118 protein-coding genes and 4 pseudogenes (1 of these 122 cut by a window edge) are annotated in these 111940 nt (G+C 70.2%); 50 read left to right on the top strand and 72 right to left on the bottom strand.

Annotated elements, in window-relative coordinates:
• The 8 genes in view from AC1DWC_RS04105 to AC1DWC_RS04070 are tightly spaced (at most 55 nt apart) and all read left to right on the top strand, a layout consistent with a single transcriptional unit that may run on beyond the window.
• A protein-coding gene (locus AC1DWC_RS04105; RefSeq protein WP_477906292.1) for a beta-ketoacyl-[acyl-carrier-protein] synthase family protein crosses the window boundary here: on the top strand, positions 1–161 show its 3' portion. The gene continues 751 nt to the left of window position 1, outside the view; 161 of the gene's 912 nt are visible here — the last part of the coding sequence; its start codon lies off the left edge, out of view; its stop codon occupies positions 159–161.
• Entirely contained in the window at positions 158–1819 is a 1662-nt protein-coding gene (locus AC1DWC_RS04100; RefSeq protein ID WP_477906291.1) for a fatty acid CoA ligase family protein, read from the top strand. Before AC1DWC_RS04105 ends, AC1DWC_RS04100 begins: the two co-directional genes overlap by 4 nt.
• On the top strand, positions 1816–2109 hold the full coding sequence (locus AC1DWC_RS04095) for a hypothetical protein (RefSeq protein WP_477906290.1): 294 nt from the start codon (positions 1816–1818) through the stop codon (positions 2107–2109). Before AC1DWC_RS04100 ends, AC1DWC_RS04095 begins: the two co-directional genes overlap by 4 nt.
• Positions 2106–3146 carry an NAD-dependent epimerase/dehydratase family protein gene (locus AC1DWC_RS04090; protein WP_477906289.1) on the top strand — a complete coding sequence of 347 codons (1041 nt, stop codon included), beginning with the start codon at positions 2106–2108 and terminating at the stop codon, positions 3144–3146. The genes AC1DWC_RS04095 and AC1DWC_RS04090 overlap by 4 nt, the downstream gene beginning before the upstream one ends.
• Positions 3147–3177: 31 nt before the next feature.
• The gene (locus tag AC1DWC_RS04085; RefSeq protein ID WP_477906288.1) at positions 3178–6207 is read left to right on the top strand and encodes an amino acid adenylation domain-containing protein; all 3030 of its coding nucleotides are present in this window, start codon (positions 3178–3180) and stop codon (positions 6205–6207) included.
• On the top strand, positions 6204–6899 hold the full coding sequence (locus AC1DWC_RS04080; RefSeq protein WP_477906287.1) for a formyltransferase family protein: 696 nt from the start codon (positions 6204–6206) through the stop codon (positions 6897–6899). The genes AC1DWC_RS04085 and AC1DWC_RS04080 overlap by 4 nt, the downstream gene beginning before the upstream one ends.
• The gene (locus AC1DWC_RS04075) at positions 6896–9076 is read left to right on the top strand and encodes an MMPL family transporter (protein WP_477906286.1); all 2181 of its coding nucleotides are present in this window, start codon (positions 6896–6898) and stop codon (positions 9074–9076) included. The genes AC1DWC_RS04080 and AC1DWC_RS04075 overlap by 4 nt, the downstream gene beginning before the upstream one ends.
• Before the next feature lie 55 nt (positions 9077–9131).
• A complete protein-coding gene (locus AC1DWC_RS04070) occupies positions 9132–9365 on the top strand; it encodes a hypothetical protein (RefSeq protein WP_477906285.1) in 234 nt (77 codons plus the stop codon).
• A gap of 241 nt (positions 9366–9606) precedes the next feature.
• Here AC1DWC_RS04070 and AC1DWC_RS04065 read toward each other — a convergent pair whose 3' ends face one another.
• Both AC1DWC_RS04065 and AC1DWC_RS04060 read right to left on the bottom strand, forming a co-directional pair.
• Positions 9607–10107 (bottom strand): hypothetical protein, encoded by a 501-nt coding sequence (locus AC1DWC_RS04065; protein ID WP_477906284.1) that lies wholly within the window; start codon positions 10105–10107, stop codon positions 9607–9609.
• Positions 10108–10269: 162 nt separating this feature from the next.
• Positions 10270–11139, bottom strand: coding sequence for an alpha/beta fold hydrolase (locus tag AC1DWC_RS04060; protein ID WP_477906283.1), 870 nt, complete (start codon positions 11137–11139; stop codon positions 10270–10272).
• A 112-nt stretch (positions 11140–11251) separates the two neighbouring features.
• Here AC1DWC_RS04060 and AC1DWC_RS04055 point away from each other — a divergent pair, with 112 nt between their 5' ends.
• Together AC1DWC_RS04055 and AC1DWC_RS04050 are read left to right on the top strand one after the other, a co-directional pair.
• Entirely contained in the window at positions 11252–11890 is a 639-nt protein-coding gene (locus AC1DWC_RS04055; RefSeq protein WP_477906282.1) for a TetR/AcrR family transcriptional regulator, read from the top strand.
• Positions 11883–12152: a hypothetical protein gene (locus tag AC1DWC_RS04050; RefSeq protein WP_477906281.1), complete on the top strand. Its 270-nt coding sequence runs from the start codon at positions 11883–11885 to the stop codon at positions 12150–12152. The genes AC1DWC_RS04055 and AC1DWC_RS04050 overlap by 8 nt, the downstream gene beginning before the upstream one ends.
• Positions 12153–12216: 64 nt before the next feature.
• Here AC1DWC_RS04050 and AC1DWC_RS04045 read toward each other — a convergent pair whose 3' ends face one another.
• Positions 12217–13284 carry a phosphatidylinositol-specific phospholipase C domain-containing protein gene (locus AC1DWC_RS04045; protein WP_477906280.1) on the bottom strand — a complete coding sequence of 356 codons (1068 nt, stop codon included), beginning with the start codon at positions 13282–13284 and terminating at the stop codon, positions 12217–12219.
• 149 nt (positions 13285–13433) lie between these two features.
• Between AC1DWC_RS04045 and AC1DWC_RS04040 the strand changes: the two genes are divergently transcribed.
• Positions 13434–13892: an SRPBCC family protein gene (locus AC1DWC_RS04040; protein ID WP_477906279.1), complete on the top strand. Its 459-nt coding sequence runs from the start codon at positions 13434–13436 to the stop codon at positions 13890–13892.
• A gap of 463 nt (positions 13893–14355) precedes the next feature.
• Here AC1DWC_RS04040 and AC1DWC_RS04035 read toward each other — a convergent pair whose 3' ends face one another.
• From AC1DWC_RS04035 to AC1DWC_RS04025, 3 genes are all read right to left on the bottom strand, one after another.
• Positions 14356–15078: a hypothetical protein gene (locus AC1DWC_RS04035; protein WP_477906278.1), complete on the bottom strand. Its 723-nt coding sequence runs from the start codon at positions 15076–15078 to the stop codon at positions 14356–14358.
• Positions 15068–15508 (bottom strand): hypothetical protein, encoded by a 441-nt coding sequence (locus tag AC1DWC_RS04030; protein WP_477906277.1) that lies wholly within the window; start codon positions 15506–15508, stop codon positions 15068–15070. Before AC1DWC_RS04030 ends, AC1DWC_RS04035 begins: the two co-directional genes overlap by 11 nt.
• A gap of 94 nt (positions 15509–15602) precedes the next feature.
• Positions 15603–15758: a DUF6131 family protein gene (locus tag AC1DWC_RS04025; RefSeq protein WP_477906276.1), complete on the bottom strand. Its 156-nt coding sequence runs from the start codon at positions 15756–15758 to the stop codon at positions 15603–15605.
• 318 nt (positions 15759–16076) lie between these two features.
• On the opposite strand from AC1DWC_RS04025, the gene AC1DWC_RS04020 reads away from it, so the two are divergent.
• On the top strand, positions 16077–16280 hold the full coding sequence (locus tag AC1DWC_RS04020) for a hypothetical protein (protein WP_477906275.1): 204 nt from the start codon (positions 16077–16079) through the stop codon (positions 16278–16280).
• A gap of 7 nt (positions 16281–16287) precedes the next feature.
• Here the strand turns inward: AC1DWC_RS04020 and AC1DWC_RS04015 are convergent, their stop codons facing one another.
• Entirely contained in the window at positions 16288–17271 is a 984-nt protein-coding gene (locus AC1DWC_RS04015) for an alpha/beta hydrolase (protein ID WP_477906274.1), read from the bottom strand.
• Between the two features lie 181 nt (positions 17272–17452).
• Here AC1DWC_RS04015 and AC1DWC_RS04010 point away from each other — a divergent pair, with 181 nt between their 5' ends.
• Complete coding sequence (locus tag AC1DWC_RS04010) at positions 17453–18595, top strand: glycerate kinase (RefSeq protein ID WP_477906273.1); 1143 nt, start codon at positions 17453–17455, stop codon at positions 18593–18595.
• Positions 18596–18646: 51 nt separating this feature from the next.
• Here the strand turns inward: AC1DWC_RS04010 and AC1DWC_RS04005 are convergent, their stop codons facing one another.
• Positions 18647–19072: a nuclear transport factor 2 family protein gene (locus AC1DWC_RS04005; protein WP_477906272.1), complete on the bottom strand. Its 426-nt coding sequence runs from the start codon at positions 19070–19072 to the stop codon at positions 18647–18649.
• 340 nt (positions 19073–19412) lie between these two features.
• Between AC1DWC_RS04005 and AC1DWC_RS04000 the strand changes: the two genes are divergently transcribed.
• On the top strand, positions 19413–19559 hold the full coding sequence (locus AC1DWC_RS04000) for a hypothetical protein (protein ID WP_477906271.1): 147 nt from the start codon (positions 19413–19415) through the stop codon (positions 19557–19559).
• A 44-nt stretch (positions 19560–19603) separates the two neighbouring features.
• Here the strand turns inward: AC1DWC_RS04000 and AC1DWC_RS03995 are convergent, their stop codons facing one another.
• The 12 genes from AC1DWC_RS03995 to AC1DWC_RS03940 form a co-directional block, all read right to left on the bottom strand.
• On the bottom strand, positions 19604–21457 hold the full coding sequence (locus AC1DWC_RS03995; RefSeq protein ID WP_477906270.1) for an ABC transporter ATP-binding protein/permease: 1854 nt from the start codon (positions 21455–21457) through the stop codon (positions 19604–19606).
• 74 nt (positions 21458–21531) lie between these two features.
• Complete coding sequence (locus tag AC1DWC_RS03990; protein ID WP_477906269.1) at positions 21532–22668, bottom strand: cation:proton antiporter; 1137 nt, start codon at positions 22666–22668, stop codon at positions 21532–21534.
• A gap of 58 nt (positions 22669–22726) precedes the next feature.
• The gene (locus tag AC1DWC_RS03985) at positions 22727–23629 is read right to left on the bottom strand and encodes an acyl-CoA thioesterase (protein ID WP_477906268.1); all 903 of its coding nucleotides are present in this window, start codon (positions 23627–23629) and stop codon (positions 22727–22729) included.
• The gene (pyk, locus tag AC1DWC_RS03980) at positions 23630–25048 is read right to left on the bottom strand and encodes a pyruvate kinase (RefSeq protein WP_477906267.1); all 1419 of its coding nucleotides are present in this window, start codon (positions 25046–25048) and stop codon (positions 23630–23632) included.
• Positions 25049–25185: 137 nt separating this feature from the next.
• The gene (locus tag AC1DWC_RS03975) at positions 25186–26691 is read right to left on the bottom strand and encodes a glutamate synthase subunit beta (RefSeq protein WP_477906266.1); all 1506 of its coding nucleotides are present in this window, start codon (positions 26689–26691) and stop codon (positions 25186–25188) included.
• Between the two features lie 323 nt (positions 26692–27014).
• Positions 27015–28022, bottom strand: a complete 1008-nt coding sequence (lgt, locus tag AC1DWC_RS03970) for a prolipoprotein diacylglyceryl transferase (protein WP_477906265.1) — start codon at positions 28020–28022, stop codon at positions 27015–27017.
• Positions 28019–28822, bottom strand: coding sequence for a tryptophan synthase subunit alpha (gene trpA, locus AC1DWC_RS03965; protein ID WP_477906264.1), 804 nt, complete (start codon positions 28820–28822; stop codon positions 28019–28021). Before trpA ends, lgt begins: the two co-directional genes overlap by 4 nt.
• Positions 28819–30075, bottom strand: coding sequence for a tryptophan synthase subunit beta (trpB, locus tag AC1DWC_RS03960; protein ID WP_072845654.1), 1257 nt, complete (start codon positions 30073–30075; stop codon positions 28819–28821). The genes trpA and trpB overlap by 4 nt, the downstream gene beginning before the upstream one ends.
• A gap of 114 nt (positions 30076–30189) precedes the next feature.
• A complete protein-coding gene (trpC, locus tag AC1DWC_RS03955) occupies positions 30190–30999 on the bottom strand; it encodes an indole-3-glycerol phosphate synthase TrpC (RefSeq protein ID WP_477906263.1) in 810 nt (269 codons plus the stop codon).
• Between the two features lie 85 nt (positions 31000–31084).
• On the bottom strand, positions 31085–31810 hold the full coding sequence (locus AC1DWC_RS03950; RefSeq protein WP_477906262.1) for a TIGR02234 family membrane protein: 726 nt from the start codon (positions 31808–31810) through the stop codon (positions 31085–31087).
• Positions 31803–33380 (bottom strand): anthranilate synthase component I, encoded by a 1578-nt coding sequence (locus AC1DWC_RS03945; RefSeq protein WP_072845685.1) that lies wholly within the window; start codon positions 33378–33380, stop codon positions 31803–31805. Before AC1DWC_RS03945 ends, AC1DWC_RS03950 begins: the two co-directional genes overlap by 8 nt.
• Before the next feature lie 182 nt (positions 33381–33562).
• Positions 33563–34264: a hypothetical protein gene (locus tag AC1DWC_RS03940; RefSeq protein ID WP_477906347.1), complete on the bottom strand. Its 702-nt coding sequence runs from the start codon at positions 34262–34264 to the stop codon at positions 33563–33565.
• An 82-nt stretch (positions 34265–34346) separates the two neighbouring features.
• On the opposite strand from AC1DWC_RS03940, the gene AC1DWC_RS03935 reads away from it, so the two are divergent.
• Entirely contained in the window at positions 34347–34802 is a 456-nt protein-coding gene (locus tag AC1DWC_RS03935; RefSeq protein WP_477906261.1) for a peroxiredoxin, read from the top strand.
• A 7-nt stretch (positions 34803–34809) separates the two neighbouring features.
• On the opposite strand, the gene AC1DWC_RS03930 is transcribed toward AC1DWC_RS03935, so the two are convergent.
• Positions 34810–35592 (bottom strand): dioxygenase family protein, encoded by a 783-nt coding sequence (locus tag AC1DWC_RS03930; RefSeq protein WP_477906260.1) that lies wholly within the window; start codon positions 35590–35592, stop codon positions 34810–34812.
• A gap of 160 nt (positions 35593–35752) precedes the next feature.
• On the opposite strand from AC1DWC_RS03930, the gene AC1DWC_RS03925 reads away from it, so the two are divergent.
• Positions 35753–36226 carry a MarR family winged helix-turn-helix transcriptional regulator gene (locus AC1DWC_RS03925; protein ID WP_477906259.1) on the top strand — a complete coding sequence of 158 codons (474 nt, stop codon included), beginning with the start codon at positions 35753–35755 and terminating at the stop codon, positions 36224–36226.
• Between the two features lies 1 nt (position 36227).
• On the opposite strand, the gene AC1DWC_RS03920 is transcribed toward AC1DWC_RS03925, so the two are convergent.
• Entirely contained in the window at positions 36228–36407 is a 180-nt protein-coding gene (locus tag AC1DWC_RS03920; RefSeq protein WP_072845660.1) for a tautomerase family protein, read from the bottom strand.
• A 689-nt stretch (positions 36408–37096) separates the two neighbouring features.
• Between AC1DWC_RS03920 and AC1DWC_RS03915 the strand changes: the two genes are divergently transcribed.
• The 6 genes from AC1DWC_RS03915 to arsA are packed head-to-tail and all read left to right on the top strand — an operon-like array spanning position 37097 to position 41645.
• A complete protein-coding gene (locus tag AC1DWC_RS03915; protein WP_477906258.1) occupies positions 37097–37483 on the top strand; it encodes an ArsR/SmtB family transcription factor in 387 nt (128 codons plus the stop codon).
• The gene (gene arsB / locus AC1DWC_RS03910) at positions 37480–38559 is read left to right on the top strand and encodes an ACR3 family arsenite efflux transporter (RefSeq protein ID WP_477906257.1); all 1080 of its coding nucleotides are present in this window, start codon (positions 37480–37482) and stop codon (positions 38557–38559) included. The genes AC1DWC_RS03915 and arsB overlap by 4 nt, the downstream gene beginning before the upstream one ends.
• Positions 38560–38588: 29 nt before the next feature.
• Positions 38589–38999 carry an arsenate reductase ArsC gene (locus tag AC1DWC_RS03905; protein WP_477906256.1) on the top strand — a complete coding sequence of 137 codons (411 nt, stop codon included), beginning with the start codon at positions 38589–38591 and terminating at the stop codon, positions 38997–38999.
• 16 nt (positions 39000–39015) lie between these two features.
• Complete coding sequence (locus tag AC1DWC_RS03900) at positions 39016–39453, top strand: arsenate-mycothiol transferase ArsC (RefSeq protein ID WP_477906255.1); 438 nt, start codon at positions 39016–39018, stop codon at positions 39451–39453.
• On the top strand, positions 39450–39857 hold the full coding sequence (gene arsD / locus AC1DWC_RS03895; protein WP_477906254.1) for an arsenite efflux transporter metallochaperone ArsD: 408 nt from the start codon (positions 39450–39452) through the stop codon (positions 39855–39857). The genes AC1DWC_RS03900 and arsD overlap by 4 nt, the downstream gene beginning before the upstream one ends.
• A 15-nt stretch (positions 39858–39872) precedes the next feature.
• Positions 39873–41645 (top strand): arsenical pump-driving ATPase, encoded by a 1773-nt coding sequence (gene arsA / locus AC1DWC_RS03890; RefSeq protein WP_477906253.1) that lies wholly within the window; start codon positions 39873–39875, stop codon positions 41643–41645.
• Between the two features lie 187 nt (positions 41646–41832).
• Here the strand turns inward: arsA and AC1DWC_RS03885 are convergent.
• Positions 41833–41919: pseudogene (locus AC1DWC_RS03885) on the bottom strand (TetR/AcrR family transcriptional regulator); the annotation flags it as partial.
• Positions 41920–41976: 57 nt separating this feature from the next.
• Here AC1DWC_RS03885 and AC1DWC_RS03880 point away from each other — a divergent pair.
• From AC1DWC_RS03880 to AC1DWC_RS03870, 3 genes and pseudogenes are all read left to right on the top strand, one after another.
• Positions 41977–42276: pseudogene (locus tag AC1DWC_RS03880) on the top strand (ArsR/SmtB family transcription factor); the annotation flags it as partial.
• Between the two features lie 18 nt (positions 42277–42294).
• Positions 42295–42780, top strand: a complete 486-nt coding sequence (locus tag AC1DWC_RS03875) for an SRPBCC family protein (protein WP_477906346.1) — start codon at positions 42295–42297, stop codon at positions 42778–42780.
• Between the two features lie 102 nt (positions 42781–42882).
• Positions 42883–44169 carry an MFS transporter gene (locus AC1DWC_RS03870; protein WP_477906252.1) on the top strand — a complete coding sequence of 429 codons (1287 nt, stop codon included), beginning with the start codon at positions 42883–42885 and terminating at the stop codon, positions 44167–44169.
• Between the two features lie 197 nt (positions 44170–44366).
• Here AC1DWC_RS03870 and AC1DWC_RS03865 read toward each other — a convergent pair whose 3' ends face one another.
• Both AC1DWC_RS03865 and AC1DWC_RS03860 read right to left on the bottom strand, forming a co-directional pair.
• Complete coding sequence (locus AC1DWC_RS03865) at positions 44367–44687, bottom strand: DUF202 domain-containing protein (protein WP_477906251.1); 321 nt, start codon at positions 44685–44687, stop codon at positions 44367–44369.
• Positions 44684–45037 carry a YidH family protein gene (locus AC1DWC_RS03860; RefSeq protein ID WP_477906250.1) on the bottom strand — a complete coding sequence of 118 codons (354 nt, stop codon included), beginning with the start codon at positions 45035–45037 and terminating at the stop codon, positions 44684–44686. Before AC1DWC_RS03860 ends, AC1DWC_RS03865 begins: the two co-directional genes overlap by 4 nt.
• Before the next feature lie 188 nt (positions 45038–45225).
• Here AC1DWC_RS03860 and AC1DWC_RS03855 point away from each other — a divergent pair, with 188 nt between their 5' ends.
• From AC1DWC_RS03855 to AC1DWC_RS03845, 3 genes are all read left to right on the top strand, one after another.
• Complete coding sequence (locus tag AC1DWC_RS03855; RefSeq protein ID WP_477906249.1) at positions 45226–46428, top strand: DUF1214 domain-containing protein; 1203 nt, start codon at positions 45226–45228, stop codon at positions 46426–46428.
• A gap of 101 nt (positions 46429–46529) precedes the next feature.
• A complete protein-coding gene (locus AC1DWC_RS03850) occupies positions 46530–48008 on the top strand; it encodes an MFS transporter (protein WP_477906248.1) in 1479 nt (492 codons plus the stop codon).
• 117 nt (positions 48009–48125) lie between these two features.
• On the top strand, positions 48126–48785 hold the full coding sequence (locus AC1DWC_RS03845; RefSeq protein ID WP_477906247.1) for a TetR/AcrR family transcriptional regulator: 660 nt from the start codon (positions 48126–48128) through the stop codon (positions 48783–48785).
• A gap of 147 nt (positions 48786–48932) precedes the next feature.
• Here the strand turns inward: AC1DWC_RS03845 and AC1DWC_RS03840 are convergent, their stop codons facing one another.
• The 19 genes from AC1DWC_RS03840 to AC1DWC_RS03750 form a co-directional block, all read right to left on the bottom strand.
• Positions 48933–49571: a vitamin K epoxide reductase family protein gene (locus AC1DWC_RS03840; RefSeq protein ID WP_477906246.1), complete on the bottom strand. Its 639-nt coding sequence runs from the start codon at positions 49569–49571 to the stop codon at positions 48933–48935.
• A complete protein-coding gene (locus AC1DWC_RS03835) occupies positions 49546–50199 on the bottom strand; it encodes a DsbA family protein (protein WP_477906245.1) in 654 nt (217 codons plus the stop codon). The genes AC1DWC_RS03840 and AC1DWC_RS03835 overlap by 26 nt, the downstream gene beginning before the upstream one ends.
• A gap of 140 nt (positions 50200–50339) precedes the next feature.
• The gene (locus AC1DWC_RS03830; RefSeq protein ID WP_477906244.1) at positions 50340–51428 is read right to left on the bottom strand and encodes an SMI1/KNR4 family protein; all 1089 of its coding nucleotides are present in this window, start codon (positions 51426–51428) and stop codon (positions 50340–50342) included.
• A gap of 173 nt (positions 51429–51601) precedes the next feature.
• Entirely contained in the window at positions 51602–51946 is a 345-nt protein-coding gene (hisI, locus tag AC1DWC_RS03825; RefSeq protein WP_477906243.1) for a phosphoribosyl-AMP cyclohydrolase, read from the bottom strand.
• On the bottom strand, positions 51943–52716 hold the full coding sequence (gene hisF / locus AC1DWC_RS03820; RefSeq protein ID WP_477906242.1) for an imidazole glycerol phosphate synthase subunit HisF: 774 nt from the start codon (positions 52714–52716) through the stop codon (positions 51943–51945). The genes hisI and hisF overlap by 4 nt, the downstream gene beginning before the upstream one ends.
• Before the next feature lie 6 nt (positions 52717–52722).
• Positions 52723–53523 (bottom strand): inositol monophosphatase family protein, encoded by an 801-nt coding sequence (locus AC1DWC_RS03815; protein ID WP_477906241.1) that lies wholly within the window; start codon positions 53521–53523, stop codon positions 52723–52725.
• 4 nt (positions 53524–53527) lie between these two features.
• Entirely contained in the window at positions 53528–54262 is a 735-nt protein-coding gene (priA, locus tag AC1DWC_RS03810; RefSeq protein ID WP_477906240.1) for a bifunctional 1-(5-phosphoribosyl)-5-((5-phosphoribosylamino)methylideneamino)imidazole-4-carboxamide isomerase/phosphoribosylanthranilate isomerase PriA, read from the bottom strand.
• Between the two features lie 18 nt (positions 54263–54280).
• A complete protein-coding gene (locus AC1DWC_RS03805; RefSeq protein ID WP_477906239.1) occupies positions 54281–54535 on the bottom strand; it encodes a hypothetical protein in 255 nt (84 codons plus the stop codon).
• Entirely contained in the window at positions 54532–55161 is a 630-nt protein-coding gene (gene hisH / locus AC1DWC_RS03800; RefSeq protein ID WP_477906238.1) for an imidazole glycerol phosphate synthase subunit HisH, read from the bottom strand. The genes AC1DWC_RS03805 and hisH overlap by 4 nt, the downstream gene beginning before the upstream one ends.
• Positions 55158–56282, bottom strand: a complete 1125-nt coding sequence (locus tag AC1DWC_RS03795; protein WP_477906345.1) for an MFS transporter — start codon at positions 56280–56282, stop codon at positions 55158–55160. The genes hisH and AC1DWC_RS03795 overlap by 4 nt, the downstream gene beginning before the upstream one ends.
• A 56-nt stretch (positions 56283–56338) precedes the next feature.
• Positions 56339–56494 (bottom strand): hypothetical protein, encoded by a 156-nt coding sequence (locus tag AC1DWC_RS03790; RefSeq protein WP_477906237.1) that lies wholly within the window; start codon positions 56492–56494, stop codon positions 56339–56341.
• Positions 56495–56573: 79 nt separating this feature from the next.
• Positions 56574–57188 (bottom strand): imidazoleglycerol-phosphate dehydratase HisB, encoded by a 615-nt coding sequence (hisB, locus tag AC1DWC_RS03785; protein ID WP_477906236.1) that lies wholly within the window; start codon positions 57186–57188, stop codon positions 56574–56576.
• On the bottom strand, positions 57185–58333 hold the full coding sequence (locus AC1DWC_RS03780) for a histidinol-phosphate transaminase (protein WP_477906235.1): 1149 nt from the start codon (positions 58331–58333) through the stop codon (positions 57185–57187). The genes hisB and AC1DWC_RS03780 overlap by 4 nt, the downstream gene beginning before the upstream one ends.
• Complete coding sequence (hisD, locus tag AC1DWC_RS03775) at positions 58330–59667, bottom strand: histidinol dehydrogenase (protein ID WP_477906234.1); 1338 nt, start codon at positions 59665–59667, stop codon at positions 58330–58332. Before hisD ends, AC1DWC_RS03780 begins: the two co-directional genes overlap by 4 nt.
• 91 nt (positions 59668–59758) lie before the next feature.
• Positions 59759–61012 carry a M23 family metallopeptidase gene (locus AC1DWC_RS03770; RefSeq protein WP_477906233.1) on the bottom strand — a complete coding sequence of 418 codons (1254 nt, stop codon included), beginning with the start codon at positions 61010–61012 and terminating at the stop codon, positions 59759–59761.
• A gap of 10 nt (positions 61013–61022) precedes the next feature.
• On the bottom strand, positions 61023–61565 hold the full coding sequence (locus tag AC1DWC_RS03765) for a hypothetical protein (protein WP_477906232.1): 543 nt from the start codon (positions 61563–61565) through the stop codon (positions 61023–61025).
• A gap of 103 nt (positions 61566–61668) precedes the next feature.
• Entirely contained in the window at positions 61669–62496 is an 828-nt protein-coding gene (locus tag AC1DWC_RS03760; protein WP_477906231.1) for a thioesterase family protein, read from the bottom strand.
• A gap of 30 nt (positions 62497–62526) precedes the next feature.
• Positions 62527–64059, bottom strand: coding sequence for an apolipoprotein N-acyltransferase (gene lnt, locus AC1DWC_RS03755; RefSeq protein WP_477906230.1), 1533 nt, complete (start codon positions 64057–64059; stop codon positions 62527–62529).
• Positions 64060–64071: 12 nt separating this feature from the next.
• Entirely contained in the window at positions 64072–64986 is a 915-nt protein-coding gene (locus AC1DWC_RS03750) for an alpha/beta fold hydrolase (RefSeq protein WP_477906229.1), read from the bottom strand.
• 117 nt (positions 64987–65103) lie between these two features.
• On the opposite strand from AC1DWC_RS03750, the gene sigJ reads away from it, so the two are divergent.
• Positions 65104–65979, top strand: coding sequence for an RNA polymerase sigma factor SigJ (gene sigJ / locus AC1DWC_RS03745; protein ID WP_477906228.1), 876 nt, complete (start codon positions 65104–65106; stop codon positions 65977–65979).
• Between the two features lie 22 nt (positions 65980–66001).
• Here the strand turns inward: sigJ and AC1DWC_RS03740 are convergent, their stop codons facing one another.
• Positions 66002–67027 (bottom strand): alpha/beta hydrolase, encoded by a 1026-nt coding sequence (locus tag AC1DWC_RS03740; RefSeq protein WP_477906227.1) that lies wholly within the window; start codon positions 67025–67027, stop codon positions 66002–66004.
• A 309-nt stretch (positions 67028–67336) separates the two neighbouring features.
• Here AC1DWC_RS03740 and AC1DWC_RS03735 point away from each other — a divergent pair, with 309 nt between their 5' ends.
• The 3 genes from AC1DWC_RS03735 (at position 67337) to AC1DWC_RS03725 (ending at position 70025) form a co-directional block, all read left to right on the top strand.
• On the top strand, positions 67337–67807 hold the full coding sequence (locus AC1DWC_RS03735) for an NfeD family protein (RefSeq protein WP_477906226.1): 471 nt from the start codon (positions 67337–67339) through the stop codon (positions 67805–67807).
• A complete protein-coding gene (locus AC1DWC_RS03730) occupies positions 67808–68650 on the top strand; it encodes a slipin family protein (protein WP_477906225.1) in 843 nt (280 codons plus the stop codon).
• A gap of 73 nt (positions 68651–68723) precedes the next feature.
• On the top strand, positions 68724–70025 hold the full coding sequence (locus tag AC1DWC_RS03725) for a family 1 glycosylhydrolase (protein ID WP_477906344.1): 1302 nt from the start codon (positions 68724–68726) through the stop codon (positions 70023–70025).
• On the opposite strand, the gene AC1DWC_RS03720 is transcribed toward AC1DWC_RS03725, so the two are convergent.
• Positions 69985–70494, bottom strand: coding sequence for an SRPBCC family protein (locus tag AC1DWC_RS03720; protein ID WP_477906224.1), 510 nt, complete (start codon positions 70492–70494; stop codon positions 69985–69987). The genes AC1DWC_RS03725 and AC1DWC_RS03720 overlap by 41 nt on opposite strands.
• A gap of 59 nt (positions 70495–70553) precedes the next feature.
• On the opposite strand from AC1DWC_RS03720, the gene AC1DWC_RS03715 reads away from it, so the two are divergent.
• Complete coding sequence (locus AC1DWC_RS03715; RefSeq protein ID WP_477906223.1) at positions 70554–71186, top strand: LysE family transporter; 633 nt, start codon at positions 70554–70556, stop codon at positions 71184–71186.
• Between the two features lie 16 nt (positions 71187–71202).
• Here the strand turns inward: AC1DWC_RS03715 and AC1DWC_RS03710 are convergent, their stop codons facing one another.
• The 4 genes from AC1DWC_RS03710 to nadA form a co-directional block, all read right to left on the bottom strand.
• On the bottom strand, positions 71203–71616 hold the full coding sequence (locus AC1DWC_RS03710; protein WP_477906222.1) for a VOC family protein: 414 nt from the start codon (positions 71614–71616) through the stop codon (positions 71203–71205).
• 66 nt (positions 71617–71682) lie between these two features.
• Positions 71683–72546: a carboxylating nicotinate-nucleotide diphosphorylase gene (gene nadC / locus AC1DWC_RS03705; protein ID WP_477906221.1), complete on the bottom strand. Its 864-nt coding sequence runs from the start codon at positions 72544–72546 to the stop codon at positions 71683–71685.
• Positions 72543–74132: an L-aspartate oxidase gene (locus AC1DWC_RS03700; RefSeq protein ID WP_477906220.1), complete on the bottom strand. Its 1590-nt coding sequence runs from the start codon at positions 74130–74132 to the stop codon at positions 72543–72545. Before AC1DWC_RS03700 ends, nadC begins: the two co-directional genes overlap by 4 nt.
• A 77-nt stretch (positions 74133–74209) precedes the next feature.
• A complete protein-coding gene (gene nadA, locus AC1DWC_RS03695; protein ID WP_477906219.1) occupies positions 74210–75247 on the bottom strand; it encodes a quinolinate synthase NadA in 1038 nt (345 codons plus the stop codon).
• Positions 75248–75325: 78 nt separating this feature from the next.
• On the opposite strand from nadA, the gene AC1DWC_RS03690 reads away from it, so the two are divergent.
• Entirely contained in the window at positions 75326–76075 is a 750-nt protein-coding gene (locus tag AC1DWC_RS03690; RefSeq protein ID WP_477906218.1) for an NUDIX hydrolase, read from the top strand.
• A 30-nt stretch (positions 76076–76105) separates the two neighbouring features.
• On the opposite strand, the gene AC1DWC_RS03685 is transcribed toward AC1DWC_RS03690, so the two are convergent.
• The 4 genes from AC1DWC_RS03685 to bioB all read right to left on the bottom strand — a co-directional run bounded on the left by AC1DWC_RS03685 (position 76106) and on the right by bioB (position 79405).
• Positions 76106–77152: a lipid II:glycine glycyltransferase FemX gene (locus AC1DWC_RS03685; RefSeq protein ID WP_477906217.1), complete on the bottom strand. Its 1047-nt coding sequence runs from the start codon at positions 77150–77152 to the stop codon at positions 76106–76108.
• 223 nt (positions 77153–77375) lie between these two features.
• Positions 77376–77954, bottom strand: coding sequence for a DUF2567 domain-containing protein (locus AC1DWC_RS03680; RefSeq protein ID WP_477906216.1), 579 nt, complete (start codon positions 77952–77954; stop codon positions 77376–77378).
• 178 nt (positions 77955–78132) lie between these two features.
• Positions 78133–78405, bottom strand: a complete 273-nt coding sequence (bsaP, locus tag AC1DWC_RS03675) for a biotin synthase auxiliary protein BsaP (protein ID WP_477906215.1) — start codon at positions 78403–78405, stop codon at positions 78133–78135.
• On the bottom strand, positions 78392–79405 hold the full coding sequence (bioB, locus tag AC1DWC_RS03670) for a biotin synthase BioB (RefSeq protein WP_477837991.1): 1014 nt from the start codon (positions 79403–79405) through the stop codon (positions 78392–78394). Before bioB ends, bsaP begins: the two co-directional genes overlap by 14 nt.
• Positions 79406–79553: 148 nt before the next feature.
• Between bioB and AC1DWC_RS03665 the strand changes: the two are divergent.
• A pseudogene (locus AC1DWC_RS03665) lies at positions 79554–80012 on the top strand (TetR family transcriptional regulator); the annotation flags it as partial.
• Between the two features lie 51 nt (positions 80013–80063).
• Here AC1DWC_RS03665 and AC1DWC_RS03660 read toward each other — a convergent pair.
• The 3 genes from AC1DWC_RS03660 to AC1DWC_RS03650 all read right to left on the bottom strand — a co-directional run bounded on the left by AC1DWC_RS03660 (position 80064) and on the right by AC1DWC_RS03650 (position 84024).
• Positions 80064–81623, bottom strand: coding sequence for a class I adenylate-forming enzyme family protein (locus AC1DWC_RS03660; protein WP_477906214.1), 1560 nt, complete (start codon positions 81621–81623; stop codon positions 80064–80066).
• Positions 81620–83173: an acyl-CoA synthetase gene (locus tag AC1DWC_RS03655; protein ID WP_477906213.1), complete on the bottom strand. Its 1554-nt coding sequence runs from the start codon at positions 83171–83173 to the stop codon at positions 81620–81622. Before AC1DWC_RS03655 ends, AC1DWC_RS03660 begins: the two co-directional genes overlap by 4 nt.
• Before the next feature lie 218 nt (positions 83174–83391).
• Complete coding sequence (locus AC1DWC_RS03650) at positions 83392–84024, bottom strand: TetR/AcrR family transcriptional regulator (protein WP_477906212.1); 633 nt, start codon at positions 84022–84024, stop codon at positions 83392–83394.
• Positions 84025–84136: 112 nt separating this feature from the next.
• Here AC1DWC_RS03650 and AC1DWC_RS03645 point away from each other — a divergent pair, with 112 nt between their 5' ends.
• From AC1DWC_RS03645 to AC1DWC_RS03625, 5 genes are all read left to right on the top strand, one after another.
• Entirely contained in the window at positions 84137–85744 is a 1608-nt protein-coding gene (locus AC1DWC_RS03645) for a class I adenylate-forming enzyme family protein (RefSeq protein ID WP_477906211.1), read from the top strand.
• A 30-nt stretch (positions 85745–85774) separates the two neighbouring features.
• Complete coding sequence (locus tag AC1DWC_RS03640; protein ID WP_477906210.1) at positions 85775–86362, top strand: peroxidase-related enzyme; 588 nt, start codon at positions 85775–85777, stop codon at positions 86360–86362.
• Between the two features lie 126 nt (positions 86363–86488).
• On the top strand, positions 86489–87925 hold the full coding sequence (locus AC1DWC_RS03635) for an HNH endonuclease signature motif containing protein (protein WP_477906209.1): 1437 nt from the start codon (positions 86489–86491) through the stop codon (positions 87923–87925).
• Positions 87926–88110: 185 nt separating this feature from the next.
• The gene (locus AC1DWC_RS03630; protein ID WP_477906208.1) at positions 88111–88458 is read left to right on the top strand and encodes a UBP-type zinc finger domain-containing protein; all 348 of its coding nucleotides are present in this window, start codon (positions 88111–88113) and stop codon (positions 88456–88458) included.
• A gap of 250 nt (positions 88459–88708) precedes the next feature.
• A complete protein-coding gene (locus AC1DWC_RS03625; protein ID WP_477906207.1) occupies positions 88709–89884 on the top strand; it encodes a lipase family protein in 1176 nt (391 codons plus the stop codon).
• 47 nt (positions 89885–89931) lie between these two features.
• On the opposite strand, the gene AC1DWC_RS03620 is transcribed toward AC1DWC_RS03625, so the two are convergent.
• Together AC1DWC_RS03620 and AC1DWC_RS03615 are read right to left on the bottom strand one after the other, a co-directional pair.
• Complete coding sequence (locus AC1DWC_RS03620; protein WP_477906206.1) at positions 89932–90120, bottom strand: hypothetical protein; 189 nt, start codon at positions 90118–90120, stop codon at positions 89932–89934.
• Positions 90121–90272: 152 nt separating this feature from the next.
• On the bottom strand, positions 90273–90845 hold the full coding sequence (locus AC1DWC_RS03615; RefSeq protein ID WP_477906205.1) for a dihydrofolate reductase family protein: 573 nt from the start codon (positions 90843–90845) through the stop codon (positions 90273–90275).
• Positions 90846–90915: 70 nt separating this feature from the next.
• Between AC1DWC_RS03615 and AC1DWC_RS03610 the strand changes: the two genes are divergently transcribed.
• On the top strand, positions 90916–91485 hold the full coding sequence (locus AC1DWC_RS03610; protein WP_477906204.1) for a TetR/AcrR family transcriptional regulator: 570 nt from the start codon (positions 90916–90918) through the stop codon (positions 91483–91485).
• Positions 91486–91497: 12 nt separating this feature from the next.
• Here the strand turns inward: AC1DWC_RS03610 and AC1DWC_RS03605 are convergent, their stop codons facing one another.
• Positions 91498–94680 (bottom strand): arabinosyltransferase domain-containing protein, encoded by a 3183-nt coding sequence (locus AC1DWC_RS03605; protein ID WP_477906203.1) that lies wholly within the window; start codon positions 94678–94680, stop codon positions 91498–91500.
• A 243-nt stretch (positions 94681–94923) separates the two neighbouring features.
• Here AC1DWC_RS03605 and AC1DWC_RS03600 point away from each other — a divergent pair, with 243 nt between their 5' ends.
• The gene (locus tag AC1DWC_RS03600) at positions 94924–95658 is read left to right on the top strand and encodes a FadR/GntR family transcriptional regulator (RefSeq protein WP_477906202.1); all 735 of its coding nucleotides are present in this window, start codon (positions 94924–94926) and stop codon (positions 95656–95658) included.
• On the top strand, positions 95655–96341 hold the full coding sequence (locus tag AC1DWC_RS03595; protein WP_477906201.1) for a sterol desaturase family protein: 687 nt from the start codon (positions 95655–95657) through the stop codon (positions 96339–96341). The genes AC1DWC_RS03600 and AC1DWC_RS03595 overlap by 4 nt, the downstream gene beginning before the upstream one ends.
• A 24-nt stretch (positions 96342–96365) precedes the next feature.
• Here AC1DWC_RS03595 and AC1DWC_RS03590 read toward each other — a convergent pair whose 3' ends face one another.
• From AC1DWC_RS03590 to AC1DWC_RS03565, 6 genes are all read right to left on the bottom strand, one after another.
• Positions 96366–97121, bottom strand: coding sequence for a succinate dehydrogenase/fumarate reductase iron-sulfur subunit (locus AC1DWC_RS03590; RefSeq protein ID WP_477906200.1), 756 nt, complete (start codon positions 97119–97121; stop codon positions 96366–96368).
• Positions 97118–99082 carry a fumarate reductase/succinate dehydrogenase flavoprotein subunit gene (locus AC1DWC_RS03585; RefSeq protein WP_477906199.1) on the bottom strand — a complete coding sequence of 655 codons (1965 nt, stop codon included), beginning with the start codon at positions 99080–99082 and terminating at the stop codon, positions 97118–97120. The genes AC1DWC_RS03590 and AC1DWC_RS03585 overlap by 4 nt, the downstream gene beginning before the upstream one ends.
• 50 nt (positions 99083–99132) lie before the next feature.
• The gene (locus AC1DWC_RS03580) at positions 99133–99951 is read right to left on the bottom strand and encodes a hypothetical protein (RefSeq protein WP_477906198.1); all 819 of its coding nucleotides are present in this window, start codon (positions 99949–99951) and stop codon (positions 99133–99135) included.
• A complete protein-coding gene (locus AC1DWC_RS03575; protein ID WP_072847175.1) occupies positions 99948–100235 on the bottom strand; it encodes a hypothetical protein in 288 nt (95 codons plus the stop codon). The genes AC1DWC_RS03580 and AC1DWC_RS03575 overlap by 4 nt, the downstream gene beginning before the upstream one ends.
• Positions 100236–100312: 77 nt before the next feature.
• A complete protein-coding gene (gene bioD / locus AC1DWC_RS03570) occupies positions 100313–100999 on the bottom strand; it encodes a dethiobiotin synthase (protein ID WP_477906197.1) in 687 nt (228 codons plus the stop codon).
• A complete protein-coding gene (locus tag AC1DWC_RS03565) occupies positions 100996–102135 on the bottom strand; it encodes an 8-amino-7-oxononanoate synthase (RefSeq protein ID WP_477906196.1) in 1140 nt (379 codons plus the stop codon). The genes bioD and AC1DWC_RS03565 overlap by 4 nt, the downstream gene beginning before the upstream one ends.
• Positions 102136–102300: 165 nt before the next feature.
• Between AC1DWC_RS03565 and AC1DWC_RS03560 the strand changes: the two genes are divergently transcribed.
• The 5 genes and pseudogenes from AC1DWC_RS03560 (at position 102301) to AC1DWC_RS03540 (ending at position 104722) form a co-directional block, all read left to right on the top strand.
• Positions 102301–102846 carry a DUF2231 domain-containing protein gene (locus AC1DWC_RS03560; protein WP_477906195.1) on the top strand — a complete coding sequence of 182 codons (546 nt, stop codon included), beginning with the start codon at positions 102301–102303 and terminating at the stop codon, positions 102844–102846.
• Positions 102843–103418, top strand: a complete 576-nt coding sequence (locus AC1DWC_RS03555; protein WP_477906194.1) for a DUF6328 family protein — start codon at positions 102843–102845, stop codon at positions 103416–103418. The genes AC1DWC_RS03560 and AC1DWC_RS03555 overlap by 4 nt, the downstream gene beginning before the upstream one ends.
• Entirely contained in the window at positions 103415–104089 is a 675-nt protein-coding gene (locus AC1DWC_RS03550) for an HhH-GDP family DNA glycosylase (RefSeq protein WP_477906193.1), read from the top strand. The genes AC1DWC_RS03555 and AC1DWC_RS03550 overlap by 4 nt, the downstream gene beginning before the upstream one ends.
• A 66-nt stretch (positions 104090–104155) precedes the next feature.
• Positions 104156–104278 (top strand): annotated as a pseudogene (locus AC1DWC_RS03545) (DUF7218 family protein); the annotation flags it as partial.
• Between the two features lie 270 nt (positions 104279–104548).
• On the top strand, positions 104549–104722 hold the full coding sequence (locus AC1DWC_RS03540) for a CsbD family protein (protein WP_477906343.1): 174 nt from the start codon (positions 104549–104551) through the stop codon (positions 104720–104722).
• A gap of 104 nt (positions 104723–104826) precedes the next feature.
• On the opposite strand, the gene AC1DWC_RS03535 is transcribed toward AC1DWC_RS03540, so the two are convergent.
• The 6 genes from AC1DWC_RS03535 to AC1DWC_RS03510 form a co-directional block, all read right to left on the bottom strand.
• Positions 104827–105624, bottom strand: a complete 798-nt coding sequence (locus AC1DWC_RS03535) for a SigB/SigF/SigG family RNA polymerase sigma factor (protein WP_477906192.1) — start codon at positions 105622–105624, stop codon at positions 104827–104829.
• Complete coding sequence (locus tag AC1DWC_RS03530; protein WP_477906191.1) at positions 105624–106055, bottom strand: ATP-binding protein; 432 nt, start codon at positions 106053–106055, stop codon at positions 105624–105626. Before AC1DWC_RS03530 ends, AC1DWC_RS03535 begins: the two co-directional genes overlap by 1 nt.
• A 245-nt stretch (positions 106056–106300) precedes the next feature.
• Complete coding sequence (locus tag AC1DWC_RS03525) at positions 106301–107032, bottom strand: ANTAR domain-containing response regulator (RefSeq protein WP_477906190.1); 732 nt, start codon at positions 107030–107032, stop codon at positions 106301–106303.
• A gap of 105 nt (positions 107033–107137) precedes the next feature.
• Positions 107138–107566 carry an STAS domain-containing protein gene (locus tag AC1DWC_RS03520; protein WP_477906189.1) on the bottom strand — a complete coding sequence of 143 codons (429 nt, stop codon included), beginning with the start codon at positions 107564–107566 and terminating at the stop codon, positions 107138–107140.
• A 217-nt stretch (positions 107567–107783) separates the two neighbouring features.
• Positions 107784–108125 carry a DUF6292 family protein gene (locus AC1DWC_RS03515; RefSeq protein ID WP_477906188.1) on the bottom strand — a complete coding sequence of 114 codons (342 nt, stop codon included), beginning with the start codon at positions 108123–108125 and terminating at the stop codon, positions 107784–107786.
• A gap of 117 nt (positions 108126–108242) precedes the next feature.
• Positions 108243–109517: an adenosylmethionine--8-amino-7-oxononanoate transaminase gene (locus AC1DWC_RS03510; protein WP_477906342.1), complete on the bottom strand. Its 1275-nt coding sequence runs from the start codon at positions 109515–109517 to the stop codon at positions 108243–108245.
• Between the two features lie 137 nt (positions 109518–109654).
• Here AC1DWC_RS03510 and AC1DWC_RS03505 point away from each other — a divergent pair, with 137 nt between their 5' ends.
• Positions 109655–109927 (top strand): putative quinol monooxygenase, encoded by a 273-nt coding sequence (locus AC1DWC_RS03505; RefSeq protein WP_477906187.1) that lies wholly within the window; start codon positions 109655–109657, stop codon positions 109925–109927.
• A 703-nt stretch (positions 109928–110630) separates the two neighbouring features.
• Positions 110631–111940 (top strand): Ig-like domain-containing protein (locus tag AC1DWC_RS03500; protein ID WP_477906186.1); only part of this gene is annotated, 1310 nt, incomplete at its 3' end.

Genomic DNA, 111940 nt, shown 5'->3' with positions numbered 1-111940 from the left:
CCGGCGACACACACACCGCCGCCCTGGCCCTGGCCTACCACCATGCCGTCGGCGCCGGTCGGCTCGACGGCGTCGAGCGGGTCCTGTTCGTGGCGGCCGGCGCCGGGCCCAGCGCCGCGGCCACCGTGTACCGGATGCCGTCCGGCCGAGCCGGGCGATGAGCGCCGCATTGACGGACAACTGGCTCGACCGACTCACCGCCACGGCCCGCCGGCGGCCCGGTGCCCCGGCGGTGACGTCCGCAGCCGGCGCCGCCGCCGAGGGACTGCCCGACTACGCCGACGTGACGTTCGGTGAGCTCGACCAGTGGTCCGACGCCCTCGCGCAGCGGTTCGCCGCCGCGGGCATGACGGCCGGTGTCCGGACGATCGTGCTGGTCAACCCCGGTCCCGAGTTGTACGCGATCCTGTTCGGGCTGTTCAAGGCCGGCGCCGTCCCCGTGGTGATCGATCCCGGCATGGGGCTGCGTCCCATGCTTCGCTGCCTCGCCGCGGTGGACCCGCAGGCCTTCGTCGGGCTGCCCCAGGCGCATGCGGTGCGGGTCCTGTTCCGGCGGGGGTTCCGTGGGGTCGGCGCCAAGGTGACCGTCGGACGCCGCTGGTTCTGGGGTGGGCACACCCTCGCCGGCCTCGGCCGCAAGCCCGTCGGCGAGCGACCGCCGACCGCACCGGCCGGCGACGACGAGCTGTTGATGATCGCCTTCACCACCGGGTCGACCGGGCCGGCGAAGGCCGTCGAGCTCACCCACGGCAACCTCGCCGCGATGCTGACCCAGACGCAGGCCGTCACCGCGGTCACCGCGGAGGAATCCGCCCTGGTGACGCTGCCGATGTTCGGGGTCCTGTACCTGCTGCTCGGCGCCCAGGTGGTGCTGCCGCCGCTGGTCCCGAGCAAGGTCGGTGACACCGACCCCCGGCACGTGGTCGACGCCGTCAACCGGTTCCGGGTGCGCACCATGTTCGCCTCCCCCGCCCTGCTCGGCCCGCTGCTCGACCACGCCCGGACCCACGAGGTGGTCATGCCGACCGTCCGTGCGGTCTTCTCCGGCGGCGCCCCGGTGCCGGCCGCGGTCGTCACCGGTCTGCGCGAGGTGTTGTCGGCCGACGCCCAGGTCCACGCCGGATACGGTGCGACCGAGGCGATCCCGATGTCCACGATCGAGTCGCGCGAACTGCTCGACGGCCTGATCGAGCGCGCCCAGAGCGGCGACGGCACCTGCATCGGCCGGCCGGTGGACGGGGTCGAGGTCCGGGTCATCGCCGTCACCGACGCCCCGCTCGAGGGCTGGGCGCAGGCCCAACCGCTGCGCGGCGCCATCGGGGAGTTGGTCGTCAGCGGCCCGAACGTCAGCACCCGTTACCACTGGCCGGCGGCCGCGAACCTGACCGGCAAGATCGCGGACGGCGACCGGACCTGGCACCGCACCGGCGATCTCGGGCGGATCGACGACGAGGGCCGGATCTGGTTCTGCGGCCGCAAGTCCCAGCGCGTCGAGACCGGCGCGGTGACGCTGCACCCGGTGCAGGTGGAGCAGGTCTTCAACGCCGCGCCGGGCGTGGCCCGCACCGCGCTGGTCGGTGTCGGCGACCGCGGCGCCCAGCGTCCCGTCCTGTGCGTGGAGACGTCCCCCGGCGCCGACGCCGCCGCCGTCCTCGACGGCCTGCGCGAGCGCGGTGCCCGGTTCCCGCTCACCGCGCAGATCGACCGGTTCCTGGTCCACCCGCAGTTTCCGGTCGACATCCGCCACAACGCCAAGATCGGCCGCGAGGAGCTGGCGGTCTGGGCCGCCACCCGCCTCACCCGAGGAGCGCAGTCGTGACGCCGAAAATCGCCCTGCTCCGTATGATTCCGATCCTCGGGTGGCTCTACCTCGCCTTCGGGGCCGGTCGGGCCCTGCGGGGACGGCCCCTGCGGCATCCGCTGGCCCGGGCCGCCTGGTGGCTCGACGCGGTCCTCAGCGTCGTGGTGCACGCCGCGCAGGTCCCGGCCGCGGTCCGCGTGGCCGGCGGCGACCGGGCGCCGCTGGCGACCGCCCTGCTCACCATGACGTTCGGCATGACCTGGTGGAAGACCCAGCCCGGTTCCTCGACGAAGGAGACGAACCCGTGAGGATCCTGGTCACCGGGGCATCCGGATTCCTCGGCGGCCGCCTCGCCCGCCGCCTGGTCGACGACGGTGAGCACCAGGTCTCGATACTGGTCCGCCGCAGCAGCATCCTGACCGACCTCGGCGACACCTCCGCGATGACTCTCGTCTACGGGGACCTCGCCGACCCGGACTCCCTCGATGCCGCCACCCGCGGCGTCGACGTCGTCGTCCACAGCGCCGCCCGGGTCGACGAACGCGGTGTCCGGTCCCAGTTCCAGCGCGAGAACGTCGACGCCACAGCGCAACTGCTCGCCTCGGCGCGGGCCAACGGCGCCCGCCGCTTCGTCTTCATCTCGAGCCCCAGCGCGCTGATGAGCTACGACGGCGGCGACCAGCTCGGCCTCGACGAGTCGGCGCCCTACCCCACCCGGTTCCTCAACCTCTACTCCGAGACCAAGGCCGCCGCCGAGCAGGCGGTCCTGGCCGCGAACACCGACGGGTTCACCACCTGCGCGCTGCGACCGCGGGCGATCTGGGGACCGGGCGACCGCTCGGGTCCCATCGTGCGGCTCCTCGGCCGGGCCCGGGCCGGGACCCTGCCGAACCTCTCCGGTGGCCGCGACGTCCTCGCGTCGCTGTGCCACGTCGACAACATCGTCGACGCCTGCGTCAGGGCCGCGGAATCCGACACCGTCGGCGGCAAGGCGTATTTCATCGCCGACGCCGAGGTCACCAACATCTGGCCGTACATGGCCGAGGTGGCGCAGGACTTCGGGTTCGAGATGCCGGACCGGTCGGCCGACCCGCGGGTGGTCCGGTCCGCGGTCCGAGTCCTCGACCTGGTCTGGAAGATCCCCTACCTGGCGACCCGGTACTCGCCGCCGCTCTCGATGTACGTGCTGGCGTTGATGACCCGCTCGTCGACCTTCGACACCAGCGCCGCCCGACGCGACCTCGGGTACGCCCCGGTGGTCGACCGCGCCGCCGGCATGGCCGAGTTCCGGGACTGGGTGGACCGCCAGGGCGGCCTCGCCACGCTCACCCGTGATCTCCGTTGACCCCACCACCCGCGCCGAACCGAGGTTGCCCGTGACCACGACCGTCCCCACCTTCCAGCGACCCGTCTCGGCCACTGAACGGCTGTACCTGGCAACGCAGCCGCTGGCGCCGCCGTTCGCGATCCAGCTCGTCGTCACCGGCACCGGCGACCTCGATCCCGACGACCTCGACGCGGCGGTGGCACGCGCGTCCGCCGCATGTCCCGGCACCCGGCTGGTGCGCCGCGCCGGCACCTGGGTCGACTCCGGCGCGGCGCCGCACGTCGAGGTCGTCGACTCGGCCGAGATCGACTTCACCGACCTCGACGCCAGCCCTGTCCTGCGCCGGCAGCTCGGGCTCAGCCCGCAGGCCACCACCGAGGTGGTGCTGCTGCACGGGGAGGCCACCACCGTCGTCTTCCGCGCCTTCCATGGCGTGATGGACGCGAAGGGACTCGGCACGTGGGCCGCTGACGTCTTCCGGGTACTGCGGGGCGAGGACCCGGTCGGCGCGCCCGATCCCACCGCGGACCACGACCTCGTCGCCCGAATCGGCATGCGGGGCAAGCCCACCACGCTGGTGCCGACCCGTCGCTCACCCCTCGGCGTCACCGGCCGGGCGCCGCGCGACGCCCGCTTCACCTGGCGTCACCGCACCGTGCCCGGCACCACCACGGGCGCGGTCGCTCGGATCTCGGCGGTCCTCGCCGACGCCGTCGGCCGGCCCACCCGGATCATGGTCCCGGTCGACCTGCGCCGCCACGACCCCACGATCCGCTCGACCGCGAACCTGGCGCTGCCCCTGTTCCTGGACGTCGCCCCCGGCCAGTCCTGGTCCCAGGTGAACGCGCAACTGCTCGTCGGCCTGGTCGAGGGGCGCGAGCTCAACGAGATGGACAACGGCGGCCTGGCGAAGCTGCCCGCGGCCGTGACCCGCGCGATCCTCGAGGCCGCGCATCGCCTCGGGGCCCACACCGACCGGAACCTGGTCGCCGCGATCGTCTCGCATGCCGGCGACGTCGACCCCGAACTCCTGTCCGCCCCCGGCTTCACCGCAGCCAGCGTCCGGGCACTCCCGGTCCACACCGGCCTGGTGCCGATGTCGTTCGTGGTCCTCGAATCCGGTGGGAGCACCGAGATCACGGTGTCCTGCCGGGCCGGGGACAAGGTGGCGGGCCGCCTCGACGAACTGCTCGACCGGGTGGCCGCCGCGCTGACCGTCGACGACCCCGCGCCGGCTCTCGACCTCGCGCCCGCCCTGCCCGTGGAGACCATCACCACCGCGACCGCCGACAACGCGGACCTCCGGTTCCGCCGGCACGCCGAACTGACCCCGGACGCGGTCGCGGTCATCGGACCGGCCGGCCGGCACACCTACCGGGAACTCGACCGCCGGGCCGACGCGATCGCGGCGGAACTCCGCGGCCACGGCGCCGGGCCGGGCTCGATCGTGGCCATCCTCGCCGACCGCAGCGTCGACGGCGTCGCCGGCCAGCTCGGCATCCTCCGGGCCGGGGCGGCCTTCCTCCCGCTCGACCCGAAGCACCCCGCCGACCGGCTCTCGGCGATCGTTGCCGACTCGGGGGCCCGGGCGCTGCTCGCGGCGCGGCCGCACCGCGACCGGATCACCGCAGACGTACCGGTGCTCGTCCTGGAAGATCTCCCCGAACACACCGATCACCCCGTCCGCGAACGGATCTGCGGTGACGACATCGCGTTCGTCACCTACACGTCCGGGTCGACGGGGCAGCCGAAGGGCGTCCTGGTCCCCCACGCCGGCGTGGTCAACTTCGTCGACTCGGCCACCGACTGGTACCTGCTCGGGCCGCAGACCCGGTTCGCACACCACCACACGCCGGCCGCGGACATGGCCTGCGCGGCGTTCTTCGGCGCGCTGCTGACCGGCGGCGCCGTCACCCTGGTGCCCGGCGAGATCTCGCACGTGTCGCTGCGGTCGATGGTCGGCGACGGCGTCGCGAACACCTTCCTGCTCACCCCCAGCCTGCTCGAGGTCGTCGTCGGGTTGGAGGTCGACCCGCCGAATCCGCGCACCGTGATCATCGGAGGGGAGCAACTCCGGCCGGGGCTGGCCGCGGCGGCACGCCGGTTCTTCGGGCCCGGCGCGCGCCTGCAGAACAGCTACGGCCCCACCGAACTCAGCATCGTGTGCACCTCACACCTGATCGACCCCGACCCCGACCCCGACCCCGACCCCGACGCGACGTCGGTCCCGATCGGCACGCCGGCGACGAACACCCCGGTGTACCTGCTCGACGCGCAGGCGCGGCCGGTCCCGGCCGGCGAGATCGGCGAGCTCTACTTCGGTGGCCCCCAGGTGGCCCGCGAGTACCTGGGCCGGCCGGAGCTGACGGCGCAGCGGTTCGTCGTCCTGCCGGGCGGCGTCCGGGCCTACCGCACCGGGGACCTGGCCCGCCTGCTGCCCTCCGGGGTGCTCGACTTCGTCGGCCGCGTCGACGACCAGGTCAAGGTCCGCGGCAATCGCGTCGAGCCCGGCGAGGTCCAGGCCGTGCTCGACCGGTTCCCGGGCATCGGCCGGTCCGCGGTGGCCGGCCGGCGCGGCCCGAGCGGCGGCAACGTCCTCGCCGCGTACCTCGTTGCGGACGGCGGCATCGACGTCGACGCGGTGCGGGGCTTCCTCGCCGAACGCCTGCCCACGTACATGATCCCGGCGGCGATCCACGTCGTCGACGACCTCCCGCTGACGGGCAACGGCAAGCTCGACCTGTCCCGGCTGCCCGGCGCCGGCGAGGCCGCCGGCCCGCGAGACGCCGCCCCGATGCCAGATGACGACGCGGACCCGGACCTGGGACGCGTCACCGCCATCTGGGCGAAGGTCCTCGAGATCGGCCCGCAGCGCCTGACACCGGACTCGGACTTCTTCGCGCTCGGCGGCGACTCGCTGTCCTCCCTCGAGATGCTCTCGCAGGTCTCCAGGACCGTCGTCGGCGCGGCCGGCGAAGCCCGGTTCGTCGCGCAACTCGAGGGGCTGGTCCACCACCTGACCCTCGCCCGGGTGCACGCCGCCGCGGTCGCGGCCCGAGACGCCGGGGCGGCGTCGTGATCTTCGTCGGTCGGGGCGCCCTGCTGTGGCGGGCCGTGCGCGCGGCCGACGCCGCCGGACACCGGGTCGACCTGGTCTGCGTGGGCCCCGACGAAGCTGTCCCGGAGGGTATTCCGGCACTGCGGACCACCGACGTCAACGACGACGCCGCCACCGTGACGGCTGCCTGCCGGGACAATCTGATGTGGTCGATCAACAACGAGACCATCCTGCGGCCGAAGCTGCTCGGCTCCGGCCTGCGGATCTACAACATCCACAACGGCCCACTCCCGGCGTACCGCGGCCTACCGGAGATCGCCATCGCCGCGGCGTTGCTGGGCGGTGAAACGCATTACGGCGCAACACTGCACGAGGTCGACGGCGGCATCGACACCGGCGCCGTCCTCGACATCGAACGGTTCCCGATCGCGCCGCAGGACGGGTTCCAGGAGGTGATGCTCGCCGGGCTGCGGGCCTGCCATTCGGTGTTCGTACGCAACCTCACCGCGGCGGTCGAGAACACCCTGTCTCCGATGCCGCCGTCGACGCAGCCCGCCGGTTACTACGGCCGTCGCCAACTCGCGGACATCGCCGCCCGCCGCGGGACCGACGGTTTCTCGCGCGCCGCCTCGCTCGGCGTCTTCGCCCCGCTGTACCCCGACCTGGCCGCGGCCACTGCCGGGCAGCGATCGCCGGACGGCGCCGCCCGATGACCCGGTGGGCCGCGGCGGTGGCACGGCGCCCGTGGATCGTCCTGCTGCTCACCGTGGGCTTCGTCGTCGCCGCCGGCGCGTGGGGCGCGTCGGTGTCGTCGCGACTCGGCTCCGGCGGGTATGCCGACCACGGCAGCGAGTCGATGCAGGTCGAGCGGCTCGTCGACGACCTGTTCGGCCGCCAGAGCCCGGACGTCGTCGCCGTCTACACCGCCCCGGACGGCCAGAGTCTCGACGACATCGGACCCGCGGTGCAGGCCCGTCTCGACACCCTCGACCCGGCCCTGCTCGACAAGCCGGTGCTGACCTACTGGAACACCCCGGCCGCCGCCTCCTCACTCCGGTCGGCCGACGGGACGAAGGCACTGGCCGTGGTGTTCGCGGCGGGCGACGAGGACCAGCGCATCGTCGCGTTCGCCGACATCGCCCCGCACCTGTCGGTGCCCGGCGTGCACACCGAGATCACCGGGTTCGCCGCCCTTGCCGCCGACATCAACACGCAGTCCCAACGCGACCTCGTGGTCGCCGAGTCGCTGTCCCTGCCGGTCACGTTGCTGGTCCTGGTGCTGGTCTTCGGCGGGCTGGTCGCCGCGTCGTTGCCGGTGGCCGTCGGCGGGCTGGCGATTCTCGGGGCCATGGCCAGCCTGCGGCTGATCGTCGAGTTCACCGACGTCAACGTCTTCGCGGCCAACATCGCCACCCTCCTCGGGCTCGGCCTGGCCATCGACTACGGGCTGTTCGTCGTCAGCCGCTTCCGCGAGGAACTCGCCCGCGACGACGCCGACGTCGACGGCGCCCTGGCCCGCACGCTCGCCACGGCCGGCCGCACCGTCGGCTTCTCCGCGGTCCTGCTGATCTGCGCCTTCGCCGGGACCCTGGTGTTCCCTCAGGTCTCGCTCCGGTCACTCGGCTACGGCGCCATGTCTGCGGTCGCGGTCGCCGCGGCGCTGTCGCTGACGGCGCTCCCAGCGGCACTGGTCCTCCTCGGACCCCGCATCGGCGCGGGCAGTTGGCGCCGGGACGCCTTCGCGCGGGGCGAGGCCCGCGCCCAACGATTCTGGGGCCGCGTCACCCGGAGCGTGCTGAGGCGGCCGCTCGCCACCGCCACCGCCGTCACCGCGGCCCTGCTGGTACTGGCCACCCCGATACTCGGCATCACGCTGACCGACGTCGACCACACCGCGCTCCCGCCCGGCAGCGCAGCGCGGGTCACGGCGGAGCAGGTGGCCGCCGAGTTCCCTGCAGCGAACAGCGGCGTCATCGTCGCGGTCCGCGGCGCCGACGGTCAACCACCGGCCGCGCTCGGGGTGGAGGGGTTGCGCCGCGAGATCGCCGCGGTCGACGACGTGTCCGAGGTCGCCGTCGCCGGGACCCGCGAGGACGTGACCCTCCTCCGGGCTCAGCTGTCGGTGCCCGACCGGTCCCAGCAGGCGATGCACGCCCTCGCCGGCATACGTGCCGTCGACGCCCCGGCGAACACCGACGTGATGCTGGGCGGGATGACCGCGATCACCGCCGACGGGGTCGACGCGATCGTCGACCGGCTGCCGTTGATGATCGCGGTGATGGTCCTCGCGACGCTGGTGCTGCTGTTCCTCGGGTTCGGGTCGATCGTGCTGCCGGTCAAGGCGGTGCTCGTCGCCTTCCTCAGCCTGGGTGCCACCTTCGGGATCCTGACGACCGTGTTCGTGGGCGGCCATTTCGCCGGAGTACTCGGCGTCAGCCAGGGTCCGCTGGCGGCCGGGATGGTGGTACTGGTCATCGCCGTGGTCTTCGGACTCTCGACCGACTACGAGGTGTTCCTCATCTCGCGCATGGTCGAGGCCCACCAGCAGGGCGCGAGCACCGACGACGCCATCCTGGCCGGCACGACCAGGACCGGCCGGGTGGTGACCGCGGCCGCCGCGCTGCTCGTGCTCGTCACCGGCGCGTTCACCCTCTCCACGCTCACTCCGATGCGGTTCATCGGAATCGGCATGATGATCGCACTCGTGCTCGATGCGACGCTGGTCCGCATGCTGCTCGTCCCCGCCCTGGTGAAGCTCATGGGCGAGGCCAACTGGTGGCGGCCGGCGTGGTTGCCATCGGCAACGTCAGAGCGCAGTGTTAGTGGACAACACAACGTCAGTGGGCAACACGACGCCAAAACCGGCAGCCGAACACCTGCTCCGCCGTAGGCCCAGGCCGGGGCGGGCCGGACAGTCACCACCTACACGCCGCTGAGAGACCGCCATGAACAAGACCGCGCTACGCCTCGCACTGGCAGCAACGGCTGCCGCATCCCTGATCGCCCTCGGACCCGGTGTCGCAGCGGCGGCCCCGGCCCCGGCCCCGGCTCCCGAGGCGGTCCACCCCGTCGTCCTGTTCGGCCAGCTCGGTCCGCTCGGCGCTGTCCTCTCGTGCGCACCGGTCGGGCTGCTACCGATCCTCGGGCCGAACGTCATCTTCCCGATCTGCGTGGTCTGAGGAGTCCGCTCCCCCGGCACCCCACGCCCTGCCGGGGCGGGAGACGAGAAAGCCCCCACCCTCGAACGAGGGTGGGGGCCTTTCGACACCAGCTCAGGAACCGATCAGGTCCTTCACGAGATTGGTGGCAACGCCGATCAGGACGGCGGTGAGCATGGTTTCGACGCTTCCCATTGTGGGCTCCTTCAATACGAACTGGTCAAGGCGGAGTTGACCATACGCGAGCGGGCGGCCCTCGGTGCTACGAACTGTCGCGTTTGGCCTGACGTTTGACGCCGGCGGCGATGTCGGACGCCTCCCGCTTCTTACGGCCCGCCGACTTCTGCTTCGACTTCTTGTTCACCCGGCCCTGCGGACCCGCGGAATCCGGGCCGGTGCCGTTGCCCGCGAAGTCCGGGGCGTCCTGGCGTGCCCGCGCGAGTCGCTCTCGCTTCAACTCGGCGGCGCTCTCCTTGGCCACAGCGCCCAGGCGACGACTCACCCGACCGAGCGCCTGCTCGAATACCTCGACCCTGGCGGCGTTTCGAGTCGTGGTCCGTCCCGCCGCGCCCCGGCTCGCCTTGTCGGTCACCGCGGCAGCGGCCTCACGCCGGTAGACCTTGGCGTGCTTGTTGCGGGCCTTGCGCACCCGGGTGTGCAGGTCGATCAGGGAGTCCTCGTCCAGACCCTGCAGGTGGTCCCGCTTCGTCTCCAGCACCAGCACGTTCTCGGTCTCCGACAACGACTTCAGCAGCTTCTTCATTGAAGCCCCTTCTCTCGGCAACCGTCCCGGGGTGTCCGGGTCGCACCTTGCGCGACAGTAGCTTCACGTGACGGGCCCGTCGGTATCCGCTACGTCCGGTTCGTCCCAGGCTAGCGACAAAGCGGCCGGACTGGTTGGAACAGCGGAACCGCGCGGCGGCCCTCACGTCCCCGCTCCTCCCGTACTCCCGGGTGGATCGTCGACCGCCCCGAGGAAGTCGCGGATCGCCGCGGCCAGTTCACGCGGGCGGTCCTCGGGGATCAGGGTGTAGCAGTCGTCGAGTTCGACGAGCCTCGCGCGCGGGAACGTCTCGGCGAGCCGGCGACCGTGCTCGGGCGGCATCACCACGTCCTCGGTCCCCCACACCACCAGCACCGGACCCTCGAACGAGGCTGCCGCGGTGGCCCATTCGCCCAGCACCTGTCGGCTCGGGACGGATGTCACGTACTTGCGCAGGTCGCGCCGGATCGACCGGTAGCGGGTGGCCGGACCGAACCACCCGTCCATCACCTCGGTCGGCACCGGCCGCTTGCTCATCGCACCCCAGGCCCGCGGTGACCGCCGCATCACCCGCAGCCGCATCAGTTGCATTGCGAGGAACAACCCACCCGGGACGCGGGCAGCCGCGACGATCGGCCGCGCGGGCGGGGGCGGATAGTTGTCGAAGGCCTCGCTGGCCGTGAGGACGAGCCGTCCGATGCGAGAGGTGTCGCCGTTCGCGACCAGCACCTGCGCACCGCCCCAGTCGTTCTGCGCCAGCGTGACGTCCGCGAGGCCGAGCCGTTCGACGAACTCCCCGATCAGCACGGCCAGCGAACGCAAGGACAGGTCGGCATCGGCCCGCATCGGCAACCGGTGCCCGCCGAGCGGCCAGGTCGGGAGGATGCACCGGAAGTCCTCACGCAGGTCGTCGACGACGTGGCGCCAGAGGGTCCCGTCCATGGTCAGTCCGTGCAGGAACACGATGACCGGCCCCGCGCCACCGGTGTCCTCGTACTCGACGGTTCCCACGGACAGCTCGACTGTGCGCACGGTGCGCCCCCTCGGCAACGATTAGATAGATCGTTCTAATGTAGGCTAGGTCACAGGCACTACGGACGCAACGGCCGTTTCGTTCCCACCGCGCGACAGGGAGGGAATCACCATGCCGGACACCCGGACTCGGATCATGAACAGCAGCGCCGAGCTGCTCCGGCGCAACGGCTACGCGGGCACCGGACTCAAGCGGATCGCCGCCGAGGCGGACGCACCGTTCGGGTCGATCTACCACTTCTTCCCCGGCGGCAAGGAGCAGCTCGCCGACGAGTCGATCCGCGCGTCCGGCGCGACGTACGCCGACCTCTTCGCCGAGATCATGGATCCGGCTCCGGACCTGCTCAGCGGCGTCGCCGCGGTGTTCACCGGCGCGGCCCGGACCCTGGTGGAGACCGACTTTGCCGACGCCTGCCCCATCGCCACCGTCGCCCTCGAGGTGGCGAGCACCAACGACACCCTGCGCCGGGCCACCGCGGACGTGTTCGACGGCTGGGTCCGGGCCGGGGTTCCCCGGTTCGCCCGTTGGGGGCTCGACTCGGCCACCTCCCGATCGCTGACCCTCGCACTGATCACCGGGCTCGAGGGCGGCTTCGTGCTCAGCCGGGCGCAACGCAGCACGGAGGCCCTCGAGGCCGCCGGGGCGAGCGTCGTCGCGGCCACCCGGGCGGCCCTCGCCGCGACGTCTCCCGACACCGCGGCGACGAACGACACTGCGGCGACGCACGAAACGGCGGTGAGCCATGATTGAGTCCACCGATCCGGCCGGCACAGACGAGCCCCTCAGCCTCACCGACCGCGCCTGCCTGCCGATGGGCGACGGCGACCGGATCCGACTGCTCCTCGACGTCATCGAACTGGCGCAGACCCGCGTCGGCTACGACGAGATTGCCGATCTCGCCGCCCCGGCCCTCGCCGACTACGGCGTGGCGCTGAACCCGGACGTGGCGGCCGGCTGGAACCTCGCGTGCGAAATCCTCACGCGCACACTGGAGTCCCGGCTCCCCCACTGACCGCCGCCGGAGCGGCAGAACGACGGCGGCGCGGGCGACCCAGTCAACCCGCGCCCGGCCGATCTCAGCCGCGCGGCGACATCGCGGAGAGCACCTTCGGCAACGCCGTCCAGTCGGCGGTCACCACGCTCGCCGAGTGCTGCGCCAGTAGCGAGACCCGGCCGAGAGCCACTCCCTGGGGTGGCGAGACACCGTCGATCGGCGGCGCCACCTTGTGCGCGTCGGTCATCACCAGGATGTACCCGCGGTCGCGGTACCACCGGGTGTCGATGCCACCCCCGAGGTAGTCGGAGGCGTCGCCGTCGAAGAACACGAACCAGGGTCGCAGCGCCGGGTCGTAGCGGGTCTCACGGGGATCGCCCGACTGCGCGCCGTGCACCGCGGGGAAGGCGGCCGCCTCGGCGAGCCTGCCCGTCGCGGCCAGGTCGCGCAGGTGCGTGGCGTACTCGCGATCCGTCCACAGGTCGTCGAGCGGGTTGACCTCCTCGACGGTGCCCGGGATCAGCTCGAACACGAACTTGCCCGCCATCTCGTCGACGGTGGGCCATCCCCGCTCCTGCACGGCCTCGTCCAAGGTCAGCCCGGAGTCCCCGACCAGGTCGGCGGGCCGCAGCAGGGCGTCTCCGAGTCGCTCGCCGACCAGCGCGTCGAACTCGCCTGGTCCGTGGGTGGCACAACCGGCCGAGAACCGGTCGAACTCGTCGGGCCCGAGACCACAGCCCGCGTTGAATCCGTCCTTCATCTCCACCTTGACCAGCACCGGACGGTGGCCGGGGTTGGCGTCGTGCCACGCCCGCAGGTCCGACAGGCACCCTTCGAGCCCCGTGTCCCGGGGCCCGCCACGCAACTGCGCCGCGGTCCGGGCCCCCGCGCAGTTGTTGTCGTTGCCCACCGGATTGTTGTGCGCGACCCGCCAACCCGGCGCGGCGAAGTTGGTCCAGACGTCCAGTTCGATCAGCGCGGCGCCGGAGTCCAGCGCGTCGGCCAGGTACGGGTAGGTGGTCTTCTCGTAGGTGTTGTGCACGCCCACGGACGTGGTGTCCGCGTAGGTCGACCCGGCCGGGACCGACTGCGGCGCTCCCGTTCCCGCGACCGCGGGTGTCGCGGCGACGACCGACGCGACGAAGATCATGGCTACGCCTGCGGCGCTGTGGCGAAGTCGACGGATCACTGGCTGCTACCTTCGGTCTGCGGGAGGCGATCAGCCAGCAGCGTACGGACTTCCGGCGCCGCCCGGTCGTCATTGCCCCGACCGGCGTCACGCATCGGAGGGCACGAACCATGGCGAGCAACGAGATCCGACTGACCCAGCACGTCGCCGCGTCACCGGCGAAGGTCTGGGCGGTACTCACCGACCTCGACAACGCGCAGCAGACGCTGTCGGGCGTCACCCGGGTCGAGCGCGTCTCCGGCGAGGGATACGCGGTCGGCACCCGTTGGCGCGAGACCCGAAAGATGTTCGGCAAGGAGGCGACCGAGGAGATGTGGGTCGCCGAGGTGGAACCTGAGCGCCGCACGGTGGTCAAGGCGCACTCGTCCGGCACCGACTACACCACGGCATTCACGCTGACCCCTGCCGACGAGGGCGCCGATCTGACGATGGTCTTCTCCGCCGAGACCGGATCCTCGCTGCTCCTGAAGATCATGATGAAGGTGTTCGGTGGGATCGGGATGAAGGCCACCACCAAGGCCATGACGCAGGACCTGCGCGACATCGCGACCCGCGCCGAGAACAGCTGACTGGGATCACTCGGCTGCTCATCCCTTACGTCGCCCGGGGTGCCAGCCTCACCGCTGGCGAGGGTGAGGTCATCGTCGCATTGGACCCCTCACAGGCAATCCACGTTCTCCGGCTCGGCGAGCCCGACTCCGCGGAACTGGAACGACAACTGCGCGAAGCCCTGGATAATGGATATCCTCCTGGCGATTCATCGACTCGCCCGACAGTGAACGGACACCCGATGCGTGCGACCATCCGGGTGCCCCAGAATCGCCATCCGAACCGTCGGCCGCACTTATCCGGTCGGCGGTTCGTCGTCTGCGACGCTGTCCGGTATCCCCTCGCCGTAGCGGTTGCCGTGATCGGGATTCCCCCGATGGATCACGTTCGCCGGGTTCCCGTGTCGCGCGTGGACCACGCGATTGCCCGTGCGCGCCGGCGCGATCGGAGCGGCGTCGCGATCGGCCCGCCCGGCGACACGCGTCAGCGCGCGACGCTGAGCCGTTCGAGGCGGGCCACTGCCGCCTCCGCCACCGCCAGGGCGACCTCGGCGCTGTCCATCCGGTCGTGCGTCTCGATGGCCGCCCAGTTCCGGCCGTGCGCGTAGGCGCTGAGCAGGTTCCATTGGATGGGCACCTCCATCGCCGGGTCGGGGCCGCCGAGCGAGTCCGGCGGCATCAGCAGGCCCGCCTGAGCGACGATGAAACTGTCCGAGTCGATGGCGTGGAAGCGGCGCTCGCTCAGGCCGGAGCGCAGCGTCCGGGCGGCGGCCAACAGCTCCGCGCGTCGCGCGTCGGCGACCGAGCACTCGCGCGATCCGGCCCGGCTCGTCTCCAGGTACTGACGGCGGTAGACCTGGTCACGATAGCCGAACTGCAATGTGCGATAGCACTGTTCGTCGATCGGACCGGCCATCAGCCACAGCGCGGTGGCCGCCGTCGTGATGGCGGAACGGACCAGAGTCGGGTGCGCGAACTCGTGCGCGGCGTCCCGGCCGGCCATGTCCAGGTGGTCGAGGGCACTGCGGATGAGCTGGACGACGGTGCCGTGGATCGAGAGGCCCGACGCCTGCAGCGCCCGGTCCGCGACCTCGGCGTCGGACCCCGGCGCGGCCTCGATGCGGCGCAGCTGGCGCGCCAACTCACCGGCCGCAGTCGACACCCGCTCGCCCATACCCATCTCCCGGACCGGATCGTCATCCCTCATCGCGGCGAGGCTGCCATCGATCTCGGCCCACGATCCCGGCGAGCTCCCCGACATCGCCCACGCGGAGATTGTCTCTCCGGTCCGCCGCGCCCAACAACCCGTCGGGCGTGCCAATGGTCGGTGGGCCCTCGCGTGACGGGGGTTCGTCACCCTGGGGCGGTTGTTTGCGGACTTCCGCCCGTCGTGCCCGGCGGTCGTTGTTGGTAGCGCCGAGGCGTTCGAGCATCCGCCGCCCGAGGCCCTCGGCGAACGCCGCCACCTCCGGTTCGACTGCCGCGACGGCGTCGACCGGGAGCGCCGGCACACCGAGCAGCCGCAGCTCATCGGTACGGCCCTGGAGCGGTGTGGCCTTGCGCGCCGCGGTCATCGCCCGGCCGAGCACCTTGGCCGGCGCGTAGTAGTCCTCGTCGAATCCCTTGGCCTGGCCCACAGCTCGCAGCTTCGCCACACCCGCTGCGAGGACGGCGTGGGTGTCGAGGCGGTGCGACTCGCGGTATGTAGGCCCTCAGCAGTTACGTCCGCCGTCAGTAGTAGTGCCGACGCCCGCCCACCGCACGACCGGCCGAACCCAGCGCGAGCAGCACCAGCCCGACCACCGCCAGGACGATGCCGATCGTCCACAGCAGCGGGATCCCCGCGACGTACCCGATGACGAGCAGGATGATTCCGAGAATGATCATGGCGGTCTCCGATCGGGTCACTCGCTCCGACTGACCGGGTACCCGGTCCGCGGTCGAGGCAAACGCGCTGCCGCGTTTCCGATGCCCCGCCGGCGGGTACCCCCGGACCATGACCGACTTCCGCGCAACCCAGCCCGACCCGGTGCCGCCGATGCCCGGGCCGCCGCCACCCGAGCCACCGGTGCCCCAGCCACCGGTGCCACCGCCATCGCCGGGTCCCGTTCCCGATCCGGCTCCGGATCCACTGCCGCCCGACCCGATTCCACCGACGCCGGACCCGCTGCCCGGCCCACCCGTACTCGCCGCCCGGGAACAGTCATGAGAATCGTCACGATCCTGGCCCTGGTCTGGTTGATTGTCGGGGCCGTCGCCGCGGGCCAACGCGGGTACTACAGCAGCGACTCGGCGACCAGTTGTGCGAGTGCGGGCACGATCGCGCTGACCGTGGTCGCGGGACCACTGAACTACTTCGGCGTGAACCCGAAGATCTCGGACTGCACGCTGCCGCAGCCCAGCAGCTGAGTCCGCCTCACCGACTGATCGCGTCCCGCATCGCCGGCAGCATCGCCCACAACTGGTCCTGCCAGTACGGCCAGCTGTGCGTGCCGAAGGACGGGAACTCGAAGTGGGCGGAGTCGATGCCCATGGTCATCAACCGCACCTCGAACGCCCGGGTCTGCACCAGCGACAAGGCCTCCAGCCCCATCGCGGTGGACGTGTTGAAGTAGTCGACCGGGTTCACCGGCCGGTCGTGATCGCCCGGCAGTCCGCTGCCGGCCGAAATCCACATGGGCAACCCCCGCAGCCCCTCGGCCTGTACGAACGGGTCGTGCAGCAACCAGGCCGGATCCCAGGGCGGACCCCACATGCTGTCCGCGTTGTACTGCCCCGCGTCGATCATCGCGACCCGGATCGCCTCCCGCATCCCGGGAGCCGACAGGTTGAGGTATCCGGACAGGGCGCCGGCGAAGACGAACTGGTCGCGATGACGGGAGGCCAGGATCAGCGCCGCGTTGCCGCCCATCGACAGTCCCACCACCGCGTTCCTGGACCGGCTGATGCCGTAGTTCCAGGCGAGGTGGTTGGGCAGGTTCTCGGTGAGGAACTTCTCCCACATGTAGGTGTAGGGCTGGTTGGTGAAGTTGTTCGGCCCGTACCAGTCGCTGTAGAAACTGGACTCGCCACCGACCGGTTCGATCACGTTGACGCCGTGGTCCGAGAGCCAGGCGGCGTTGGTCTCGTGTTCCCAGCCGCTGACGTCGTCCGTGGCCCGCAGCCCGTCCAGCAGGTAGACGGCGCGATTGCTCCCGTTCCTGGCCAGCCAGATTCGGACCTTGATCCGGCCGACACCGCCGGGAGCCGACACCCAGTCCTCCTGCAGCCTGGCGTACGGGCCGGCGGATGCGACGGCGCCGCTACCGAGCGCGATTCCCAGCGGCAGAACCACCGCCGCGACGACGAGCAGCACCAGTGAGCGCAACGAGCGCCGTGGGGGTCGCTGGGTTTCGCGCATCAGAATCAACCTCCGTCACATCAGTAACTTGGGTCACACTGACAAGCACGGTATTACCGGTGGCATGCAATGACGGGGTCTGTGCGCAATCGTTACCTCGGCTCACCCCATCGTGATCTGCGTGAACTCCCGTGGCCTGGACGAGGTGCATCGTCGAAATTGCTGCTGGATAGTGGCCACCATGAAACGTGTGGTGGTGGCGCCCGACAAGTTCAAGGGATCGTTGACCGCAGCCGAGGTCGCGAACGCCCTCGCCGCCGGATTGGTGGCGGGCGACCCCACCCTGGAGGTCCAGTGCGCTCCGGTGGCAGATGGTGGCGACGGCACTGTCGCCGCCGCCGTCGCCTCGGGCTGGTCGCCCGTCCTCGTGGACACCACCGGCCCCACCGGTGAGCCGATCTCGACCACCTACGCGGCGCGCGGATCGGTTGCCGTGGTGGAACTCGCATCTGCGGTCGGACTCGAAGCCCTCCCCGGCGGGGTGCCGGACCCGCTCGGCGCCAGCACCTTCGGGCTCGGCACCGTTGTCAGGCAAGCACTGGAGGGGGGCGCTCGCGAGATCGTCATCGGCCTCGGGGGCAGCGCGTCGACCGACGGCGGCGCCGGGATGCTGCAGGCGCTCGGCGTTCGGATACTCGACGCCGAGGGAAACGACGTCACGCGCGGCGGCGGCCCACTGCGCGGCGCGCGGCGGGTGGACCTGAGCCGGCTTCATCCCGCGGTGGCGCAGACCCGGTTCCGACTCGCCTGCGACGTCGACAACCCGTTGCTCGGGCCGAACGGGGCCACCGCCGTCTACGCACCCCAGAAGGGAGCGAGCGCTGACGATCTCGTCGCGCTCGAGGAGGCGATGACACAGTGGGCGCGGGTCGTGCGCGCCGCGACCGGCCGCGACGACAGCGACCGCGCGGGGGCGGGAGCAGCGGGCGGGACGGCATTCGGCGCCATCTCCGTCCTCGGTGCTCAGACTCAGCCCGGCATCGAGACGGTCCTCGACCTCGTCGACTTCCGTCGGGTGCTCGCCGGTGCGGACCTCGTGGTCACCGGGGAGGGATCGCTGGACACGCAGAGCCTGCGCGGCAAGGCCCCCATCGGCGTCGCGGCCGCAGCCCGCCAATCGGGCGTGCCGGTCGTCGCGGTGGCGGGACGAAGCGCACTCAACGGTATCCAACTGCGCGATGCCGGCATCATCAAGGCCTACACGCTCGCCGAACTGGAGCCGGACCTGGCGAGATCGATCGCGCATGCGGCGGACCTGCTGCGCCGCATCGGCCGCACGATCGCCGCGACCCGATCCACCACCGGCCGACCAGGCGAATCATGACCGGGTCCACTGGCCCTGCACCGTCGCATCACGGTGCGACCGGCCGCCGGCTCACCCCATCGTGATGCGGCGGTGCGCGAGCATCCAGCGTCCGTCGACCCGCCGGAACACGTCGTCGTAGCGGCCCACGCTCGACAGCCGGACCGCCGTGGTGGTGTCCACGAAGAACATCCAGTACGCCGTCGCCTCCGCGACGTCCTCGCCGGTCGGACTGACCGAAATGGTCGTGAGTACGTGCCTGGTTGCCGTGCCGGGCCCCTGGATACCGTCCGCCCGACGCGCGCGGACGCCCTCCCCCAACTCCTCTCGGCCCGCGCGGCGCTGCGCAGCCATCCCGGTCCGTGGGTTGGCCGGCGACTCCCACACCGCGTCGACGGTGAAGTTGGCGAGGTACTCCTCGACCTCCCCGTCGTCCGCGAGATGCGCCAATCGCGCGAGCAGGGACTGGATTTCGACGACGGCTTCGGCGTGGGTCATGCCGCAACCCTGCCCCGCGACCGCCTGCGGGACATCGTCGGTTCCCACCTCACGGGATCGCGGGCCCGCCGGCCCGGCAATTACGGGTACACCCGCATCGGAAATTACGGCAAATCCCGCAATCAGTAATCCCTTTGTCGCTACATTGCAGGGCGAGCGAGGTCACCGTAGGACAAGGATCCGTTCACCAGGCATTCACCAGTGCACGTCCGCCGCGCACTGGATGGCGGTAACGATCTTCGGGAGGTCGGATTGAGCGCGACGACAGAGCCAGTGGCCGGACGGCGAGAGGACACCCGTGCCTAGGCCCGGGCCGGTCCGCCCGTTGGTGGGTGTGAAGATGGATGCCAACCAGATCCAGGAGTACGACCAGCAGGCCGCGCACGAGGGGCTGCTGATGAAGTCCGGCAAGCCGAACCGGTCGGAGCTGATCCGCATCAAGCTGGCCTTCGCCGACGAGCACATGCCGAACGGCTGGCGCCCCTGATCCGTGCCGGCACCCATATCTCGTCGGCGCCGGGACCCGGCGGGTCAGGCGGGTACCGGGGACAGTTCCCAGGGTCCGTCCCCGTCCAACTCGAGCTGCCGGGAGTGGTGCCGGTCGACGGTGCTGCGGTGGCTCACGCTCACCAGCATGCACTCCGGGACCTCCGTCCGGATCAGGTCGTACAGGGCGTACTCGAGTCCCTCGTCGACCGCCGAGGTCGCCTCGTCGAGGAACGCGAGCTTCGGCCGGATCAGCACGATCCGGGCGAACGCGATCCGCTGCTGCTCGCCGGGCGAGAGGATCTTCACCCAGTCCGCCTGCTCGTCGAGGCGGTCGACGAGGTTGCCCAACTGCACCTTTCGCAGCGTCTCGCGGATCACCTCGTCGTCGAGGAGGTCGGGGGTGCCCGGGTAGGCGACCGCGGTGCGCAGGTCCCCGAGCGGCAGGTACGGCATCTGTGAGAGGAACAGGGTGTCGTCGCCGAGCGGACGACGGATCACGCCCTCGGTGTACGGCCACATCGCCGCCAGGCTCCGCAGCAGGGTCGTCTTGCCGCTGCCCGAGCGCCCCTTCACGACCAGGGTGTCGCCGGGTGCCATCGCCAGGTTCAGGTCGGCGATCAGCGACTGCCCGTCCGGCCGGCGCACCTGGACACCGCTCAGTTCCAGGGCGCTCGCGAGCTCCGCGGTCTCGATTGTCGGCAGCTCGCGCGAGTGCCGGTCCGAGTCGAGCAGTCCGCTGAGCCGGATCAGGCTCGCCCGGTACCCGGCGAAGACGTCGTAGGACTCGCGGAAGAAGGACAGCGAGTCGTGCACCTGGCCGAAGGCCGTGGACGACTGGGTCATGTCGCCGAGGGTGATGGTGCCCGCGAAGAACCGCGGCGCCTGGATGACGAATGCGAACACCACCGAGATCTGGTTGACGACGAGGTTCCAGCCGCTGAACTTCAGCGTCCGGAACACGATCCGCCAGAAGTTGGCGATCACCGCGGCGAACCGGGTCAGCAGGCCGTGGCGTTCGACTCCCTCGCCCCGGTAGAACGCCACGTTCTCGGCGCCGTCGCGCACCCGGACCAGTGCGTACCGGAAGTTGGCGGTCAGCTGCTCGTTCCAGAAGTTGAGCCGGATCAGCGGCCGTCCGATCCAGAACGCCACGATGGTGGAGACGAGGACGTACGCGAACACCAGGAACACCATCGCGCGGGGGATCTCGTTGCCCCACACCGTCATCGGGCCGGACAGGTCCCACAGGATCCTGGTGAAGGACACCAGGCTCACGAGCGCACCGACCGCACCCATCGACAGTGTGCGCGAGGTCTGCACGAAGTTGGTGATGTCGGTCTCGATGCGCTGGTCCGGGTTGTCGATGCCGGCGTCGACGAACCGGCCGCGGTAGAAGGCCCGCCCGTCCAGCCAGTCGGTGGTCACGTGCTCGGTCATCCACAGCCGCCACCGGATGTCGAAGGCCTGACCGACGTAGTAGTCGACCAGGCTGCGCACCACGTGGATCGTCGCGAGGATCCCGAACACCAGCAGGCTGTGCCAGAACGCGGCCTTCGCCAGATCCAGCGCGTCCGTGTCGCCCTGGGCGTAGGCCTGGGCGGCCATCTGCAGGGCGGTGTACATCTCGTTGCCCTGGTAGGAGAACAGGACCGTCATCCGGACCGCGAAGACGGTCAGGAAGAGCACCGCCGACAGCAGCGCGTACACCCGCCAGCTGCCGCGGCCGGTGTAGTAGCCTCCGCTGATCCGCCAGAACTGCCGGCCCCACCGCGTCAGCCGCGCCAGCAGCCACGCGACGATCAACAGGCACACCGCCGTGATCGCGAAGGCCTCCAGCGTCCAGATCAGGCTGTGCAGCGCCTCGTTGTTCCAGTCGAGGCCGGACGATGCGGACATGCGACTCCCCGATCAGCCGGGACGAGCGAGCGTGGCATTCCTTCGAAATGTAGACCCGTCGCGGCGTTAGCGTGTCAGGTCTTCGCCAATCCCTGCCGGGCGGCAACTCCGCCGGCCACCGCGGCAATACCCACCGTCACCAGCGCGCCGAGGATCAGAGCCGGCGCCTCCCCCGGTGCGAGCACGCCCAGTTGCGTGCCGACGGTGGCCGCGGCCACCGGGATACCGAGCTGTGATGCCGCCAGCGCCCCGAGTGCCAGCGGCTGGCACAGCAGCCGGAGTACGGAATGCACGGCCACGGCGCCGAACCCGAGCAGCAGACCCAGCAGGACGAAGGACGGGTGGTCGACGAGCTCGCGCAGGTTCAGTGATGCGCCCAGCCACACGAAGAACAGCGGCCCGAAGAAACCCTCGGTGATCCCGAACAGCTGGCGGGCCAGCCGTCGCGGCTCCCCGGCCGCCGCGACGGCCAGGCCGAGCGCGAACCCGGCGAGCATGACCGACACGTGCGACCACACGGCCAGCGCGGCCAGACCGAACAGAATGCCCAGGTTCACCCGCAGCTCCAAGGCGAGCTTGCGGTCCTCCGACAGGTGGTGCAGCCGGACCCCCAGCCCTCGCCGGTCCAACTGCCGGTACAGCAGGTAGACCAGTCCGGCGCACGCGGAGACCGCGACCAGACCCAGTGCCGCGCGGAGCGCGTAGTCGGGGGCGATCACCAGCGGCAACGCCACGATGCAGGCCGTGTCGGCCACCGCGACCTGCGCCAGCATCCGCAGCACCGACGGCCCGCCCAGCTCCAAGGAGTCGACGATCGGCAGCACCAGCGCCGCCGACGAGGACGCGATCAGCACCGCGTACAGCCCGGCCTGACCGGTCCCGAACAGGGCCGCGACGGCGATTCCGGCGGGTACCGCGAGGATCCCGACCAGCAGCGCCTGACCGGTGCCGCGCAGCAACGCCGGCCGAAGGGTCGCGTCGCGCATCGGCACGTGAGTGCCCGCGACGAACATCACCAGTGCGAAGCCGATGTCCGCCAGCATCGTGAACGTCGGCTCCGAGGCGTCGAGGATGCCCAGCGCGCTGCCGCCGACCAGAATCCCGGCCAGCAGTTCGCCCAGCACCACCGGCACGTGCCAGCGCTGCCGCGCGGCCAGTACCGGCCCGAGCAGAGCCACGAGCGAGACGAAGGCGAGCGCGGCGAAGCTCACGGAAGACCGGCACCCCCTCCCGCGGCGGCTGCCGCCGGCACCTGCCGCTCGGAGATACCTACCCCTTCTTGGGGAAGTGCCGGATCAGCCCCTCCTGCACGACGGTCGCGACCAGTTCGCCCTCCCGCGCAAAGAATCTGCCGGTGGCCATGCCGCGGGAGCCCGCGGCGACCGGAGACTCCGTCGCGTAGAGCGTCCAGTCGTCGAACCGGAACGGCCGGTGGAACCACATCGAGTGGTTCACCGTCGCGGCGACGATCCGGTCCAGGCCCCAGGACAGGCCGTGGGTGGTGATGATCGAGTCCAGCACCGTGGTGTCGGAGGCGTACCCCATGACGGCGACGTGCAGGAGCGGGTCGTCGGGCAGCGAGCCGTCCGCCTTCATCCAGACCCGGTTGTGGTTGAGCTTGTCCCCCGTGCCCTTCATGATCCAGGCCGGGTCGTTCGCGTAACGCATGTCGACCGGCTTCAGCGCCTTGACGAACATCTCCAGCCGGTCCTCGAAGCCGACGAGGTGCTCACCCAACGGCGGCAACGACTCCGGGTACGGCACCTCCGGCACCGCGACGGCATGCTCGAGCCCGCGCCCCGAGTCCTGGAAGGCGGCGAGCATGACGCACAGTTCCTTGCCGTCCTGGTACGCCGTCACCTGCCGGTTCGCGAAGGCCCGGCCGTCCCGGTGCCGCTGCACCCGGTACACGATCGGTTCCTTGACGTCGCCGCCACGGATGAAGTGCGTGTTGAGCGCGTGCAGTGGACGCCCCGGACCGACGGTGCGGCCCGCGGCGATGATCGACTGCGCGATCAACTGGCCGCCGAAGGTGCGGCTGCCCAGTTGGGCCTGCGCGGGATGCCGGCCCAGGAACTCGTCCTCGCCGATTTCCTCGAGGTCGAGCAGGTCGAGCAGAACGTCGAGATCCGTCGACCGGTCGAGTTGTGTTCCGGCCCCCGCGTCAGTCACCTAGTGGTCCTCTTCGCCAATCCGATGCACGTGAATCAAGTTGGTCGAGCCTACGGTTCCGGGGGGCGATCCGGCGACGATAACGACGAGATCGCCCTTGTTGTACCGGCCCAGCGAGAGCAACGCGGTGTCGACCTGGCCGATCATCGCGTCGGTCGTGGACATCCCGGGCACCAGGAACGTCTCCGTCCCCCACGTCAGCGACAGCTGGCTGCGCACCTCGGGCAGCGGCGTGAAGGCCAGCAGCGGCAGCGGCGTGTGCAGCCGGGCCAGGCGACGGACGGTGTCACCGGACTGGGTGAAGGCCACCAGTGCCTTGGCGTCCAGTCGCTCGCCGATGTCGCGGGCCGCGTAGGAGATCACGCCACGCTTGGTCCGCGGCGTGTGGGTCAGCGGGGGAACCCGGGTGGACTCGGACTCGACGGCCTCGACGATCCGGGCCATCGTCTGCACGGTCTCCATGACGAACTTGCCCACCGAGGTCTCGCCGGAGAGCATCACCGCGTCGGCGCCGTCGAGGACGGCGTTGGCGACGTCCGAGGCCTCGGCCCGGGTCGGACGCGAGTTCTCGATCATCGACTCGAGCATCTGCGTTGCCACGATGACGGGGCGGGCATTCTCGCGGGCGATCTGGATGGCGCGCTTCTGCACCAGCGGCACCTGCTCGAGCGGCAGCTCCACGCCGAGGTCGCCGCGGGCCACCATCACCGCGTCGAAGGCCAGCACGACGGCCTCGAGGTTCTCGATGGCCTCCGGCTTCTCCAGCTTCGCGATGACCGGGACGCGGCGGCCCACGCGGTCCATCACGGCATGCACCAGTTCGACATCCGCCGGCGAGCGGACGAAGGACAGCGCGATGAAGTCGACGCCGAGGCGCAGCGCGAACTCGAGGTCCTCGATGTCCTTCTCCGACAACGCCGGCACCGTGACGTTCATGCCGGGCAGCGAGACGCCCTTGTTGTTGCTGACCGGGCCGCCCTCGGTGACCACGCAGACGACGTCGTTGCCCTCGACGGCCTTGACGGTGAGCCCGACCTTGCCGTCGTCGACCAGGAGGCGGTCGCCCGGCTTCGCGTCGTTGGCGAGCTGCTTGTACGTGGTGGAGACGCGATCGTGGATGCCCTCGACGTCGTCGACGGTGATGCGCACCTCCTCGCCGTTCTCCCAGACGGTGCGGCCGTCGACGAAGCGTCCGAGGCGGATCTTCGGTCCCTGCAGGTCGGCGAGGATGCCGACCGCCTTGCCGGTGGCCTCGGAGGCGGCGCGCACCCGCAGGTAGTTGTCCTCGTGGTCGGAGTGCTCGCCGTGGCTGAAGTTGAGTCGGGCGACGTCCATGCCGCTCTCGACGAGTTCTCGGATACGGTCACCGGTCGCGGTCGCGGGTCCCAGCGTGCACACAATCTTGGTTCGTCGAGTCACGACTGTGAGCCTAGTCGCTGCGGACCGGCAACTCTATTCACCACCATTCGGCCGACCATTGGTCCAAATCATTTAACTGATAATTCACGGAATTGTCGCGGTGAATTTGCCTGCAATATCCCGAGCCCTGGACCGGCCTACAACACCGCGAGCGGCAGCGTGGTCGGGTGCACGGGCGCGGGCAGGTCCGAGTGCCCGGTCAGGTAGGCGTCGACGCTGCGGGCGGCCGAGCGGCCCTCCGCGATCGCCCACACCACCAGCGAGGCTCCACGGTGCGCGTCACCGCACACGAACACGCCGGGCGCGGTGGTCTGCCAGTCCGGTCCGCAGGACAAAGCACCGCGGCCGTTGGGGCGCAGCCCGAAGCCGTCGAGCAGCGGCCCGTGCTCGACGCCCTCGAAACCGATTGCGAGAAGTGCCAGATCGCAAGGCAATTCGACCTGCGCTCCGACCGGAGTGACTCGACGTCGGCCGCCCTCGTCAATGCTGACCTGGACTTCGGCCACCACCACCGAACGCACGCGGGCGTCGGCGTTGCCGCCGAATCGCTGCACCGCCACCTCGAACCGGCGCACCCCGCCCTCGGCGTGCGCCGGTGAGGTACGCAGCACCATCGGCCACGACGGCCAGGGCGAACGCTCCTCGTCGCGCTCCGCCGGCAACTCCGGATGGTAGTCCAACTGGGTGACCGAGGCGGCGCCCTGCCGGTGCGCGGTACCGAGGCAGTCGGCCCCGGTGTCGCCGCCACCGATGATCACCACATGTTTGCCGCTCGCCGACACCGCCGTCGGCCCGTCGCCCTCACACTCCCTGTTCGAGCGCACCAGGTAATCCATCGCCAGGTGGATCCCGCCCAGCTCGCGTCCCGGGACGCGGCTGTCGTCGCGAGCCCGCAGTGCGCCCACCGCAATCACCACCGCATCGAACCCGGCGCTCAGCTGCGCCACCGTCGGCGCCACGCCCACCTCGCTGTCGGTCCGGAAGCGGGTTCCCTCGGCACACATCTGCTCCAGGCGACGGCCGAGCACCGACTTCTCCATCTTGAACTCGGGGATCCCGTACCGCAGCAACCCGCCGAGCCGGTCGTCGCGTTCGAACACCGTGACGTCGTGTCCGGCACGGGTGAGCTGCTGGGCCGCGGCCAGCCCGGCCGGGCCCGAACCGATCACCGCGACGGCCTTGCCGGTGCGGACGACGGCGGGACACGGCGCGACGACGCCTGCCTCCCAGGCGGCGTCGGCGATCGCCTTCTCGATCCACTTGATCGTCACGCTGCCGCCGGAGTCACGTTCGTCGATGGAGAGCACGCAGGCGCTCTCGCACGGCGCCGGGCAGACCCGCCCGGTGAACTCCGGGAAGTTGTTGGTGGCGTGCAGGCGGTAGGACGCCGCCGACCACATGTCCCGTTGCACGAGGTCGTTCCACTCCGGGATCAGGTTGCCCAGCGGGCAGCCCGCAGAACCGGAGTGGCAGAACGGAACTCCGCAGTCCATGCAGCGGCTCGCCTGCGCGGACACGTCGCGAGCCCGCTCGGCCGGGGGCTGCTCGACGTACACCTCACGCCAGTCGTGCACCCGCTCCTCGACCGGACGCCGCGGGGCGTCCCGCTTCGGGACCTTCATGAAGCCCTCGGGGTCAACCACGTGCCGCCTCCGCGCTCACACCGACCGGCGGGTGTGGCGCAGGGATCGTTCGAGGTGTCGGGTGGATTGCCGCGGCCCGATCGGGCCGCCCACCGTCGAAAAGAGTCGCCGAGCGTCACACTCGGGTGCGGAAATTCTAGCAGTCGGGCGGCCGGTCAGCCCCGGAGCTTTCGACCCTGTCTGTCCCGGACCGTGCCGGCCAACACGACGATCCCGTCGATTGCCGGCCAGACCGCGCCGAGCCCGCGCCGTAGGGGTCAACAGGATCCGCGCCGAGGTAGGCGGGCTGACCGTGGGGCTGCTACTCGAAACCCTGCCCGCCGTCAGGAGGCTGGGTCGTCGCCCGAGTTGCCCGCCGGCTTGGCGTCGCCCGGCGCAACCTTCGCGGACTCCGCGCCCGCCGGCGCCGACTCGCCGGCCGGCGCCGACTTCCCCGCAGATGCGGCCGCGACGGGCTCATGCGGATGCCGCGGATGCAGGTCCTCGGGCGCCTCGCGGCCCTTCTTCGCCAGCACGAAGTAGGCCACCGCCGCGAGGAACACGATCACCGAGGTGAAGACGTTGATCCGGATGCCGGCGATCAGGGTGGCGTGGTCGTCGCGCATCAACTCGACGCCGAACCGGCCCACGCAGTAGCCCGCCACGTACAGCGCGAACAGCCTGCCGTGTCCGATCCGGAAGCGACGGTCCACCCACACCAGCAGCAGCACGATCAGCAGGTTCCACACCAGCTCGTACAGGAACGTCGGGTGCACCACCTTCTCGACCACGCCGTTCGAGGTCCCGGTCAGCGCGTCGACGCGGCCGCTGGCGTTGACCCGCTGGTAGATCTCCAGGCCCCACGGCATGGTGGTCTCGCGGCCGTACAGCTCCTGGTTGAAGTAGTTGCCGATCCGGCCGATCGCCTGGGCGAGCAGGATCGCCGGGGCCAGGGCGTCGCCGAAGGCGGGCGTCGGGATGCCGCGCCGTCGACAGCCGATCCAGGCGCCGACGCCGCCGAGCAGCACGGCGCCCCAGATGCCCAGGCCGCCCTGCCAGATCTTCAGCGCGTCGACCGGGTTCGCACCCTCACCGAAGTACGTGGGCCAGTCCGTCGCCACGTGGTAGAGCCGGCCGCCGACCAGTCCGAAGGGCACCGCCCAGATCGCGATGTCGAGGACCGTGCCCGGCTCACCGCCGCGGGCAATCCAGCGCCGCTCGCCCCAGTACAGGGCGACGACGATCCCCGCGATGATGAACAGCGCGTAGGCGCGCAGCGGAACCGGGCCGAGCTCCCACACTCCCTGCGGCGGACTCGGAATGTAGGCAAGCAGGTCGGCGGTGGAAGTCACGACGCCACGGTAGCCGAACGGACTCCCGCGGCGAGTTCCTCGGTGATCGCGCGCAGCGCCGCGGGACCCTCGGCGACGGCCGTGACCAGCGCGGAGCCGACGATGACCGCGTCCGCGTAGGCACCGATCTCGGCGGCCTGCGCCCCGGAACGGACGCCCAGGCCGACACCGACCGGGATGTCGGAGTGCTCGCGCACCCGCGCCACCAGCTCCGGTGCCATGTTGGACACCGCGGCGCGGGCGCCGGTGACGCCCATCGTCGATGTCGCGTAGACGAAGCCGCGGCAGGAGTCGACGGTCATGGCGAGGCGCTCGGTGGTCGACGACGGCGCGACCAGGAAGATCCGGTCCAGGCCGTGCTTGTCCGAGGCCGCGATCCAGTCGGCCGCCTCGTCCGGGATCAGGTCCGGCGTGATGATGCCGAGCCCACCCGCGGCCGCGAGGTCGCGGGCGAAGTTGTCGACGCCGTACTTGAGCACGAGGTTCCAGTACGTCATGACGACGGCCTTGCCGCCGACCTTGGTGATGGCCTCGACGACGGTGAACACGTCACGGACCCGGAAGCCGGCGGTGAGCGCCTCGTCGGCGGCGGCCTGGATGGTCGGGCCGTCCATCACCGGGTCGCTGTACGGGATGCCGACCTCGATCAGGTCGCAGCCCCCCGCGACGAGCGTCTCGACGGCCTCGATCGACCGGGGCAGGTCGGGGTAGCCAGCGGGCAGGTAGCCGACCAGCGCGGCCCGGTTCTCTGCCTTGCACTGAGCGAAGAGGTCTCCGAGCCGGGACTGCTGCGCACTCACTTCGTCTGCCCATCCTTGTTCGAGTCGGTGTCGTCGTCGGGGAAGAGGCCGAACCACTTCGCGGCGGTGTCGACGTCCTTGTCGCCGCGGCCGGAGATGTTGACCAGCACGATCGCACCCTCCCCCAGTTCCTGGCCGAGCTTCAGCGCGCCCGCGAGCGCGTGCGCCGACTCGATTGCGGGGATGATGCCCTCGCGGCGGCTGAGCAGCGCGAGGGCATCCATCGCCTCGGTGTCGGTGATCGACCGGTACTCGGCGCGGCCGATGTCCTTGAGGTGCGAGTGCTCCGGGCCGACGCCCGGGTAGTCCAGGCCGGCGGAGATCGAGTGCGACTCGATGGTCTGGCCGTCCTCGTCCTGCAGCAGGTACGAGTAGGCGCCGTGCAGCGCGCCCGGCGTGCCGCCCCCGATGGTCGCGGCGTGCCTGCCGGTCTCGACGCCGTCACCGCCGGCCTCGAAGCCGACGAGTCGCACCGACGGGTCGTCGATGAAGGCATGGAAGATGCCGATTGCGTTGGAACCGCCGCCGACGCAGGCCGCGACCGCGTCCGGCAGCCGGCCGGTGTGCGCCTGCACCTGGGCTCGCGCCTCGAGGCCGATGATCCGCTGGAAGTCGCGCACCATCACCGGGAACGGGTGCGGGCCCGCGGCGGTGCCGAAGCAGTAGTAGGTGTTGTGCGCGTTGGTGACCCAGTCGCGCAGTGCCTCGTTGATGGCGTCCTTGAGGGTCGCCGAGCCGGTGACGGCGGGGATCACCTCGGCGCCGAGCAGTCGCATGCGCGCGACGTTCAACGCCTGCCGCTTGGTGTCGACCTCGCCCATGTACACGACGCACTCGAGGCCGAGCAGCGCGCAGGCGGTCGCGGTGGCGACGCCGTGCTGGCCCGCGCCGGTCTCGGCGATCACCCGGGTCTTGCCCATCCGCTTGGCGAGCAGCGCCTGGCCGAGGACGTTGTTGATCTTGTGGGAACCGGTGTGGTTCAGGTCTTCCCGCTTGAGCAGCAGTCGCGCGCCGCCCGCGAACTCGCTGAGCCGGGTGGCCTCGTACACCGGCGACGGACGCCCGGTGTAGTCCCGCTGCAGGCGGTCGAGTTCGGCGAGGAAGGCGTCGTCGCCGCGCGCCTTGTCGTACTCGGCCGTGACCTCCTCGATCACCGCCATCAGCGCCTCGGGGACATAGCGTCCGCCGTAGACGCCGAAATGGCCGCCCTGGTCGGGTTCGTGCGCGCTGCGCTCGGTCACACCCGCGCTCATGCGGGGAAGGCCGCGGCCCTTGGCGGAAAGTACGGGATCGTCTGCAGTCACCCGTCCAGTCTGCCCCAACGGTGACCTCGGACTCATTCCGGGTCCGGGGTCACCCGGGTCGGGTCAGCGAGCCGGCTTGGGGCAGGACGGGTGCGCCCCCGCGGCGACCATTTCCTTGACGGCGGCGCGCGGATCCCCACTGGTCACCAGGCCCTCACCGACGAGCACCGCGTCTGCGCCCGCACCCGCGTAGGCCAACAGGTCACCGGTCCCGCGCACGCCGGACTCGGCGATCTTGACGACGTGGCTCGGCAGGCCGGGGCCGATCCGGGCGAAGGTGTCCCGGTCGACCTCGAGGGTCTTGAGGTTGCGCGCGTTGATGCCGATCACGGTGGCGCCGGCCTCGAGGGCCCGATCCGCCTCCTGCTCGGTGTGCACCTCGACCAGCGCCGTCATCCCGAGGGACTCGGTGCGGTCCAGCAGCGAGGCCAGCACCTGCTGCTCGAGGGCCGCGACGATCAGCAGCACCACGTCCACGCCGTGCGCCCGGGCCTCGTGGATCTGGTACGGCCCGACGATGAAGTCCTTGCGCAGCACCGGGATGCTGACGGCCTTGCGGACCGCGTCCAGGTCGGCGAGCGAGCCCTTGAAGCGACGCTCCTCGGTCAGCACGCTGATCACCCGCGCGCCGCCCTGCTCGTAGGCGAGTGCGAGTTCGGCGGGGTCCGGGATGCCGGACAGCTCACCCTTCGACGGGCTCGCGCGCTTGACCTCGGCGATCACGGCGATACCGGGCGCCCGGAGGGCGGCGGCCGCGTCGAGCGCGGCTGGGGCGGTGGCTGCCGCGGCCTTGACCGCAGCAAAGTCGAGCACGGCTTCGCGGGCAGCTACGTCGGCACGCACCCCGTCGAGAATCGATTCGAGAACAGTCATATTTGTCCCGAGTCCTTTCTGGGCAGACCGACGATGTGAGGTAAATCATCGGATTGGGCAAGCGTAGTTGGCCCCGATGCCTTGACTAACGGCGGGTCTCTGTGGGCGGCGGACCGTCGTTGTCCGGGCCGTGGTTTGGCTCCGCCGGGCCGGTGCCGGACGCCGGTCCTGCAGGGGGTTCGTCCTCGGTCGGGTCCTCCCCCGCGTCGAGCGCATCCCAGATCACCCGCTGGCTCGGCGGCTGCGCGGACGACTCTCGGCGGGTTGCCTCCTCCCGCCGCGCGGCGGGTGCGGCGTAGCGCGAGGACAGGCCCGCACTGCGGCCGGCCTTGCGAATCAGGGCGACCGCCGCGGCCAACGCGACCACTCCGCCGAACACGGCCAGCAGGGCCGGCGCCGGGTACGTCGTCGCGCCGGTGACCTCCGCCCGGCCGGGCAGCTCGGCCAGTCTGCCGGCCTTCTCCTCGTCGGCACCACCGACGAGGAGGGACACCGCAGGCACGACGGCCGCGACCGCAACCAGGGCCACCAGCAGCCCCACCACCCGAAGCGCCCAACCGCGCACCGCGAACGACGCGGCGATCGCGGCGATCAGGGTCAGCGCCAGCGGCGTGGTGGCCGCCGCCCAGACACCGCCGTCCAGCGCGGTGCTGCGGGCCTCGCCGAGTCCGTCCTGCGAGTCGACCCGGACCCAGGTCATCCGCGAGGACGCCCACAGGCACAGCGCGGCCACGGCCAGCAGCAGCACCGGCAGCGCCGCCGTCGCGCCGGACCCGCGCCGGGCCGGTTCGGTGGCCGCCGCGTCAGTCATCGCGCTCTCCGTCGAGTGCGGCGAGGGTGCCCGCCGCGGCGATCGCGCTGAGCACGGCCATCGCCTTGTTCCGCGCCTCGGTGTCCTCGTAGACCGGGTCGGAGTCCGCCACGATCCCCGCGCCGGCCTGCACGTACGCGGTGCCGTCCTTGACCAATGCCGAGCGGATCGCGATGGCGGTGTCGGCGTCGCCGGCGAAGTCGAGGTAGCCGACGATGCCGCCGTAGATGCCTCGCCGGGTCGGTTCGAGTTCGTCGATCAGCTCCATCGCCCGGACCTTCGGGGCGCCCGAGAGGGTGCCGGCCGGGAAGCAGGCAGTGACCGCGTCGAGCGCGTGCTTGCCCTCGGCGAGCCGGCCGGTGACGGTGGAGACCAGGTGCATGACGTGGCTGTAGCGCTCGACGTGCCGGTAGTCGTGCACCTTGACGGTGCCCGGCTCGCAGACCCGGCCGAGGTCGTTGCGCCCGAGGTCCACCAGCATCAGGTGCTCGGAGTTCTCCTTCTCGTCTGCCAGCAGGTCCTTCTCGAGCAGCAGGTCGTCCTCCTCGGACTCGCCGCGCCAGCGGGTCCCCGCGATCGGGTGCGTGGTCGCGACGCCCTCCTTGACCGTGACCAGCGACTCCGGGCTGGATCCGACGATGGTGAACGCGGTGCCGCCGTCGCCGTCCGGGACGTTGACCAGGTACATGTACGGACTCGGGTTGGAGGCGCGGAGCATCCGGTAGATGTCGAACGGGTGCGCGTCGGTGTCCATCTCGAAACGCTGCGAGAGCACCACCTGGAACGCCTCGCCCGCCTCGATCTCGCCGATCAGCCGTCGCACGTCCGCCCCGAAACTCTCGGTGGTGCGCTGGCGGCGGTAGTCCGGGGCCGGCTTGCTGAAGGTGGAGACGGTGGACGGCGCCGGCGCGCTGAGCGCCCGGGTCATCTCGTCGAGCCGGGCGACGGCGTCGTCGTAGGCCTCGTCGACGCGGTCGTCGGTGCCGTCCCAGTTGACCGCGTTGGCGATCAGGATGATGGCGCCCTCGTGGTGGTCGACGGCGGCCAGGTCGGTGGCCAGCAGCATCACCATCTCGGGGACCTGCAGGTCGTCGACGGCGTGGCTGGGCAGCCGCTCGATCCGGCGGATGATGTCGTATCCCATGAACCCGACCATGCCGCCGGTCAGCGGCGGCAGGCCCGGAAGTCGTTCACTGCGAAGCAGTTCCAGCGTCTGGCCGAGCGCGACGATCGGATCGCCGCCCGAGGGGGCGCCGGCCGGGACGTTGCCCTGCCAGCCGGCCTCACCGTCGACCACGGTCAGGGCGGCGGGGCTACCCGCGCCGATGAACGACCATCGGGACCAGGATCGGCCGTTCTCGGCGGACTCGAACAGGAAGGTGCCGGGCCGGTCCGCGGCCAGCTTGCGGTACGCCGAGAGAGGTGTCTCGGAGTCCGCCAACACCTTTCGGGTGACCGGCACCACCCGGTGCTCGGCCGCGAGGGCGCGGAACTGATCCCTGGTGGTGGTGGAATCGTCCGCGCCGACGACGGCGGCTGCGGAGGGGACGGTGGTTGGCTCGCCGGGCATGGCACCCATCATCCCAGGAGCGGAGCCTGCGGAGCGACTCAGGTGCACAGGAGCGGAGCCTGCGGAGCGACTCAGGTGCACAGGAGCGGGGCCTGCGGAGCGACCGGGGCGGGTGGGAGCGGAGCCTGCGGAGCGACCGGGGCGGGCAGGAGTGGAGCCCGCGGCCACGTGCAGGCCCGGCGCTACAGGGTGGCGCGGTCCATCGGCCGGGGCAACGGCTCCAGCGCTCCGGCCTCCCGCATCCGCAGGTACACCCGCACCACGTCGTCGACGGCCCCCTCGACCTCGACCAGCGCGCCGCCCCCGAACGGCCGGGCGTTTGCGCCCAGACCGTCGGGCAGGCGGACCGCGCGGCGCGGGGACAGGTAGGCATGACGGCTGATGCAGGGATCCCCGACGGCGAGGCCGGCGTCGTCTTCGAGGGCGTCGAGGACGTCGTCGTCGGTGACGTCGCCGAAGTCCGGTTCCCACACCTGGGCGAGCATCGCGAGGAGTTGGGCCTCGGGGACCGCGGCATCGTCGGGCGCGGCGATCGTCATCACGAGCGACTGCAGGAGGTACTCGGGGGCACCGCCGGCGAGGCCACTGATCTCGATGTCCCAGCCGGGTTCACCCGTGGCGGTGATCCGAAGCGCGATGCCGATGACGTCCGACCAGTCGGCGTCCGCCCGGGCCGCGACCAGGACGTCCCGCAGCGAGTTCCGGTCACGGGGAAGGTCGGCGGCCGGACCCGAGGGACGGATCTGCTGCCATGACCTGTCGCGACCTGGTTCCGGCGCCGGGAGCAGCGCGTCGCACCGGTCCAGGGTGGTGCGCCAGCGTTCGGCGACCGACTCGACGGATTCGGGCCGTGGCCCCCAGAACGCCCGCACGATCCGCCGCATCCTCTCCCCCACCCGGCTCTCCGCCCGAGAACCTCTGCCGCACAGTATTGGACGCCACGGACGCACGCGTAGCCTCGGCAGTATGCAGACCGGACAGCAGGTACCCGACTTCGCACTCCCCGACCAGGACGGGACGGTTCGCACGCTCAGCGAACTGGTCGCCGACGGTCCACTGGTGCTGTTCTTCTACCCGGCCGCGAACACCCCGGGGTGCACCGCCGAGGCCTGCCACTTCCGCGACCTGGCCGCCGAGTTCGCAGCGGTCGGGGCGTCGCGGGCCGGGATCAGCCTCGACGCGGTGGCCAAGCAGGCGTCGTTCGCCGCCGCGAGGTCCTTCGACTACCCGCTGCTGTCCGACGAGTCCGGCAAGGTCGCCGAGCAGTTCGGGGTGCGTCGCGGGCTGCTGGCCAAGCTGTCGCCGGTCAAGCGCACCACCTTCGTCATCGACACCGACCGCACGGTGCTGAAGGTGATCGCCAGCGAGGTGCGCATGAACGCCCACGCCGACCAGGCGCTGGAGTTCCTCCGCGCGCGCTGACCTGCGCCTACGCGACCTGGAGCGAGCGCTTCGCCAGCCCCATCCAGAAGCCGTCGATCACCTGCGCCGGCACCTGTTCGGGGTTGCTCGACGCCCCGAGGGTGACGAACAGCGGCGCGAAGTGCTCGACGGTCGGGTGCGCGTACGGCATGCCGGGCGCCTTCGCCCGGAAGTCGACGAGCGCGTCGACGTCTGCGGCGGCAAGCCGTTCGCTCGCCCACGCGTCGAACTCCGAGGACCAGCCCGGCGCCTGCGCGTTCGGCGTCCAGTCCCGCAGGAACGGCAGTCCGTGGGTGGTGAAGCCCGAGCCGACGATCAGCACGCCCTGCTCGCGCAGCGGCCGCAGTCGCTCGCCGAGGTGCAGCAACCGCTGCGGGTCGAGGGTGGGCAGGGAGATCTGCAGGACCGGGATGTCGGCGTCGGGGTACATCACGGTCAGCGGGACGTAGGCGCCGTGGTCGAGCCCGCGGCTCGGCCGGTGGGTGACCGGTTCGTTGTCGGGCATCAGCGCGGCAACCTGACGGGCCAGGTCCGGTGCACCCGGCGACCGGTAGGTGACCCGGTAGTACTTCGGGTCGAAGCCGCCGAAGTCGTAGGTGAGCGGCGTCCCGGTGACGGTGGAGCCGATGGTGAGCGGCGCCGACTCCCAGTGCGCAGACACCACGAGGATGGCCGTCGGGCGGGGCAGGTCCCGCGCCCAGCCGCCGAGCTGCGAGACCCACAGCGCGTCGTCGACGAGCGGGGGTGCACCATGACTGAGGTACAGCGCCGGCATTGCCTGGTCCGTCATTGCGACTCCTTAGATTGAAGCTTCAACTAGCCTAAGGGTCAACGTCGGCAGGCGCCAGTTGTTCCCACCGGCCGGCACCACCGGACCTGTGCCGAACGCGAGTTCGGCACGAGGCATGGTTCGAGACGACACAGGATTCGAGATGACGCGGGGTTCGGACATGACACAGTGGTTGAGCAGCGAGCAGCAGGCCGCATGGCGCGAGCTGGTGACCGTGATGACGCGGATGCCCGCGGCGCTGGACACCCAGCTGCAGCGCGACTCCGGGCTCACGCATTTCGAGTACTTCGTGCTGTCCGCGCTCTCGGAGGCGCCCGAGCGCCGGCTCCAGCTCAGCGTCCTGGCCGCGCGGGCGAACGCGTCGCTCTCGCGGCTCTCGCACGTGGTGACCAAGCTGGAGAAGGCCGGCTGGGTGCGGCGCGAGAGCATCGTCGGCGCCCGCGGGTCGCTGGCCGTGCTCACCGACGCCGGGTACGACAAGGTGGTCGAGGCGGCGCCGGGCCACGTGGCGACCGTGCGGGCACTGCTCTTCGACGGACTCGACGACACTCAGGTACGCGAGTTGCTCGCACTGGGCACCGCAATGGTCACCCAGCTCGACAAGGGCATCGCCGGCGGCGCCGGCAAGGCCTGAGTCAGCCGAGCGGCACGCCGCCGACGCCCCAGTTCTCCCGCGGCACGTCCGTCAGCGTGACCCACACCTGGGCCGGGTTCTTCCCGGTGGCCTCGGCGTACGCCTTGGTGACGGCCTCGATGGTCGCGCGCTTCTGCTCGGCGGTCAGTCCGGGCGTCTGGCTGATCTGGATCAGTGGCATAAGAAGAACTGTGCCACAGTCCCATTCAGCGCTTCACAGCGTGAGGATACGTTCGATTTCGCGAGGCTGTGTCGACCACCCGCTCAGCGCTTCGATCTCGCTGCGCTGGTGATGGGTAGAGCAGAGAGTCGCGGTCACCGCGGCAGGCCGGAGTGGTGTTCACCCCGTGGTGGGCTGCGGCTGCCGCCAATGGTCGCTGTTGCGTCGACGCAACAGCGAAGCCCGTGACCGGCACAACGCGGCGGACATTCGCCAGCTTCGCCCGTGACTGTCCTCCACAAGTCTCCGCCAGTGCGTCCATTCTTGATCTCCTCCGTCTGATCTGATGCCCATCCCCACGGAACAACGAGTCACCATGACCAACCCCAACGAGTTCGAATCCCCGGCGACGGATCGAACGGACGCAACATCCCAGGCTGCGGCGCCCACGTGTTGCAGCACCGAGTTCCGGACGGTGAGGGCGGCGAGCTCGTTGCGGGGGAACGACCTGTGGCCGCGGGAAGCAGACGCGGCACCAACCGGACGTAGACAACCATGCCGACGACCTCGACGAGCGCCTGGGTGACCACGACGACCGCGGCGACCGCCAGTTGGTCGGGCAGGACTAGAGCAAGGGGCAGCACGAGAAACACCCGCGGCAGCTCGGATGTTCGTTTGCGCCCTGAATCGACACCTGTCAATATCGAAGCATGTCGAATCAAGTGGTACCGGAGAGCGGTGTGTGCTGCTCGCCGCTGGTGCGTGAACCATTGACCGAGGACTGGGCCGGTGACCTGGCCCGGATGTTCAAGGCGCTCGGCGACCCGGTGCGGCTGCGCCTGCTGAGCCTGGTGGCAAGCCACGCCGGCGGCGAGGCCTGCGTCTGCGACATCTCCGAGTCCTTCGACCTGTCACAGCCGACCATCTCCCATCACCTCAAGGTGCTGCGCGAGGCCGGACTGCTCGCCTGCGAGCGCCGCGGTACCTGGGTCTACTACTGGGTGATCCCCTCTGCGCTGCAGCAGCTCTCGGCGGTGCTGATCACCGAGAGCGCACCCGCCGTCCCGTCCGAAGCGTGCGTGGAGGCAACGGCGTGAGCGAGACGACCACCACCGAGCACCCCGCCGTTGTCGGCAAGCTCTCGACCCTCGACCGCTACCTGCCCGTCTGGATCGGCGCCGCGATGGTCGCCGGCCTGCTGCTCGGCCGCTGGATTCCCGGTCTGAACACCGCGATCGAGAAGGTGCAGATCGACGGCATCTCGCTGCCGATCGCGCTGGGGCTGTTGATCATGATGTACCCGGTGCTGGCGAAGGTCCGCTACGACCGCCTCGACACCGTCACCGGCGACCGCAAGCTCCTGATCAGCTCCCTGGTGCTGAACTGGGTGCTTGGGCCTGCGCTGATGTTCGCCCTCGCCTGGATCTTCCTGCCCGATCTGCCCGAGTACCGGACCGGGCTGATCATCGTCGGCCTGGCCCGCTGCATCGCGATGGTGATCATCTGGAACGACCTCGCCTGCGGCGACCGCGAGGCCGCGGCCGTGCTGGTCGCGATCAACTCGGTGTTCCAGGTGATCATGTTCGCCGTCCTCGGCTGGTTCTACCTCTCGGTCCTGCCGGGCTGGCTCGGCCTGGAGCAGACGACGATCGACACGTCGCCGTGGCAGATCGCGAAGTCGGTGCTGATCTTCCTCGGCATCCCACTGCTCGCCGGATTCCTCTCCCGCCGCTACGGCGAGAAGGCCAGGGGCCGCGAGTGGTACGAGTCCAAGTTCCTGCCGAAGATCGGGCCGTGGGCACTGTACGGGCTGCTGTTCACGATCGTCGTGCTCTTCTCGCTGCAGGGTGACCAGATCACCTCCGAGCCCCTCGACGTCGTCCGCATCGCGATCCCGCTGCTGGTGTACTTCGCGGTGATGTGGGGCGGCGGCTACGCTCTCGGCGCCGCGCTGGGGCTCGGCTACGAACGCACCACCACCCTCGCGTTCACCGCGGCGGGCAACAACTTCGAGCTCGCCATCGCCGTCGCCATCGCCACCTACGGCGCCGCGTCCGGACAGGCACTCGCCGGGGTGGTCGGCCCGCTCATCGAGGTCCCGGTCCTGGTCGGCCTCGTCTACGTCTCCCTGGCACTGCGCAAGCGCTTCACCAGCACCCCCGTACCCGCCTGACCGACTTTCCCTCCCCGAAAGGACCGTTCATGTCCACGACACCGAGCGTGTTGTTCGTCTGCGTCCACAACGCCGGCCGCTCCCAGATGGCCGCCGGGTTCCTCGCCCACCTCGCCGGAGATTCGATCGAGGTCCGCTCCGCCGGCAGCGCACCCGCGGAGACGATCAACTCCGCCGCGGTGGAGGCGATGGCCGAGGCCGGCATCGACATCTCCGCTCAGTCACCGAAGATCCTCACCCTCGACGCCGTCGAGTCCTCCACGGTGGTCATCACCATGGGTTGCGGCGACGCCTGCCCCGTCTTCCCCGGAGTCAGCTACCGCGACTGGGCTCTCGAAGATCCCGCAGGCAAGGGCGTCGAGGCGGTCCGGCCGATCCGTGACGAGATCCGCTCCCGCGTCGAAGCCCTGATCGCCGAACTCGCCCCCGCGACCGCCTGACCCGAGGAACCCTTCGATGACCCGGCCCTCAGTCCTGTTCGTGTGCGTCAAGAACGGCGGCAAGTCGCAGATGGCTGCGGGCCTGATGCGCAAGGCCTCCGGTAACCGCGTCGAGGTGTACTCGGCCGGAACGGAACCCGGCACCGCAGTCAATGCCCTCTCCGCCGAATCCCTGCTCGAGGTAGGCGTCGACGTCACCGACGAGACCCCGACGCTCATCGACCCGCAGCTCGTGCGGGATGTCGACGTCGTGGTCACCCTCGGCCGCGAGGCGCACGTCGAACCGGTGCCCGGAACCCTGTTCGAGAACTGGGACACCGCCGAACCGTCCGAACGCGGGATCGACGGTATCGACCGCATGCGCCTCGTGCGCGACGACATCGCCGCCCGCGTCACCGACCTCGCAGCCCGCCTCCAGAACGAGTCGGCCGCCGAACAACAGGAGATCCTTTGAGCACCATCGAAGTATTCGAACCCGCCCTGTGCTGCAACACCGGCGTCTGCGGAGACGACGTCGACCAGGCGCTTCTCACGTTTTCCGCTGACATGGACTGGCTCCGATCCCAGGGCGGCGACATCGCCCGGTTCAACCTGGCCAGCGAGCCGATGGCCTTCGCGCAGCGTGACTCGGTCGCGGCGTTCCTCAAGCTGTCCGGCTCCGAGGGGCTGCCTTTGGTCCTCGTCGACGGCGTCACCGCGGTCACCGGCCGCTACCCGGGCCGGGCCCAGCTCGCGAAATGGGCCGGAATCGACACCCCCGTCGCTGCGCCGACCGGGATCACGATGCTCGGCCTGACCGAGACCGGCGATGCCGGCTCCTGCTGCGGCGACGACGCCGCGAACTCGAACTGCTGCTGAAAAGGACCGTCTGACATGAAGTTTCTCGACGACCCGCCCCGCTTCCTGTTCTTCACCGGTAAGGGCGGGGTCGGGAAGACTTCCATCGCCTGCGCCTCGGCGATCACCCTCGCCCGCGCCGGCCGCAAGGTTCTGCTCGTCAGCACCGATCCGGCCTCGAACGTCGGACAGGTGTTCGGCCTGACCATCGGCAACACCATCACCGCGGTCCCGGCCGTCGCGGGGCTGTCCGCGCTCGAGATCGACCCGGAACAGGCCGCCGACGCCTACCGTGAACGCATCGTCGGCCCGGTCCGCGGTCTGCTGCCCGACGCCGAGGTCGCCTCGATCACCGAACAGCTCTCCGGGTCGTGCACCACCGAGATCGCCTCGTTCAACGAGTTCACCGCGCTGCTCACCGACGCCGACGGCGTCACGGCAGGGTTCGACCACGTCCTGTTCGACACCGCCCCGACCGGCCACACCATCCGTCTGCTCCAGCTCCCCGGATCGTGGACCGACTTCCTCGACGACGGCAAGGGCGACGCCTCCTGTCTCGGACCGCTCGCCGGGCTCGAGAAGCAGCGCACCATCTACGCCGATGCTGTCGCCGCTCTCGCCGACCCGAACCGCACCCGCCTGGTCCTGGTCACCCGTGCACAGCGGGCGCCGATCGCCGAGATCGCCCGCACCCACACCGAACTCGCCGACATCGGGCTCACCCACCAGTACGTCGTCGTCAACGGTGTCCTACCCACCCCTGATGGGCGCGATGTACTCGAAACTGCGATCCACCGCCGCGAACAGTCCGTCCTCGACGCGCTGCCGGCGAGCCTTCGGATGCTGCCCGTCGACGAGGTCGAACTCAAGCCCACCAACATGGTCGGCGTCGCGGCACTCGACTCCCTCTTCAACGCGGACTCCGCGGCGGCGGACGAAACCCCGACTCCGAGCGCCGAGGGGCTCGAGGTGGCCGATGCGCCGCTGTCGAGGTTGGTCGACGAGCTCGCCGCCGGCGACCACGGTCTCATCATGTGCATGGGCAAGGGCGGGGTCGGCAAGACCACCGTGGCCGCCGCGATCGCCGTTGCCCTTGCTCAGCGTGGCCACCGGGTGCACCTGACCACGACCGACCCCGCCGCACACCTTGCCGACACCCTCGACGGCAGCGTCGACGGCCTCGAGGTTTCGCGCATCGACCCCGCCGAGGCCACCGCACAGTACCGCGACCGCGTCCTGACGACAAAGGGCGCTGCCCTGGACGAGCAGGGCCGCGCAAGCCTCGCCGAGGACCTGAAGTCCCCGTGCACCGAGGAAGTCGCTGTCTTTCAGGCCTTCTCGCGGGTGATCCACGAATCGCGACGCAAGTTCGTCGTCGTCGACACCGCACCGACCGGGCACACCCTGCTCCTGCTCGACGCCACCGGCTCCTACCACCGCGAAATCGCCAGGCAGATGGGCGAGAACACGAACTTCACCACGCCCCTGATGCGACTGCAGAACCCGCAGGAGACCAAGGTCATCCTGGTCACCCTCGCCGAAACCACTCCCCGCCTCGAAGCCGCCGGCCTACAAGCTGACCTCGAACGCGCCGGAATTCACCCGTGGGCCTGGGTGGTCAACAACTCTCTCGCCGCCGCCCACCCGACCTCTGCACTGCTCGAGCGCCGCGCCGCAGCCGAAGTCAGTGAACTGGCCGCCATTGCCGATCACACGAACAGGTATGCGGTTGTCCCGGCACTCGCCAAGGAGCCCGTGGGAGCCGCGACGCTGAACGCGCTGAGCGTCGTGGGCGCCGCTGTCGAGTGAGCTTCCCGGGGTCCTACGCAGGCCGGCCCCGGCCGTTGTGCCACGAGCCGCGGGGGCCGCAGCCCGTCCACGGGGTCACGGTCAATGACCGGTCATACACAAGCGCCAGTGGCATAAGAAGAACTGTGCCACAGTCTTATTCAGCGCTTCACATCCCGGGCTCACGTTCGATTTCGCGAGACGATGTCGAGGCCAGGTTCGCCCCGAATGCCCGGGCGATGTCGCGTGAGGACGTCTGCGCGCAGCCGCGGTCCGGGAGGCATTCGAGCGCACCTCACAAGGGTTTGCGGCCTCTTGACAACCACTCTTCGTAAGCGAAAACTTACCGTTCGTAGACACTTACCAAGCTGGAGACGAATGGGGCGCGCTCGCCGATCGAACGAGACGCACGATCCTCGAGCGCCTGGCCGAGGGACCGTGCGCGGTCGGTGAACTCGCCCGCGAGCTGCCGATCAGCAGACCGGCGGTCTCGCAACACCTGAAGGTGCTCAAGGACGCCGGGCTGGTCCGCGACCGGGCCGTCGGCACACGCCGCATCTACCACCTCGACCCGGCCGGCATCGGCGTGCTGCGCACGCAGCTCGACCGGTTCTGGGCACAGGCCCTGACCGCCTACAAGGACGCGGTCGAACAACCCGCAGGAGTGGTCATGACACAGACACACGCCGAACCGGTGCAACAGCAGATCGTGGTGAACGCAGGGCTCGAGCACGCGTTCACGCTGTTCGTCGAGCGATTCGATGCGATCAAGCCGCGTGAGCACAACATCATGGCGGTCCCGATCGCCGAGACCGTGTTCGAACCGAGAGCGGGCGGCCACATCTACGACCGCGGTGTGGACGGCAGCGAATGCCGGTGGGCACGGGTGCTCGCCTACGAGCCGCCGGACCGGGTGGTGTTCAGTTGGGACATCAACGGGCACTGGCAGATCGAGACCGACCCGGACAAGACCAGCGAGGTGGAGGTGCGGTTCATCGCCGAATCCGCCGATCGCACCCGAGTCGAGCTCGAGCACCGCAACCTGGAGCGGCACGGCGAGGGTTGGGAAGCCGTCCGCGACGGCGTCGGGCACGACGCCGGGTGGCCGCTCTACCTGCAGCGTTACAGCGACGCCGTCGAAGGCGAGCAGCACTGACAGCGCCGATCACGACCAGCATCGACGTCGACCGCTCACCCGGGCACGTGTTCGCCGAGCGCTGTGCGGGCCCACCACCCCCCCGAACCTCCGAGGTGATCGATGAGTTCGCAGCAGATCCCGCAGCAGCGCCGCACGCTGGCGGTCCTGGTCGCCGCCCAGGTGCTCAGCGGCGCCGGGCTCGCCGCCGGCATCACGGTCGGGGCACTGCTGGCGCAGGACATGCTCGAGACCACCAGCCTCGCCGGGCTGCCCAGCGCCATGTTCACCATCGGCTCCGCCGCAGCCGCGGTCATCGTCGGACGCATCTCCCAGCGCCTCGGCCGCCGGACGGGACTGGCCCTCGGTTACGCGGCCGGCTCCCTGGGCAGCCTCGGCGTGGTGGCGGCCGCCGTCCTCGACAACGTCGCCCTGCTGTTCCTCGCCCTGTTCGTCTACGGCGCGGGCACCGCGACCAACCTGCAAGCCCGCTACGCCGGAGCGGATCTGGCGAGCGCGCACCACCGAGGCCGGGCGGTGAGCACGGTTCTGGTGGCCACCACCGTCGGTGCAGTCGTCGGCCCGAACCTGGTGACCGCGATGGGCGATCTGGCCACCCGGTGGGGCATCCCGGCGTTGTCCGGGCCGTTCGTGCTCTCCGCCGCCGCCTACGCCCTCGCAGCGCTCGTGCTCTGGGTGCTGCTGCGACCGGACCCGCTCCTGCTGGCGCGGACCCTGGCCGCCGCCGACACCGCCGCCCCGGCCGCCGGCGAGACCGCCCCGGCGGCGGCGCGGACCTGGTCCCCGGCCGTAGTTCTCGGGGCCACCGTGATGGTGGTGACCCAGCTGGTGATGGTCGCGATCATGACGATGACCCCGATCCACATGCAGCACCACGGTCACAGCATCGGCGCGGCCGGGATGGTCATCGCCGTCCACGTCGGCGCCATGTACCTACCGTCCCCGGTGTCCGGGCTGCTCGTCGACCGCTTCGGACCCCGGCCGGTCGCCGGCGCCTCGGCGCTCACCCTGCTCGCCGCCGGCGTCACCGCGGCCACGGTGCCCGCGTCGTCGGTGGCCGGCCTTGCTCTTGCTCTCGGCCTGCTCGGCCTCGGCTGGAACCTCGGTCTGGTCAGCGGCACCACGATCATCACCGACGAAGTCCCACTGTCCACCCGGGCCCGCACCCAGGGCACGGTCGATCTGTGTATCGCCGTCGCCGGTGCCGGCGGCGGCCTGACCTCCGGGATGATCGTCGCGGCCACCGACTACACCGTCCTCGCCGTCACCGGCGGGGTGATCGCGCTGAGCATCGTGCCCGCCCTGGCCCTGTCGGCCAGAGTGAAGGCGAAGACCGGATCAGCACCAGCACCGGCGAACGAAACGGTCACCGACGGCGCGCCACGGTAGTCGGCGCACGCGACCTTCGGGTGGCCGCAGGCCCATCGAGGCGATCGTGGCCGGCGACGTGAGGGCCTCGAGAGGCTCGGCGCCGTCAGGGGCGGCGATCCACTGGGGTATCAGCCGCGACCTGGACAGTCGTCAGCCCGTTCTCGACCTCGTGCCGCGACCCGTGCCACCGGGCCGATCGGGTTCCTGAGCCGAACTCATCGCGGCACGCCGGCAATCACGACGCCGACCGACAGCGCAGCACACAGGATTGCCACGGAAACAACGGCGACCGCCCGCGGGTTCTCGCTGACGTCGTCGCGCCGCCGGCGTGCCCTCACCAGGCTGACGACCACGACGACCAAGCTCGCGCAGGCGGCGAAGGCGAACGGCAAGGCCGCGAGGCCCCACTCACGGCCCGCCGCTCCATGCACGACGACCACGGCTGCAACAGCGGTGGCGGACAACGCAGTTCGGCGCCAGGCAAGTGCCGTTCGTTCCACCTGGAGACCACGGTCACTCGATGCTTGCGCACTCATGAGAACACGACCGCCGCGCCTGCCAGCGCCGCGACGGCGAATGTCCCGGCGGCCAGGACGCGGATGAGGCCGAAATTCGGCAGCGGCGCCTCGCGGCGCATCGCCTTCTGGACCGCGCGCCAGTGCGAGAACGCACCGCCGGCAAGCGCGATGGAGAGGCCGATGCAGCTCAGCGCGAGAGCCATGCGCGCGCCCGGATTGTGGAACCCGACGGCGAGCTGATCGACGGCCACGCCGCCGGCGAGCAGCCCCAGCGAGGTGCGTATCCACGCCAGAAACGTCCGTTCGTTGGCAAGCGTGAATCGGTAGTCAGGTTCGCGTTCCTCGGTACCCGCTTCTTCCGGCGACACCGTGACTCCTTCTCTCGACTCCCCCGACAAGGGCCTCTACCTGGGCCTTCGCCAGGTACCAGGAATCTCTCCCTGCCGGTCCGCGGAGGCGGACAAGGGGGTTGACAATGACGTTTTCAACTCTGAGTATTGCATTTGCGCTCGGGGGTTCCGAGTGAGAGGCATCACAGAAACATGGAGGAGGCAGCATGACGGAACGCGTGGAGTCGGTTCGCTCGGGCGCCCTGTTCGATCAGGTGGGCGAGGCATGGCGTCAGTTCGGGCGCACCATCGTCTTCGACGACCCGAACACCGATACGCCCCTGCTGCGGGCGGAGGGCCTGCGCTTCGCCACTCGGTACCTGGCGGCGGGCGCCCTCCTGAGCATGGAACTGGCCGATCCCAGCTATCCGGAGTTCGGCCGCTGGGCCGACACCACCTGCAGCTGGGGCATCGACAACCCCGACGTGATCTACACCCTCGCCGCGGTCAGCGGTGACCGCACCTACCGGATCCACGGCGACCGGGGAACTGCCCACTACTTCGACATTCAGGTCCACTCCCCGCACTTCTGCGAGGCACCCGACTACCGGATCAACTCGAACATCGACAGTCGCACCCTGACAGCCGGAAGCGACGGCACGTTCGAGTTGCTCCTCGGCCCCGAGCGGCCGGCCGGCTACACCGGAAACTGGTTGACGATCGACGCCGAGGCGGGCTCGCTGTGCGTTCGACAGGTGTTCAGCGACTGGGCGACCGAACGCCCGGCCAACCTGGTGATCGAGTGCGTGGACGCCGTCTACCCGCCGCCCGCACCGCTGTCGGAGGCCGATGTCGAGGCGCGTGCCCAGCGCCTTGTCCGCTGGCTGGACAAGGCCGGGGCGTACTGGGACCACATGTGCAAGCTGTCCCTGAATGCTCCCGCGAATTCCCTGACGTTCACCCCGCTGAGTGACAGCGCGTGGGGTGGCTTCCAGAACCAGGCCTACGGCATGGGCAGTTTCCAGTGCGCGCCCGACGAAGCCGTGATCCTCGAGTTCGAGCCGCCGAAGTGCCACTACTGGAGCTTCGGTACCGGGAACTGGTACTGGGAGACCGTCAACTGGTTCTCTCGCCAGTCCTCACTCAATCATTCCCAGGCCCGGCTCGACGAGGACGGCGTCTTCCGCGCGGTCATCTCCCACCAGGACCCGGGTGTACCGAACTGGCTGGACACCGGCGGGCACACCCACGGCACCATCAACGGCCGCCTACTGCTGACCGACAGCGTGCCGAATCCGACCATGCGGCTCGTGCCCCTGGCGGACGTGCGCAAGTACCTGCCCTCGGAAACGCCGACCGTGACCCCTGCCGAGCGCACGGAGCAGATTCGGCTCCGCCGCCGGTCCGCACATCTACGCAACAGTCACTAGTACCGACTGCCTCCGGGATCCCCCCAACCGAAGAACTGCGCGAACCTACACGCCCCTGACAGATCGGGTTATCGGGTCCGCTTTACTGGATCGAGATCGACATGACTGAGACCACGACCAACAGACCTCCCCCACAACCCGGCGACGATCCGCCGATCAGTCGGCAGCAGCGCTGGCGATACGGTGCGGCGCTTGCGCTCATCGTGCTCATCTCTGAGCTCGCGCCGATGGAAATCACCCTGGTGTATCCGGCAATTCCACACATGACACAGGATTTCCGCACCCTGCATCTCGGCTGGGTCCTGACGATTGTGAGTTTGGTCGCCGTTGTCAGCTTGCCGCTGGTCGGCAAACTCGCCGACACCTACGGCAAGAAGCGGGTGCTGTTGATCCTGGCCACGCTCTTCTCCGTCGGCTCCCTCATCTGCGCGACCGCGGACTCGTTCCCGATGCTGCTGGCCGGCCGGGCGCTCCAGGGAACCGCGGGCGGAATGGTCGCGGTGGCCTATGCGCTCGTCCGCGACACCTTCCCGCGTCGGTGGGTCCCGGTCGCACTCGGCACCGTGGCCGCCGGAATCGGCGTCAGCTCGCTCGCGTCGCCGTTCGTCGCCGGCTGGTTCATCGACAACCACGGCTGGCAGTCGTTGTTCTGGTTCATGCTGGGCTACGCCGTGCTGCTGATCCCGGTGGTGGCGGTGCTCGTGCCCGAGTCCTCACTGCGACAGCATCAGCGCCTGGATCTACTCGGAGTCGCACTGCTCGGCTCGGGGGTCGGGATGGCCCTGGTCGGAATCAGTCAGGGACCCAAATGGGGATGGGTCAGCAGCGGGACGCTCGTGACCCTGATCGGCGCCGCCGGGCTGCTCATCGCGTTCGTCGCCTGGGAGCTACGCGTCACGTCGCCCGCCATCGACCTCCGACTGCTGGCCGGCGGTGCGCTGCGTTCCACCCTGGTGGCGTACCTGTTCATCGGGTTCATGATCGCCGGGTACGGGCTCCTCATGCCACAGCTGCTGCAGACCCCGGCCCAGGTCGGGATCACGTACGGCGTGGGGCTGACGGCGACAGCACTCGCGTTGTGGACCTTTCCCACCGGCTTGCTCACCATGGTCTGCGGACCCCTCGGCGGCGCCGTTGCGCGCCGGAGAGGCGCCCGGCTGACACTCATCGGTGCCGTCTGCGCGATGATCACCGGCCTGGTAGCCGCCGCGGCGCTGCCCGAACATCGTTGGCAGGTCATGGCGATCTCCGCGGTCTTCGGCATCGGAATGGGGCTGTACTACGCGTCCGGACCGAACCTGGTGATGGACGCTGTGCCTGCCGAGCAGAGTGCGGTGGGCGCGGCCATGCTCGGGGTGGTCGCCCAGCTCGGCAATGCGATCGCGGTGACCGTCCTCAGCGTCGTCATGGCACAGAACATCGCGAGCCAAAACCCCAAAACGGGACGAATCACTTACACGGACACGGCATTCCAGCATTCCTTCATCCTCGCGGCGGTGGTCGGCCTCGCAGGCCTCGCTGTCGCTGTGCGAATGCGGCACGGCCGAGCCCCCGCGACGGGGGGTGCCGAACCGCGCTGAGCAGCGTCCGGCGAAGATTCCCCGCCAGCAATTCGCCGCCGCTCCTCGCGGCATACCGGTATAGCTATCCTCGACTTCGAGAACGGTAATTTCGCCACAACCATGAGGACAGACACGGTGACTTCCGCAGACCAGGGTGCTGTCAACCCCATCGCCACCGCCGCCGTCGATCGACTGTTCGGCCGGCAGCGCGACGAATACCTCACGGAGGCGCAGCGCCTCATTGACGCCTGCAGCAGCCTCATCGCCGAAACCGGTCAAGTGGATCCGCCCGTCGCCGCAATCCTCGAGCGAGCGGGTCTCGCAACGCGCGCGTTCTACCGGCTCTTCAACTCGAAGGAAGCGCTGATCATCGCCGTTCTGCAAGACGGCACCACCGCGAGGACCCGCTACGCGGTCGAACAGATGTCCGCGGCCAGCACACCGCTCGACCGTGTCGACGCATGGGTGCGAGCGATCGTCCTCCCGTACACCCGGGATGCGACGCAGGGGTATCGAGCAATCCTGCTCCACACATATCGGTGGGAAATGATGTTCCCCGACGAACTCGCAGCGATGCGCGCGCAACTCCTGCAGCCACTTGTTCAAGCAATTGCCGACCTCCGCGACGACGACGACCCGAGAACCGCTCAAACCGCGGCCGAGATCATCTACGACTCGTTCTTCGGTGTCGCCTGCCGCGCGGAGGCACAAAAGCGACTGGTCGGTCCCGACGAGGTCGCGGCGCTCACCCGGATGGCCGCACTCATCACCACTTCATTCACCACTACGGGCTGAACTGCTGTCACCACCCCAATACGCGCCCGGCCACCGACGGTCTCGCCCCTCACGAGCCGGCGCCGGGTCGCTGAAATGGCACAGGCGCGCGGTCCGCCGGCCCCCCTCCCGGMCCGCGCGCCTGTGCTGACTGCGCGACTTGCCGGGCTACAACAGACTGGACCAGTACGGCCAGAACCGGTGAGCGATCAGGCCGAAGAGGATCAGGAACCACACCGTCACCGGCACCAGGTGGCTTCCGCCCGCGAACACCCTGTCGGCACGCACCTGTCCACCGAGCGTGCCGTGGAACAGGTTGCGCAGCGTGACGTACCAGAAGATCGGGACGGTCACCGCCCACACGACCATGCAGTACGGGCACAGGGCACCGATGACGTAGAGACTCTGCACGATCAGCCAGTGCACGAACACGACCGCCGCGCTCACCCCCGCCTGCAGGCCCAGCCAGTACCAGCGGGCGAAGCGGGCACCGGCGAGCAGCCCGGCTCCCGTGGCCGCGACCACCGAGAACCCGGCGATGCCGAGCAGCGAGTTGGGAAACCCGAACACCGACGCCTGCGTGGTCTCCATCACCGAGCCGCAGTTGAGGACCGGGTTCAGGCTGCAGGTGGGGATGTAGCTCGCGTCCGCGACGAGCGCGAACTTCTCGACCGTGAGCGCGAACGAGGCGAGCGCACCGACGAGCCCGCCGATCAGCAGCAGCCAGGGCAGCGACCGCTCGAAAGGTGCGCCGTCGGGTGACTCGGCGACGGTGGGCGCCTCAGCCGAGTGCGGCGTCGAGCGCATCGACGAGGTCCTGGTGGTACGAGGCGTCGACCCGCTGGCCGTCGACGAAGAACGTCGGGGTGCCCCGCACCCCGAGCAGCTCGCCGTCGGCGACGTCGGCGGCGACCCGCGCCGCGGTCGCGGGGTCGGCGTAGGCGGCGTCGAAGGCCACCAGGTCCAGCCCCAGGTCGGCGGCGAAGCCCCGGAAGACGTCGTCCTTCGGGATCCGCTGCTCGCCCCACTCGGTCTGCGTCTCGAACATCCGCTGATACATCTGCTCGAACTTGCCCTGCTGCGCCGCGGCCTCCACGGCCCGCGCCGCCCGCTCGCCGTTGAAGTGCCCGGGCATCGGGAAGTGGCGCACCACGAAGCTCACCCGGTCGCCGTACTCGGCGCGCAGCTCCTCGATCGACGAGTGCGCCGCCGCACAGGCCTCGCACTCGAAGTCGAGGAACTCCACGAACGTCACGCTGCCGTCCGGCGCCGAGGAGAGCCGGTGACTGTCCGGGCGCACCACCGTCGCGGCGTCGACACCACCGCCGGCACTGTCTTCGCCCCCGGTGTCCGAGCGGCCGACCAGCAGCACCGCCGCGAGCCCCAGGACGAAGACCACGACCAACGCCAGCGAGATCCTGACGCCGCGGGTCATCGGTCCACCCGTGGCGTCGGGTGCGATGAAACAGACAAACGAGGCGAAGCGGGCATGGGCGCCATGCTAGCGAGCACTGAGCTTCTCGACGCACTCGGGCCGATTGACGACGGTGAACACGTCCGCGATCCCGTCACCCCTCACGGCATCCCTGCAGTGGCACGCAGGACCCGGAGAACCTGCGTCGCATACTCCGCGGCGACCCGGTACCCGCCGTCGGCGGCGGCGATGATGTTCCCGCGTTCCACCTTCGCGTCCCACCAGTCCCGCAGGAACCCTTCCGCGAACCCTCCAGTGCAGAATCCGTACGGGTCGGCGACGAACGATGTGGTGATCATGAGGGTGTAGCAGGGCCGCTCGTAGTCGTCCTGCCCCTCGGCCCGGTTCGCGAAGTCCTCGAACGACGTTGCGGTGGTCAGGTGTGAGTAGAGCCAGAACAGGACGTCGTACATCAGCCACGAGTCGCCGTCCGCGTGGAGCGCGAAAAACCCCTTCTCCGTGACGATCCGCTCGGCGAGAGCGCGGATCAGCACCCCGCCGTCCGGCAGACCCGCCGCCTCCAGGGCGCGGCGGAGGATCGGCGAGAACGTACCGTGCCGCACTGTCGCGAGATCGGCCTGCAACGTCTCCTCCGCGTCGTCGAACTCGTCCTCGCCCACCAGGCCGCGGACGAAGGTCGCGAAGTCGGGCGCGACCACGGTGATGCGGTAGTCGAACTCCTGGTCGACGTGGACGACCCGAGGCTCGCCGTGCGGGCCGCAGGCACGGTAGTCGAGCATGATCTGCTCGTGCCCGGCGCTCGGGGTGTCGGCGACACCGACGCCGATGTCCGGGTACCCCCACTCGTCCCGCAGGAACGTCGAGCCGAGCTCCCCGCACAGCGACCACGTCGCGGTACGGCCGATCGCATACAGACCGCTGATCTGGATGTGGTCCTCGGCCCAGCTCGTCGACGTGTCCATCGGAAAGCAGGGTCGCGCGACCATTCCGCCGTTGTGCATCCGAGCCAACTCCACGTAGGAGTCCGGGAGCCGGTACCCGCCCAACTCCGCCTCGATCGACGCGATCAGCTCGTCGGTCGGCGCGGCCTCGACGTAGTTCTCCCGCGAGTACTCGCCGTCGTCCCAGAAGCCCTCGAAGTCGACGCCGTCGAAATGCCCTGTGGTGCGCGTGAACCCGTCGGCCCGACGGCCGTCCGGTCCGGCAGAACTGACGTCCTTCACACTCACGCGGGTGTCCTTTCAGGCTCGGCGGACCGAGCCGGTACGAGTCGCCATGCGCCGCGGTTCGGGTCGAGCACCAGGCGGAGCGCGCCGAGCGAGTCGGCGCGTGCGCTGTAGAAGGCGTTCGTCCCGGATGCAGGCGGGCGCCGAGCGAGGGTGCGAGTATCGCCGCCTGGACGTCAGGGGCGGGCGAGCAGCACGTCGGTGTCGAAGCAGGTGTGCGTGCCGGTGTGGCAGGCCGCGCCCTCCTGGTCGACGATCAGCAGCACGCTGTCGCCGTCGCAGTCGAGGCGCACCTCGTGCACGTACTGGGTGTGCCCGGAGGTCTCCCCCTTGACCCAGTACTGCTGGCGCGAACGCGAGTAGTACGTACCCTTACGGGTTTCCAGCGTGCGGGCCAGCGCCTCGTCGTCCATCCACGCCACCATCAGCACGTCGCCGGTGGCGCGTTCCTGGGCGACGGCACTGAACAGGCCGGCGTCGTTTCGCTTGAGCCGCGAGGCAATCGCGGGATCCAGACTCATCGGACGGTGATCCCCTCTCCGCGCATGGCGGTCTTGACCTCGGCGATGGTCAGGTCGCCGAAGTGGAACACGCTGGCCGCGAGCACCGCGTCCGCGCCGGCCTGCACGGCGGGCGCGAAGTGCTCCACCGCGCCGGCGCCGCCGCTGGCGATCACCGGGACGTGCACGGCCGCGCGCACGGCGCGGATCATCCGCAGGTCGAACCCGACCTTGGTGCCGTCGGCGTCCATCGAGTTCAGCAGGATCTCCCCCACGCCGAGCTCGGCGCCGCGCTGCGCCCACTCGACGGCGTCGATCCCGGTGCCGCGGCGACCGCCGTGGGTGGTCACCTCCCAGCCCGACGGCGTGGGCGGCTGGCCCTCGGGCACGGTGCGGGCGTCGACCGAGAGCACGATGCACTGCGAGCCGAACCGGGCGCTGAGCTCGCGAAGCAGCTCCGGCCGCGCGAGCGCGGCGGTGTTGACGCTGACCTTGTCCGCGCCCGCGCGCAGCAGCCGGTCCACGTCCTGCTCCGTCCGCACGCCGCCGCCGACGGTGAGCGGGATGAACACCTGCTCGGCGGTGCGGGTGACCACGTCGAGCATGGTCCCGCGCTCGGAGGTGGACGCCGTCACGTCCAGGAACGTCAGCTCGTCGGCACCCTGCGCGTCGTACGCCGCCGCCAGCTCCACGGGATCGCCTGCGTCACGCAGGTTCTCGAAGTTGACGCCCTTCACCACGCGGCCCGCGTCCACGTCCAGACACGGGATGACCCGCACCGCCACCGTCATCGTTCGTCAGCCTTCCTTCACCGTTCGCAAGATCTCGAGTACTTCGTCGTGCACGCCCGGAGCCGCCGCCAGCACCGAGCCGGAACCCAGATGCCAGGGCGCGCCGTCCAGGTCGGTCACCACCCCGCCGGCCGCCCGCACCAGCGCCACCCCGGGCGCGTTGTCCCACGGGTGGTACCCGTAGACCACCGCGGCCCCGAGCACTCCGGCCGCCACGAACGCCAGGTCCACCCCGGTGCTGCCGTGCACCCGGATCCGGCGCGAGGTGCGGCTGAGCTGTTCGAGCACGTCCGCCCGCAGCCGGCCCGGGATGGGTCCGCGCCCGTCCACGTTGAACGCGCCGAGCCCGACCAGCGAGTCGGTCAGCCGTGCCGGTTCCAGTCTCGCGACCGGGATTCCGTTGCACAAGACCGGGCCGTCCGCGGTGGCTGCATAGCGGCGGCCGAGCATCGGCAGCCAGGTCAGCCCCAGCACCGGGACCCCGTCGCGCAGCAGCGCCAGCAGGATGCCCGCGGTCGGCAGACCCGACGAGTAGTTCAGGGTGCCGTCGATGGGGTCGACCACCCAGACGGTGCCGGTCGCCAGTTCCGGGCCGCCGAACTCCTCGCCGTGCACCGGGATACCGGTCCGCTCGGTCAGTTCGGCGACGATGCGCTGTTCGAGCTCGAGGTCCAGGGCCGTGGCGAAGTCGCGCGGCCCCTTGTCGACCGCGCTCGGTGCCCCCACCCCGGCGACGAACCGCTCGCTGACCCCGTCCAGGACGGCGGAGGCGACCGCGAGCAGCTCGTCGAGCCGAGCGGGGGTCACCGGACTAACCGGCGACCGCGGCGAGGGCCTCGGGCAGCGTGAACCGGCCCGCGTACAGCGCCTTGCCGATGATCGCACCCTCCACACCCTGACTGGTCAGAGCGGCGATCGCGATGACGTCGTCGAGCACGGAGATGCCGCCCGAGGCGACGACCGGGGCGTCTGTGACCGCGCACACCTGCGCGAGCAGGTCCAGGTTCGGGCCGGTCAGGGTGCCGTCCTTGGAGACGTCGGTGACGACGTAACGGGCGCATCCCTCGCGGTCGAGGCGGGCGAGGGTCTCGAACAGGTCGCCGCCCTCGGTCACCCAGCCGCGGCCGCGCAGCTGGTAACCGCCGTCGGTGTGCCGCACGTCGAGCCCGACGGCGATCTTGTCGCCGTACCGGGCGATGGCGCTCGCGCACCACTCGGGGTTCTCGATGGCGGCGGTGCCGAGGTTGACGCGACCGCAGCCCGTGGCCAGGGCGGCCTCGAGGGTCTCGTCGTCACGGATGCCGCCGGACAGCTCCACCTTGACGTCGAGCTCGCCGATCACGTCGACGAGCAGGTCGCGGTTGGATCCGCGGCCGAAGGCGGCGTCGAGGTCCACCAGGTGCACCCACTCGGCACCGGCGTTCTGCCAGGCGAGGGCGGCGTCGCGGGGCGAGCCGTAATTGGTCTCGCTGCCTGCCTCCCCCTGAACGAGGCGGACGGCTTGTCCGTCGACGACATCAACAGCAGGCAAAAGGACCAGGCTCACTGCGCCAACCCTAGTGCGTCACGCCGACGGGCCGGTCCCCGGGTCGTCGTCGGCTTCGTCGAGGGCGCGGCGGGTGAGCCGGGTGGACACCAGGCCCATCGCGGCGATGGCGCCGACGACCCCTACCAGCACGATGACCAGCCCGATTCCCGGTCCCGGCCGCAGCACCGCGACCAGGATCGTCGCCACCAGCAGGACGGTGGCCGCGCTGCCGAGCGAGAGCAGCGCGAGCCACCCGAACGAGAGCCCGCGACCGCCCCGCGGCGCACTCACAGACTGCGGACCCAGTTCTCCAGGAGTGTGGCGCCGGCGTCCCCGGACTTCTCGGGGTGGAACTGGGTGGCCGAGAGCGCGCCGTTCTCGACTGCGGCCAGGAACCGTCCGCCGTGGTCGGCCCAGGTGAGCTTCGGCGCGGCGATCACCTCCGGGACGTCCATCTCCCACTTCTGTACCGCGTACGAATGCACGAAGTAGAAGCGGGTGTCGGCGTCGATGCCGGCGAACAACACACTGTCCGCGGGCGCCTCGAGGGTGTTCCAGCCCATGTGCGGGAGCACGTCGGCCTGCAGGCGCTCGACGGTTCCGGGCCATTCCCCGCAGCCCTCGACGTCGACACCGTGCTCGACGCCCCGCTCGAAGAGGATCTGCATGCCGACGCAGATGCCGAGGACCGGCCGGCCGCCCGCGAGGCGCTGGCCGATGATCCGCTCGCCGCGGACCGCGTGCAGGCCCTCCATGCAGGCGCCGAACGCGCCGACGCCGGGCACCAGCAGGCCGTCGGCGGCCAGGGCAACCTTCGGGTCGGAGGTCACCTCGACGTCCGCGCCGACGCGGGCGAGGGCCCGCTGCGCGGAGTGGAGGTTGCCGGAGCCGTAGTCGAGGAGGGCGACGGAGGTCATGGCTCGACTCTATCGGCCCGCGGCGCCGCTTGAATCGTCCGGCCCAGCACGACCGGAATCACCGCCACGATGCCGGCGGCGGCGACCGCGAACACCCACGGGTAGCCCGCAATCCCGGCGACCACGCCGAGCACGAGCGCGCCGATCCCGGTGCCCGCGTCGTAGCTGATGTTCCAGGCCGCACTCGCCGCACCGAAACGGGCCGGACCGGCCGCCGCGAACAGCGTCACCAGCGCCTCGTTCTGGACCGCGCCGAACCCGATGCCGAAGGCCACGGACCCGGCGAGCAGCAGCGGCACCCGGCCGCCGTCCTGAACCCCGAGCGCAAACAGCGCGGCGCCGAGCGCGCCACAGGCCAAGGCAGGCACCATGATCCGGCCCAGGCCGATCCGGTCGACCAGCACCCCGGCGCCGTAACGTCCCACCAGGATGGCGCCGCTGACCACCGCGAGCGCGACACCCGCGATCGCCGCCCGGTCCCCGACCGCGATCGGCAGCAGGCTCGACACCCCGCCGTACGCGGACGCCACCATCAGCATCGCCAGGCACGGCGCCAGCAGCACGCTCACGGGCAGGCGACGCACCCCGCCGGGCCCGCCGTGGGCCCGCGGGATCGACGGCAACGCCACGACGGCGACGATCGACAGCAACGGCACCAGCGCGCCGAGCACGAACACCACCGACTCGTGGCCGCCGCCGAACAGCGCCAGACCGAGTGGCAGCGCGACCATCTGGGACGCGGACACGGCGATGCCCTGGGCGCCGGTGGCCCGGCCGAGCAGTCGTTTCGGCGCGAGCTCCGCGATCAGCGCGCTCCCCGCCACCGTCACCAGGCCGAACCCGACCCCGCGCACCGCGGAGATCGCCAGTGCGGGAACCGGATCGGTGGAGAGCAGGAACGCCAGCGCCGGCGCCCCGAGCAGCAGGCAGCCGACGGCGAGCACCCAGCGGTGCCCCCAGGTCCGCAGCAGCGCGGGCACCGCCAACTGGGTGAGCACCGTGGTGGCCATGAAGATCGCGGTGCTCGCCCCGGCCAGGGCGTCCGAGCCACCCGAGCGCGAGATCGCCAACGGCACCACCGGCAACAGCAACGACCAGCCGCCGAAGGTGGTGGCGCCCATCAGCAGTGCGACCGGCAACCCGGGTGTGCGGAGCAGCCCGGCTGTCCCGGCAGGCACTAGACCAACCGCAGGATTCCGCCGACCGCCGCGATGACCGCCATGGCCAGCAGCACGCCCGAGGCGAACTTGTTGACCTTCCACAGCGAGTAGGCGCCGCCGCCGAGGAATCCGGCCGCCAGGAACAGGATGTAGATCAGTGCGTCTCCGCCCACGGCTACATCCCTCCCAAATTCAACTTCGCTCCGCGGGCTCCGCTCACTAGCCCTCTCTGATTCGCTCCGCGGGCTCCGCTCACAGCGCGCCCTTGGTCGACGGCACGCCGGTCACCCGCGGGTCCGGCTCGACGGCCTCGCGCAGCGCGCGGGCGACGGCCTTGAACTCCGCCTCCGTGATGTGGTGCTGGTCGCGGCCGTAGAGCACCCGCACGTGCAGCGCGATGCGCGCGTTGGAGGCGAGCGACTCGAACACGTGCCGGTTGATCACCGTCGCGTACGGCACCCCCGGGTACCCGCCGATGACGCTGTGCAGCATGTGGTCCGGCTCGCCGGTGTGCACGCAGTACGGGCGGCCGGAGACGTCGACGGAGGCGTGTGCGAGCGTCTCGTCCATCGGGATGAACGCGTCGCCGAAGCGGCGGATGCCCCTCTTGTCGCCGAGCGCCTGACCGAGCGCCTGGCCGAGCACGATGGAGGTGTCCTCCACCGTGTGGTGCGCCTCGATCTCGATGTCGCCCTCCGCCTTGACCGTCAGGTCGAAGCTGGCGTGGCTGCCGAGCGCCGTCAGCATGTGGTCGAAGAACGGCACCCCGGTGGAGATGTCGACGATGCCGGTCCCGTCGAGGTTCAACTCGACGGAGATGCTCGACTCCCGGGTGGTGCGTTCGACCTTCGCGATGCGGTCGGTCATCGATTGTCTCCTGTGCTGGGTGAGGCGGCTGCCAGTTCGGTGGCCGCGAGTTCGTCGCTGGCCGTGATGAAGGCGTCGTTCTCCGAGGCGAGTCCGACGGTGGCGCGCAGGAAGCCGGGGATCCCGACGTCGCGGATGAGCACCCCGCGGTCCAGGTAGGCCTGCCAGGCCCGGGCCGCGTCGGTGAACTCGCCGAACAGGACGAAGTTGGCATCCGACGGGATGACGTGGAATCCGCTGTCCGCGAGGGCCTTCGACACCCGCACCCGCTCGGCCGCGAGCGCGTGCACGCTGCCGAGGGTTTCGTCGGCGTGCCGCAGGGCCGCGCGCGCGGCGGCCTGGGTGACCACCGACAGGTGGTACGGCAGCCGCACCAGCAGCAACGCCTCGATGAACGCCGGCGCCGCCGCGAGGTAGCCGAGGCGGCCGCCCGCGAAGGCGAACGCCTTGCTCATCGTCCGGGTCACCACGAGCTTGGCCGGGTACTCGTCGATCAACGTCATGGCGCTCGGCGCCTCCGAGAACTCCGCGTACGCCTCGTCGACGATCACGACGCCGGGGGCGGCGTCGAGCACCCGGCGCAGGTCGGCGATGCCGACGCTGTGCCCGGTCGGGTTGTTCGGGCTGGTGACGAACACGACGTCGGGGCGGCGGTCCGCGATGGCCGCCACCGCCGCGTCGACGTCCAGCGCGAAGTCCGCACCGCGGAAGACCGGCAGCCACTGCGTGTCGGTGCCGTCGGCGATGATCGGGTGCATCGAGTACGACGGCACGAAGCCCATCGCGCTGCGGCCCGGCCCGGCGAACGCCTGCAGCAGCTGCTGCAGGATCTCGTTGGAACCGTTTGCGGCCCAGACGTTCTCGACCGTCACCGGCACACCGGTCTGCCGCGCGAGGTACGCCGCCAGGTCGGTGCGCAGGGCCACGGCGTCGCGGTCCGGGTAGCGGTGCAGCTCGCGTGCGGCCTCCCGCACCGACTCGGCGACGTCGTCGATCAACGCCTGCGTGGGCGGGTGCGGGTTCTCGTTGGTGTTCAGCTGCACCGGAACCGTCAGCTGCGGCGCCCCGTACGGCGACTTCCCCCGCAGGTTCTCACGGATCGGCAACTGGTCGAGCCGGGCGTCCCCGCCCGGTGCCGCGCTCACTTGAGCGCCTCGAAGCGGAGCCGGACGGCCTCGCCGTGCGCGGGCAGGTCCTCGGCGTTGGCCAGGGTGATGACGTGACCGGAGACGTCCTTGAGTGCCGCCTCCGAGTAGTCGACGACGTGGATGCCGCGCAGGAACGTCTGCACGCTCAGGCCGGACGAGTGCCGCGCGCAGCCGGCGGTGGGCAGCACGTGGTTCGAGCCGGCGCAGTAGTCGCCCAGGCTCACCGGCGACCACGCGCCGACGAAGATCGCGCCCGCGCTGCGGACCCGGCCGGCCACCTCGGCGGCGTTCTCGGTCTGGATCTCCAGGTGCTCGGCGGCGTAGGCGTTGACCACCCGCAGGCCGTCCTCGATCGAGGAGACCAGCACGGTGCCGGACTGGGTGCCGGCGAGCGCGGTCGCGACCCGCTCGCGGTGCTTGGTCAGCTCGAGCTGGGCGGTCAGCGCGGCGTCCACCGCGTCGGCGAGTTCGGTGGACGTGGTGACCAGGACGCTGGCGGCCAGCACGTCGTGCTCGGCCTGGCTGATCAGGTCGGCGGCCACGTGCACCGGGTCGGCGGTGTGGTCGGCGAGGATCGCGATCTCGGTGGGGCCGGCCTCGGCGTCGATGCCGACCATGCCGCGGCAGAGCCGCTTGGCCGCGGTGACGTAGATGTTGCCCGGCCCGGTGATCAGGTCCACGGGCGCCAGTTCCGCGCCGTCGGTGTCGGTGCCGCCGTAGGCGAGCAGCGCGACGCCCTGACCGCCGCCGACCGCCCACACCTCCTCGACGCCGAGCAGCTGCGCCGCGGCCAGGATGGTCGGGTGCGGCAGCCCGCCGAACGCGGCCTGCGGCGGCGAGGCCACGACCAGGGACTCGACGCCCGCGGCCTGCGCCGGCACCACGTTCATCACCACGGACGACGGGTACACCGCGTTGCCGCCGGGCACGTACAGGCCGACGCGGTCGACCGGCACCCACCGCTCGGTGACGGTGCCGCCCGGCACCACCTCGGTGACGGTGTCGGTGCGGCGCTGGTCGGCGTGCACCTTGCGGGTGCGTTCGATGGCGACCTCGAGCGCCGTCCGCACGGCCGGGTCGAGCTCGTCGAGGGCGCGGGCCAGCTCGGCGGCGGGGACCCGCACGGTGTCGGGGCGGACGCCGTCGAACTTCTCGCCGAACTCGAGCGCCGCCTCGGCGCCGCGGTCGCGCACGGCCTCGACCATCGGGCGGACCTGATGCAGCACCGCGTCCACGTCCACTCCACCTCGGGGCAGCGCCGCTCGGAGTTCGGCGGTGGTGGGGGTTCGACCGCGGAGATCGACGCGGGCGAGCTCGGTGCGGGCAGGCATGAGGGTCCCTTCGAAAGGATGGGTTTGTGTCGATTATCCAGGATAGTTGCTACTCATTTTCACCGACCGCCCGCGCGGCGCGGCGAGTGCGTCAGGACAACGCCGGGAAGTCGACGACGTCGCCGTCGAGGGGCAACTGGTCCGACCGTTCGCCGGCGTCCGGTCCCCGCACGAGGCTGCCGGTGTCGGTCGAGCCGACGAAGGTGAAACGGTCGATCTCGTAGGGGACGTTGTCGCTCGACAGCGGCAGCGGGGCCCGGGTCACGTGGAAGTGCAGGTGCGGCTCGGACGTGTTGCCCGAGTTGCCCAGCCGGCCGATCACCTGCCCCCGGGTGACCCGGTCGCCTACCTTCACCGATGCCGACGCCGGGATCATGTGGGCGTAGAACGCGAAATTGCCGTCGCCGATGTCGATGATGACGCGGTTGCCGCCCAACTGTTCGAGCGTGAGGTCCGCCGGGACCTGCTGCGGCACCTCCTCCGGCCGGTCCGACACGACCGCCACCACGGTCCCGTCGGCCACCGCCAGCAGTGGAGCGTCGTAGGCGAAGTAGTCCGCGTTCGTCGAGACATCACCGCGGTACGAGGTCAGCGGGGCGATGTCCGGGTCCAGACGCAGCCAGTCGATGGCATAGCGCTCGGCACCGTTGATCCTGCCCCCCGCCCCCATCATCGCTCCGCGGTGCGAGGTGATCACGCAACACGCGTTGGCTGCCACCCAACTGTCGCCGGCGAGCGGCGGCCCGATGACCACGGGCAGGCTCGTGCTGGTCGTGACGGCGCCACCGATCTGCGTGACCGTGTCCGGGTACCTGGCGCCGACGGCGGCTTCCGGCTCAGCGGCGGCGCCGAACGTGGCGGTCAGCCGATGGGTCACCTCGGCCGGCACGTCGGCGCGGGTCTCGTACACGTCGTCGAGCACCAACAGCGCGGTGCGCCCCGTCGGGATCTCGGTGAACGGCGCCGACGCGTAGTTCGGGAACAGCATCGACCGGGCCGCCACCTCGCTGCCCGCCACACTCGCGACCACTGCCCCGTCCGGTCCGCCGGCCAGGGTGTCGACCTGGGTGATGACGGCCGGGCGGGGCGAGGAGTTGAGCACCTCGATCTCGTAGGCCACGTGAACCTTGCCGTCGGTGCCGGTGACCGGAATCGGATCGGCACCGACGGTCGTGATCACCAACGGCGCCACCACGTCGACGTCGAGGGGGTAGCCGGGCGGGACGCCGCCCCGAGCGTCCTCGACCGACGTCGGCGGCTGGGGCGACCCGGCGGAATCGACCGACGACGAGCACGCTGCCACCAGCGCGGCACACGTCACGAGGAGCAGCGGAACTCTGCGCATGGGGATGTCCTTACGTCGACGGCATTCCGAGGTCAGGAACCATGGCGTGGCAGGCCGGTTGCGCGGCGCACGCGGCGGAGAGCGCGTCGAATCCGGCGGCCACGTTCGGCCACAGCGTGTCCACGAAGATCACATCGCGGTTGTCGTTGACGCCCAGGCCCCGGTAGAGGGTCACCCCCTCGAGCAGTCCACTGCCCCCGGACCCACCTGCCAGCGTCAGCAGCGGCGGCTGCGACGGCTGCGGGTTCCGTGCGCGTTGCCGCGCGACGGGCACGGTGACGGTGCCGCCGCCGGGCCGAGCTCGGTCCTGCGGGACTGTCAGTGTGCCGCAGACGAAGTCGTCTCCCAGCGGCGGCAACGACAGACCCGGCAGGACCGGCTCGGGGCAGGGGTTCGCGGCGTAGCTGTACGGCCCGAGTGGCAACGACGCGGCACCGTCGGCACCACTCGGGGCGGAGGTACACCCGGAAAGGACCATCAGCGCGGTGACCGAGACGGCGAACAGGCCTGTGCGGCGGCACAACCGGCGTCCGGTGCGCGATGGATTCGTCATGGCGACTCCAGAGCGGGCCCTGGCGGACTGCCTCAGCCCAACTCGTCGAGTCTATTCACGGAATGTCCGATTCTTCGTGGATTCGTCGAACGCGGGGGCCCACTCACACGTCGATCGGCAGCTCGAACTCGCCCTGTCCGGAGAAGTCCACCTGCCGCTGCGCGTTCGCCAGCGCGCTGACCACGCAGGTACCGATCGGCCCGCCCCGGTCGAAGAGCGTGGCGGTGCCGACCGCGATGCCGTCCGCGCTGTGGTGGTCGTCCGCCTCGAGTCCCACCTCCGGGCCCTCCGGCAGCCGCGAGAGCACCATCGTCAGGTCGACGTTGATGAAGCCGACCCCGGCGGTGCCCCAGTTCGTCATCAGGCTGGTCGGCTCGCCGGCCATCGCCGCCCGCACGAACGGCGACAGCTCCTCCCCCTCCACGACCGGAATGTTCTGGGACCACATCCGCTTTCGGCTCGCGCCCTGGTGCTCGAGCATGGAGGAGGACCAGCCCTCCGGATGGTCGTCGCTGCCGAACCAGGGTGGCCGCAGCTCGTCGACCGGGCCCGCGTCCGGCGGCGACGGCCGGTGCTCGCGGGTCCACACCTCGCCCGGCGGCTGCTCCGACCGGCGCAGGAACACGGCCGACGCCCGCGCCACCACCTCCCCGTCCTGCCACAGCTCGGCGTCCGCGACCCGGATCCGGCGCCCCTCCCGCACCGGCGAGGTGGTCGTGGTGAACGGCCTGGTCAACGCGGGCCGGAACAGGTCGACGGTGAGCCGGGCGGGGGTGAATCCCTCTGCGCCGTGACCGTTCTCGACCGCCCGCGCCAACAGTCCGCACAGCGCCGCGCCGTGCACCATCTCCTCCGACCACCGGCTGGTCGCGAAGGGCAGCGGCACGTAGCCGTCGTCGGTCGTGGCAAAGAACGCGAACTGGTCGGGCACGGCGAGCACTCCTGTCGACAGTTGAACTTCTCAACCAGATGATGGTTGCCCGGACCCGCGTCGGGTGCGAAACGGGCGAAATCGACGCAGCAGCGCTCCCGCCACGATCGCCGCGACCACCACGGGCGACAGCACCGGCACGTAGTTGCCGAACCGGACGAAGGGGGTGTCTGCCCCCGTGGCGGGCACCTCGACGACGAGGCTGCCGTGCTGGTCGGCGGGCATCGACCCGAGCCGCTCGCCCCGCGCGTCGAACGCCGCCGAGACCCCGGTGAGCGCGGCGGCCACCACCGGGCGGCCGGTCTCCGCGGCCCGCACCGCGCCCACGCTCGCGAGCTGCGCGGGTGCCCAACTGCCCTGGAAGGTGGCGGTCGAGGTCTGGTAGACCAGCACCTGCGCACCGTCGCGCGCCTGGCTCCGGGCCAGGTCCGGGAAGGTCTCCTCGAACGAGACCAGCGGCCCGATCGTCACCCCGCCGCCGGTCTCCATCGTCGTCAGTTCGTGCCCGGGTCGCCGGTTCTGGCCCGCGGCGGCGGTGATCCGGCTGACCCAGCCGAGCTGGTCCCGGAAGGGGACGTACTCACCGAACGGCACCAGCCGGGTCTTGCGGTAGGTGCCGCGCACACCCTGCCCGTCGAGCAGCACCGACGTCTTCGCGACCGCGCCGGTCGCGTCTCGGGCGTCGACGTTGACGAGCAGGTCCGCCCCGACCTCCCCGGACAACGCGGTGAGCCGGGCCAACACGTCCGGCCGGTCCGTCAGGTCCGCCCCGACGCTGCTCTCCCCCCACACCACCAGGTCCACCGGCCTGCCGATTGCGCGGGTCAGCTGCTCCTGGCTCGCCAGCAGGTCGCCGTGCACGATGCCCGGTTGCACGAGGGCGACGGTCGTGTGGATGTCGGCCGGTGGGGCCGGCCGGGCCGCGAAACAGAGCGGTCCCGCCGCCACCGCGACGGCCGCGGCGGCGGCGCCCCAGCAGCGGGCCGACCGGCCGCCGACGACCAGCAGTGCGACGCCGGTGTTGGCCGCGACCACCGCGAAACCGACGAGCCAGACGCCGCCGACCGCGGCGAGCGCCAGCACGGTGGGGTGGCGCCACTGGGTGGCGCCGAGCAACGACCACGGCCCGCCGAGCCACTGCCAGGACCGGATCGTCTCGACCAGCACCCACCCGGCGGGCACCCCCACCACGGCGCAGGCCGCGCGGGGTCCGGTGACGGGCGCCCGCAGCAGCGCGCGGACGAGCACCGCCCATCCGGTCCACAGCAACGCGAGCGCACCGATGACGAAGGGAAAGAAGAGCACCAGGTTCGGCACCAACCAGTAGTGGGCGGCGCCGAGGAAGCCGACGCCGGCCAACCACCCGAGCAGCGCGGCCTCACCGGCCGACGGCGCGGCCGCAAGCAGCAGCAGGACCGGGACCAGCGCCACCCATGCCAGGAACCCGAGGTTCGGCTCCGGGAAGGCCACGAACGCCAGCGCCCCGGCGACCGGAGACACGCCGCGGGGAAACCATCGTGACCGCATGAACGCCGGGGCACCGGCGTTCCCGAGAGTCGGCACGCATCCATCGAATCACGCTTCCACCTGCGGCTGCACCACCTCGGACCACCAGGCCCGCACGGCGGCGGCGAAGGTGTCGGGCGCGTCGTTCATCGGGAAGTGGTTGCCCTTCGGGACGACCACCTGACGGGCCGTGGGGAACAGCCTCAGCCAGTCGCGTTGAAAGTGCGCGGGGTCGTTGCGCTCACCGAAGATCGTCAGCACGGGCCGACCGCGCAGCGGGCCGCGCAGTGCCGCCTCGATCGCGTCGAGGCGAGGCCGCGAGCGCGACACGTCGTGCATCAGCGCGGTGAACGGCTCCCGCCGGCCGCGCTCTCGAGTCGGCCCGAGGAAGGCACGTCGGCCGGGACCGTCGAGCCGCCTGCCCACGCCGAACCTCGTTGCGGTGAGCCGCTGGATCAGGTTGGTCCGGACGTTCACTGCGGTCACCGCGCCGCCACCGACCAGTCGCAGCATTGCGCGCAGGAGCCGCTGACGCGGCCACCAGCCGAAGGTCTGCGCCACGACCAGGGCACGGACCTCCTCGGGACGACGCGCGGCGTAGTCGAGGCCGACCACGCCGCCGAGGTCGTGCAGCACCAACGTGATCTCGGTCAGCCCCAACTCGGCGACCAGGCCGGCCAGCACCCGCGAGTTCCCGGCCAGACCGACCCGGTAGCCGGCTCCGGCCTGTGAGAGTCCCGAGCCCGGGAAGTCCAGTGCGACGCACCGGAAGTCGTGCCGGAGCTCGGTGATGACGTCACGCCACACGAACGACCACATGCCGGCGTGCACGAACAGCAGGACCGGGCCGTGCCCGACGTCGACGTAGTGGATCAGGTTGCCGTGCACGTCGCGGTGGCGAATCTCGAACGGCCACTGCGACTGCGGCAGCCACTCCGGGCGGGCAAGGCCGATTCCCTGTCCTGGCCGCATTCGGGCATTCATCGTGAACCTCCTGGGAACCCTTGACGACCGGGGCGACGGTCAATCGGGTGGTGTGCCGCGCCATCGCGTGTCCACGTCGTCTTCTCTACGACGACGTGGCGGCGCAGGATGTGACAGGTGAGCGATCAGGTGGACCTGGCCGCCGAGTTCGAGGGGCACCGTGCCTACCTGCAGGCGGTGGCCTACCGAATGCTGGGCAGTGTCAGCGACGCGGAAGACGCCGTGCAGGACTGCTGGCTGCGACTGCAACGAGTGGACCGTGCCCAGGTCCGCAATCTGCGGTCATGGTTGACCCGGGTCATCGGACGCGTCTGCCTCGATGCACTCGGGTCGGCGCGGGCCCGCCGGGAGACCTACGTCGGCGAATGGCTGCCGGAACCCGTGCTCGGCGACGAGATGCTCCCCGATCCGGCGGACCGCGTCGCCCTCCAGGACTCCGTCGGGCTGGCGGTGCTCGTACTGCTCGAGACGCTGACCCCCGATGAACGAGTCGCGTTCGTCCTGCACGACGTGTTCGGCCTGCCGTTCGCGGACATCGCCGACGTCGTCGGCGGAACCTCAGCCGCGGCCCGCCAGCTGGCCAGCAGGGCGCGCGGCCGGGTGCAGTCGGGCCGACCGCGGGTCGAGGCCGATCCAGCCGTACAGCGCGCCGCGGTCGAGGCCTTCCTCCGAGCCGCTCGCGACGGTGATCTCGCCGGCCTGATCGAAGTACTCGATCCCGACGTCGTCTGGCACACGGACGCCGGCGGACGGCTCCCCGCCCCGCGGCGTCCCGTCGTCGGCGCCGACCGCGTCACGCGGATGGTGCTTGGGCAGGCGCCGACGTACACGCACCGGGCTCGGGTCGCCACGGTGAACGGCGCACCGGGAATCGTGGTCGTCGAGGCCGACACGGTCCAGGGTGTGATCGCGGTGACCGTCGCTGCTGGGCGGATCACGGAGGTGATGGCGATCTACAACCCGGACAAGATGCCCCGGCCCGCCGCACGCTGAACCGACCACCCACCGACGCGACTCACGAAATCTCGCGGGTCCCCGCCTCCCCCACGGCCAGGTGCGCGCGAACGAACTCGCCGACCCGCCCAATTGCGCGGCCGGCCTCCGGAACCCAGTCGGCCGCGGCATGGAAGACGTGGATCTGCCGGTCCCACACCTCGAGGGTGACCGGCACCCCCGCGGCGGTGAGGCGTTGCGCCATCAGTTCCGCGTCCGGGTACAGGATCTCGGTCGAACCAACCTGGATCAGCACCGGCGGCAACGCGCCGAGGGCGGCGTCCACCGGCGAGACCCGGGGCGGGGCCGGCGGGTCGGCGTGACGCTCGGCTCGGTCCGCCAGAGCGGTCAGGACGGGCAGCACCGAGCGCGGGAACATCGGGCAGGCGTCGGCTTTCGGGTCGGCCAGCTTGGCCGTCGGGTCCATGTCCGTGAGCGGCGACAGCGCCACCAGGGCGGCAGGCTGCGGCAGGCCGCGCGCGTCGAGCTCGAGCGCGGTCGCGAACGTGAGGTAACCGCCCGCCGAGTCCCCGGCGATGACGATGCGCTCAGGCGCGAAACCCTGTGCCAGCAGCCACCGGTACCCGGAGACCGCGTCGGCGACCGAGTCGGCGATCGTGTGCCTCGGCAACATCCGGTAGTCGACGCTGAGCACGGCAGCCTTCGCGGCCGCGGAGACCCACGACTCCAGCCGGCGATGGGTGTTCAGCCCGCAGACCAGGAACCCGCCACCGTGCAGGTAGAGCACCGCGGACGCGTCGTCGACCGCACCGGCCTCGAGCCACTCGGCGTCGCAGTGCGGCAGGCACACCCGGCGCCGCCGGACGTCACGGACGGGCGGCAGGAAGCGCGCGGCGACGTCGACCAGACCCGCGGGCCACAGCGGCCCGGGACAACGCGCCCAGAGCGCGATGAACGGCTTCACCGTGCACCGCACCGTCATGGCGAGGACCTGCGAGCGAAGGCTCGCGCCCGCCACGAACGTCGGCTCGGCGGCCGCCGCGATCGCCCGGGTCGCGGTGGGCTTGCGTCGTGGGCGCGCCCGCACGCGGCTCCCTCGGGCGGACCCCGCATTCGACGTCGGACTCACGGACATCTTCGGCTCCCGGCATGTCTGGATCGAACACCTGATGACGACCACGAGTGGCACGAACCAGGCACTGCCGAGGCGCGAAGGCAGCACCGACGATAGTACGTGTCGCAGATCACATTGACCAGAAGGTCACGGTATGAAGACGCAGGTCACAGCCCGATAAACGAGCCGGCGACCGTCGGTGGCGTACCCGTCGGCACACGCTTACCGTGGTGAGTGGAGGCCGCGCCATGAGGTGGGGCGGCCGAGTGCACGGGAGGGGCGATGGCCGCCCTGGGCGTACTTGCCTTGTTGCTCGGCGTGCTGCTGATCCTGGTGGAGGCACACGCCCCGACCGCCGGTGTGCTCAGCGGCATCTCGGTGCTCGCCATCGCCGCGGGCGTGTGGATGCTGTTCGTCGCCGGCGGCGCCGCCGAGACCCTGGCGGTGCCGATCGCCGCGGGCACCGCGGTCGTCGGCCTCGGCGTCACCGCGGTCGCGGGCCGCAAGGTGATCGCCGCCCGCCGCGAACCGGTGCGGGGCGGGGCACAGTCCCTGGTCGACCGCGAGGCGACGGTGACCAGTTGGTCCGGGTCGCAGGGCCAGGTGCAAGCCGACGGCGGCCTGTGGCGGGCCCGGATCGAGTTCGGCTACGACGCCGACCCGGCACCCACCGCGGGCGATCCGGTGGTGGTGACGGGTGTGCACGGGCTCACCCTGGCTGTCCGCCGCGCGCATCCATGGGAGGTGAAGTAGGTGACTGCACTCCTGGTCATCGTGGTGATGCTGGTCATCGCGGCCCTGGTCGTGCCCGGAACCGCGGTGCGGGTGCTGCGTGAGTACGAGCGGGCCGTCGTCTTCCGCCTCGGCCGGGCACTCGAGGTGAAGGGACCCGGCGTGGTGCTGCTGATCCCGGTGGTGGACCGGATGGTCCGGGTGGGCCTGCGCACGGTGACGCTGAAGGTCCCGGCGCAGGAGGTGATCACCCGCGACAATGTGCCCGCCCGGGTCACCGCGGTGGCCTATTTCCGGGTGCTCGACGCCGACCGCGCTGTCATCGAGGTGGAGGACTTCCTCGCCGCGACGATGCAGATCGCCCAGACCACGCTGCGGTCGGTGCTCGGCAAGGCGGAACTGGACACCCTGCTCTCCGACCGCGAACGCCTCAACGAGGACCTGCAGAAGATCATCGACCAGCAGACCGAGCCGTGGGGCGTCAAGGTCACCACCGTCGAGATCAAGGACGTCGAGATCCCCGAGAGCATGCAGCGCGCCATCGCCCGGCAGGCCGAGGCCGAACGCGAGCGGCGCGCCAAGATCATCAACGCCGAGGGCGAGTTCCAGGCGTCCGCGAAGCTTGCCGAGGCCGCCGAGGTGATCAGCCGGAACCCGACGACACTGCACCTGCGCTACCTGCAGACGCTGCGCGAGGTCGGCGGCGAGCACAACTCGACAGTGATCTTCCCGTTGCCGATCGACCTGATCCGGCCCTTCCTCGACGCGAGCGCGCCGACCACGACAACGGCGGCTGCGTCGACGGCGTCGCCCGCGCAGCTGAACTCTGACCATTCCGGGGACAGTCCGCCGACCCGGACCTAGCCTGCTGTTCGTGCCCCGACTCCGGTTTCTCCGAAGCCCCGCAGCGGTCCGAACCGTCGCCCTCGTCCTCGCCCTGGCAGCGGCGCCGCTGATCGCCGCGGCGCCCGCGCAGGCCTCCCCGACCGACCTCGGCTCGGGCTTCGAGTGGGGCGTCGCGACCTCCGGGTTCCAGGCCGAGGGTCCCCCGCCGGACAGCAACTGGTCGCGGTACGTCGCGGCCGGCAAGACGCACGACGAGTACGGCTCCGGACCGGACTTCCGGAACCGCTACGCCGAGGACATCGCCAATGCGGCCGCGATGGGCGTACAGGTGTTCCGGTTCTCCGTCGAGTGGGCACGGGTCCAACCCGCGCCCGGGGTCTGGGACGAGGCCGAGTTCGCCTACTACGACGACGTGGTCCGGCAGGTCCGCGCCCACGGCATGCGGCCGATGATCACCCTCGACCATTTCGTCTACCCGGGCTGGGTCGCGGACCGCGGCGGCTGGTCTGACGAGGGCACCGTCGACTCCTGGCTGGCCAACGCCGAGCGGGTGGTCCGGCGCTACGCCGGCGACGGGACCAACTGGATCACGTTCAACGAGGCGACCGTGTTCCTGCAGAAGGAGCTGACGTTCGGCGGGATCTCCCTGGCCGCGGCGCCGCAGATGCTCGACCGCATGGTCCGCGCACACCGCGCCGTCTACGACCTGATCCACCGGGTGGACCCGGCGGCGCGGGTGTCGAGCAATGTCGCGTACATCCCCGCGGCGATGGGCGCGATGGACGGGATGTTCGCCGACCGGGTCCGGGACAAGCTGGACTTCGTCGGGATCGACTACTACTACGGCGTCTCGCTCGACAACATCACCGCCGCGAACGCAGTCACCGACGCGTTCTTCGACATCCGCCCGCAGCCGGACGGCATCTACCACGCCGCGATGTACTACGCCCGCAAGTACCCCGAGCTGCCGATCTACATCGTGGAGAACGGCATGCCCAGCGACGACGGCAAGAACCGGCCGGACGGCTACACCCGGTCGGACCACCTGCGCGACCACGTGTACTGGCTCGGCCGCGCCCAGGACGACGGCGCCCGCGTGATCGGCTACAACTACTGGTCGATCACCGACAACTTCGAGTGGGGCACGTACCGGCCCCGGTTCGGCCTGTACACGGTGGACGTGTTGACCGACCCGACGCTGACCCGCCGACCCACCGACGCGGTCGCCGCCTACCGCGACATCATCGCCGCGAACGGGCTGCCGGACGACTACCGCCCGGTGGCACGGCAGTCGGTCTGCTCACTGGTCGACCCGCCGAAGAGCTGCCTGAACCCGCCCGCTGTCCCGGGTGTCAGCGATACCGGCTCTGCAGCATCGACAGGGTCGAGGTGATGCCCTCGCCGTTCTTCGCCGGAAACCCGGTGAGCTCGAGCATCTTTGCGAGCCCAGCCGACGAGTAGTCGAACACCTCGGTGACCCGGGTCCGCGGCGAGGCGGTCCCCGCCCCTGCCTCCGGCGCGGCTGCGCCACCGGTCGCGGCCTCCGGCTCGAACTCCCAACGCCACCGATGCCCGAACGGGTGCCGCCACTCGATCAGCCGGCCCTCCTCGAAGGCCGTGACCCTGGAGGTGATCCGGTACGGGAAGCCGTACATCCGCATCGACACCGTGAACTTGTCGCCGAGTCCGAGCCGGTCCGGGCTCGACACCGCCCCCAGCACGGTCCCCGAGCCGTCCAGGTCACCGTGCCTCCGCGGGTCGGCGAGCTGGTCGAACAGTTCGGCGGCATCGGCATCCACGACGGCGCTGCGGGCAACCTGGCGTGGACCGCGGTCGACGGTGACGACGTCATCTGTGGCCATGCGGTTCAAGATACGCCTGGTTCGAGACGCGCTGGGGCGGTGACATATCGTCTCGGCTCATGGCATGGCAGGTGTGGTTGGCGTTCTTCGGCGCGGCGTGGGTGATCAGCCTCTCGCCCGGCGCCGGCGCCATCGCCTCGATGTCGTCCGGACTGAACCACGGTCTGCGGCACGGCTACTGGAACATCGTCGGGCTGCAGCTGGGCCTGCTGCTGCAGATCCTGATCGTGGCCGCCGGCATCGGTGCGCTGCTCGCAAGTTCGGCGCTGGCCTTCACGGTGATCAAGTGGTTCGGCGTCGCCTACCTGGTCTACCTCGGCGTCCGGCAGTGGCGGGCGGCGCCCACCGAGGTGTCCACCGACACCGAGGGACGCGGCCGGTCCGCGGCCGCGCTGGTCGCGCGGGGGTTCCTCGTCAACGCGAGCAACCCGAAGGCCGTCGTGTTCATGCTCGCGGTGCTGCCGCAGTTCCTCGACCCGGCCGCGCCGCTGGCCCCGCAGTACGCGGCCATCGCCGCCACCATGGTCGCGGTGGACGTGATGGTGATGACCGGGTACACAGGGCTGGCGGCGCGGGTGCTGGCCGTCATGCGGTCACCGCGGCAGCAGCGCGTCACCGGCCGGGTGTTCGCCGGCCTGTTCTTCGCGGCCGCCGCATTCCTCTCGCTGGTGCGCCGAGCCACGGCGGTGTGACGCGGGTGCGCGCCGGTCAGACGGCGGGCCCGCCGATGTTGACCATCCAGCCGATCCCGAACCGGTCGTTGCACATGCCGAACTCGTCGCCCCACATCTGCTTCTCCAGCGGGACCAGGATCTCCCCGCCGTCGGTCAGCTTCTCCCAGTAGCCGCGCAACTCGTCGCCGTCGTCGCCGCTGAGACTCACGGCGATGTTGGTGCCGGGGTTGTACGCCATGCCCTCCGGGGTGTCCGCGCCCATCAGGGTGAATCCGCTGGGGGTCTCGAGGTTGCCGTGCATGATCAGGTCGGCGTCGGGGCCGTTCTTGTCGCCGTACTCCCCGATGGTGGCCAGGGTGAGGGTGCCGCCGAAGACGCCCTTGTAGTACTCCATCGCCTCACGGGCGTTGTCGGTGAAACTGATGTACGGGTTGAGACGAGAGGCCATCACGATCTCCTTAGCTCATAAGCACTTCAGCTCTGCAGCAAGGTACGGCCCTCACCCTAACGCGGCCTACATGTCCAGGCCGAGGTCCAGAACCGACACCGAGTGGGTGAGCCCGCCGACCGCGAGGTAGTCCACCCCGGTCCGGGCGTAGTCCGCGGCGACGTCGATCGTCAGCCCGCCTGACGACTCGAGCCTGGTGCGCGGGGACTTCGTGTCCCGTCGTTGCACCGCGGCCTGCGTCTCCCACAGCGCAAAGTTGTCCAGGAGCACCAGGTCGACGCCCTCGGCCAGCACCTCGTCGAGCTGGGCGAGGCTGTCCACCTCGACCTCGCACTCGATGTCCGGTGCGGCGGCCCGAACGGCCTGCAGCGCGGCGACCACCGAGCCGGCGGCCGCGACGTGGTTGTCCTTGATCAGGGCCGCGTCGCCGAGACCCATCCGGTGGTTGACCCCGCCGCCCATCCGGACCGCGTACTTCTGCAGCGACCGCAGGCCGGGCAGCGTCTTTCGGCTGTCACGGATCTGGCAGTCGGTGCCGGCGACCTCGTCCACCCAGACTGCGGTCGCCGTGGCGATCCCGGACAGGTGGCAGACCAGGTTGAGCATGGTGCGTTCGGCGGTGAGCAGCCCGCGGGTCGGCGCCAGCACGGTGAGCGCGGACTCCCCCGCCTCGATCCGGGCACCGTCGGCGACCCGGTCGAGCACCTCGTAGTTGCCCGCGCCGAGCACCTCGTCCAGCACCAGCAGGCCCACGTCGAGTCCGGCGATGGTCCCGCCCGAGCGAGAGACCACGGCGGCCTTCGCGACGGCGTCGGCGGGCACGGTCGCCGTCGAGGTGACGTCGGGTCCGTACCGCAGGTCCTCGTCCAGCGCGACCCGCACCAGGGTGCGGATCTCCTCGAGGTCCATTCCGTCGGGCAGTGTGGTCATCGTGCTCCTGTCAGGGTCAGGTCGGGGGTTTCCAGGGCACCGGACGCGCCGCGGCGCACCTCGATGCTGCGGCGCCAGCTCTCGGCCGGCTCCGGGTGGTCGCGGCGGGTGTGGGCGCCACGCGTCTCGGTCCGGGCCCGCGCGGCGAGCACCAGCGCGGACGCCGTCTCGGTCAGCGCGGCGTCCTCGAGGTCGGCGGTGGTCGCCGGCACCCGGTCGGGGGCCTCTGCGAGCGTGGCCGCGGCCACGGACAGGCCGTCGCCGTCGCGGACCACCGAGGCGTGGATGGTCATGGCGGACTGCAGTGCCGAGCGGTCCGCCGCGGCCTCACGTGGCAGCGCCGCGTCGGTGACCTCGACCCGGAACCCGGCCCGTTCGGTCGCCGCCGCGCCGGCCCGCTCGCCGACCACGAGGCCCTCGAGCAGGCTGTTGGACGCCAGCCGGTTGGCGCCGTGCAACCCGGTGCGGGCCACCTCGCCCGCCGCGTACAGGCCCGGTACCGCGGTGCGCCCGTGCACGTCGGTGACGACGCCGCCGCAGGAGTAGTGCGCGGCCGGGGCGACCGGGATCAGCTGGTGCGCCGGGTCGATGCCGACGGCCAGGCAGGACGCCGTGACGGTCGGGAACCGCTCGGCGAATCCGGGCAGGTGTCGGGCGTCGAGGTAGACGTGGTCGGTGCCGAGCCCGCGCATCCGGTCCGCGACCGCCCGGGACACCACGTCGCGTGGCGCCAGGTCGCCGAGCGGGTGGACCCCGGCGGTCACCGAGTTCCCCTCGGCGTCGACGAGTCTCGCGCCCTCGCCGCGGACGGCCTCGCTGACCAGTGGCCGGCGCCCGACCCCGCCGGGGGTGAACAGCACGGTGGGGTGGAACTGGACGAACTCGAGGTCGGCGACGGCGGCGCCGGCGGCCAGCGCGAGCGCGACCCCGTCGGCGGTGGCGCCGGGGGGGTTGGTGCTGCACGAGTAGAGCTGACCGAGTCCGCCGGTGGCGAGCAGCACGGCGGGCGCATGGACGACGCCGACCGTGGTGCCGTCGACACCGTTGTCGGACAAGACGATCAGGCCGGTGACCCCGCGCTCGTCGGTGACCACCCGCGCGGCCGCGGCACCGAAGAGCACCGGCAGGCCCGCCGCGTTGAGGGCCCGCTGCACCTCGGCACCGGTGGCGTCGCCGCCGGCGTGGATGATGCGCCGGACACTGTGCCCGCCCTCACGGGTGCGGGAGACCGCGCCGTCCCGGCCGAGGTCGAACACCGCCCCGAGGTCGGTCAGCGCCGCGMCGGCGGCGGGACCGCCCTCGACGATCGAGCGGACCGCAGCCTCGTCACACAGACCGGCACCGGCCTCGACGGTGTCCGCGACGTGCCCGGCGACCGAGTCGTTCTCGGGCGCGACCACCGCGATCCCGCCCTGCGCGTACTGGGTCGCGGTGTCGGTGGGGCCGCCCTTGCTGACGGTGAGCACCCGCAACCCACGCAGCGACGCGGTGCGGGCCGCGGTCAGTCCCGCGACTCCGCCGCCGACGACGACCAGGTCGGCGTGAGCCTCCCAGCTCGCGCCGGGCACGGCCGTCCCCTCGCGCACCCCGGGTACATCCCCCGTCGCTTCGCTCGCCCCGCGCACATCCCCCGTCGCTTCGCTCGCCCCGCGCCGCGGGGTCACTACTCGCCGCCGCCCGGGTTGCCGATCTCGATCATCCGCTGCACGGACTTGCGGGCGCGCTCGGCCATCTCCAGGTCGACGTGCACCTCGTCCTTGCCCTCCACCAGGCAGCGCAGCAGCGCGGCCGGGGTGATCATCTTCATGTACGGGCAGGACGCGCGGTCGTTGACGGCCTGGAAGTCGATCTCGGGCGCGGCCTTGCGCAGCTGGTGCAGCATGCCGACCTCGGTCGCGACCAGCACCTGCTTGGCGTGGCTGGCCCGGGCGGCGTCGAGCATGCCGCCGGTGGAGAGGATCTTGACCTTGTCCTCGGGCACGAAGCCCTCGCCGGCGAGGTAGAGCGCCGAGGTGGCGCAGCCGCACTCGGGGTGCACGTACAGCTCGGCATCCGGGTGCGCCTTCGACTGGGCAGTGAGCTCGTCGCCGTTGATCCCGGCGTGCACGTGGCACTCACCCGCCCAGATCTGCATGTTGGTGCGGCCGGTGACCCGCTTGACGTGCGCGCCGAGGAACTGGTCCGGGAGGAAGAGCACGTCCCGGTCCGAGTCGATCGAGTTGACCACGTCGACCGCGTTCGAGGAGGTGCAGCAGATGTCGGTCAGGCCCTTCACCTCGGCGGTGGTGTTGACGTACGACACCACCAGCGCGTCCGGATTGTCGGCCTTCCAGTCGCGCAGCTGCTCGGCGTTGATCGAGTCGGCCAGCGAGCAGCCGGCCCGCTCGTCCGGGATCAGCACGGTCTTGGTGGGGCTGAGGATCTTGGCGGTCTCGGCCATGAAGTGCACGCCGCAGAACACGATGGTGTCCTCCGGGGCCTCTGCCGCGATGCGGGAGAGGGCAAGCGAGTCCCCGACGTGGTCGGCGACGTCCTGGATGGCGGGCAGCTGGTAGTTGTGCGCCAGCAGCGTCGCGCCGCGCTCGCGAGCCAGACGCTTGACCTCGGCGGCCCACTCCGGGGTCGCCTCGACACCGGTGTACCCACCGGGGCCGTCCTGGATCTGCGAGGTCAGTCCCTCCCACAACGTCGTGCTCGTCATGGCGTTCTCCTTCACCGTGAACCCGGGCGGGCTGGCCCGGATTTCCACTGTCGAGGTTTTCGTCTTAGAATCGAAAACGTGCCCAATAGTAACACCATCCACGAAGTGCTCACCGCGGTGTTCCAGGTTCGCCCCGCCCCCGACGTCGTCTCCGCAGGTGACGGGCCACACGCCGGCCGAGGTGACGGCCAGCACAACGGCGGCGGCGAGGAACTCTCCGTGCTGCTGTGGCAGCGCGCACTCGACCCCCAGAAGGGCACCTGGTCGCTGCCCGGCGGAGTGCTGCGCGACGACGAGGACATGACCACCTCCGCGCGCCGTCAGCTCGCCGAGAAGGTCGACGTCCGCGACGTCGCGCACCTCGAGCAGCTGTCGGTGTTCAGCGACCCGCAGCGGGTGCCCGGCTGCCGCCTGATCGCGTCCACCTTCCTGGGACTGGTCCCCCTGCCCGCCGACCCGGACCTGCCGCCCGACACCGCCTGGCACCCGGTCTCGGCGCTCCCCCAGATGTCGTTCGACCACGGCGTCGTCGTCGAGCACGCCCGGGCCCGGCTCGCGGCCAAGCTTTCCTACACCAACATCGCCTTCGCCCTGGCCCCCGCCGAGTTCTCGATGTCGGAGCTGCGCGACATCTACTGCGCCGCACTGGGCTACCAGGTGGACGCGACCAATCTGCAGCGCGTCCTCAAGCGCCGCAACGTGCTCACCGCGACCGGCCACACCGCGCCGTCGGGGCGGGCGGGCGGCCGTCCACCCGCGCTGTACCGGTTCACCGACTCGGGTCTGCGGATCACCGACGAGTTCGCCGCGCTGCGACCGCCGGCCTGAGGCTCCGACGACGCCCGCCGAGTGCGCCCTTCAGAGGAAGTGCCTCCGCCGCACCAGCAGCGAGAACCGCTTGAACTCGCGCTCCATACCGCCCTGCCAGAGCCGGGCCTTCCAACCGTTCAGCGGGATGTCGTAGGCGCCGGTGTAATCGGTGACCTCCTTGTTGAAGGTCCGCTTGAACTTGCCGATGCCGTAGAAGTAGTTGTCGGGGTTGTCCGCCTCGGCCGAGGGCGGGGTGCCGCACATGTCGTACTCGGTCGCCCCGGCCCCCATGGCCCAGCGAATAACATCCCACTGCAGCGCGTGCCCGGTTCCGTGCGAACCCAGCCCGCCGACCCTCGCGTCACCCGGATTCTTTCGAATCGAACCACCGTGCAGTCCAAGCGATTTGGAGCCGATCTTGATTTCAAAGGAACAGGCGAGGACCTCATCACCAATCTTGGCAAAGAACATTTGACCGTTTCCACTCTCGGCGTACCGGCGGTAGACGAATCGGCAGTACTCGCGACTGCGGACGCCGAACCGACCGTTCCCAGTCGCCGCCAGCATGTCGTACATCGTGTCGCAGTTCGCGTCGGTACTCGGCACCCGCTCGACCACGACGCCGTCGCGCTGTGCCCGCTTGATCGCGCGGCGTGCGTTCTTACTGAAGCCGGCGAGAACCTCCTCCTCGGTACCGGACAGGTCGAGGACCACGGTGTACTGGTTGGGGGTGAACATGCCCGCGGGAAGGTATCCCTCGGCGAGCAGCCTCTCCGTCACGGTGTCGTCGACCTTCAGTCGAGGATCGATACGCAGTGCGAACGCACCCTTCGAAGCGGCATACGCAGCCAGCGCCTTCACCTTCGGGAGCACCTCGTCAAGGGTGGTCCCGGACGGACCGCTCGGCACGATCCACAGCATCCCGAGGAGTGCTACGTCCTTGACGTGCACCGTCACCGCGTCATCACCGACAAAGAGGTAGCGGATCGAGTACCCGAGGGTTTCCTTCGCCTTGGCGTTGTCGAGGCCACGCCACACGTCGCCGCCATCGCGGGCCGCGACGACGAACTCGTCCCAGCGCGCAATCTCCGACACGTCCGCGGATCGAACCGCAGACAACTCAGAACCCGCCCCCCGTTGCGACATGCCACCCCTCCGGACCGACCAACTCCGGGCAACAGAATTGCCCCCCCGAGGGCATAGTGCCTACCGCTTGGGCACCGCGGATCGTTTCGGTTGCAGGTTCGACCGGTCGAATGACAGCGCCCCGAGCACGGACTCGTCGGGCCGTGGGACCACGGCAGCCCAGGACGTGCCGTTACTGGAGGGTCGACCGAGTGGAAGCGTCGGCGGGTGCAGCCTCGGCGCCGGTGGCGACGCTCCCCGCGACCCCGAGGTCGTCGCGGGGGCTGAGCGAGACCAGCATCAGGTAGACCATGGCCGCCGCGAACGGCTGCAGGATCAGCGCCATCGGCGTGCCCAGCGCGGGCGTCGCGGACACGATCTGCCCGACCTCGACGTTGTCGAGCGGCGGGTAGCGCAGGTTCGTCACCGCCAGGCCGACCAGGGCCATGGTCGCGGCCCCGACCGCGGATCCGATCAGCAGGCCGGCCAGCACAATCGGACCACGCACCGTCCGCCACAGCCAGACCGCCACGGCGGACAGCACGCCCACGATCAGCCCGATGCACAGCAGCAGCGCGACGGCGTCGAACCGGTGCAGGCTCTCGGAGGTCAGCGACGCCGCACCGTTGGTCGTCACCAGGAAGTGCTCGGCCGGGGCGAGCAGCCCCCACACCGCGCCACCGAGCGCACTGACGCCCACGAGCGCCACCACGATGCGGGCGGCGGCGCGGACCTCCGGCCTGCGGGTACCGCTGTCTACTGCTGTTGTCACGTCGCACACCCTAGTTGGTGACGCCCCACCCCAGCCGAGGCAGCGAGGCCGCTCGCTCGCGCGCCGCGGCGGCGTATCGTCGGCAAGATCCTGTCGCGCCGGCAGGGTTCGTACTTCGCCACCGCCAACCTCTCCGCCCCGGCCACCGGGGGCGTCGGTGGACCGAGACCCGCTGCCGTCAGCGCAGGCCCAGTAGGGCCGAGTCGAGCACCCCGTGCCGCGAGCACTTGGCCCACCAGCCGTCGGGACTGATCTGCACGACCATCCGCCGGCCGCAGTCCTCGCAGAACCGCGGCGGCTCCAGGCCGAGCTGAGCGGCGGCGGGCGTCGCGTCCTCGACCCCCGGCACCAGCCGCAGCCCGGTGAACGGGTTGTACCGCTCGGGGAACTCCAGGTCCGCCTCGATCGCCGCGGCGACGGGCCCGGCGGGTGCCGGCTCAGAGGGTGTCATTGAACGCCTTGATCGGCATCGACAGCTCGCCGAGCAGGTCCAGGTCTGCCTCGGCCGGACGGCCGAGCGTGGTCAGGTAGTTGCCGACGATGACGGCGTTGATGCCGCCGAGGATGCCCTGCTTCGCACCGAGGTCGCCGAGGGTGATCTCCCGGCCGCCGGCGAACCGGAGGATGGTGCGCGGCAGTGCGAGCCGGAAGGCGGCGATCGCCCGCAGCGCGTCCGACGCCGGCAGCACCTCGAGGTCGCCGAACGGGGTGCCGGGGCGCGGGTTCAGGAAGTTCAGCGGCACCTCGTCGGGCTCGAGCTCCGCGAGGTTCGCGGCGAACTCGGCGCGCTGTTCGAGGGTCTCTCCCATGCCGAGGATGCCTCCGCAGCAGACCTCCATGCCGGCCTCGCGGACCATCCTCAGGGTGCCCCAGCGCTCTTCCCAGGTGTGGGTGGTGACCACGTTCGGGAAGTGCGACTTCGAGGTCTCGAGGTTGTGGTTGTAGCGGTGCACGCCCATCGCCGCGAGCTGGTCCACCTGCTCCTGGGTGAGCATGCCGAGCGAGCAGGCGATCTGGATGTCCACCTCGTTGCGGATGGCCTCGATGCCGGCGGCCACCTGGGCGAGCAGCTTCTCGTCGGGCCCGCGGACGGCGGCGACGATGCAGAACTCGGTGGCGCCCGACTTCGCGGTCTGCTTGGCGGCCTCGACCAGGCTGGGGATGTCGAGCCAGGCGGCGCGGACCGGCGAGGCGAACAGGCCCGACTGCGAGCAGAAGTGGCAGTCCTCGGGACAGCCGCCGGTCTTGAGGGAGATGATGCCCTCGACCTCGACCTCGGGGCCGCACCACTTCATCCGGACGTCGTGGGCGAGCGCGAGCAGCTCCTCGAGCCGGTCGTCGGCCAGCTCGAGCACGGCGAGCGTCTGCTCCTGCGTCAGCCCTTCGCCGCGCTCGAGGACCTGGTCACGGGCGACCTCGAGGATGTCGGTACGAACGGCGGCCTGGGTCACTGGGAACTCCTCGGAACTGGGACTGGGCAGGTTCGGCGCGGGAACTTGAACACCGTACAAGTTGAACGGCGTTCAGGTTAGGTTCGTGGTGGAATGGTGTCAACCACGGCGCCGGTTACCGGCCGACAGACCCAGGGAGATGTGCACGGTGCAGCTACGCAGGAAGGACGTGCTGGACGGCGCGATCGCGATCCTCGACGAGTACGGCCTCGGCGACCTCACGATGCGCCGGCTGGCCACCTCGCTCGGCGTCCAGCCCGGGGCGCTGTACTGGCACTTCCCCAACAAACAGACCCTGCTGGCCGCCATCACCGACCAGATGCTGGCCGGGGTGTCCGCCCCGCTGAATTCCCCGGAGTGGGACGTCCGGCTGCGAACCCTCGCGCACCGGATGCGTGACGGCCTGCTCGCACACCGCGACGGCGCCGAACTGGCGGCGGCGTCGTACGCGGCGCGCCTGGCCACCAACGACGCACACGCCACCGTGACGGCGTCCTGCGTGGCGGCCGGGCTGCCCGCCGACGAGGCCCCGCTCGCCGCCGACACCCTGCTCTACTACGTCCTCGGCCAGACCATGGACGAGCAGTCCCGGATGCAGATGGACTCGCTGGTTGACGAGTCCGGGGACCCGTCAACCACGCACGAGTGGCGCAGCCGCCTAACGCGGCTTCAGCGCGACCTTGCGGATCTTGCCGGCCGGCGTCATCGGCAGGGACTCGACCACCTCGATCCGGTCGGGCACCTTGTACTTGGCCAGCGTGGCCCGGCACACCTCGACCAGCCGCCCGGGGTCGACCTCGGCCCCCGGCGCCGGCACCACGAAGGCGTACCCGGTCTCCCCGAAGGTCTCGTCGGGCACGCCGATCACCGCGCACATCGCCACCGTCGGATCGCTCACCAGCACGTTCTCCACCTCGGCCGGGTAGACGTTGAAGCCGCCCCGCACGTACATCTCCTTCTGGCGGCCGAGCAGGACGACGTGTCCGTCCTCGGAGATCGATGCGACGTCGCCGGTGGCGAGCCAACCGTCGGGGCGGAACGTCGCCGCGGACTCGTCCGGCAGCTGCCAGTAGCCGGCGGCGACGCACGCGCCGCGGACCTGCAGCTCACCGGCCTCGCCCGGGGGCACGGGCACGTTCCGGTCGTCGACGATGCGGCCCTCGAAGTCGCCGGTCATGGTGCCGATGCTTCGGCCGACAGTCTCCAGGGAGTCCCCCGGCGGCGAGATGACGCAGGCGCCGGACGTCTCGGACATGCCGTAGAGGTTCGCGATCCGCACTCCCTCGAACGTCGCCGCCACCTGTGCCGCCAGGGCCGGCTCGAGGTTCGACCCGCCCACCACGCACAGCCTCACGCTCGACATGTCCGCGACGGCAAGCGATTCCGCTGCCAGCACCATCTTGTACATGGTGGGGACGCCGACGAACATCGTCACCCGGGTGCCGGCCATCGCGTCGACCACCAGGTCCGGGTGGAATCTCGGCAGCAGGGCGATGGCGCCCCCGGTGGCGAGCGTCGAGCCCAGCGTGCAGGTCAGTCCCCCGACGTGGTTGAACGGCATGACGCCGAGGATCACGTCCGCGGCCGTCTGCCCGAACCGCTCCACCTGCGCGGCGGCCGAGGCGATCAGGCTGCGATGGGTGAGGGTGGCGCCCTTCGGGGTCCCGGTGGTGCCGGAGGTGTAGAGGATCACCGCCGGGTCCGCCGGCCGGATCATCGCCGCGGCACGCGCCAGCAGTTCCGGGTCGGGTTCGGCGGCCGCGAGGTCCGCCCACCGCCGTCCGCCCGGGACCTCGTCCTCGCCGAGGAACACGATGTGCTCGACCGTCGGGATGTCGGGCCGGAGCCCGTCGAGGAAGGGGCCGAACTCGAATCCGTTCGACTCCGCGTCGCAGACCAGGGCCCGGGCGCCCGACTGCGTGAGCATGTGGGTGAACTCGCGCTCCCGGTAGACGACGTTGAGGGTGACCAGCACCGCCCCGATCTTCGCCGCGGCGAGGTACGCGACGATCCAGTCCGGCGAGTTCGCCGCCGCGATCGCGATACGGTCCCCGTGACCCAGGCCCAACCGCAGCCAGCCGGTGGCGACGCGGTCGGTCCGTGCGTCGATCTCGGCGTAGCTCAATGCCTCACCGCCGAAGTGCACGAAGGCGGAGTCCGGGGCGGTCGCGACCCGGTCGGCGAGCAACGCCGGAATCGTGGAGGCCGGCGGGGTCATCGCGCTGCCACCATCGCGCCGTCGGACCAGTTCGCACGCAGTTCACGTTTGAGGATCTTGCCGGTGGCGGTCCTGGGCAACTCGTCGACGAACACGACGGCGCGGGGACACTTGAAGTGCGCCAACCGTTCCCGCAGCCAGGAGATCAGCTCGTCCCCGCCGACCTGCTGACCGGGCTTGCAGACGACGACGGCGGCCACCGCCTCGCCCCAGGTCTCGTCGGGGACGCCGATCACCGCGACCTCCGCCACCGCCTGGTGCCGGTAGAGCTGCTGCTCGACCTCCGCCGGGTAGACGTTCTCGCCGCCGCTGATCACCATGTCCTTCTTGCGGTCGACGATCGTGTAGTAGCCGTCCTCGTCACATCGCGCCAGGTCGCCCGAGTGGAACCAGCCGTCCCGCAACGCCTCCCGGGTCGCGTCCGGCTTCTGCCAGTAGCCGGCGAAGATGTTGGGCCCCCGCATCACCAGCTCCCCGACCTCCCCGACCGGGACGTCGTGGCCGTCGTCGACGATGCGGAAGTCGACGTGCAGCACCGGCCGACCGATGGAACCGGCGTGGGTGACCACGTCGTCGGCGTCGAGTACCGCGGCGATCGGGGAGGTCTCGGTGAGCCCGAACCCCTCGGTGAAGGTGATGCCGCGATCGCGCAGCGCCTCGATGAGCACCACCGGGCAGGGCGCGCCGCCGGAGATGGTGAACTTCAGCGAGCCGAGGTCCCGGTCGCCGATGCTCGCGGCGTTGTTGATCGCCGCCCACATCGCGGGGACACAGAAGGCGACCGTGCCCCGGTGCTGCTCGACGGCGTCCAGCCAGGCCTCGGGCGCGAAGGACTCGAGGATCACCGACGTGGCACCGAGGTAGAGCATGGGCAGGGTGAAGATGCCGAGCGCACCGATGTGGAACATCGGGGCCGAAGTGACGTTCACGTCGCGGGGGGTGAGGCCCTCGGCGATCGAGAAGTTGTGGACGGCGTTCCACAGGAAGTTGCCGTGGGTGAGCATCGCCCCCTTGGGCCGGCCCGTGGTGCCGGACGTGTACATCACCACGCACAGGTCGTCGTGGCCGATGTCGTACTCGACGCGGGCGGAGTCGCCGGAGGCCAGCAGCGCGTCGTACGCGGAGCGCTCCCCCGCGACTCGCTGCGCGGCAGAGCCGATCTCGACGGTCTCCCGCACGTAGGTGCCGTCGGCGGCGTCGTGCACGGTCGCGGTGAGCTGCGCGGAGTGGAAGACGATGCAGGCGCCCGAGTCCTGCAGGATGTAGCGCATCTCCGGCGCGCTGAGCCGGTAGTTCACCGGGACCGTGACGGCGCCGAGCTTCGCGGCGGCGAAGAGCACCTCGAGCATGTGCGGGCTGTTGAAGGTGATCAGCGCGACGCGGTCGCCCTTGCGCACACCGCGCTGCCGCATGGCGTCGGCCAGCGCGTTGGTGCGCCGGTCGAGCTCGCCGAAGGTGAGGGCCGCGCCGGTGTCGGCGTCGACGAGCGCCGTTCGATCCGGCCTGCGCAAGTGGTGGATCGACGGCCAGTTGCCAATTCCATTGTCCATCAAGGCTTCCGATCAGTGTGGTGACGGGCGTCACAGGTGGCGGACGTGCCGCCACTGTAGGCCAACCCCACGGGGCAAGCAAGCATGATTGCTTGTTTTGCGTTCCGGCCACACCCCAGCAGGCTCGACCCCGAATCGACCTCAGCCAGGCGCTTCGCACTCGTACGCGTTTGACGGGTCCCTGCACCCGTCAAACACGCACGGGCGGCGGGGCCGCCTCAGGCCGGCAGCGACTTGATGCCCCGCAGCTGCACCGCCCAGACCGCCGCGATCTTCGCCCGGCGAGCCGAGTCGTCGGCGAGCACGTCGGCCAGGCCGAGTCCGCGCGCGAGGTCGAGCGTCGCCTGGATCATCCGATGCGTGTCCGGGTCCGAGTCGTCCGCGCGAAGCAGCCGGACCGCGAGGTCGTGGACGGCGCGGGCGAACTTCCGCTCGAGTGGGAGGACGTGTTTCCGGAGTTCCTCGTCGGCGCCGGCGACGGTCCACACCTGCAGCGCGGCCTTGAACAGGGTGCCGGAGTAGTAGTCGAGCAGCAGCCCGACCACATGCTCCTCGCGACCCTCGTCCTCGACGAACCGCCCCAGCTCCTCGTCGACCTGACGCACCCGCTGGTCGAACATGTAGTCCAGCGCCGCGATGATGAGGTCCTCGCGCGTCGGGAAGTGGTGCTGCAGGGCGCCGCGGCTGGTGCCGGCGGCGTCGGCGATCACGCCGACAGTGGACGCGTTCCAGCCCTTCGTGGCCAGGCACTGCACCGCGGACTCGAGGATCTTCCGCCGAGTCGACCGGCTCCGCCGCTCCTGCCCGGTGATGCTGTCGTCGCCGGGGAGGCCGTCGTCGGGTTTCGTCACGAAGCCAGATGTTAGCCGACGGATTCAAACAAGCAGGCATGCTTGCTTGCATGTTTGGGCACTGCTAGCGTCGCCCGGAACGTCAGTGTGACGGCCACCACAGAGGAGTGTCATGCAGCCCGATCTCGCCGGAATCCCGCCCGTACACGTCAATCTCGCCACCCGGGTGGTGGTCGGCGACGCCCTCACCCGCACCGCGCAGATGTTCGGGGCACGCACGGCCGTCGTCGACGGCGGACGCGAGGTGACGTACCGGGAGCTCGACGAGACGTCCAATGCAGTGGCCCACGCACTGCTCGACACCGGCCTCACGCGCCAGCAGCCGGTCGCGATGCTGATGCGCAACACCTGGCAGTTCGTCGCCACCTACTTCGCCTGCGCCAAGTCGGCACTGGTCGCGATGCCGGTGAACATCGCCCTGTCGCCCGACGACATCGCCTGGATCCTGCGCGACGCCGGTGTCACGACGATCGTCGCCGACGCCGCCGCACTGCCCCTGCTCGAGACGTTCCTGGCGGGCGAGCACCCCGAGCTGACCGTCGTCGCCGTGGGCGAGAGCTCCCCGGGCACCGTCGGCGACCTGGACGTGATCGACTGGGACGAGTTCACCGCGCGCGGCTCCCGGACCGCCGTCGAGGTGATCGTCGAGGACCGCGACACCGTCCAGTGCCTCTACACCTCGGGCACCACCTCACGCCCCAAAGGCGTTCTCGTCAGCCATGTCTCGGTACTGGTCGGCGGCATGACCAACGCCCTGCAGATCGGGCACAGCTGGGGCGCCGACCCCTCCACGCTGGTCAACGTCCTGCCGCTCTTCCACACCACCGCCCTGAACACCCTGGTCCTGCCGGTGCTCTTCACCGGCGGCGCGGTGGTTCTGCACGCACAGTTCGACCCCGCCGCGATCCTCGCGGACATCGAGCGACACTCGGCGACGCATCTGATGCTGCTGCCGATCATGTACAGAGCGCTCCTCGCCGCCCGCGGCGAGATCGGCGCCGGTCTGCCGTCGGTGCGGCGCGCCGTCTACGCGATGGCGCCGATGCCGGCCGAACTCCTCGACCAGGTGGACGAACTGTTCCCGAATGCCGCGGTGATCCTCGGCTCCGGGCAGACGGAGGTGGTGCCCGCGACTGTCCTGCAGTGGGAGGAGCACCGTCACACCAAGGCCAACTCCTGGGGTCCGGCGACCCCGACGGTCCGGATCGGCATCATGGACCCTGAGGGATCACTCGTCCCCGACGGCGACACCGGCGAGATCGTCTACCGCGGACCGCATGTGGCGAGCGGCTACTGGAACAACCCCGAGGCCAACCGGGCGGCCTTCGCCCACGGCTGGTTCCACAGCGGCGACATCGGGCACCTCGACGACGAGCAGGTGGTCTGGTTCACCGACCGGCTCAAGGACATCATCAAGTCCGGCGGCGAGAACGTCTCCTCGGTCGACGTCGAGCGGGTGGTCACCTCCGCACCCGGCGTGGCCGAGTGCTCGATCGTCGGTGTGCCCGACCAACGCTGGGGCGAGGCGGTGTGTGCCGTGATCGTGGCGAGCGACCCCGCGGCCGTCGACGACGAGTTCGCCGCACGGGTGATCGCGCACGCCAAGTCGAACCTCGCCGGGTTCCAGGTGCCCAAACGCGTCGTGGTCGTGGACTCGTTGCCCAAGACCGCGACCGGCAAGACCCGCAAGCACGCGCTGCGCGCCCAGCTCGCCAACTGAACCCGGCACCCCGAAAGGTCCTACGGCCCCATGGAATCCACCGATCGTCAGTTCTTCCCCGTCCCAGAGATCACCGATCTGCCGGGCGGCATGCAGTCACTCTTCGCGAAGGCGGAGGCCGAACTCGGCTTCGTCCCCAACGTCTTTCGCGCGTACGCGCACCGGCCCGAACGCTTCTCCAGTTGGTTCTCGCACTACCGACAACTCAACGAGCCGACCGAGACGCTGAGCCTGGCGGACCGGGAGATGATCGCGGTGGTCGTGTCCAACATCAACGGCTGCACGTACTGCCTGGTCTCGCACACCCACGCGCTGCGCGTCGAACTCGGCGACGTCGTGAAGGCCGATCAGATCACGTTCAACTGGCGCCACGCCGGACTGGACGATCGCCGGCGCGCCATCTGCGGGTACGTCGAGAAGCTCACCAAGGACCCGGCGACCGTCGAGCGCTGCGACCTCGAGGCCCTCTCGGCCGCCGGGCTGACCGATCAGGACATCTGGGACGTCGTCGAACTCGCGTCGATGTACGCGTTCACCAACCGGATGTCCCTGGCAATGGGCCACACACCCAATGCCGAGTACCACCACCACGACCGGGCGATCGACTCGTCCAACTGAGAGGTCGAGCCCGCGGCTTGTGCGCACTTTGGCCCCCAGGGCAACCAAAAACACGCACGAGCCGCAGGCCTTTCACCAGGCGAAACATCATTGTGATCGAATGCGCGTTCGAGTAGAATTCGATGTATGAAACTCGACGCCATGCTCACCGACCCCGCCCGGGTCGAGGCATGGCGACTCGACGAAACCGAACTCGCAACCACCGTCCCGGAACTGTCGGAGAAGATCCTCGAACTCGAAGCCCTGCGCGTCCGCTTGGTGTACGAGGCCGACCAGAGATGCGTGCCCAATCATGTCGGTGCCGCGGACACCACCTCCTGGCTCGCCGACGCCACCCACATGACCGCCGGCCACGCAGGCAAGATCGTCCGCCTCGGCCGAGAACTACCCCTGCACCCGCGTATGGCCGCCGCCCTCGACGCTGGCCGGATCGAACTCGGCCACGTCCAGGTGATCGTCAACTTCCTCGCCAGACTCGAAAAACTCACCGTCGACCAGCCGGCCGAGCCGGTGGAGACCGACTGGGCCCACCCCGACCCCGAAACCGGTCGACCCGACGACTGCCAGGCCTACCTCCTCATCGCCGCACACCTCGAGAACATCACCGTCCTGCGCCGACGAGCCCGAGCACTGGAACTCCTCCTGCAACTCGACGGGACCGTGCCACCCGACGGGGAAAACCCCGAACTCAACGAGTTCTTCGCCAGCACAACGCTCGGCGGTCGGGTGCACGTAAAGGGCACCTTCGACGCCGAAACCGGCGAAGCCCTCCAGACCGCGTTGTCAGGCCTGTCGAAACCGCACCCGACCACCGACGACGACGGTCACCCGATCCGCGACCCTCGCTCCGCCGCCAAACGCCGCGCCGACGCCCTCGAACAGATCATCCGCGGACACCTCGACACCGCACGCGGACCGATGGAGGGTGGCGAACGACCCCACGTCACTGTGACGATCGACGTCGATGCACTACGGGACGCGGTCGCCGCAACGGCGCCGACACCCGCGACCGGGGCCTGGTCCGGAAACGACTGGGACTACCACTCCGACAACGCAACCGGACCCACAGGCGGCAAACACTGCGACGGCTGCGCCGACGTCAGACCGCCTCGGCACTACCGCCGACGCCGCCACGCCACCATGCCCTGGGCAGGCCCCATCTCCGCCGCCATCGCCGCCCGCATCTCCTGCGACGCCCAGGTCACCCCGATCTTCGTCGACCGGAACGGCAACCCCCTCGACGTCGGCCGCACCACCCGCATCGTCTCCCCGAAACTACGGAAAGCCCTGGTCGCGAGGGACTGCGGCTGCGCCTTCCCCGGGTGCGGACGGCCCGCCGCCTGGACCGATGCGCACCACATCCGGCACTGGTCCAAGGGTGGTCCGACCGCGTTGTCGAACCTCGTGCTGCTGTGCAAGAAGCACCACACGATCATCCACAGGAACCACTGGGCCGTGCAGATCGAATCGGACGGGTTCCCGTCGTTCACCCCGCCAGCATGGGTGGACCCGTCGCGAAGACCGCGGCCGGCTCACAACCGGCGCGTGATCCACACGGTCTGACCCGCAGGCACAGGCCCGTTCGCCAAAAGACCTGTACACCCACCACAACCGGTCCGCGCCGCATCAAGGGTGGAGCCGGCCAGCTCCACGGCCATGTCCCACCGGCCGACCACCTAGCGGCCGACCACTGCCACCACGTCCGCCAGCGGTTGTGCCCAAAGCCAACAGGGCGTTTCATGGCAGGGGTGAGCGAATCCACCGGGATCGACCCCACTGCCGCACCCAGCGGCACCGGCTGCGCCGAGTGCCTCGACCACGACGGCTGGTGGTTCCACCTTCGCCGCTGCGCCCAGTGCGGCCACATCGGCTGCTGCGACAGCTCCCCCGGCCAGCACGCGAGCAAACACGCCGAGGCCACCGGGCATCCGTTGATCACCAGCTTCGAACCCGACGAGGACTGGTACTACGACTACCGGGACCAACAGATGTACGAGGGTCCCCCGCTGGCGCCGCCGCGGCACCACCCGCTGGACCAGCCCACACCCGGACCAGCTGGGCGGGTGCCTCCCGACTGGGCCGAACAACTCCACTGACTGCCCCCCGGCATTCGCAGACCTGCCGCCGCACTCGGCATCCCCCGGCACACGGACGGCGCCTGAACCAATGGCGCGCGATGCCGCCCGGCCGTCGCCCGATCCCGACCGCGGCACCGCCTGAGCGGGCGCCCGTGAGCACGGAGTCCCGCCAGACCGCCCCACTGATTCACGTCGCGACCTCCCGTTCTTCCCCGCGCGGAGTCCCGTGCGTCCAGACTGAGGTAACGACATCAGCCGAGGGGGCAGGATGACGCCAACTCAGGGTCGCCGACATCGCCCGCGGCTTCGCCCGAGAAGTCGCGTCGCGATCGCGATCGCCGCCGCGCTCACCGCGGGCCTGCTCGCCGTCCCCGCCCAAGCGCAGCCCGCCCCACCGCCCGCCGCGGTCCAGGACGGGCCCGGCAGCGTGGTCACCGCCACCCCGTTGTCCGGGGACGCGGTGCCGGGCGGCGTCGCGCACGCGTCGGTGCTGAAGTACCGGACCACCGGCCCGCAAAACGCGCCGGCGCTGAGCACCGGCGCTGTGTTCGTGCCGCCCGGAAACCCGCCGCCCGGCGGGTGGCCGGTGATCTCGTGGGCGCACGGGACGGTCGGGATCGCCGACGCCTGCGCCCCGACCGTGTCCGGAAAGATGGTCGGCCCGTACCTGCAGCGGTGGCTGACCCAGGGGTACGCCCTGGTGGCAACGGATTACGTGGGACTCGGCACTCCGGGCGTGCACCCCTACCTGGACGGCCCGTCGGAGGCGCACAGCGTGATCGACATGGTGCGGGCAGCCCGCGCCGTAACGCCGTCGCTGTCGGACCGGTGGGTGGCACTCGGCCAGTCGCAGGGCGGGCAGGCCGCCATGGTCACGGCGTCGATCGCGACCACCTACGCCCCGGAACTGGACTACCGCGGCGTCGTCGCGACCGGCGTCCCGGCAAACCTGGACCGGCTCGCGCCACTGGTCGGACCGGGATTTCCGGAACTCCCGCTCGAGGGAACCACGGTGTTCATCGCGTATGCCCTCGCCGGTCTGCGTGCGGCGCAACCGAACCTGGGACTCGACAGCTACCTGAGTCCGGTCGGCCTCCGGGTCCTCGATCAGGTGCAGTCGCTGTGTTACGCGGACGCCGCTCCCCTGCTCGCGGGCATCTCGATCGGCGACCTGATGTCCCGCCAGTTGGACGATCCAGTGGTGCTCGACGCGGTGCGCCAGTCGCTGCACGTGCCCGCGTCCGGCTACGACCGGCCGGTGTTCCTGGGGCAGGGCCTGCTAGACACGATGGTGCCCGCACCGTTCGCGCTGACCCTCGCCGCGGAGATGGCCGTCAACCGCCAGGACATGGTGTTCCGGACGTATCCGGCGGGCCACATCGAGACCATGCTGGCGGCACAACCGGAGGCGATGAACTTCGTGCGGGGACTGTTCGGCGGCTGAGCGAGGCGCGCGGACCACTGCCTTCGATGCGCAACGCCCCGCCACCACTACCCAATCACGATGACCTTGAGCTTCCGCCAGAACCCATGCGTCGACGCGACCTTCGCACTCCAGCGGAGGTGGTACTCGTAGCTCTGTTTCGTCGCCCCCGCATACCCGCTGGCGGCGAGGCCCTTGCCGACCGCGGTCTCGGGTGAGTCGCCGCTGAGCAGCGACGCGCCAGCCCCGCCGTACATCGTCAGTTTCTCGTGCGTGAGCTTCCCCTGTGGTGCGGCCAGGGCATTCTCAGGCCTGTGTCGACGTCGCATCGCTACCACCCTCCCCTTCCGTCGAGTCTGTCACGCGGTCACCGCTCGCGGCAGAACCAGGAGACCGGCGACCCGGCCGCTCAGCGCCGCCGCGCGTACTCCACGACGGCCACCCCGGAGCCGAAGGTGCGGGTGTCCACCACGTCGAACGCGCCGGGCTGGTACGCGCCGGCCGCGAACAACGGGATGCCGGCGCCGAACAGCACAGGATGACGCTTGATCACGAGGCGGTCGACCTCGTCGACGAGTTGGCCCGCCAGCTGGCCGCCGCCGCACAGCCAGATGTCCGCGCCGGGTTCCTGTTTGAGCTCACACACCACATCGACGGGGTCGGCATCGGTCACGACCAGATTCTCGGCCTGGGCGCGGCGGCTGCCGGAGAACACGATCTGACGCAGGTGGCGGTACGGGCTGGTCCCGCCCGGCGCGTCCAGGCCGACGGCGTAGGTGTTCCAACCCATGAGGACGGTGTCGAACCCGGTGCCCGGCTGGTCGATGCCGAGGTGCTCGGCCGCCGCCGTGGGGAGCGCGTCGGCGTACCGCGCGAGATCGCCCATGTGGTCCCCCTCCATCACGAACGCGTCGAACTGACCGTCCGGACCGGCGATGTACCCGTCCAGGCTGACGGCGACGTAGTACACGAGTTCACGCATTCCCACTCCAATCACTTCAGGTGTAGTGGTTAAAGTACAACAGATGTAGTGATCCGGCTACGATTTCCACATGGCACGCAACGACGAGCGCCGGAAACTGCTGGCGGACGCAGGCCTGCGGGTCCTCGCCGACGAGGGCGCGCGGGGGCTCACGCACCGTGCGGTCGATCGCACCGCCGACGTCCCCCTGGGGACCACCTCGAACTACTTCCGCAGCCGCGACGCCCTGGTCGCCGGCCTGGTCGAGCGCATCGGCGAGCGGCTGACGCCGAGCGAGGACGTGCTCGCCTCGCTGGCCGGCCGGGAGCCGAGCCGCGAGCTGTTCGCCGACTACGTGCGCTACATCGTCCGGCGGCTGACCGAGAATCGCGAGGTGACGTTGGCGCTCTTCGAGCTCCGACTCGAGAGCACGCGCCGCCCCGAGGTCGCCGAGTTGCTCTCGCACTGGGGACGATCGGGCTTCGAGGCGGACGTGGCCTTCAACACCGCGGCCGGACTGCCCGGCGGCGCCCGCGAGATCGCGCTGCTGCACTACGCCGTCGACGGGCTCGTCTTCGATCGCCTCACCACGCCGCTGATGCCCGACCGGTCGACCGACGAGATCGTCGACGACCTGGTTGCGGGCCTCCTCCCGCAGTGAGCGTCACTCGACTCACCACGCGATGTTGATCGGCCCCGGAGTCCACGTGCCCGAGCGCGGCACCGTCGCGGTGTCGAGTTGTGCCGGTACGGAATTCGCGTCGCGGCGGGTGTACTTCTCCAGGCTGCCCCAGTCCTGGTTCCAGTCGTCCTTCAGGTAGGTCGGCAGGGTGCGGCCGGTGGCGGTCAGGTCGATCCACCCCAGGGGGCCGCCGCCGAAGTGGTCCTGCCACAGGCTCGTCATCACCGCGCCGGGGCGGTCCCCGAGGATGCGGTATTCAGGGATCTCGGCGACGCCGAGACGATGGTTGAACGGCTGCTGGCACGGGAACTGCAGTGCCACTTCCCAGTCGATCATGGTGGGTGTGGTCGACCCGATCAGGTCGTCGAGGGCCTGGGTCTGCGGGACCCGCGGCGGCGTGACGGCGAGCCACTGGTCCGGCCGGACGTCGTTGTCCGCGACCACGATCCGAACGGCATTCGCCTCGGCCGGGAGCTGGTCGAGCGGCACCCTGAGGTTGCGCCACGAGGGGGCCGGGCCGATGTCGATCGGCAGCGCACTGCCCAGCTTCTGGACGATCCCGTCCGCCCCGCGGACACCGTAGTCGAGGTCGACGCGGGCACCCGGGGTCTCGATCCCGTCGGAGTTCACCGAGTACACCCGACCCGCGACGGACATCGAGACGAGGTCGCCGCCGGCGGGCAGGGCGTACCAGTCCGAGGTCAGCGACGCCGGGCCCTTCGCCCCGTAGCTGCCGAGGACCGGCGTCCGGGCCGGGTCCAGACCGAAGGGCAGCGCGACGGAACTGCCGTTGATGCCGGAGGCGCCCTGTCCGCCGGCGGTGCCGGCGGCGTTGCTGGACTTGGAGTCCTCGTTGTCCAGAGAGGTGGCCATGCCCTCCGAGGCGGCCTTCTCGTCGGAGGTCAGGTCGCCGGCCACGCCGTTCGGGGTGAACCCGACGTTCTGCGCTGCGAGCGCGTTCGCCGGTGCGGTGGTGAGCGGTTGCAGCATGGAGGCGTTGGTGTCGGTCTCGACCAGTACGTCCTCGGCCAGGCCACAGGCATGTCCGGCGAGGGCACCGATGTTGGATTTTGCGACAGAGAAGGACGGGTACTGGGCGATCGCGCCCTTGGTCATCGAGAGCACGAACAACGCGACCATGAGCCCAGCCGCGACGGCCAGCGGAGGGATCGACCACACGCGGCCGGGCGACGCCGACCGGTCCTCGTGCGGTTCTCGGACGAAGCACCAGGCCGCCACGAGCAGCATCACCACCGTGGCGGCGAGCAGGATGGTGCCCGCGCCGACCCCGGCGATCATCACCGGCTTGTCCCAGAACGGGACACCCCAGGCCGAGATGTACCACCAACTGTTGCTGCTGGTGAAGGCGAGCGCGAGGACGAACAGCACGGCGGCCGCGAACAGTGCCCGGTTGCGCCTCGACCTCAGCACCAGCGGGCCCACCGCGACGGCGGTCAGCACTGCGAGCGAACCGGCCAGGCCGGCGTAGATCCCGAAATGGTGGGTCCACTTGGTCGGCGTGAACATCATGAGCACCATCGCGGCGGCGGTGATGCCGATGATCCGGCGGGACGGGCCGGACGCGGTGCCGGGGATCCGCCCGCCGCGCCGCAGCATCACCACCAGGCTCGCGACGATCGAGAGCACCATCACGAACACCCCGAACCGTCGGGCCAGGGACCCGTCGGCGTTGATGTTGAACAGCCACTCGTAGCGCTTGTACTCCTCGAACCAGGCGTTGGTCGGCGGGATTGCATGGACCCGCTGCATCTCGAGGACCGCGGCGAGGGACTGGTCCGCGAAGGCGGCGACGAGGATGACCAGACCCGCGGCGACGACAGGGCCGAGCAGCGCGAGGTAGCCGACGGTCTTGGCCCGCGCCCAGACGATCTGCAGCACCGGCCGGGCGCCCGCGATCAGGGCACCGAAGCAGATGATGCCGGAGGGCCCGACGGTCACCGTGAGCGCGGCGACGAGCACGGCGGCGGCGGCCGGGAGCAGGCGCCGGGTCGCGATGGCGCGTTCGACGGAGCACCACGTGAGCAGCACACCCGCGGCGACGATCGGCTCGGGGCGCAGGCCGTTGTTGTACGGCAACCAGAACGCGAGGAACACCAGTGCGCCGGTCCACAGCGCGACGCGGTTCCTGCCGACCGCGACGCCGAGTCGCGGCGCCACCTCGCGGCTGATCACGAGCCAGCAGACGATGCCGGCGATCAGCGCGGGGAGCCGGACCCACGGGCTGGCGGTGGTCACCGTCGTCATCAGCGCGAGCAGGTCGTAGTACGGGGTGCCGAACGGCGCCTCCGGGACCCCGAACCAGCGGAAGTAGTTGGCCATGTAGCCCGATTCGAGCGACGTCCTGGCCATGGTGAACTGGTAGCCGTCGTCCGAGGTGGTGGCGCCGATGAAGTGCCACAGCAGCAGGGTTCCGACCACCACCGCGTCGATCGGGGTGAACTTCCACCAGCGCGCGGGCAGGAACCGGCGGGACCGGCGGCCGTCGAGTCCGTCGATGCGGTGCAGCGCGACCAGTGCGACGGCGGTCGCCAGCACCGCGACGAGCATGGCGACGAGCTTGACCACGGACGGCGTGGACGTGAACCGGGTGTCGAGGTCGGCGTTCACCGCGAGACCGCCCGGAGGGTCACCCTGCAGGTCGCTGAACACGCCCACCAGCTGCGGGCGGAAGTCCCCGTCGAGGGTGGTGGGATCGCCGCCCGTCAAGGTGGTGACGGTCCGCTCCGGGGTCGACGTCACGGTCACCGAACGGCCGGCCAGGTCGTCGACGGGGATCGAGAGCAGGGTCTGGTCCCGTTGCACGACGTCGAACTGTGCGGGGGCGCCGTCCGCGCCGGGGATCACCCGGGCGACGAGGCCGTAGCGCGCCGCGTCCGGTGCGCCCACCGGAGCGGTCGAGACCACCACACCGCCGGACGATGCGAGCTGCGCCGCCGCGGCGGCGGGAATCGACACGTCGAACTCGACCGGAGCGTAGGAAACCAGCGGGGCCTCGATGCTGGTGAGCGAATCCGCCTGCGGCCAGGACAGACTCGCGGTCTCCTGCTGCACGGGCAGGAACGGCACCGAAAGCGCGGCCAGGATGCCGAGGACCGATGCGACGATCGCCACGAGCCGACTTCGAGCGGCCCCGGAACGGGGCACCGATGTCATATCGGATTGATCTGTTTGTGGTCGCTCGTCCACGGCGCTGTCGGTCACGACGCTCGATGCTAGACGGCTTGCCGCGGTGCGGTTCCAGATCCGGCTTGGTCGCTGTGGCCGATTTGCCGGTTTCGACCCAGTCACCAGCCGTTTCCTCAGCTTCCCGACTGGACGGCCGAGACGTGCATCACCGAAACCGCCACTGGTCTTACCACTTGACCTCTTGCCAATTCCGGGCCTAGCCTTGGCCTCATGTTCGAGCCAATCGCACGACAGTCGGCGTCCGGCGCGGTGTACGACCAGATCACCACCCGGGTCCTCGGCGGCGACCTCGGGCCTGGCGACGCACTGCCGAGTGAACGCAACCTCGCCGAGGCGTTCGGCGTCTCGCGTCCCGCGGTCCGCGAGGCCATCGGGAAACTCGCACAGGCCGGACTGGTGGAGGTCCGCCAGGGCGACGCCACCTCCGTCCGCGACTTCCGCCGCCACGCGGGCCCCGAACTCCTCGGCGCCCTCCTGGTGCAGGGCGGCCGCCCCGACTGGTCGGTCGCGCGCAGCGTGCTCGAGGCCCGGCGACTGATCGGCGTGCAGGTGGCACGGCTGGCCGCCAGTCGGGCCGACGGTGTCCTCGCCTCGAACCTCCGCGCCGCCGTGGCCACCCTTGCCTCGGACCCGGATCCGATTGCGCAGCAGCAGCACGCCCTCGCGTTCTGGGAACATGTGGTCGACGGCACCGACTCCATCGCCTTTCGGCTGATCTTCAACAGCCTGCGCAACGCCTACGAGCCGACCATGACGGCGATGGCCGTGGTGATGGTCGCCGAGGTGGGCCGCACCGATCTCTACCGGGACCTCACCACCGCGATCGAGACGAACGACGAGGACGGCGCGGAGCGCGTCGCCACCACCCTGCTGGACCTCGGGACCGCGGCGCTGACCGCCGTCATCGACGAACTGCAGTCACACGACTCGGAGCCGGAGCGATGACCACCGAGCCCTCGACGACCAAGCGCCCGCTCCGCCGCTCCCTTGGCCTGCGCGAGGCCGCCGCGGAGTTCTGGCGTCACCCGTCGTCGTGGATGATCGGCGGCATGCTGGTCGCGGCCGCCGCGGCGCGGGTCGCCGTCGGCGACTGGCAGCCCACCGACGCGCTGGTGCCGGCAGCCATGCTGGCGGTGTTCCCGCTGGCGGAGTGGGTCATCCACGTCTGCATCCTGCACTGGCGGCCGCGGCGGCTCCTCGGCGTCACCGTGGACTCGCTGCTCGCGCGCAAACACCGTGAGCACCACGGGAACCCGCGGGACGTGCCGCTGATCTTCATCCCGTGGCGCACCCTGACACTGCTGATCCCGACGCTGATCGCGATCGCGCTGCTCGCCTTCCCCCGGACCGGGCTCGGGCTGACCTTCCTGCTGACTCTCGGTGCCATGGGCCTGGTCTACGAGTGGACGCACTACCTGATCCACACCGACTACAAGCCCCGGCATCGGATCTACCGCGCGGTGTGGCGCAACCACCGGCACCACCACTTCAAGAACGAGCACTACTGGTTCACCGTCACCACCGCCGGCACCGCGGATCGACTGCTGGGCACCTACCCGGACCCCGAGACCGTCGAGACCTCCCCCACCGCACGGAATCTGCACGCGGCGGGCCCGACGCGGCGCTGACGCCGCCGGGTCATCTCCCCTGGGTCATCTGCCCGGGCGGCGGAAGAGCTTGTTGCCCAGCCAGACGATCGGGTCGTACCGCTTGTCCGCGACCCGTTCCTTCATCGGGATCAGCGCGTTGTCGGTGATCTGGATGTTCTCCGGGCACACCTCGGTGCAGCACTTGGTGATGTTGCACAGGCCCAGCCCGTGCTGCTCCTGCGCGGTGTCCCGGCGATCGGCGACGTCGAGGGGGTGCATCTCGAGTTCCGCGATCCGCATCAGGAACCGCGGTCCGGAGAAGGCCGGCTTGTTCTCCTCGTGGTCGCGCACCACGTGGCAGGTGTTCTGGCACAGGAAGCACTCGATGCACTTGCGGAACTCCTGCGAACGTTCGACGTCCACCTGCTGCATCCGGTAGTCCCCCGGCGCCAGGCCGGCGGGCGGGGTGAACGACTGGACCTCGCGAGCCTTGACGTAGTTGAAGGACACGTCGGTGACGAGGTCCCGGATCACCGGGAAGGCCCGCATCGGGGTGACGGTGACCACCTCGTCCTCCGCGAAGGTGGACATCCGGGTCATGCACATCAACCGGGGCCGCCCGTTCACCTCGGCCGAGCACGACCCGCACTTGCCGGCCTTGCAGTTCCACCGCACCGCGAGGTCCGTGGCCTGCGTCGCCTGCAGCCGGTGGATGATGTCGAGGACCACCTCGCCCTCGTTCACCTCCACCGCGTAGTCCTCGAGGTCACCGCCGTCGGAGTCGCCGCGCCACACCCGGAAGGACGCCTGGTAGCTCATGTCGGGTCTCCCTTCCCGGGATGACCGATGAGCTCGGCACCCGTGTAGTACTTGGACAGCTCACCGAAGTCGAAGAGCGCCAACAGGTCCGGGCGCATCGGCATCTGCGGTTCGGGCACGACGGAGACGTCCGGCACGGTGACCTGCGCGACGTCGGCGGTCCGGCCGATCACGCTGCAGACCAGCAGCGTGTTGCGCCACTGCGCCTCCATGTCCGGGTGGTCGTCTCGGGTGTGGCCGCCGCGGCTCTCGGTACGCATCAGCGCGGCCTTGGCGACGCACTCGCTGACCAGCACCATGTTCCGCAGGTCCACCGCCAGGTGCCAGCCCGGGTTGAACTGCCGGTGCCCCTCCACGGTGACGGTGTCGATCCGCTGCCGGATCGACTCGAGTCTCTCGAGGGCAGACCGGATCTCGGCGTCCGTGCGGATGATGCCCACCAGGTCGTGCATGCACTGCTGCAGTTCGGTGTGCAGCGTGTACGGGTTCTCGGCGACCACGCCGTCGCGCGGCGGGTCGAACGGCGCGAGTGCCATCTTCGCGGCCGCGTCCACGGCGGCGTCCGCTACCCGCGGCCGGCGCCCCAGCGACTCGACGTAGCCCGCCGCGCCGAGGCCCGCCCGGCGGCCGAACACCAGCAGGTCCGAGAGCGAGTTGCCGCCCAGCCGGTTGGAGCCGTGCATCCCGCCGGAGCACTCCCCCGCCGCGAAAAGTCCGGGAACACTGGAGGAACCGGTGTCCGGGTCCACCTCGATACCGCCCATCACGTAGTGACAGGTCGGCCCCACCTCCATCTGCTCCTTGGTGATGTCGACGTCGGCGAGCTCCTTGAACTGGTGGTGCATCGACGGCAGCCGGCGCACGATCTCCTCCGCGGGCATCCGCGACGCGATGTCCAGGTACACGCCGCCGTGTTCGGTGCCGCGCCCGCCCTTGACCTCGGAGTTGATTGCCCGCGCCACCTCGTCTCGTGGCAGCAGGTCAGGGGTGCGTCGGGCACTTTCGTTGTCCCGCAACCACTTGTCGGCCTCCTCCTCGGTCTCGGCGTACTGGCCCTTGAACACCGCCGGGATGTAGTCGAACATGAACCGGTTGCCGTCGGAGTTCTTGAGCACGCCGCCGTCACCGCGCACCCCCTCCGTGACGAGGATGCCCTTGACGCTGGGTGGCCACACCATCCCGGTGGGGTGGAACTGGACGAACTCCATGTTGATCAGGTTGGCCCCGGCCCGCAGCGCCAGCGCGTGCCCGTCGCCGGTGTACTCCCACGAGTTGGAGGTGACCTTCCAGGACTTGCCGATCCCGCCCGTCGCCAGCACCACCGCCGGCGCCTCGAACAGCACGAACCGGCCGGACTCCCGCCAGTAGCCGAACGCGCCGGCGATGGCACCACCACCCTCCTGGCCCTCGGGATCGCCGCCGCCGAGCAGCAGTTCGGTGATCGTGCACTCCGCGAAGACCTTGACCCGGGACTCGTAGTCACCGGTCTCCGCGAAGTCCTCCTGCTGCAGCGAGACGATCTTCTGCTGCATGGTGCGGATCAGTTCCAGGCCGGTGCGGTCGCCGACATGCGCCAGTCGCGCGTAGGTGTGGCCGCCGAAGTTGCGCTGACTGATCCGACCGTCCGGCGTCCGGTCGAACAGGGCGCCGTAGGTCTCGAGTTCCCACACCCGGTCCGGGGCCTCGCGCGCGTGCAGTTCGGCCATCCGCCAGTTGTTGAGGAACTTGCCGCCGCGCATGGTGTCCTGGAAGTGCACCTGCCAGGAGTCCTTGGAGTTGGCGTTGCCCATCGCCGCCGCGCAGCCACCTTCCGCCATCACGGTGTGCGCCTTGCCGAACAACGACTTGCAGACCACGGCGACGGACAGTCCCCGTTGGCGGGCCTCGATCACCGCCCGCAGGCCGGCGCCACCCGCCCCGATCACCACGACGTCGTAGCTGTGCCGTTCGACCTCGGCCACCCCGGTCTCCCTCCGCTGACGCTGTGATGTTCTCGCTGGTTGACGCCGCCCTAGTTGACGAATCGCAGATCCGAGATGGTGCCGCTGGCCACGAGCATGATGTAGAAGTCGGTGAGCATCAGGGTGCCGAGGGTGGTCCAGGCCAGTTGCATGTGCCGGGTGTTGAGGACGCTCACCTTGGTCCAGATCCAGTACCGCACCGGATGGGCCGAGAAGTGCTTGAGCCGGCCACCGGTGATGTGACGGCAGGAATGGCAGGAGAGCGTGTACGCCCACAGCAGCAGCACGTTCACCGTGATGATCACCGTGCCGAGCCCGACACCGAAACCGCCGGAACCGCCGTGGAAGGCCTTCACCGCGTCATAGGTGTTGATCAGCGACACGATCAGGGCGACGTAGAAGAAGTACCGGTGGGCGTTCTGCACGATCAGCGGTAGCCGGGTCTCACCGGTGTAGCTGGTGTGCGGCTCGGCGACCGCGCAGGCCGGCGGCGCAAACCAGATCGAGCGGTAGTAGGCCTTCCGGTAGTAGTAGCAGGTGAGCCGGAACCCGAGCAGGAAGGGCAGTACCAGGAACCCGAGCGGAATCCACATCGGCAGTTCGCCGACGAAGGTGCCGAAGTGGCTCGACCCCGGCACGCAGGAGTCGCTGACGCACGGCGAGTAGAACGGCGTGAGGTAGTGGTACTCGTCCACCCAGTACGCGGTCCGCACGAAGGACCGGATCGTCGCGTACACCACGAAGACGGCCAGACCCAGCGTCGTGAGCAGCGGCGGCTGCCACCAACGGTCGGTGCGTAGCGTGCGCGCCGAAATGCTCGCCCGGCGCGGCGATCGGACCCCCGCCGAATCGCGCGCGGGCGCGCTCACTGGTGCTCGTGGGGATGACCGCCGACGCCCTCGTCGTCGGCGCCCAGCCAGAGCGTCTGGTCGTAGGGGGCTTCGGGGACCGGCACCCGCTCGGACTCGCCGACGGGATGCGCCAGGCGCGGCGGCGACTCGTCGAGTTCGGTCGCGTCGATGCCGAGCCGTTCGACGTCGTTCGCGAGCCGACGGACCGCGGCGGCGTCGCCGTAGACCGTCCGCAGCGACCCGACGCACTGGCGCAGGTGACCGATCGTGCGGTTGAGTTCCATCATTTCGGTGGTGGACATTCGAACCTCCGACACAGATGACGTGATCGCTATCACATTACGTCATCCCGGTGCCACCGGTGGGCGGGTTGGTCAGGTCAGAAGAACGGCTCGAGGACGCCCACGTCGAACCAGTTCGGAGCCGCCGCGACGAAGTCCGCGCGGCTCGACGCCCCGGCGCCGGCGGGCACCCGGCCGAGCAGGGGCACACCCGTGACCTCGGGCAGGTCCGCGAGATTGCAGCGCGCGGCCAGGTCCGGTTCGCCGGGCCACGACCCGATGACCAGCCCCGGGCACGACAGACCGGCGGCGTTCAGCGTGGCGACGGTGAGGGCGCTGTGGTTGAGCGTGCCCAGCCCGGCCGAGGCCACCACCAGCACCGGCGCATCCAGTTCCCTCGCCACGTCGACGAGCGTGAACCCCTGCGCGCCAAGGCGAACCAGCAGCCCACCCGCGCCCTCGACCAGCGTGAGGTCGTGGCCGGCGTCGAGGAACCGGACGGCGTCGGCGACCGCGCCGAGTTCGAGCATCGGCAGGTCCGCCCGCCGGGCGGCGGTGTCGGGGGCCAACGGCTCCGGGTAGCGGGCCAGCTCGACGGTCCCGGCCACGCCCGAGAGTCGTTGCACCTCGGCAAGATCGCCCGGTTCGCCCGGCCCCACCCCAGTCTGGGCGGGTTTGCACACCGCGACCGTCCGGCCCAGCGAGCCGGCCAGGGCGGCGAGCGCGGCGGTGACCACGGTCTTGCCCACGTCGGTGGAGGTCCCGGTCACCACCAGCACGCTCACGCCGGCGCCCCGGCCAGCACGTCCGTCAGCACCTCGCCGATGAGCGCCATCTCCTGATCGGTGAGGTTCGCCCGCGCGGTCAGCCGCAGCCGCGAGGTGCCGGCCGGGACCGACGGCGGCCGGAAGCACCCGACGTGCAGCCCACGCTCACGGCAGGCGCGGGCGGCGTCGAAGGCGCGCTGCGGATCGCCGAGCACGACGGAGACCACCGCGGACTCGGGCTCCGGGACGCCGGCGATTCGCGCCAGGTCCGCGGCCCGGCCGAGGACGGCGGCCGCGCGTTCCGGTTCGCGTCGCAGCACCGCGAGTGCGGCCCTCGCGGCGCCCACCGCGGCGGGTGCGAGGCCGGTGTCGAAGATGAAGGTGCGGGCGGCGTCGACCAGGTGCGCGCGGATCCTGGCGTCGCCGAGCACCACGCCGCCCTGACTCGCCAGGGACTTCGACAGCGTCGCGGTGATCACCAGGTCCGGCTCCCCCGCCAACCCGACCTCGTGCACGAGCCCGCGCCCGCCGTCTCCACGCACCCCGATCGCGTGGGCCTCGTCCACCACCAGCACCGCCCCGTACTCGCGGCAGACCCGGTGCAGCTCGCGCACCGGCGCCAGGTCGCCGTCGGCGCTGAACACCGAGTCGGTGAGCACCAGCGCGCGCTCCTCGGTCCTGGTCGCGAGCGCGTCGCGGACCGCGTCCACGTCACCGCGCGGGCTGACCTGCACCCGTGCCCTCGACAGCCGGCAGGCGTCGACGAGCGAGGCGTGACTGCCCGCGTCGGAGACGATCAGCGAGCCCTTGCCGGACAACGCGGTCACGGCGCCGAGGTTCGCGGTGTAACCGGACGAGAAGACGAGCCCGGACTCTGCTCCGACGAACTCGGCCAGTTCGAGCTCGAGCAGTTCGTGCTCGGTGGTGGTGCCGGTCACCAGTCGCGATCCGGTGGCGCCCGCACCCCAGCGCCCCAGCGCCGCGGCCGCTCCGGCGAGCACCTCGCGGTGGCGGACCAGCCCGAGGTAGTCGTTGGACGCGAGGTCCACGGGCTCGAGGCCGGCCGAGCGCGGGTGCAGTTCCCGACGCAGACCGGCGTCACGCCGGCGTGCGGCCACCTCGTCGAGCCAGCTCAGTGCTTGATGATTTCCCACGATGACGCACCATACGCGCCCACTTGAACGGCGTTCAAGTGGGCGCGGTCGAACGCCGATCCGACGCCTGACGTGTTTGACGGAGTCTCGCCCGGCCACGCCTGTTCCCAAACCCTCGCGGCGGGTCTTGGTTTCGCCGCGGACCGAACGGGTATGCCAACGGACATGACTGTGAAGGAACTCTTGAGTGCGTCCGAGTCCGTCGCCGCCCTCGACCGGGTCAGCATTCCCCTGCGTGACCGGATCCTGCGCATCCTCGATGATCGTCCGGCGGCGATTGTGCTGCGCGGCTCCCGGCTCGGCCATCCGGTGCACCCCATGGCGGTCACGCTCCCGATGGGCGCATGGACGGCGGCGGTGCTCCTCGAGACGGTGCGACGCGACCACCGCGCCGCGCGACGACTGATCGGCCTCGGCCTGCTGGGCGTCCCGCCCGCGCTGGCCACCGGATGGGCGGACTGGTCGCTCCGCGACGACGCACAACGCCGGGCCGGACTGATACACGCCGCGGGCAACGGGGCGGCGGCGATGGCAATGGCCATCTCGTTCCGCCGCCGCAGGACAGGCCCGGACCTGTGTGCGCAGGCATGGAGCTGGTTCGGACTCGCGGCCGCKGGCGCCAGCGGAGCGCTCGGCGGTCACATCGCGTTCGGTGACAGCAGTGCACGCGGAACCGAGGCCGCGCACGCGCGCACCGTGCATGCGACATGAACGCCACCGAACCGGACCGTCGGAACCGAGCCGACGGTGGGTTCGGGCGCGATCCGACCGGACGAGTCGACCGGCCCGCCGCCGACCCGCCCGAGGATGACGCCGAGTGGAACCGCCGCGTCCGCAACGAGACCGAGACTCAACGACTGGATCGGAACTGGGCGAGCCTGCTGCAGGAACTGCGCGTGGCGCAGACGGGCGTCCAACTGTTGACCGGCTTCCTGCTGATCCTGCCGTTTCAGGAGCGGTTCGACGAACTGTCCCAGTTCGAGCAGGGCGTCTACCTGGCGACGGTGTTCTGCTCGATCGCGGCCACGGTGCTACTCGTCGCGCCGGTAGGACAGCACCGAATCCTGTTCCACCGAAGACGAATTCGCACACTGGTCTCGGCGACCCATCTCTTTGCGCTCTGGGGCCTGGTCTTTCTCGGGTTGACACTGACCGGCGTCGTGGCATTGATCGTCGGGTTGGTAGTCGATCCGACCGTCGGCATGATCGCGGCCGCAGTCACCGCCGGCGCGTTCGGGTTCTTCTGGCTTCTGCTTCCGTGGCTGCTTCGGAGGTTTCCATGACGCACACCCCCCGGCGCACCGGAACCCCCGATCCGAAGGCCCTCGCGGCGAAACTGCTCCGCGAGGCGGGTACCACGTACGCCGACGAAGCGGGAATTTCGATGGCAAACAAACCGATGCCACTGTTCGAGTTGGTGACGCTCGCGCTCCTGCTCAGCACCCGCATCTCTGCCACCATCGCGGTCAGGGCCGCAACCGAACTCATCCACACCGGGTTGCGCACCGCCGCGAGTGTGCACGGGGCGAATCGTGGCACCGTCATCGAGGCGCTGGGCCGCGCCCACTACCGACGCTACGACGAGAGCACGGCCACGCGCCTGCACGCCGCTGCCGAACGCACCCTCGACGTCTACGGCGGCGACCTCCGACGGCTCGAGTCCCGGTGCGACAACGACAAGAATATCGCGGCCGCGCTGCTCGAGGAGTTCGACGGCATCGGACCGGTCGGCGCCGCCATCTTCATGCGTGAGGTGCAGGACGTCTGGCCCTGGGCCCGGCCGTACCTCGACGACCGGGCGAGGACGGCTGCGCGCGAGCTGGGCCTCCCGTCCGATCCGACGGCCCTCGCCGGGCTGACGAATACCCGAGCGTTTGCGCCGATGGCCGCCGCCCTGGTGCGGGTCTCCCTCGACGACAACCTGCGCGGGCGACTACTGGACTGGGCGGACTGAACGCTCGGTCTGGCGTCCGACTGGCCGGCCCGGCTGTGAGCGTCCCCGAATCGAGAGGAGGCAGCAATGCCGACGAAGGGATCGGATCCCCACCTCCAGGACCAGGACCTCTACGAGGAACTACGCAAACAGGGCGACTCGACGGAGAAGGCCGCCCGCATCTCGAACGCCGCAGCGAGCGAAGGCCGTGCCGCTCCCTGCATGCAGGTGACCGTCGAGCGCCCGACGGTGTTTCGGATGCCACCGGCCGGGTAATACGGTTCCATGCGAAATCTGTGGATCGGAATGGTGATCGGAGCGGCCACCGGTGCGGGAATTGGTGCGCTCGCCGACGGAAGTCGACGCGCGCGCCAGGTGGTCGCCGAAACGGGGCAATCGGTCAGCCACGCGGTCAGGCAACACACACCGCAACTCGCCAAAGCGGCAGCCACGCAAATCGAAACGTCAAAGGAGCACACCATGGGAGCAGTCGACAAGGCCAAGAACAAGGCCGAAGAACTGGCGGGCAAGGCCAAGGAGACTGTCGGCAAGGCAACCGGCGACACCGACACCGAGGCCGAGGGTCGAACGGACCAGGCCAAGGGCGATCTCAAGCAGGCCGGAGAGAAGGTCAAGGACGCCTTCAAGGACTGACGCAACAGTTGCCACGCCCGCGGCGGATTGGTGTCGGCGGAGCCCCTCGCGACGGCGGGTCCAGCCGATCAGGCTGGGTGAAGCCAGGTTTGGATGCCGCGCCGTCAGTCCGAGGCCAACTCCTCGCGCAGCTGGCTCAACGTCTTGGCCAGAATCCGCGAGACATGCATCTGGGAAATGCCGAGCCGTTCGGCGATCTGCGTCTGGGTCATGGATCGATAGAACCGGAGCACCAGGATGGTGCGTTCGCGTTCGGGTAGCCGTTCGAGGGCCGGACCGACCGCCGCGAGCGCCTCGACCGTCTCGAGCGCCTCGTCCTCGGCACCGAGCGACTCGATCAGCGGCAGCTCGTGCCCCCGGTTTCCGACCGTGAAGTCGAAAGAGATCGTCTGGTAGCCGCTGCCCGCGATCAGACCCTCGGACACCTCGTCGACGCTCGTCCCCAGTTCGGCGGCGATCTCGCCGAGGGTGGGCGCGCGCCCGAGTCGCTGCGAGAGGGCCGGCACCTCCCGCGTGATCCGCAAGTACAGTTCCTTCAAACGGCGGGGCACGCGCACCGCCCACCCGGTGTCGCGGAAGTGCCGGCGGACCTCTCCCATGATGGTCGGCACCGCGAAGGCGACGAAGTCCGATCCACGGCCGACGTCGAATCGGTTCACCGCATTGACCAACCCGAGCCGGGCAACCTGTACCAGGTCGTCGTGCGGTTCGCCCCTTCCACCAAACTTGCGAGCGATGTGTTCCGCGAGAGGCAGACATCGCTCGACGATCTCGTCGTACACGGCCTTACCGTCGCCGGGACTCAGCTCGGCTGCGCGTGCGAACAAGACTGCGACATCCGCGTAGTCGTCCGCCGGGGAGGAGTCTGCGCGCTCGCGCCGATCGGCCTCGCCGAACTGCACTACTCGCCGCCCTTCACCTTCGCGAGTTCCACAGTGGTGCGGTATCCGGCGTTCGAGGTGTCCGGTGGTTCGTGAGTGACCTCGATCGAATCGGTCAGTGTTCGCAGTACGTGCCAGCCGAAACCCTGCCGATCGGGAGTCTCGGCTGTGCGCGTACTTGCGGTGACGGCGATACACAGCACGTCACCCGTCAACTGGAACCGGCAGACCAGCTCCGCCCCTTCGACCGTGTCGGCGATCAGATCCGAGCAGACCTGGTCCAGCGCCAGCTTGACGTCGGAGATCTCGTCGAGATTGAACTCGCTGAGCAGGGTAATGGTCTCCGCCATCGCGCGTAGCACCGGAAGCTGCACCAACTCGGCCGCAACTCGCACCTCGACGGGTGTACCGAGGTCGGCCGCACTCGAACCCAATCTCCGGGTCTCTGACATGCACCCTCCATCGCTGATCGATCGCGGACGTCACCGGCGAGCTGCACTCCAACCTACCCAGCCCGATCACGACTCCATCACTTACTCGAATAGCCCATTCGGGGGCGCAGCAAACTCGAAATCAATGATTTTCGTGTGCGAACCGAAGTCGCGAGGGCAGCGAACGATTGTCGACGCGGAAGCAGCTTCCTCCGCTCAAACGAGTCCGGTCAGCCCGACAGCGGCGAAACCCTCTGCCCTACAGTTCAAGTCGCCGGCGCATAGCCCAGGCCGGCGACCACCCGTTCCGCGATTTCGCGGACCTTGACGTTCTGGTGCTGCGACTGCTCCACCAGCACCGCAAAAGCAGCTTTCGCGTCGATCCCGCGGGCCGCCATGATGACTCCCTTGGCCTGGTCGATCACGGCACGAGACTCCAGCGCCTGCTGCAACTGACCGATCACCGCCGCGGCCTCCATGTACCGTCGGGCGCTGCGGATCGCGCCGGCCGCGACGGTGGTGTAGAGCTCGAGCATTGCCTCGTCGACCTTCCCGAACCCGTGGTCGTCGAACCCGTACACGTTCAGCGCCCCGGCATAGGTACCGTCGACATCCAGTGGCGCCGACAGGAAGCTCGCCACCCCCACCAGTTCCGGTGCACTGACGAAATCCGGCCAGAGTTCGTGCGCCAACGCGGCACCGGCCCGTACCGGCTCATTGGTCACCGCCGCCAGCAGACACGGCCCCTGGTTGGTCCGGTACTGCGCGGCGTCGATCTCGACGACCCGCTCGTCGGTTTGTCCCACCGTGCGTGGCCCCTGCACGTCGACCAGCGTCACGCTGGCCATGTCCGCGCCTGGCAGGAGTCTCTTGACCTGCGCGGAGAGGGTGAACATGGCCGCATCCACACCGCCCTCGGTGTCCAGGACCTGCTGCAGGCCCCGCAGCGAGACCACCACATCGTCGAGATCGACGGGATCGGGACCGTCGACCGGCACTTCCGTACACCGCGTGGACATTGCGACGCCACCTTTCCGGTAGCCGTTGCCACGTGCCGGGCAACATCATGAATCTACGCCCCCCGATCCCGGCCCGGTCCTGATCTACTGACGGCTTCGAGCCTCCGGCGTCGTCGAGCCGGAAGCGTCCGATCGCCAGGTCCCCGCCTGCCCTGCCGTCCTCGACCGAGCAATGGCGGATCGCAGCGTGGAATGGAAGTCGAACAGGGCCCTGACCCCGGTGACCCGCAGGACATGTTCGACCGCCGGCGGCCCCGAGACCAGCGCGAGATCGAGGCGGGAATCACCGGCCCGCCGTTTGGCATCGGCCAACTGGGCCGCCGCGCCGATACTGACGAAGTCGGTCGCGGACAGATCGATCACCACCCCGTGATAGCAGGTCGAGAAGGCGTCGTCGAGGACTCGCCGGAAGTTCGCGAGGCCGGACGCATCGAGGTCTCCACGAACAGTGACAACTGCCGTGTGGGGCCGGTACAAGTGGCAGTCACAACGATGGGCATCGGAGTCCGGCATGTCATGCCTGGCGCGAACATATTCGGCTGTGCTCTCAACCAAGTATTGGTCTAGCACGCCCAGACAAGTCTGTACACCGCGACCGCCGAGCGGCCTGGAACACCGAATTCGCAATCGGCGCCGACTCCGCCTGGATCGCTCTCCCTCCACCGGCAGGCTGTTTGAAAGGCCCTGTGCTGCAACGCCGAGGCAGGCGCGGCCACCGGCCGCTTGCCACTCAGGTCCTTGGTGTCGGGAGGAGGTCGTCGCACAGCGCCACCACCGCGGAAGGGGCGGGCACCGGTCTGCCACTGGTGCTGCCGAGGATGATCATGTCCTCCCCCGAACTCGTCTCGAACCCGAGCGCCCAGCCGCCGGAGTCCCACATCAGTGCGACCTCACGTCCCGGAAACCTGCGGTCCATCCGCGGCACCACAATGTAAGCGGCGTAGACCTCATCGGTCCGGCAGTAACGCTCGTCGGGTCCGGCCCCGACCGCATCCGCCACCGCGTCGACGTAGGCACGAAACTCCTGCGACGTCGGGGGCTCGAACTCTGCGACTTTCGGTACAACTCGCATCGCTTCACCCAGCCTCGAAGCTGCCTCCAGGGCCACCGGAGCGGGATCGCAGAGGGTAACGCCCTGTCGACGACGAGTACCCACACTGTCGCCCGTTCAACCGGGCCGCGGCGTAGGTCAGGCCACCTGTGCGCGGGCAGCTGCCACCATCGCGGCCGCAATCCGGTCCACGTCCTCCCGGGTACACACGTACGGCGGCATCGCGTAGATCAGCTTCCCGAACGGTCGCAGCCACACCCCGGCGTCGACGGCGGCGTCGGTCGCGGACCGCATGTCCACCGGCTGCCGCATCTCGATCACCCCGATCCCGCCGAGCACCCGCACATCCGCCACCGCGTCGAGCGCCCTGGCCGATGCCAGCCCCGCGGCCAGCCCCTCACCCAGCGCCGCGACCTCGGCGCGCCAGTCCCGCGAGAGCAACAGTTCCACGGCCGCGACGGCGATCGCGCAGGCCAGCGGGTTCCCCATGAACGTCGGCCCGTGCATCAGTCCACCTGCCTCGCCCCCGCTGATCGCCGCGGCCACCTCCGTGGTGCACAGCGTTGCGGCCAGCGTCAGGTAGCCGCCGGTCAGCGCCTTGCCGACGCACATCACGTCGGGGCTGACGCCCGCATGGTCGGCGGCGAACAGCGCGCCGGTGCGGCCGAACCCGGTGGCGATCTCGTCGAACACCAGCAGCACGTCGTTCTCGTCGGCGAGACGCCGCAGCTCGCTCAGGTAGCGCGGGTCGTGGAAGCGCATCCCGCCGGCGCCCTGCACCACCGGCTCGACGATGATCGCGGCCAGCTCGTCGCGGTGCTCGACGAGAATCGCCTCGAACTCGGCGACGTAGGCCGGGTCGAACTCACGCGGCGGAATCGGCGCGAACACCTGCCGGGCCAGCACGTCGGTCCACAGCGAGTGCATGCCGCCGTCGGGGTCGCACACGCTCATCGGCGCGAAGGTGTCGCCGTGGTAGCCACCGCGCCAGGTCAGCAGCCGCTTCTTCGCGGGCCGGCCGAGCGCCCGCTGGTACTGCATGCACATCTTCACCGCGACCTCGACGGACACCGACCCGGAGTCGGCCAGGAACACCTTGTCCAGCCCGGCCGGGGTGATCCGGACCAGCAGTTCCGCGAGCCGGGCGGCGGGCTCGTGGGTGAGCCCACCGAACATCACGTGACTCATCTTGGCGAGCTGCGCCGCGGCGGCGGCGTCGAGCACGGGGTGCCGGTATCCGTGCACGGCCGCCCACCACGAGCTCATCCCGTCGACCAGCTCCCGCCCGTCGGCGAGGGTCAGCCGGGTACCGGCCGCGCTCTCGACCACCAGCGGGCTGGTCGACGCGGGGAACGCGCCGTAGGGATGCCACAGGTGGTCGGCATCGAGGGTGGCGATGCGTTCCGGAGACAGCGCGTGGTCCGGTGACAGGGTGCGGTCCGGCGAAGGAGACTGGGTGCTCACACTGACCGACGATAGCGACCGGCGATGGCTCGTCCGACGCTCGGAGGTCTACCCGTGGAGAACCACACAGGACAAGGGAGACCACCGTGATCATCGTGGCCGGGGCATTGCACGTCGACCCGAGGGGGCGCGACGCCTACCTCCACGGGTGCATCGAGGTGGTGACGCAGGCCCGCGCGAGCGACGGGTGCCGGGACTTCGCACTGTCCCCCGACCCGCTCGACCCGGGGCGCATCAACGTCTTCGAGTGCTGGGAGTCGGACGGTCAACTGCAGCGGTTCCGTGGGGCCGGCCCGGACTCGGCGCAGCAGGAGGCGATCGTCCGAGCTGACGTGCGTGAGTACCGGGTCACCGAGTAGCAACCGCGGAACCCACACGATTTCGACCGCTGCCATGACCGCGCCGTGACAGCACGCGATGCGCGGGCGCGGTTTCCGGCCGATCTGGAGGACCGGATCGCGCTCCACGTCGGCGTCAACGACACTGCGAGAACTGCGGTGACACCCGCATCGAACCGGACACCGCCGATCGGCGACCGGGAACAAGACCTACGCACGGCCGCACTGGGCGAGCGGTTGGAGAATTCACGAACCAAATTTCACAACTCGACCACTTTTCATCGTGGCCAACCTGCAAGCGTTCAACACTTGAAGCGCAATTCGGTAAGCAATGCAATCTAATTACCCCAGCGACACCTCCAGCAAAATCTGAAGCGGGAGCCCGTGGCGAAGCGGACCGGAAAACGCGACGACCAGAGTTGTTCCCTTCCAGCAAGTCTCATTTCCAAGAAGTACTGCCCACGGCGTGATAGCGTCCCGCTCCAACTGTCTCGAAGTCCAATCACCCCAGCTCAGGGCAACATTCTTTATTTCTGGCACGAGCGTCCAGTTATTCGCCATTAATGCATGAGTTCATTTGCAGCAATTCGGCCGCAATTACTGTTCGACTGCGCTACCTTGGGCCGGATCAATTCAACTGGACGCCCGTCTAGGACGCTCATCCAGGAACCTCGTCAGGGCGGTTGCCTCGGGCGGCGCCTTGGACGTTCGAAGAGAGGAAACCATGACGCAGAGCAGTACCCTTCGCGCCGTCGGAGGCTTGAGTGTGTTCGCCGTGGCCGCCGGATTCGCGGTCGCCCTGGGCGCCGGAACCGCAAGCGCAGCAGAGCAGTCGGTGAGCTGGTCCGACGGCAGCAGCAGCTACACCCGCACCATCAGCAATACAACTCCCTCCGGGGGCGACATCATCACCGTGTCGACGCAGTTCAAGCGGAACTACGCCACGAGCGACGAGAAGATCACGATGGTCCGGGACCAGCACCCGGCGTGCCTGACCTACGTCCCGGATTCGGCGCACATCAATGACGACGGCCCGCTGTCCGATGTGACCGTGGCCGCGGACTCGGTCACGCTCAACGGAAATCCCCTGACGACCGTGAAGAACCCCTTCATCCCCCCCGCATTCTGGCCCACATTCAAGATCTCGTACAAGGTCGGGCTCGACTGTGCGCAGGGTGTACCACTGGCAACGGGGTTGAACTACAACGGCAGCCTCGGCGCGGGCTCCTACCCCGGCAAGGGCCCGGCCATCACGGTGGGTAAGAACAACACGACGACGACGCTCGCGGCGGCTCCGCCCGTGCAGCTGGGCGCGGCGGTACCGCTGAGCGCGACGGTGGCCGGCGGCGCCGACGGCAACACGGTCGAGTTCTACGAGGGCGCCAACAAGGTCGGCGAGGGCCACCTGGCCGCCGGCGTGGCGACGTTCAACTGGACCCCGACCGCGGAGGGCCAGTTCTCGGTGACCGCGAAGTTCCTGGGGACGACGGGGGCCAACGAGTCGGTCTCGGCCGCGCAGACCGTCTCGGTCACCCCGGCCAACGTCAACACCCAGACGACACTGACCGCTCCGACCACCGCAGTGGTCGGTGAGGACGTCACCCTCACCACCACCATCACCCCGACCACCGCGACCGGCACGGTGCAGTTCAAGGACGGCGACGTCAACGTCGGCGAGCCCGTCACCGTGGCGAACGGCACCGCCTCGATCACCCGCAAGTTCGACGAGGCCTCCACGCACAGCTTCACCGCGCACTTCACCGGCACCGGCCTCTACCAGAACTCCGTCTCGGCCGCGTCCGAGCTGACTGTCACCGACGCCGACTTCAACACCACCACGACCGTCCTCGAACCGGTCACCGCGACCGTCGGCGTCCCGGTCAACCTCGCCGCCACCGTCATGCCGATCCCGGACGCCGGTCAGGTCGAGTTCACCGTCGACGGCGTCCCCGTCGGCACCGCCGACGTCGGCACCGGTGACGGCGTCGCCGTCCCCGTCGGCACCGCCGACGTCGGCACCGGTGACGGCGTCGC

Source organism: Rhodococcus sp. P4_C10 (assembly GCF_056402135.1).
Note: the sequence above shows the minus strand (reverse complement) of the source record. Positions and strands in the feature narration are given on the sequence as shown.

Bases quoted from the DNA above. Each gene is read 5' to 3' on its own strand.
- AC1DWC_RS04100 (WP_477906291.1), top strand. From the start codon at position 158: ATGAGCGCCGCATTGACGGACAACTGGCTCGACCGACTCACCGCCACG.
- AC1DWC_RS04075 (WP_477906286.1), top strand. From the start codon at position 6,896: ATGACCCGGTGGGCCGCGGCGGTGGCACGGCGCCCGTGGATCGTCCTG.
- AC1DWC_RS04070 (WP_477906285.1), top strand. From the start codon at position 9,132: ATGAACAAGACCGCGCTACGCCTCGCACTGGCAGCAACGGCTGCCGCA.
- AC1DWC_RS04065 (WP_477906284.1), bottom strand. From the start codon at position 10,107: ATGAAGAAGCTGCTGAAGTCGTTGTCGGAGACCGAGAACGTGCTGGTG.
- AC1DWC_RS04055 (WP_477906282.1), top strand. From the start codon at position 11,252: ATGCCGGACACCCGGACTCGGATCATGAACAGCAGCGCCGAGCTGCTC.
- AC1DWC_RS04050 (WP_477906281.1), top strand. From the start codon at position 11,883: ATGATTGAGTCCACCGATCCGGCCGGCACAGACGAGCCCCTCAGCCTC.
- AC1DWC_RS04045 (WP_477906280.1), bottom strand. From the start codon at position 13,284: ATGATCTTCGTCGCGTCGGTCGTCGCCGCGACACCCGCGGTCGCGGGA.
- AC1DWC_RS04040 (WP_477906279.1), top strand. From the start codon at position 13,434: ATGGCGAGCAACGAGATCCGACTGACCCAGCACGTCGCCGCGTCACCG.
- AC1DWC_RS04035 (WP_477906278.1), bottom strand. From the start codon at position 15,078: ATGAGGGATGACGATCCGGTCCGGGAGATGGGTATGGGCGAGCGGGTG.
- AC1DWC_RS04025 (WP_477906276.1), bottom strand. From the start codon at position 15,758: ATGATCATTCTCGGAATCATCCTGCTCGTCATCGGGTACGTCGCGGGG.
- AC1DWC_RS04020 (WP_477906275.1), top strand. From the start codon at position 16,077: ATGAGAATCGTCACGATCCTGGCCCTGGTCTGGTTGATTGTCGGGGCC.
- AC1DWC_RS04015 (WP_477906274.1), bottom strand. From the start codon at position 17,271: ATGCGCGAAACCCAGCGACCCCCACGGCGCTCGTTGCGCTCACTGGTG.
- AC1DWC_RS04010 (WP_477906273.1), top strand. From the start codon at position 17,453: ATGAAACGTGTGGTGGTGGCGCCCGACAAGTTCAAGGGATCGTTGACC.
- AC1DWC_RS04005 (WP_477906272.1), bottom strand. From the start codon at position 19,072: ATGACCCACGCCGAAGCCGTCGTCGAAATCCAGTCCCTGCTCGCGCGA.
- AC1DWC_RS04000 (WP_477906271.1), top strand. From the start codon at position 19,413: ATGGATGCCAACCAGATCCAGGAGTACGACCAGCAGGCCGCGCACGAG.
- AC1DWC_RS03995 (WP_477906270.1), bottom strand. From the start codon at position 21,457: ATGTCCGCATCGTCCGGCCTCGACTGGAACAACGAGGCGCTGCACAGC.
- trpB (WP_072845654.1), bottom strand. From the start codon at position 30,075: ATGAGCGCGGGTGTGACCGAGCGCAGCGCGCACGAACCCGACCAGGGC.
- trpC (WP_477906263.1), bottom strand. From the start codon at position 30,999: ATGACTGTTCTCGAATCGATTCTCGACGGGGTGCGTGCCGACGTAGCT.
- AC1DWC_RS03950 (WP_477906262.1), bottom strand. From the start codon at position 31,810: ATGACTGACGCGGCGGCCACCGAACCGGCCCGGCGCGGGTCCGGCGCG.
- AC1DWC_RS03945 (WP_072845685.1), bottom strand. From the start codon at position 33,380: ATGCCCGGCGAGCCAACCACCGTCCCCTCCGCAGCCGCCGTCGTCGGC.
- AC1DWC_RS03940 (WP_477906347.1), bottom strand. From the start codon at position 34,264: ATGCGGCGGATCGTGCGGGCGTTCTGGGGGCCACGGCCCGAATCCGTC.
- AC1DWC_RS03935 (WP_477906261.1), top strand. From the start codon at position 34,347: ATGCAGACCGGACAGCAGGTACCCGACTTCGCACTCCCCGACCAGGAC.
- AC1DWC_RS03930 (WP_477906260.1), bottom strand. From the start codon at position 35,592: ATGACGGACCAGGCAATGCCGGCGCTGTACCTCAGTCATGGTGCACCC.
- AC1DWC_RS03925 (WP_477906259.1), top strand. From the start codon at position 35,753: ATGACACAGTGGTTGAGCAGCGAGCAGCAGGCCGCATGGCGCGAGCTG.
- AC1DWC_RS03920 (WP_072845660.1), bottom strand. From the start codon at position 36,407: ATGCCACTGATCCAGATCAGCCAGACGCCCGGACTGACCGCCGAGCAG.
- AC1DWC_RS03915 (WP_477906258.1), top strand. From the start codon at position 37,097: ATGTCGAATCAAGTGGTACCGGAGAGCGGTGTGTGCTGCTCGCCGCTG.
- AC1DWC_RS03905 (WP_477906256.1), top strand. From the start codon at position 38,589: ATGTCCACGACACCGAGCGTGTTGTTCGTCTGCGTCCACAACGCCGGC.
- AC1DWC_RS03900 (WP_477906255.1), top strand. From the start codon at position 39,016: ATGACCCGGCCCTCAGTCCTGTTCGTGTGCGTCAAGAACGGCGGCAAG.
- arsA (WP_477906253.1), top strand. From the start codon at position 39,873: ATGAAGTTTCTCGACGACCCGCCCCGCTTCCTGTTCTTCACCGGTAAG.
- AC1DWC_RS03875 (WP_477906346.1), top strand. From the start codon at position 42,295: ATGACACAGACACACGCCGAACCGGTGCAACAGCAGATCGTGGTGAAC.
- AC1DWC_RS03870 (WP_477906252.1), top strand. From the start codon at position 42,883: ATGAGTTCGCAGCAGATCCCGCAGCAGCGCCGCACGCTGGCGGTCCTG.
- AC1DWC_RS03865 (WP_477906251.1), bottom strand. From the start codon at position 44,687: ATGAGTGCGCAAGCATCGAGTGACCGTGGTCTCCAGGTGGAACGAACG.
- AC1DWC_RS03855 (WP_477906249.1), top strand. From the start codon at position 45,226: ATGACGGAACGCGTGGAGTCGGTTCGCTCGGGCGCCCTGTTCGATCAG.
- AC1DWC_RS03850 (WP_477906248.1), top strand. From the start codon at position 46,530: ATGACTGAGACCACGACCAACAGACCTCCCCCACAACCCGGCGACGAT.
- AC1DWC_RS03840 (WP_477906246.1), bottom strand. From the start codon at position 49,571: ATGCGCTCGACGCCGCACTCGGCTGAGGCGCCCACCGTCGCCGAGTCA.
- AC1DWC_RS03835 (WP_477906245.1), bottom strand. From the start codon at position 50,199: ATGACCCGCGGCGTCAGGATCTCGCTGGCGTTGGTCGTGGTCTTCGTC.
- hisI (WP_477906243.1), bottom strand. From the start codon at position 51,946: ATGAGTCTGGATCCCGCGATTGCCTCGCGGCTCAAGCGAAACGACGCC.
- hisF (WP_477906242.1), bottom strand. From the start codon at position 52,716: ATGACGGTGGCGGTGCGGGTCATCCCGTGTCTGGACGTGGACGCGGGC.
- hisH (WP_477906238.1), bottom strand. From the start codon at position 55,161: ATGACCTCCGTCGCCCTCCTCGACTACGGCTCCGGCAACCTCCACTCC.
- AC1DWC_RS03795 (WP_477906345.1), bottom strand. From the start codon at position 56,282: ATGGGCGCCACCACCTTCGGCGGCTGGTCGTTGCTGTTGCCGGTGGTG.
- hisB (WP_477906236.1), bottom strand. From the start codon at position 57,188: ATGACCGACCGCATCGCGAAGGTCGAACGCACCACCCGGGAGTCGAGC.
- hisD (WP_477906234.1), bottom strand. From the start codon at position 59,667: ATGCCTGCCCGCACCGAGCTCGCCCGCGTCGATCTCCGCGGTCGAACC.
- AC1DWC_RS03770 (WP_477906233.1), bottom strand. From the start codon at position 61,012: ATGCGCAGAGTTCCGCTGCTCCTCGTGACGTGTGCCGCGCTGGTGGCA.
- AC1DWC_RS03765 (WP_477906232.1), bottom strand. From the start codon at position 61,565: ATGACGAATCCATCGCGCACCGGACGCCGGTTGTGCCGCCGCACAGGC.
- AC1DWC_RS03750 (WP_477906229.1), bottom strand. From the start codon at position 64,986: ATGAATGCCCGAATGCGGCCAGGACAGGGAATCGGCCTTGCCCGCCCG.
- AC1DWC_RS03735 (WP_477906226.1), top strand. From the start codon at position 67,337: ATGGCCGCCCTGGGCGTACTTGCCTTGTTGCTCGGCGTGCTGCTGATC.
- AC1DWC_RS03720 (WP_477906224.1), bottom strand. From the start codon at position 70,494: ATGGCCACAGATGACGTCGTCACCGTCGACCGCGGTCCACGCCAGGTT.
- AC1DWC_RS03715 (WP_477906223.1), top strand. From the start codon at position 70,554: ATGGCATGGCAGGTGTGGTTGGCGTTCTTCGGCGCGGCGTGGGTGATC.
- AC1DWC_RS03710 (WP_477906222.1), bottom strand. From the start codon at position 71,616: ATGGCCTCTCGTCTCAACCCGTACATCAGTTTCACCGACAACGCCCGT.
- nadC (WP_477906221.1), bottom strand. From the start codon at position 72,546: ATGACCACACTGCCCGACGGAATGGACCTCGAGGAGATCCGCACCCTG.
- nadA (WP_477906219.1), bottom strand. From the start codon at position 75,247: ATGACGAGCACGACGTTGTGGGAGGGACTGACCTCGCAGATCCAGGAC.
- bsaP (WP_477906215.1), bottom strand. From the start codon at position 78,405: ATGACACCCTCTGAGCCGGCACCCGCCGGGCCCGTCGCCGCGGCGATC.
- AC1DWC_RS03660 (WP_477906214.1), bottom strand. From the start codon at position 81,623: ATGACCCCGCCGGCCTCCACGATTCCGGCGTTGCTCGCCGACCGGGTC.
- AC1DWC_RS03655 (WP_477906213.1), bottom strand. From the start codon at position 83,173: ATGGACAATGGAATTGGCAACTGGCCGTCGATCCACCACTTGCGCAGG.
- AC1DWC_RS03645 (WP_477906211.1), top strand. From the start codon at position 84,137: ATGCAGCCCGATCTCGCCGGAATCCCGCCCGTACACGTCAATCTCGCC.
- AC1DWC_RS03640 (WP_477906210.1), top strand. From the start codon at position 85,775: ATGGAATCCACCGATCGTCAGTTCTTCCCCGTCCCAGAGATCACCGAT.
- AC1DWC_RS03635 (WP_477906209.1), top strand. From the start codon at position 86,489: ATGAAACTCGACGCCATGCTCACCGACCCCGCCCGGGTCGAGGCATGG.
- AC1DWC_RS03625 (WP_477906207.1), top strand. From the start codon at position 88,709: ATGACGCCAACTCAGGGTCGCCGACATCGCCCGCGGCTTCGCCCGAGA.
- AC1DWC_RS03620 (WP_477906206.1), bottom strand. From the start codon at position 90,120: ATGTACGGCGGGGCTGGCGCGTCGCTGCTCAGCGGCGACTCACCCGAG.
- AC1DWC_RS03615 (WP_477906205.1), bottom strand. From the start codon at position 90,845: ATGCGTGAACTCGTGTACTACGTCGCCGTCAGCCTGGACGGGTACATC.
- AC1DWC_RS03610 (WP_477906204.1), top strand. From the start codon at position 90,916: ATGGCACGCAACGACGAGCGCCGGAAACTGCTGGCGGACGCAGGCCTG.
- AC1DWC_RS03605 (WP_477906203.1), bottom strand. From the start codon at position 94,680: ATGACATCGGTGCCCCGTTCCGGGGCCGCTCGAAGTCGGCTCGTGGCG.
- AC1DWC_RS03600 (WP_477906202.1), top strand. From the start codon at position 94,924: ATGTTCGAGCCAATCGCACGACAGTCGGCGTCCGGCGCGGTGTACGAC.
- AC1DWC_RS03595 (WP_477906201.1), top strand. From the start codon at position 95,655: ATGACCACCGAGCCCTCGACGACCAAGCGCCCGCTCCGCCGCTCCCTT.
- AC1DWC_RS03590 (WP_477906200.1), bottom strand. From the start codon at position 97,121: ATGAGCTACCAGGCGTCCTTCCGGGTGTGGCGCGGCGACTCCGACGGC.
- AC1DWC_RS03575 (WP_072847175.1), bottom strand. From the start codon at position 100,235: ATGTCCACCACCGAAATGATGGAACTCAACCGCACGATCGGTCACCTG.
- AC1DWC_RS03555 (WP_477906194.1), top strand. From the start codon at position 102,843: ATGAACGCCACCGAACCGGACCGTCGGAACCGAGCCGACGGTGGGTTC.
- AC1DWC_RS03550 (WP_477906193.1), top strand. From the start codon at position 103,415: ATGACGCACACCCCCCGGCGCACCGGAACCCCCGATCCGAAGGCCCTC.
- AC1DWC_RS03540 (WP_477906343.1), top strand. From the start codon at position 104,549: ATGGGAGCAGTCGACAAGGCCAAGAACAAGGCCGAAGAACTGGCGGGC.
- AC1DWC_RS03530 (WP_477906191.1), bottom strand. From the start codon at position 106,055: ATGTCAGAGACCCGGAGATTGGGTTCGAGTGCGGCCGACCTCGGTACA.
- AC1DWC_RS03520 (WP_477906189.1), bottom strand. From the start codon at position 107,566: ATGCCGGACTCCGATGCCCATCGTTGTGACTGCCACTTGTACCGGCCC.
- AC1DWC_RS03515 (WP_477906188.1), bottom strand. From the start codon at position 108,125: ATGCGAGTTGTACCGAAAGTCGCAGAGTTCGAGCCCCCGACGTCGCAG.